Consider the following 112,315-nt stretch of genomic DNA (forward strand, 5'->3'; position numbering starts at 1 on the left):
CAGCGCATGCGCGCCGAACTCGATGCGCTGCAGCGCCGGCTGGCGATACCGATGCTGCTCATCACGCACGATCCCGAGGACGTGACCGCCTTCGGCGAGCACGTGCTGCGCATGGACGGTGGACGACTGCTGGAGCACGGGCATGACTGAAGACAGGGTAATGGCCTTGCAGGGCGAGGTCTGGATGACGATCGGCGGCCGCAAGCTCGGCGGCCAGGAGCGCGTGGCCTTGCTGGCCGCTATCGCCGAGCATGGCTCGATCACGGCGGCGGCCAGGGCGGTGGGCCTCAGTTACAAGGCGGCGTGGGATGCGATCGAGGCGATGAACAACCTGGCCGGCGAACCGCTGCTCGCGCGCGCGGCGGGCGGCAAAGGTGGTGGCGGTACCCGGCTCACCGGTCGCGGCGCCCAGCTGGTGGCCAATTTCCGCCAGATCGAGGCGGCGCACCGCCAGTTCGTGGACCACCTGAGCGCGCAGTCGCAGACGCTGGCCGATGATTTGCTGATGTTACGGAGGATGACCATGAGGACCAGCGCGCGCAACCAGTTCAGCGGCACGGTGGTCGCCATCCGGGAGGGCGCCGTCAACGACGAGGTCACGCTGGAGGCGGTGGGCGGCGTGCGCATCGTGGCCACCATCACCCGCGACAGCCGCGAGAGCCTGGGCCTGGCGCCGGGCGCGCAAGCGTTTGCGCTGATCAAGGCTTCGTCGGTGATCGTGGCCACCGACCTGGCCGGTGCGCGACTGTCGGCCCGCAACCAGCTGGCCGGCGCCATCACCCGCGTGGTGCCCGGCCCGGTCAATACCGAGGTCAGCATCACTTTGCCGGGCGGCGGCGTAATCGCCGCCATCGTCACGCGTGACAGCAGCGAGGCGCTGGGCCTGGTCGAGGGCAGGGCAGCGCTGGCGGTGTTCAAGGCGTCCAGCGTCATTATCGGTACGCCGTGATCAGGGATGGCTGCATCGAGAGCTTGGCCACGTCATCAATAAGCTCTTGACCGGGCAAGGCCACGCCATGCATCTCGCAGTGCCGACACACTGTGCCACGCGCGTCGCACCGAGCCACGCGGGCCAGGCAATTCATGCACGCGCCACGCAAGCCACGCAATAGCACAGCAAGATCCGCAAGCCACGCAAGCCACGCAATCCACGCAATCCACTCAATCCAAGCAATCCACGCAATCTACGCAAGCCACGCAAGCCCGCAAGCCACGCAATAGCACAGCAAGATCCGCGCAAAAGCCGTGCGATCGTCCCGCAGGCTTCGCGCCCGGCCTCGGCCGCCATCATTGGTGGCGCATATCCTGGCGGCGCCCGGCATGCAACGGCTGGCCGTCGGCGCCCGCGCCGGACCGGGCGCGCCTATCCCTTGCTGCTCTGGCGGTTGCCGGCGCCGGACGCCTGTTCCGAACCTCGGCTGCTTCGTTCGGCCGCTGCCGCGCGGGCGGCCGATTGCCGGCTTTCGCCGCCCTTGCGGCCGATGGCGGCCATGTGCTCGCGGTTGCGGCTGACCGCCTCGCCGCCTTTCTGGCCGGCGCGCCGCGCTTCTTCCGAATCGAATTCGTGCGCCGTGCCTTTCTGGTGGGCGGCCTGCCCGCCCTTGCTGGCGATGCTGCGCTGGGTTGCCTGGTCCATGGCGGCGAAACCGCGCTTGGCCGGGGTTTTGGGTTTGGCCTGGTCCTCGCCGTCCTTGGTCGATGCATTACGTTGATTGCTGCTTGCCATTGCTGCCTCCTGGGTTGTGGTCGGGTTGCGAACAGCAAAGCCGCTGCTCTGCATGTTAGAGGTGCAAGGTTGATGAAAGTTCCACGTCATTTTCGCTCACGGCAGGCGGTGTAGGGCCGCAGTTTTACGGCTGCAGGCGCGCCGTGCGACAATACCGCCTCGCGTTTGTCTTGCAGTTAATGAAATAAGTGAATCCCGCCATGAGCCATCCTGCCAACCCTGAATACATCCTGACCCTGTCCTGTCTCGACCAGCGCGGCATCGTGCACCGGGTATCGGGTTTCCTGGCCGAGCACGGCTGCAACATCATCGATTCCGCCCAGTTCGGCGACAGCGCCTCGCAGCTGTTTTTCATGCGCGTGCATTTCGCGCGCGAAGAAGGGGGCGTCAGCGATGCGGCGCTGCGCGCCGACTTCGCGCTGCTGGCGGCCACCATGCAACTGGAGTGGGAGCTGCGCGACGCGCGCTACAAGCCGCGCGTGATGCTGATGGTGTCGAAAATCGGCCATTGTCTGAACGACCTGCTGTTCCGCTACAAGAGCGGCCTGCTGCCGGTGGAGATTCCGGCCATCGTCTCGAACCACATGGATTTCTATCAGCTGGCGGCCAGCTATAACATCCCGTTCCATCACCTGCCGCTGGCCACCGGCGCGCCGGAAGCGGCCAAGCTGGCGCAGGAGGCGCGGGTGCTGGAGCTGATGCAGCACCACCAGATCGACCTGGTGGTGCTGGCGCGCTACATGCAGATCCTGTCGCCGGGCCTGTGCGCCGCGCTCAAGGGCAAGGCGATCAATATCCACCACTCCTTCCTGCCCAGCTTCAAGGGCGCCAAGCCGTATGCCCAGGCCCACCAGCGCGGCGTCAAGCTGATCGGCGCCACCGCGCACTTCGTCACCGGCGATCTCGACGAAGGCCCGATCATCGAACAGGACGTGGAACGCGTCGACCATGCGATGGACGCCGAGACGCTGTCGGCAATTGGCCGCGATGTCGAATGCGTGGTGCTGGCGCGCGCCGTGAAATGGTTTGTCGAACACCGCATTTTGCAAAACGGCGACAAGACTGTCGTCTTCAAATAACTGACCGAGAAAATACCGAGAAACACGCATGGCACTCAAGGCAACCATCTACAAAGCAGAATTATCGATTGCGGACATGGACCGCAATTACTACGGCACCCACTCGCTGACCCTGGCCAAGCACCCGTCCGAAACCGACGAGCGCGTGATGGTGCGCCTGCTGGCCTTCGCCATCCACGCCAGCGACGCGCTCACCTTTACCAAGGGCCTGTTCGATGTCGATGAACCGGACCTGTGGCAGAAAGACCTGACCGGCGCCATCGAGCTGTGGATCAACGTCGGCCAGCCCGACGAGAAGATCATGCTCAAGGCCAGCGGACGGTCGGAGCAGGTGGTGGTGTACAGCTATGCGGCCACCAGCCATATCTGGTGGAAGGGCATGGCCAACAAGGTCGAGCGTTGCAAGAACCTGACCGTGATCGACCTGCCGTCCGAGGCGACCGAGCAACTGGCGTTGATGGCCCAGCGCACGATGCAGCTGCAATGCACGATCCAGGACGGCCAGATCTGGCTGACCGATGGCAGCAGCACCATCGAAATCGGCCGCGAAACGCTCAAGGACGCGCGCTAGCGGTCAGCCTTCACGCGGTTTGCGCCAACGCAAACCGCGTGCTTTTCGCCAGCGATCTGGGCTGGATATGCCGGTGCTACAGTCGCCACATGAATATCCAGGCCGACACCGTCTACAAACAGCTGTTCTCGCATCGGGAAATCCTGCGCGAGCTGCTTACCGGCTTTCTGGCTGCCGACTGGGCGCAATCGCTGGCGGTGGGCGCCTTCGAGCGCGTCAACACCAGCTATGCCAGCGAGCGCGGCAAGGCGCGCCACGACGACATGGTCTGGCGCGTCGATGTCGGCGGCGAGTGGGTGTAAATTTATATCCTGCTCGAATTCCAGTCACGCTCGGACCGCTGGATGGCGCTGCGCATGCAGGTCTACATCGGCTTGCTGTACCAGGACCTGGTGCGGCAGCGCCGGCTGAGCCGGGGGCGCAGATTGCCGCCGGTGCTGCCGGTCGTGCTCTACAGCGGACGCCATCCCTGGCGCGCGGCCAGGGAGCTGGCCGATCTGTCGCTGCCGCCGCCGCAAGGTCTGGAGGCCTTTCAGCCGCGCCAGCAATACCTGCTGGTCGAGCAGCAGTGGAACCAATCTGTCGACCGTCACTCTAACGTGCTGGCGATCGTGTTCCAGTTGTTGCGTTCGCAAAGCGACGCCGAGCTGCGCAAGGCGCTTGCGCTGTTTGCCGAACGGGTAAGAATGCCGGATTTGCAGCCCGCCCGGGAGAGCCTGTTGCGCTGGCTGCAATCGACCCTGCGCCTGGAATTCAGCGAACTCGATTTTGTTTCGGAGGAAAAGATGGACATCCTGTTCAATCAGCGTTTCAAGCGTTACGAAGACTTGCTCGAGTACGAAGCGATCGAGAAAGGGCGAAAAAAGGGTATTCAGGAAGGCATGCAACAGGGTGTGCAACAAGGTATGCAACAAGGCTTGCGCCAGGTCTTGCAGGATCTGCTCGGGCTTAGCGAACCCGGTAAGTCAAACCAGTTGCCGCGCGGTGTCGCCGAAAAAATTGATGCCGCCAATACCGATCAGTTGAGCGGGTGGATCAAATCCCTGGCGCGCGGCGTCGAGCCGCGCCAGTTGTTCGGGGAAGGATGATCCAGCCCGGCGCGGCCTGGACAAGCCGAACCTGGCCGTGCCGAGCCTGGCTGTGCCTATCCTGGCCGGGCCTAACCTGGCCGGTCCTAACCTGACCGGTCCTAACCTGACCGCGACTAACCTGACGGGGCCTAACCTGACTGGGCCTAACCTGACTGGGCCTAACCTGACCGGGCCGAACCTGACCGGGCCTAACCGGGCCTATCCCGGCCGGACCTATCGTGGCGTCGCGCCCAGCCGCTTGACGCTGCCCGAGCCGACCACGCTCTTGCTGATGGCAGGGTCGCCGTAATAGCCGATATCGCCCGAGCCCGCCAGGCTCACGGACAGTGCGTCCGTCGCCCATACGGTGGCTTCGCCGGAACCGCCGATGCTGACGCTGGCTTTGCGCGCGGCGAGCTTGCCTGCTTGTACGTCGCCCGATCCGCCGATCGATACCTGCACGCGTTCGGCTTTGCCGCTGGTTTCCATGTTGCCGCTGCCGCCCAGCGCCATCGTGACCGCATCGGCGGACAACTCGCGGGCAATCAGGGAGCCGGACCCACCGAGGTCGAACTGCAGGTTGGCGGCGCGCAGATGATCGGCCCGCACGGCGCCGGAACCGGCCACCGACACGCGCTCGAGCGTGCGAGCCTGGACGATGATTTTCATGGTGCGCGTGGACAGCGACAGGCCCTTGCGTACCGGACGGATGCGCAGCGTGCCTTGTTCCACCACGGTTTCCAGCAGCGGCTGGATATTGTCGTCAGTTTCCACGGTAACGCCCTCGGTAGTGCCGATGCGAACCTCGACATCACCGCTGACGCTGCTCGCGAGCGCGCTGAAATGACCGACTGCGCGGTTCTGGCTGACGATCTTGCCGCTGCCCTGGATGCGCTCGCTGCTCCAGCCGTCCAGCAGGCCCGCATGGGCGACGCCGGCGGGAGCGCTCAGTGCCAGCAGGCCGGCGGTCAGGAAGATCGTGCGCAGGGCGCCGTGAAAGACTGTATAAGACATGGTGTGCTCCGTGAGGGATGGTATGAGAGCCATAGTAGCGCTGCGGCGCTGTGCGCCACAGCGGCTTGCGACAAGCTGCACTGGCGGGGGGCTGAAATGCAGTCTGGCGCGACCGGAAGCAGCCGCCTCGGCAGCGTCACCAGGTCCGCATGCGGTATCATGCCGGTTTGCAGACCGGCCACGCCGCACCAACATCATGCTCATCATCACTATCAAACAAGGCAAGGAGAAATCCTTGCTTGCCGGCGACCCCTGGATTTATCCCACCGCGATCGACAAGGTCGACGGCAAACCGCAGGAGAAGGCGAAACCAGGCGCCACGGCCATTGTCCAGAGTTCGTCGCGCCAGTTCATCGGCCGTGCTGCGTACAACGCGAAGTCGCAGATCCGCGCCCGCATGTGGAGTTACAGGGAGGACGAGCCGGTCGATCACGCCATGATGAAACGCCGCATCAAGGCTGCCATCGCCAAGCGCGCCGACAGCGTGCGCGCGGCCGATCCGCAGGCGCTGGTGCCGGTGGTGCTGGGCGAAGAAGACGGCTTGTCCGGCCTCATCGTGCATAGCTGGGGCGGAGTGGAAGGCTACCTGATTTGCCAGTTCCAGTCGGGCGGTGTCGATGCCTGGAAAATCCCGATCGTTCAGGCATTATTGGCCGAGACCGGCTGCCCCAATGTGTACGAGCGTTGCGACGAGCTGATCCGCAAAGGCGAGGGTTTGCCGCTGATCCAGCGCGAGCTCGCTGGCGAAGCGCCGCCGGACCACGTGCTGGTGGTCGATGGCAAGGAACGCTACAGCATGGACTTGCGCACCGGTTTCCGTTATCCCAAGCTGCGCAGTTAAGGTCCCCTTGAGGCAACTGCACCAGGCAACCCGGCCGGCGCCTGCTCCGGTCGAGCGGCGCCGCCCGGTTGCCACTGCCTCCGCACCCGCCGGCGCCCGAATGTACCGCCATCTAACGCCAGCCGGACCGCTCACTGGTCGAGCGGCACCGCCCGATATCGGTTGACCTCGGTTGCCGTGACCGGCGCGCCATGGTTGCCCCAGGCGCTGCGCAGGTAAGACAGCAGTTGCGCCACTTCCGTGTCGCTCAGCACGGGACCGAACGGCGGCATGCCGTAAGGGCGCGGATTGCCTGCCGTTGAGGGCGCGAAGCCGCCGTTGAGCACAATCCGGATGCTGTTGACCGTTGCTGCATGATCGAGCGAGCCGCTCAGTGCGCGGTTGCCTGCCAGCGGCGGATAAGCAGGTGCCTGTCCCGCGCCATTATCGCCATGGCAGGTCGCGCAGTGCCGGTCGTAGAGCCGGCTTCCGGCAGCCAGGAATGCCTGCGCCTGGGTACCCGTGTCGCGCTGGTGGGGCGGCGGTGCGGCGGCGGCGGGCAGGCTGCGCAGGTACAGCGCCATCGCACCGATATCGGCATCGTCCAGGTGTTGCAGGCTGGCGCGCACCACCTCCGCCATGGGGCCGGAGGCGACGGTCGGCGTCGCGACCCCGGTTTTCAGCAGGGCTGCCAGATCGTGCTGCGACCAGGCCGGCGCGCCGGCGCCAGGCCCGAAGGTCAGCGCCGGCGCGTACCAGCCCAGGCCCTCGAGCATGCCGCCAGATAAACGATCGCTTTCCGCACCCAGCCAGTTGCGCGGACTATGGCAGGCGCTGCAATGTCCGAGGCCTTGCACCAGGTAGGCGCCGCGGTTCCAGGCCAGCGTCTGCGCCGTATCGACCCGGTACTCGGCAGGGCGGAAATACAGCAGGCGCCAGGCCGCCAGCGCCCATTGCTGGTTGTACGGGAAGCGCAGGCGGTGCGGCAGATTGGGCTGGCGCACGGCCGGCACCGAACGCAGCCAGGCATACAGGGCATCGGCGTCGTCGCGCGTGATACGGGTGTAACTGGTGTAGGGAAAGGCAGGGTAGAGCAGGCGGCCATCTTTTCCCTTGCCGTGATGCAGTGCGCGCCAGAACTCGTCGGCACTCCAGCTGCCGATGCCGGTGGCCAGGTCGGGCGTGATGTTCGGTGTCACCAGCTCCCCGAACGCGGTCCGGATGATGCGTCCGCCGGCATTCGGGGCGCCGCCGCGCACCGTGTGGCACGCCATGCAGTCGCCGGCCCGCGCCAGGTAGGCGCCCCGTTCGCGCAGGGCGTCGCGCTGCCCCGGTCCCGGAAACGCGAGAACACGCGACGCGCTGGCATCGTCACCGGCTGCGGGCAGTCCACCGGCAAAGATCAGCGCCCCCAGCATGATCGTCAAGGCGATCAGCATGGCAACCGCGGCGTAGAAAACACGGGCGCGCCTGCTCATGGCACGCGCAACAGGAAGAACCCGACCGACGCCGGCAGGCAGCCGGGCAGCGCAGCGACCGCAGACACCGGCCGTTCCTGCGTCATCGAACCATACTTCCTCATGGCACGGCCTTGCCCGCCAGCGCGCTGCAGGGCAGCGGCAAAGGCGACGCTGTGGCAGCAGCAGGACGTGCGCCGGGAGCGGGCGGCTGGCGGCTGAGCCAGGCCGACACGGCCGCGATATCGTCGCTTGCCAGGCGTGCGGCGATGGTGGCCATGCAGTCGGGCGCGGCGGCATGGCGCGTGCCGCTGCGCCAGGCGCCGAACTGGGCGTTGATATAGTCGGCAGGCAGACCCAGCAGCCCCGGAATGTCGGGTGCCACGCCGCTCAGCGCCTGGCCATGGCAGCGGACGCACGCGGGAATCTGGCGGCGCGCATCGCCTGCGCGCACCAGCTGTTCGCCGCGGGCGAGGGCCGCTGCAGTGATACCGGAGCCGCTGCCGCTGCCGTTGCCGCCCGAGGCCGGCGGATAGGCCGGGTGTTGCGCGGCGAAGTAGGCGGCGATTTCGCGCAGATAGTCGTCCGACAGCTGTCCGACCATGTACCGCATCATCGGGTAATGACGGCGGCCGTCACGGAAATTGATGAGCTGGTTGTACAGGTAGCCGGCCGGCTTGCCGGCAATGCGCGGAAAGTAGGCGTCGCGGCGCTCTTGCACCGCGTGGCAGGCGATGCAGGCGGCCACGCGCTGCTGCAAGGTGTCGGGCGGCGCGCACCACGCGGGCGTGCAGGCGCCCAGCAACAGGCTGGCGCTGGCCAGGGCGCAGCGTATCAGCGCAACGGTATCGGTCACCGGATCTCCTCCAGATAGTAGCCTTCGAGCGAGGCTGCCGGGTCAGGATATACCGATGTTGCTAAAAAATATAGGGAAGAATGCGGCGCCGGCGGTCGTCGGTCAGCTGCCCGCTGCCGGCTTCGCCGGGCGTGGCAGCTTGACGGCTTTCATCGGCTTGAGCTGGCCGCCCGTCAGCAGCCACTGGCGGTACACGCGCAGCGCCACCTGGGCGTCGTCGGCCGCGTACAGCAACTGGCTGCTGTTCAGGCGCGGCAGCGACCAGTTGGTCGTGGAGATCTTTTTGGATTTCTGCAGCTTCTGGCCGAAGAACTTGGCCACCGCGGTCTTGGCGCCGAGGTCGTTGCGCTGGCCCGGTGTGCGCAGCGCTACCGACAGATCGACGATGCCGCCGGCGCGGATGGCCAGCTTGGCGTACAGCCGCTTGACGTCGTCGGACAGGCCGAAGCCGACCTTGAGCGGCGCGGCCGGCTCCAGGATGGCCTGCAGGGTGGCGAGGGTGGCCTCGTCGGTACGGCTGCCGATCTGGAACAGGTAGGCCTTGCTATCGGTAGCGAACTGGATCAGGTGCGGACCGGTGGAGGCTTCGCCCTTGGTGAACGTCGGTTTCGATTCGGTGTCGAAACCGATCGCGTCGCAGGCCAGCAGTGCATCGCGCGCTGCCAGCGCCTGCTCTGGCGTCTTCACCAGCAGCACGTCCTCGAGCAGCAGGCCGCTGTAAGGCGGCAGTTGTGCCTCGTTAGCAGCAACCGCAGCATTAACAGCAGCAGCATCAATCAAGCGTGGTGCGCGCAGCGACACGTTCAAGGGAGGGAACCTTATTTGCGCGAGAATTTCGCGGTCAGCTGGTTGAGCTTGTCGGCGCGGACGCGGGCGGCCTCTTCGGCAGCGGCAGCTTCGCGCTCGGCTTTCTTGCGGTCGGCTTCCTTCTTGAAGCGCTCCTGCAATACCTGGGTGGCATGGGCGCGGTGGGTGTCGGTGACTTCGGCGCCGGGCGTGCCGTCGAGATCGTGACGGACCTTGGCTTTTTCCATGACCTTCAGGTAGCGCAGCGAACCGGTGTGGATGCCCAGCGCGGTACGCATGATTTTGCGGTTCAGGTCGGGCATGACCGCCAGGATCTGCTTGTCGATGCCGATGGACAGCGGCAAAAAGTCGCGGAAGGCCGGGAACTGGGTTTGCAATTGCTTGAGCAGGCTGCGCGGCGTCATGTCGGCTGCGGCTGCGGCAGGCGCAGCAGCGACAGGATCGGCAACCTGGGCGCTGGTGTTGGCAACGTTGGTAGCGTCCGCTTCGATGGCCGCAGGAGGAGTGGTAAGGCTAGTGTTCATCGACTTCAAAGGTTAAGCAACAGGCGTCATCGTATCATGCGGCCCTGCGGAATGGCGTGCCTTTTCGACCAGCGTGACTTTTTGTTCAGCTGGTGCGCAAGCCAATATTGCCGCTGTCAGGTGCGTCCGGCGGCAAAAATGTGTATAATGTCCGACTCACCAGCGCAACAGGCTGCGATTGGTAAGGCTGCCAGCAGTTGTCGGCAGCCGGGAAGTAGCAGCGAGCAGTATCAGAAACACACGCTAAACATGAGCTAAAAACAAGCCCGTAGTTCCCAGCGGGCTTTTTTTATTCCGCAGGATCATCGTCAGCTAAATTACAACATTCCAACCATGCGTCCCGCTCAGTGCGGCTGGCGCGGGCCATGGCTTGTGTAATCCGCCGGCGGCTTCGCATTGAGAGATTTTTAATGACAAAAACGCCGAAAACTTTAACGCTGTCCGTCAAGGCTGCCCGTACCAGCTCTGCACCGCTGGTCGTGCCGAAGACGACTCTATCTTATGTCATCGACAATGCGCAAGAGGCAGCGAGCAAAGTAACGGTAGTCAAGAAGAAAACCCGTCTGAGTGCCGCAGCGGTCGAGCCGGTCGCCACCATGTCCGCAGCTGCCGACACCGATGCGCCGGCGCGCACGGCCAAGCTGGCGCGCAAGCCCGGCGACGTGGCCGAGGCGGCCGACAAGGCCGATAAAGCGGCCGCTACCGCAGCGCCGGTGGTGCGCACCGCGCCGAAATCGAAGCTGGTCAAGGCCGTCAAGGAACCGGCGCCGGTCGTCATCGCCACCGGCGGCACGACCGTCAGCCAGGTGACCGACGCCGCCACGCTGGCCTCAATCGATACCTCCGGCTATTTGCTGCCGAGCGTCAAGGTGCCAGGCCGCCGTGGCCGCAAGCCGTCCGAATTTACGCCGGAAAACGACGAAGTCGCAGCGCTGAACGCGGTCGAACGCGCCGAACTGAAAGCGGTCTCGAAGGCGCGCGAGCGCAAGGCCAAGGGCGGGGCCGAGCTGCTCGGTCTCGATTCCAAGAGCACGGCCGAAGAGCTCGAGCGCCGTCGCGCCCAGATCAAGAACCTGATCAACATGGGCAAGGAGCGCGGCTTCCTCACCTATGCCGAGATCAACGACCAGCTGCCGGAAAACATCATCGATCCCGAAGCGATCGAAGGCATCATCGCCACCTTCAACGACATGGGCATCGCGATCTACGAGCGCGCCCCGGACGCCGAATCGTTGTTGCTGAGCGACAGTGTCGCCACCGTCACCTCCGACGACGAGGTGGAAGCAGCTGCGGCGACCGCCCTGTCCACCGTCGATTCCGACTTCGGCCGCACCACCGACCCGGTCCGCATGTACATGCGCGAAATGGGCGCGGTGGCGCTGCTCACCCGCGAAGGCGAGATCGAGATCGCCAAGCGCATCGAAGGCGGCCTGAAAGACATGATCCAGGCCATCTCCGCCTGCCCGACCACGATCGCCGAAATCCTGGTCCTGGCCAGCAAGATCGACGCCGACGAAATGAAGGTCGATGACGTGGTGGACGGCTTTGTCGACCCCAACGAGTCGGCCCCGGCGCCGGTCGTGGCCGCGCCTGCCGCATCGGACGACGACGAGGAAGACGAGCTGGAAGTGGAAGAAGAGGAAGAGTCCGATGGCGCGGCCGCTGGCGGCGCTGCCGGTTTCTCCACCGAGCAACTGGCCCAGCTGAAAAAATCGGCGCTGGAAAAATTCGCCCACATCGAGAGCCAGTTCGAAAAAATGCGCAAGGCCAGCGGCGGCTACGGCTCCAAGGCTTACGTGGCGGCGCAGGAAGCGATCTCGGCCGAGCTGCTCGGCATCCGCTTCACCGCCAAGGTCGTCGAAAAGCTGTGCGACACCCTGCGCGGCCAGATGGAAGAAGTGCGCTCGATCGAACGCGCGGTGCTGGACCTGTGCGTGAACCGCTGCGGCATGCCGCGCGCCCACTTCATCAAGGTCTTCCCGGGCAACGAAACCGACCTCGACTGGGTCGATGGCGAAGTCGATGCCGGCTACCCGTACAGCACCGTGCTGGGCCGCAATGTGCCGGCCGTGAAAGAGCTGCAAAAGAAGATGATCGACCTGCAGGTGCGCGTGGCGCTGCCGCTGGCCGACCTGCGCAAGATTAACAAGCAGATGGCTGCCGGCGAAAAACGCGCGCGCCAGGCCAAGCGCGAAATGACGGTCGCCAACTTGCGCCTGGTGATTTCGATCGCCAAGAAATACATCAACCGCGGCCTGCAGTTCCTCGACCTGATCCAGGAAGGCAATATCGGCCTGCTGAAGGCGGTGGACAAGTTCGAGTACCGCCGCGGCTACAAGTTCTCGACCTATGCCACCTGGTGGATCCGTCAGGCCATCACGCGGTCGATCGCCGACATGGCGCGCACCATCCGCGTGCCGGTGCACATGATCGAGACCATCAACAAGATGAACCGCATCTCGCGCCAGATCATGCAGGAAACCGGCAGCGAGCCGGACCTGGCCACGCTGGCGCTGAAGATGGAAATGCCGGAAAACAAGGTGCGCGAAATCATGAAGATCGCCAAGGAGCCGATCTCGATGGAAACGCCGATGGGCGAGGACGGCGATTCGCAGCTGGGCGACTTCATCGAGGACAACACCACGCTGGCGCCGCTGGACGCCGCGCTGCACGCCTCGATGCGCAACGTCATCAAGGAAGTGCTCGATTCGCTGACGCCGCGCGAAGCCAAGGTGCTGCGCATGCGCTACGGCGTGGAAATGTCGAACGACCACACGCTGGAAGAAGTGGGCAAGCAGTTCGACGTCACGCGCGAACGGATCCGCCAGATCGAAGCGAAGGCCATGAGCAAGCTGCGCCAGCCGTCGCGTTCGGACAAGCTGAAAACCTTCCTGACGCAAAACTAGCCACGGCGGCGGCAGTCGCGCGCCGCCGACCGGAAGTGCCGCCCGACCTGTTTGTCGGGCGGCATTTTTTTTGGGCCCTGCCAGCCGGAGCGTGGCGCCGCGAATGTTTGACTTTAAGCTACAATTGCTTGAATGAAAACATCCAATGCTCTCTCTCTCATGCGCCGCGCGGCGCTGGCAACGTTGTTGCTGGCAGGCGGCGCCCACGCCGCCGACACCTGCGGCGGCTTCAAGCGCCTCGATGTGACGACCCCGGACGGCCTGTGCGCAGCCGTGCTGGCTGACGGCTTCAAGTTTGCGCGCGGCATACAGCCGCTTGCCAATGGCGAACTGGTCGTGGCCGACATGCACAACTGGGAACCGAACCAGGGCAGCGTATGGCTGCTCAAGCCCGCCGCCGGCGGCCGGTACGATCGGGTCCTGCTGCTCAAGGGGCTGGACCGGCCGAACGGCATTGTGCTCGGTCCCGACGGTTTGCTGTACCTGGGCCTGGTCGGACGCATCGTGCGCTTCGATGTCCGAAACCCGCAAGCGACGCTGCGCGACATCATCGGCGGCAAGTCGGACGTGGCGCCGTTGCCCGGTAAAGGCCGTCACCTGCTGACCGCGATGCGCTTCGACGCGCGCGGCGACCTGTACGTGAATGTCGGATCGGCCACCGATCACTGCGAAGGCGAAAACGGTGCCGCGCCCGACCCCGGCCAGCCCTGCGCCGAAGCGGAAGGGCCGCAAGCGCTGGGCGTGATCCGCAAATACCGGCTGCTGTGGCCGATGGCGATGGTCAAAGGCTGGGAAGTCTGGGCCTCGGGCTTGCGCAACTCGATGGCGCTGGCGCTGCACCCGGCGACCGGCGAACTGTGGCAGGCCGACAATGGCCGCGACGCCATCCAGGCCGCCATGCCCGAGCTGGCCAACGATAACGACCTGCCGCACGACGAACTGAACCTGATCGAGCGCGGCGCCAACTACGGCTGGCCCTACTGTTACGACGCCAACGTGGCCAGCCCCGAGTATCCGCAGCGCGATTGCAGCGGCTACCGCGCGCCGGCCCGGCTGCTGCCGGCCCACGCGGCGCCGCTGGGCATGACCTTCTATACCGGCACACGCCTGCCCGCCATGTACCGCAACAGCCTGATCGTCGGCTACCACGGCTACCGCGCCCACGGTCACCGGCTGGTGGCTCTGCTGCCGGATAGCAAGGGCGCGCCGCTGGGCAAGTCGGTGGAACTGATCGGCAACTGGCAAAGCAAGCCGGGGCAGGGCATGGGCGCCCCGGTCGATGTCAAGCAGGGGCCGGACGGCAATATCTACCTGGTCGAGGACCGCACCGGGCGCGTGGTGCGGCTGCAGGTCGCGGCGCCATGAGCGCCGGGCCGGGCCTCGCGGTGCGCGCCGAGGATACGCAAACACCGGACGCGATGCTGCTGCTGGACGAGTTGTCGGAGCGGCTGAGCCAGATGACCGGCAGCAGCGGCAAGGCCTCTTTCGATGTCAACGATGTGCGCGGCGACCGTGCCTGCTTCGTGGTCGCGCGCGATACCGACGCCAAGCCGGTCGGCTGCGGCGCCTTGCGCCCGCTCACAGCCGACATCGCCGAACTCAAGCGCATGTATTCGCGCGGCACGCTGCCCGGCATCGGCGCCGCACTGCTGGCGCACCTGGAAGCGAAGGCGCAGCAGCTCGGTTACACGGCGCTGCGCCTGGAAACACGCGCCGTCAACGGCCGCGCCGTGGCGTTTTACGAACGACATGGTTATCGGCGCATCGCCAATTTCGGCCGGTACGCCGGGCGGCCGGAAGCGGTCTGTTTCGAAAAAAGCCTGACGACGAAGCACGACGAGTCCGATCAGCTCGTTTGACTGCGAATATATGGTTCGTATATTATCCGTATATTGACTATACGGAGAGTAACCATGGGCATTGTCAACATCGATGAAGAGCTGCACGACCAGTTGCGCAAGGCCAGTGCGGTCGGCTGCCGCTCCATCAATGCCCAGGCCACGTTCTGGATCAAGATGGGCATGCTGAGCGAAATGAATCCGACCCTGACCTTCAACGAGATCCTGACCCGCGAGCTGCGCACGGCCGGCGTCGAGGCCCAGGTATTCCGGGAGACGGCCACATGATCAAGCAGCCCGCGGAAGTCGCCCTGATGGCGGAGTCCGGCCGCCTGCTGGCCAGCGTGTTTGCCCATCTCGACCGGTTGAACCTGACCGGCATGTCCACCATGGCCGTCAACGACCTGGTCGAGACGTATATCGTCGAACAACTGCAGGCGCGCCCGGCCAGCAAGGGGCAGTACGATTACGCCTATGCGCTCAACGCCTCGCGCAACAGCGTGGTGTGCCACGGCGTGCCGTCCGCTACCGGGATCCTGCACGATGGCGACATCGTCAACTTCGACATCACGCTGGAAAAGAACGGTTTTATCGCCGATTCCAGCAAGACCTACCTGGTCGGCCAGGTGGCGGGCGCCGCCAGAAAGCTGGTGCAGGTCACGTACGAGGCGCTGTGGCACGGCATCCACGCGGTGCGCCCCGGCGCGCGCCTCGGCGACATCGGCCATGCCATCGAACGCCATGCGCGCCGTCACGGCTACACGGTGGTGCGCGAATACTGCGGCCACGGCATCGGCCGCGCAATGCACGAAGAGCCGCAGGTGCTGCATTACGGCAAACCGCATACGGGCCTGGTGCTGCGCGAGGGCATGGTGTTTACCATCGAGCCGATGATCAACCAGGGCCGCCGCGACGTGCACACCGAGGATGACGGCTGGACCGTCGTCACCAGCGACGGCAAGCTGTCGGCCCAGTTCGAACACACGGTGGCGGTGACCCGCCACGGCGTCCAGGTGCTGACGCTGCGGCCCGGCGAGCGCAGCTGACCGGCAGCGTGCGCTGCAATAGCGTCCCTTGCACTAGCGAACTCTGCAGTGCGCATGGCCTGGGCTAGAATGGCGGCATTCAACCAGGTTCAGAAGGACTATATGACGCGCGCCGTCGATCTCGATATCCAAGCCGTGCAGGCGCTGACGGCAGTTCCCACGATTATGCAGGTGATCGCCCACACGACCGGGCTGCGCTGGGTGTGTGTGTCGCGCGTGACGGAGCAGGCCTGGACCATGTGCGCGGTGCACGACCAGCTCGGTTTCGGACTGGCGCCCGGCGACGAGATCGAGATCGCCAACACGTTTTGCGACCAGGTCCGCCGCAGCAATGCCGGCGTGGTCATCGACCAGGCCGCAACCGACGTCACCTACTGCGACCATCCGATTCCCAAGATGTTCGGTTTCGAGAGCTATTTTTCGATCCCCGTGTACCGCAAGGACGGCGAATTCTTCGGCACCCTGTGCGGACTCGATCCGCGCCCGGCCAACCTCACGGCCGAGTCCACGCTGGCCATGCTCAAGCTGTTTGCCGAACTGCTGTCGAGCCAGATCGAGGCCGAGACCGTGCTGGCCGAGGCGGTGGCGGCGCTGGCCGAGGAGCGCGACATCGCCGAACTGCGCGAGCAGTTCATCGCCATCCTCGGCCACGACCTGCGCACGCCGCTGTCGTCGATCATGAGCGGCGCCGAGCTGATCGCGCACCTGACTGCCGACGAACGCATCCTGCGCGTGACGGCGCGCATGACGCGCAGCGGCCAGCGCATCGCCAGCCTGATTGACAGCATGATGGATTTCGCACGCAGCAAGATGGATGGCGCACTGGCCGCCCACCGCCAGTGGGAGCCGGCGCTCGGCGAGACGCTGGCGCACGTGGTGGCGGAGCTGCGCGTGGCCCATCCGGGGCGCGAGATCGTCACCGACATGGACATCGGCGCCGCCGTATTCTGCGATGCGCGGCGCGTGGCGCAGGTGGCCTCGAACCTGATCGTCAATGCGCTGCTGCACGGCAGCGACTCGGCGCCGGTGACCGTGCATGCAGCGATGACCGGCGGCGACTTCGTGCTGGCCGTCGGCAACGCCGGCACGCCGATCCCGCCGGCCGTGATCGAGCGGCTGTTCCAGCCGTTCTGGCGCGGCGAACGCTCCAAGCGCACCGACGGCCTGGGACTGGGCCTGTTCATCGCCTCCGAAATCGCCCGCGCCCACGACGGCAGCCTGACCGTGGAGTCGAACACGGCAGGCACCGTGTTCGCCCTGCACATCCCGGCCGGCTGCGCCGCCGTCACACACTGACCGCCCGCAGCGGTCAGCCTGCAGCGCTCACCCCGTATTGCGCAACCCCGCCGCCACGCCGTTGATCGACAGGTGGATGCCGCGGTGCACCCGTTCGTCGGTCTTCGCTTCGGTAGTCAGCGCGCGGTGGCGCTTGATCAGTTCAACCTGCAGGTGGTTGAGCGGATCGATGTAGGCGATGCGGTTCTGGATCGAGCGGGCCAGCAGCGGGTTGTTCACCAGCCGTTCCTCGGCGCCGGTGATGCGCTGCAGGATGGCCAGCGTGTTCGCATGCTCCTCGGTGATGCGCTTGAAGATGCGCTCGCGCAGCTCCCTGTCCGCGACCAGCTCGGCGTAGCGCGAGGCGATCGCCAGGTCGGTCTTGGCCAGCACCATGTCCATGTTCGACAGCAGGGTGGCGAAGAACGGCCATTCGCGCGCCATCACCTGCAGCTGCACCAGCCGCTGTTCCTGCTCCTGCTTGCCGCCGCCGTCGGCCACCCAGGCGCCGATGGCGCTGCCGAAGCCGTACCAGCCCGGCAGCAGCAGCCGGCACTGGCCCCACGAGAAGCCCCACGGAATGGCGCGCAGGTCTTCGATGCGCTTGGTCGACTTGCGCGACGCCGGGCGCGAACCGAGGTTCAGTTCCGCGATCTCGGCGATCGGCGTGGCGCTGAAGAAGTAGTCGGTGAAGCCCGGGGTCTCATAGACCAGGTTGCGGTAGGCCCTGTAGGCGCGGTCGGAAATTTCCGCCATCACCGCTTCGAATTGCTGCAGCTGTGCCACGTGCGCCGCGTCCGATGGCTGCGGCAGCAGGCTCGCTTCCAGCGTGGCGGCCACCAGCAGCTCGAGGTTGCGGCGGCCGATGTCCTTGTTCGAGAACTTCGAGGCGATGATTTCGCCCTGTTCAGTCAGGCGGATCTGGCCGTTGACGGTGCCGTGCGGCTGCGCCAGGATCGCTTCGTACGACGGACCGCCGCCGCGGCCGACCGTGCCACCGCGGCCGTGGAACAGGCGCAGCTTGACGCCGGCGTTGGCAAACACGGTCACCAGGCGGGTCTCGGCCTTGTACAGCTCCCAGGTCGAGGTGAGGAAGCCGCCGTCCTTGTTCGAGTCCGAGTAGCCGAGCATGACTTCCTGCAGCTGGCCCTGGCGGGCGATCAGCGCCTTCACCAGCGGGATCGCCATCACCGCTTCCATGATGCCGGCCGCGCGCTGCAGGTCCGGAATCGTTTCGAACAGCGGAATCACCATCAGGTCGAGCTCCTGCTCGTCCACGCGCAGCAAGCCCATTTCCTTTTGCAGCAGCATCACTTCCAGCAGGTCGGAGACGGTTTCGGTGTGCGAGATGATGTAGTTGCGGATCGCGCGCGCGCCGTAGCGGGCGCGGATCTCGCGCGCGGCGCGCAGCACGCCCAGCTCCGATTGCGTCTCGTCCGAGTAGGCGATGTACGGCGACGACAGCAGCCGTGCCTGCCCCAGTTCGGCCAGCAGCAGCGCCACCTTGGCGTCTTCGTCGAGCGCCGCGTAATCGGCTTCGGCGCCGGCCTTGGCGAACAGTTCGGTCAGCACGCGCTCGTGCACGTCCGACGACTGGCGCATGTCGAGCGACGCCAGGTGGAAGCCGAAGATGTCGGCCGCGCGCTTGAGCGTGGACAGGCGCGGGTGCACCAGCACCGCGCCGTGGTGGGCCTGCAGCGATTCGACCAGCACCTGCAGCTCGGCCGAAAATTCGGCGGCGTTGGCATAGGCCTCGGCGTGGCCCACTTCCTTGCGCAGGATATTGGTCGCGCCCAGTGCGCGCGCGGTGCTGGCCAGGCGCGCGTAGATGCCGATCAGGGCGCGGCGGTACGGTTCGTCGGCGCGGTGATCGGACGTGTCGGGCGACTGGTCGGCCAGCGCCTGCAGCGCCGGCGAGCAGCCGATCATCAGCGTGGAGATCGACAGCTCGGCGCCCAGCGTGTGCGCTTCCTCGAGATAGAAGTCGAGGATGGTGGTGGCCTGGCGCGTGAGCGCATGCTGCATGGTGCCGCCGTTGACGTTCGGATTGCCGTCGCGGTCGCCGCCGATCCAGCTGCCCATCTGCACATACGGTGCGTCGATTGTCTGGACCTCGGCCTGGCCGTAGTGGCTGGCGATGTCGCCTTCAATGTCGTCGTACAGGCCTGGCAGTTCGCGCAGGAAGGTAATCCGGTAGTACGAGAGCGCGTTTTCGATTTCGTCGGCCACTGTCAGCTTGGTGTAGCGCAGCATGCGGGTCTGCCACAGCGTGGCCACGCGCGCGCGCAGCAGGTGCAGGTTGGCGGCATCTTCTTTCGGCGTGAGCGGCTGGTCGCGCTGGGCCAGCAGGCGCGCGATATCGTGCTCGGCGTCGAGGATCGATTTGCGCTGGACCTCGGTCGGGTGGGCGGTCAGCACGGGGGCGATCAGGGCGTCCTGGAAGAAGCGCTGCACGGTGTCGCGGGCGACGCCGGCGTCCTTGAGCTTGGCCAGCGCGTAGCTGACGCTGCCTTTGTGGGCCGTCGAGCCGGCCAGCAGGTGGGCGCGGCGGCGGCGGATGTGGTGCTGGTCTTCGGCGATATTGGCCAGGTGCGAGAAGTACGAGAACGCGCGCACCACGGTGATGGTCTGTTCGCGCGTGAGGATCTTGAGCATGCCATCGAGTTCGTTGGCCGCTGCCGTGTCGTCCTCGCGGCGGAAGCGCACGGCGGTCTGGCGGATGGTTTCCACGACGGCGAAGACTTCTTCGCCCTCCTGGTCGCGCAGCACGTCGCCGAGCAGGCGGCCGAGCAGGCGGATGTCTTCTTTCAGTGGCGCGTCTTTGTCGGCGCCGGTTTGTTCGGGAATATTTTCAGCTTGGAAGTCGTCAGTTGCACTAAATTGGTTTGCCATGAGTTATGCCGCAAAGAAATAAAATGTCGGTGCAAAGGCGGGTGGCCCGGGTCTGCAAGAAGGTGAGCATGTTAAAATTTATGATCTTATTCATGCCCGCTTGACTGGTCTGCGCCGGTGGGCGGCAGTGCCAGTGAAAGAACAGGTTTTGAAAACATCCGAAGTGGTCCAGGTTGCGCCATCCAGATTGGTGATCGCCTCGCGCGAAAGCCGGCTCGCCATGTGGCAGGCCGAATATGTGCGCGAACGCTTGGCATTATTATATCCGCAGTGCGACGTGCAAATTATCGGAATGACGACGCGCGGCGATCAAATCCTCGACCGCACGCTGTCCAAGGTCGGCGGCAAAGGCCTGTTCGTCAAGGAGCTCGAAGTGGCGATGGCCGAAGGCCGTGCCGACCTGGCCGTGCACTGCCTCAAGGACATGCCGATGGAGCTGCCCGAAGGCTTCGTGATGGGCGCGGTGCTCGAGCGCGAAGACGCGCGCGACGCCTTTGTCTCGAACGACTACGCCACGCTGGCCGAGCTGCCGGACGGCGCCATCGTCGGCACCAGCAGCCTGCGCCGCCAGTCGCTGATCGCCGCCAGCTTCCCCGGCCTGATCGTCAAGCCGCTGCGCGGCAACCTCGATACGCGGCTGGCCAAGCTCGATCGCGGCGAGTATGCCGCCATCATCCTGGCCGCCGCCGGCCTCAAGCGGCTCGGACTGGCCCACCGCATCCGCTCGGTGCTCGACCCCGACACCAGCCTGCCGGCGCCGGGGCAGGGCACGCTGGCCATCGAAATTCCGCAGCGCGCCGCCGACGCCAGCGGCGTCGATCTGCTGGCGCTGCTGGCGCCGCTGCACCACGAAGACAGCGCGCTGGTGTCGATGGCCGAGCGCACCGTCTCGCGCGTGTTCGGCGGCAGCTGCCAGGTGCCGCTGGCATCGTACGCCACCATCGACGGCGACCAGATGCACCTGCGCGCCATGGTGGCCACGCCCGACGGCGCGCGCATGATCAGCGCCGAAGCGCGCGGCCCGGCAGTCGATGCCGCCGTGCTGGGCGCGCAGGTGGCGCAGCTGCTGGGCGAGCAGGGCGCGGTCGAGATCCTGGCGGCCTGCCTGAGCGAGGCGGCGCAGGCCGACGACGCCGCCCGCTCGGCCGAGCTGGCGGCCGATGCCAGAGCGGAAGCGAACACTGAAGCCAAGGCAGAAGCTAGCGCAGAAGCCAAGGCAGAAGCTGAGGCAGAAGCTAGCGCAGAAGCCAAGGCAGAAGCGAGGGCGCAAACGAGGGCGGGGGCAGCGTCGGAGCCAGCGGCGGCCAAAGCCCCGGACGAGGCGCCGGGTCCGGCCCGCAGCGGGCCGCACGGCCAGTGCGAAAGTCAGCCCCGCAGCCCGGCTCCAGGTCAGACGCCGGAGCAGGTTCCACCGCGGCCGGGAAGCGGCGCCTGAATGGCGTGCCCCGGGTCGATGCGGATGGAAAGCCATTGATGGCAGGCGCCGTCGTCATCACCCGTCCGCTGGCGCAGGCGCGCCCGCTGGCCGCGCGCGTGGCGGCGCTGGGCCTCGCGGTGGAAGTGCTGCCGCTGCTCGACATCACCCCGCTGCCAGAACCCACCGACCTGCTGGCCGCCATTGCCCGGCTTACTGCGCCGCAACCGCGATCGCAGTCGCCGTCACAGCCCGGGTCGAACCCACAGGCTGAGCCGCAAGCGCCAGTTCAGTCGCATCCGCAACCACCACCGCCGCCTTATTATCAGCTGGTGGCCTTCGTCTCGCCGAACGCCATCGATGCCGCGTTTCTGCACCTCAAAACCGTGCCGCCCGGCGTGACCTGGGCCGTGGTGGGGGAAGGCAGCCGGCTGGCGCTGGCGGCCCATGGCGTGGCAGCGCCTGGCGCGCACGTGGTCAGTCCGCGCGATACCGCCCGCAGCGATTCCGAACACCTGTTGCTGGCGCTCGATCTCGCCGCGCTGGCCGGCAAGCGCGCGCTGATCATCCGTGGCGATGGCGGGCGCGAACTGCTGGCCGACGGCCTGCGCGCAGCCGGCGTCCAGGTGGACGTGGTGTGCGCGTACCGGCGTGCGCCGCCCGTGCTGACGCCGGCGCTGGCGGCCACGCTGCGCCGCCTGCTCGGCAGCGACAATCACTGGATCATCACCAGCTCCGAAGCGCTGCGCGGCCTGTGCGCACTGCTGGCCGAACTCGATGCGCGCGCACCGGCGGACGGACGCTCGTGGGTTGTATCAATGCAACAACAGCATTTAATCGTGCCGCACGCCCGGATCGCGGAGACCGCGCATAATCTCGGCTTTTGCCGGACCACCCTCACCGGATCAGGCGACGAACGCCTGCTGGCCGCGCTACAATCACTGCTATGAACGAACTGCCTACCTTACCCGATCCCGCCATCGCTGGAGCCTCCGATGCCGCCGGCCCCGCAGGATCCGAGCATTCGGCAATTCCGCCGCAGCCAACCCCGCCGCCGCATGCGCCGTCCTCCGGGGCGACCGTGCTCGCCACGCTGCAGCAGCCCAGGGTGCTGCTGGCGGGCGTGGCGGTGCTGGCGCTGCTGCTGGTCGGCGAAACCTGGTCGTCGCACAGCCAGTTGCGCAAGCTGCGCCAGGAAATGGCGCTGCGCCTGCAAAAGGGCGACGCCATCAACGGCGAAACCAGCAACCTGGCGCGCCAGGTGCAGGAGGCCAGCCGCGAGCTGCAGACCAAGGTCAATGTGCTGGAAAGCCGGCAGCAGGAATCGCAGAGCCAGCAACTGGCGCTCGAACAGATGTACCAGGATTTGTCGAAGAACCGCGACGAATGGGCGCTGACCGAGATCGAACAGGTGCTGTCCACCGCCAGCCAGCAGCTGCAGCTGGCCGGCAACGTGCCCGGCGCGCTGATCGCGCTGCAAAACGCCGACCGCAGCCTGTCGCGGTCCGACAAGCCGCAGTTCATCACCATACGCCGCGCGATCGCCAGGGACACCGAAAAACTCAAGGCGCTGCCCAATGTCGATTCGGTCGGCCTGGCTCTGCGGCTCGACAACGTGATCGCCCAGGTCGATACGCTGCCGATGCTGTCCGACGAAAAGCCCACGCTGCCGGCCCAGCCCCAGCCCCAGTACAAGACCAGGGCAGGCAAGCCCGTATTCGACAAGAACGGCAAGCCGCTGCCTGGCGCTGCTGCCGTTGCCGAACCCGAATCGACGTCCTGGCTGCAGTCGCTGCGCGGCGCGTGGACCGGCTGGAGCGGCGAGATGTGGGCCGACGTGCGCCAGCTGATCCGCGTGCGCAGCGTCGAGCGTCCCGATGCGCTGATGGTGGCGCCGTCGCAGGCCTATTTCCTGCGCGAGAACCTCAAGCTGCGCCTGCTCAACGCGCGCATGGCGCTGTTGTCGCGCAACGAGGCAGCGTTCCGCGCCGACCTGGCGGCCGCCCAGGAGGCGCTGGTCAAATACTACGACACCCGCGCCCGCGCCACCCAGGTCGTGCAGGCCCTGCTGCGCCAGGTCCAGGGCAGCAACCTGTCGATCGACATGCCCACCTTGTCCGACAGCCTGAACGCGGTGCGCAATTACAAGGCGAAGTCCTAGCATGCGCATCTTTATCTGGATCGTGACCCTGATGGCTGCCGCCATCGGTATCGCCGTGACGGCCCGCTTCAACCCGGGCAACGTGGTGCTGTTCTACCCGCCGCACCGCATCGACCTGTCGCTCAACCTGTTCTGCGTGCTGCTGGCGGTGCTGTTCGTGCTGCTGTACCTGGTGATCCGCGCGGTGCGCGCCACCGTCAAGATGCCGCGCAAGGTCGCTGCCTACCGCCAGCAAAAGCGCGAGCGCGATGGCAACAAGGGCTTGCGCGAAGCGTTGAAGGCGCTGTTCGAGGGCCGTTTCGGCCATGCCGAAAAAGCCGCGCTGCGGGCATCGGAACTGCCGGAAAACGCCGGCGTGGCGGCCCTGATCGGCGCGCGCGCCGCGCACCGCATGCGCCAGTCCGCGCGCCGCGACCAGTGGCTGGCGCGCCTGCACGACGATCCCACCATGAAGACGGCCCGACTGATGACCCTGACCGAGCTGCTGGTGGACGATCATCAGCCCGAGGCCGCGCTGGCCGCCGTGCGCGAACTCAACGCCAGCGGCACGCGCCACATCCACGCGCTGCAGTGGTCGCTCAAGGCCCAGCAGCAGGCCAAGAACTGGCCCGAGGTGCTGCGCCTGGTGCGTTCGCTCGACAAGCACCGGGCGCTGCATCCGGCGCTGTCGTCGCGGCTGCGCGAACTGGCCTACGACGACCTGCTCAGCGACAAGAGCCACGACGCCGAGTCCTTGCTGCGGGTATGGTCCACCGTGCCCAACGCCGACCGCATCAAGCCCTACATTGCCTGCCGCGCCGCCACCGCCCTCAATGCGCGCGGCCTGCACGACGAGGCGCGCCTGGTGGCCGAAGAATCGCTGAACGCCGACTGGGACGACCGCGTGGTGCGCACCTACCGCGAAGCGGCCGCTCCGGCCGGCTCGAACGCGCTGCTCACCCAGATCAACCACTGCGAACGCTGGCTGCAGAGCCGTCCGACCGACGCCGAACTGGCGCTCACGCTCGGTTCGCTGTGCCTGAAGCAGAAATTATGGGGCAAGGCGCAGCGCCACCTGGAACAGGCGCTGTCCGATGCGGCCGACCCGCGCATGGTGCGCGAATCGCACCTGAAGCTGGCGCAGTTGCACGAAGCGCTGCAACAGCCGGAGGAGGCGGCCAGCCACTACCGCCAGTGCGCGCTGGCGACGGTGCTGTAGGGCGCCGCGGTGGACTGCGCTGCACCGTACAAGCCGCCTGTACTTCGGCCTGTACTTCGCTATAATGACGCGGTTAATCAATTGTCAGCATCTACCTGCATCACTAACAAGGAAAACCCATGAGCTTGAACAAAGTGCCTTCGGGCCGCGACGTCCCCAACGACTTCAACGTGATCATCGAAATCCCGATGAACGCCGATCCGATCAAGTACGAAGTCGACAAGGATTCCGGCGCGATTTTCGTGGACCGCTTCATGGGCACCGCCATGCACTACCCGTGCAACTACGGCTACGTACCGAACACCCTGTCCGACGACGGCGATCCGGTGGACGTGCTGGTGATTACCCCGTTCCCGCTGATCCCTGGCGTGGTCGTGCGCTGCCGTCCTATCGGCGTGCTGAAAATGACCGACGAGTCGGGTGAAGACGCCAAGGTGCTGGCCGTGCCGGTCGATAAGGTACTGTCGATCTACAGCCACTGGCAAAAGCCGGAAGACCTGAACGAACTGCGCCTGCGCCAGATCCAGCACTTCTTCGAGCATTACAAGGACCTGGAAAAAGGCAAATGGGTCAAGATCGACGGCTGGTATGGCGTGGAAGACGCCAAGAAAGAAATCCTGAACGGCGTGGCGTCGTACAACAAGGCTGCCGGCTGATCGGTCAGCGACATGTCAAAAAGCCCGGCTGCGCAGCCGGGCTTTTTTATTGCGGGACGCGTATCAGTGGGGAACCCGGGTCCGCGCCGGCGGCTCGCTGATCACGCCGCTGCCTGCGTTGCCGCGCCAGCCAGTTCGGCCTCCGCTTCACGGCGCAGGCGCGACATGTACTGCGGCGTGATGCCGAGGTAGGAGGCGATGGCGCGCTGCGAGATCCGTGCTTCGAGCCCCGGGTATTCTTCGCGGAACGCTGCCAGCCGCTCCTGGGCCGAGCTTTCGCCGGACGAGTAGGCGCGCTGGGCCAGGTTGTGCATGCCGTGCATGGCCACGTGCAGATGGTAGTGCTGCATGACCTCGCTCTGCGCGCGCATGGCGCTGGCCTGCAGCCAGTCCAGCGTGAAGCCGTGGATCGTGGTTTCCGCCACCAGGAACTGCACCGCCGGCTGGCCCGTCTCGCCGGCGATCAGGTCGGTCAGGGTGGTGGCCGATTCGCCCTCGCGATAAAAGCGCAGGGTCATTTCCTCGCCGTCGCGGTTGAAGAAGCCGCTGCGCGCCACGCCGCTGGCCAGCCAGTGCACCTGGGTGGCCACCACGCCGGCGCGCTGCAGAAAATCGCCCTTGCGCACGTGGAACGGCTGGGCGATCGCCGCCAGCTGCTCGGTCACGGTGGTATATGCCGCATCGGTGACGCCCAGACGTTTCATCGTGGCGGCCTTGAAGCGGTTCCGTTGTTTTATAAAATCTGCATTCATTGTTTTACGTCACAAGTTGTGACGAAACCGTCAACGGGCATAGAGTATAGGCGCGATTGAAAATGCTGTGAAGCAAACTGGTTTCATCCATGTTCGATAGTTGCTACCCCCTGTATTCTACCCGCTTAACGAAATTCTCACACAATTACGTAAGGGTAGCCCTTATTTATACGCGGCGTGCTCGGCCAGTTCGTCGATATATTCTTCGATGGCGGCCGTTTCCTGGGCCAGGAAGTCGCCGATGGCGGCGGCAAAGCGCGGGTCCGCCACCCAGTGCGCCGACCAGGTCGGGGTGGGCGACAGGCCGCGCGACATCTTGTGCACGCCCTGGGCGCCGCCTTCGAAGCGCGCGATGCCATGCGCGATGCAGTACTCGATCGCCTGCACGTAGCAGGTTTCGAAATGCAGACCCGAGACGAATTCGGTGGTGCCCCAGTAGCGTCCGTACATCACGCCGCCGCCGGTCAGGTTCAGCGCCACGGCCACCGGCTGCGCGCCGCGCTGCGCCAGCACGATCATCATGTTGTCGGCCATGTGCGCCCGCAGCTGCTCGAAAAACGCCAGGCTCAGGTAGGGCTTGTTGCCGTGCGCGCGGTAGGTGGACACATAGCACTGGTAAAAGAAGGCCATGACGTCCGGTGTGATGTCTGCTCCGGCCAGATGCCGGAATGTGATGCCGGCCTCCTGCACGCGGCGCCGGTCCTGGCGGATCTTCTTGCGCTTGTCCATCTTGAAGCTGGCGAGAAAGGCGTCGAAATCGGCGTAGCCGGGATTTTCCCAGTGAAATTGCACGCCCTCGCGCAGCATGAAGCCGGCTGTCTGCAGCGCCTGCCGGTCCTGCTCGTCGGGGAACAGGATGTGCAGCGACGACGTGTCCAGTTGCTGCGCCACCTGCAGCGCGGCGCGCGCCAGCAGGGCGCGGTCCTCGGGCGTGCGCGCCAGCAGGCGGCTGCCCGTGACCGGCGAGAACGGCACCGCCGACAGCAGTTTCGGATAATAATCGATGCCGTTGCGGTGGAAGGCGTCGGCCCAGGCATGGTCGAACACGTATTCGCCACGGCTGTGGTGCTTGAGGTAGAGCGGCATGGCGCCGTGCAGCACGCCGTCGCGGTGCAGCACCAGGTAGCGCGGGGTCCAGCCCGTTTGCGGGCTGGCGCAGCCGGTGGTGTGCAGCGCATGGAGGAAGCGCCAGGCCAGAGTGGGATTGTCGCCGGCCAGCGCTTGCCATTGCTGCTCGTCCACGTCGGCCAGCGACGCGATGATCGAAAACTCTGCTTCTGACACACTTCCTCCTGCCGCATGATGGTAGGGCCAGTCTAGCGTATCCCCAGCCTTTGCGTTGGCGTTGTGCATGCGATAATTGCTGTCCCAAGCTGCGCACCATCGTCGGAAAGATTCCCTATGAGCTCGAATTTCCTCAATCTCTACACCCATGACTTCGCCCGCGTGGCCATTGCCGCGCCGGTATGCCGCATCGCCGACCCGGCCTACAACGCGGCACAGACCATCATGCTGGCCGGGCAGGCGGCAGAGCAGGGCGCGGCGCTGGTGGCGTTCCCCGAGCTGGGCCTGGCGGCCTACACCTGCGACGACCTGTTCCACCAGCGCGCGCTGCTCGATGCCTGCCTCGACGCGCTGGCCGAGATCGTCCACGCTTCGCTGCAATGGAAGATGGCGGTGGTGGTCGGCGTGCCGCTGCGCGTCGAGCACCAGCTGTACAACTGCGCGGTGGTGGTGGCCAACGGCCAGATCCAGGGCGTGGTGCCGAAGACCTATCTGCCCAACTACGGCGAGTTCTACGAAGCGCGCCAGTTCAGCAGCGGCGACTACGCGGTGGCGGTGGAGATGGACCTGCTCGGCGAGCGCGTGCAGTTCGGCACCGGCCTGCTGTTCGAGGTGGCCGATGTGCCGCTGCTCAAATTCCACGTCGAGATCTGCGAAGACGTGTGGGTGCCGGTGCCGCCGTCGTCGTTTGCGGCGCTGGCCGGCGCCACCGTGCTGGTCAACCTGTCGGCCTCGAACGCGGTGATCGGCAAGGCCGGCTACCGCAACCAGCTGGTGGGCAACCAGTCGGCGCGCTGCATCGCGGCCTACCTGTACACCTCGGCCGGCGGCGGCGAATCGACCACCGACATGGCCTGGGATGGCCAGGGCGTGATCTTCGAAAACGGCGAGCTGCTGGCCGAATCGCAGCGCTTTACCGATGCGCCCGTGCTGACCTTTGCCGACATCGACCTCGAACGGCTGTCGCGCGAACGGATGCGCATGAATACGTTTGCGCAGGCGGTGCAGCGCCACGCGGCCGAGGTGGGCAAGTTCCGCACCGTGTTCTTCGAACTGGAGCTGTCGCGCGCGGAACCGCTGGCGCTGCGGCGCTGCATCGAGCGTTTCCCGTACGTGCCGGCCGATGCGCGCCGCCGCGACGAACGCTGCAACGAGGTCTACCAGATCCAGGTGCAGGCGCTGGCGCAGCGCCTGAGCTCGAGCGGCATCAGGAAGGTGGTGATCGGCGTGTCCGGCGGCCTCGATTCCACCCACGCGCTGCTGGTGTGCGCGCGCGTGATGGACAAGCTGGGCCTGCCGCGCACGAATATCCTGGCCTATACCATGCCCGGCTTTGCCACCAGCGAACGCACGCTCAGGCAGGCGCACGCGCTGATGCAGCTGGTCGGCTGCTCGGCCCAGGAAATCGATATCCGCCCCAGCTGCCTCCAGATGCTGCAGGACCTGGGCCACCCGTACGCGGAAGGCCAGGCGCAATACGACATCACGTTTGAGAACGTGCAGGCCGGCGAGCGCACCAATCACCTGTTCCGCCTGGCCAATCATCATGGCGGCATCGTGGTCGGTACCGGCGACCTCAGCGAACTGGCGCTGGGCTGGTGCACTTATGGGGTGGGCGACCACATGTCGCACTACAACGTCAACGCCAGCGTGCCGAAAACGCTGATTTCGCACCTGGTGCGCTGGGTCGCCGAGTCGGGCGTGATCGGCCGTAACGACGCGCAGGTACTGCTCGACATCCTCGGCACCGACATCAGCCCCGAACTGGTGCCCGGCACCGCCGGCGGCCAGCCCGAGCAGCGTACCGAACGCACCATCGGTCCCTACGAACTGCAGGATTTTAATCTGTACTACGTGCTGCGGTTCGGCTTTGCGCCGTCCAAGGTGGCTTACCTGGCCCTCAATGCCTGGCGCGACAAGACCCTGGGCCGCTGGCCCGATGGCGACCACGTGGCGCGCAACGAGTACGACCTGGCCGCGATCAAGCACAACCTGGGCATCTTCCTCGACCGCTTCTTCCGCACCAGCCAGTTCAAGCGCAGCTGCGTCCCCAACGGTCCCAAGGTGGGCAGCGGCGGCTCGCTGTCGCCGCGCGGCGACTGGCGCGCGCCGAGCGACGGCCGCAGCGTGGTCTGGATGGCGGAACTGGACGCCATCCCGGTGCCCGAACGCTAGCACGCCGCGCCGCGCAGGCGGGGCCGGAAAGCGGCGGCTTGTCGATTACAATGCTGACAATGCTGGACATCGGCGACAGATTTTCGATTCAAATATTATTTACCAGGAGAAGTCATGAAACAGATTACTGCAGTGATCAAGCCGTTCAAGCTGGACGAAGTGCGCGAAGCGCTGGCCGAAGTGAACGTCACCGGCCTGACGGTGACCGAGGTCAAGGGCTTCGGCCGCCAGAAAGGCCATACCGAGCTGTATCGCGGCGCCGAATACGTGGTCGACTTCCTGCCGAAAGTCAAAGTCGAGGTGGTCGTCGACGACGGCGTGGCCGAACAGGTGGTGGACGCCATCATCAAGGCGGCCCGTACCGGCAAGATCGGCGACGGCAAAATCTTCGTCCAGAACGTCGAGCAGGTGATCCGTATCCGCACCGGCGAGACCGGCCCGGACGCGGTCTGAGTCGTTTTTCAGACACACTCGACGCACGAGAGATGCCGGCGCTGCCGGCATTTTTTAATTTAACTTTCTGCATGAAAGTAGCATGCCATTCTGCAAAAACTGGCGTCGGACCGAAAAAACGCGAGGTGCATCTGTCTTTTCGGACACTTTTATTCTGTTAGCGACTGGCCATGACGTCGCCCTGACCCCGCGCATGAAACTAGAATCATTTGTTCGCCGCGCACATTAATGTTAGCTTGCTATTGTCACACCACAGTTGGATATAAGAAAAGCACCGGAGACAGCATTGATCACGACCCCGAACACGGCTGGGAAGCCGATCCACATCGCCACCGATCAGCAGGCCGCAGCCCCCGCACGTCTTTTTTCGCCTCGGTATGAAAACGTTGTCATAACTGCCCGTTGCTGAGGAAGCGCATGAGCAGTCCTGACAAGCAAGCGCCAGCGGGCGCCGGTCCGGTGCGCCGTATCGTCATCGTCGGCGGCGGCACGGCGGGCTGGATGACCGCCGCGCCGCTGGCCCAGCGCCTGGCGCGCCACCCCGACCAGCCATGCGAAGTGATCCTGGTGGAGTCCGCCGAGATCGGCACCATCGGCGTCGGCGAAGCGACCCTGCCGACCATCCGCGTCTACAACGCGTCGCTGGGACTCGATGCCAACGATTTCATCGCCAAGACCAGCGCCAGTTACAAGCTCGGCATCGAGTTCAAGGACTGGGGCCACCTCGGTAACCGCTTTTTCCACGGTTTCGGCGACTACGGTCCGGCGCTGGCCGGCGTCGGCGCCCACCATCACTGGCTGCGGCTGGCGCAGGCGTTCGAGCAGATGCCGGACATCGCGCACTGGTCGGTCCCGTCGGTGATGGCGCGCGAAGGCAAGTTCGTGCCGCCCGACGAGGAAACGCCGGGCGTGGCCGACGCCTATTCGTACGGCTTCCATTTCGACGCCAGCCTGTACGCCGCCTATCTGCGCGACTATGCCGTAGCGCGCGGCGCCCAGCGCGTCGAAGGCATGATCGTCGGCGTCGAGCAGCATCCGCACAACGGTTTCGTCACCGCCGTCAGGCTGGCCGACGGCCGCCGCGTCGAAGGCGACCTGTTCATCGATTGCTCGGGCTTCCGCGGCCTGCTGATCGAAGGCGCGCTGCAGGCCGGCTACGAGGACTGGAGCAACTACCTGCCGTGCAACAGCGCGCAGGCCGTGCCCTGCGCCTCGGCGCCGCACCTGACGCCGTTCACCCGCTCGACCGCCACCGGGGCGGGCTGGCTGTGGCGCATTCCGCTCCAGCACCGCACCGGCAACGGCCACGTGTACAGCAGCGACTTCATCACCGACGAGCAGGCCGGCCGCGTGCTGCTCGACGGTCTCGATGGCGCCGCGCTGGACGCGCCGCGCCAGATCCGTTTCGTCACCGGCCGCCGCCGCAAGAGCTGGGTCAACAACGTGGTGGCGATCGGCCTGTCGGCCGGTTTCGTCGAGCCGCTCGAATCGACCAGCATCAACCTGATCGAAACGGCGGTGGGCAAGCTGCTGGAACTGTTCCCGGACCGCGACTGCAGCCCGGCGCTGGCCGACGAATTCAACCGCGTGATGGGCAGCCGTTACGAAGCGGTGCGTGACTTCATCGTGCTGCACTACAAGCTGACCGCGCGCGACGACACGCCGTTCTGGCGCCACTGCGCGCAAATGGCCATTCCCGATACGCTGGCGCACCAGATCGCGCTGTTCCGCGAAACCGGGCGCGTGGCCATCCTCGACCGCGACGGTTTCGCCGAGCCGTCGTTCGTGGCGATGATGGTGGGCCTCGGTGTCATGCCCAAGCGCCACGATCCGCTGGCCGACCGCGTGGACCTGCGCGTGGTCCACGGCCACTTTGCCCAACTGCGCGACATGATCGCCCAGGCCGTGGCGCGCATGCCGTCACACGGCGCCTATGTCACCCAACAGGCCGCGGCCGGCGGGCTCGCCCGCGCGGCCGCCTGACCAATCACCAAACCGATGGAGGCCTGAACTTTTTACCTGGTACCAGCAACTGCAGCATCATGATTTACGGGGACTGGAAAAACCTGTTGCGCGACGCAAGACGATATCGCGCCGCTCGCTACGGTTGGTCGAGATCCCCTAACGAGAACAAAACATTTATTAGTAGGAGAGAGACGTGAATAAGTTACAGAAAACCGCGATCGCCGCTGCCGTGGCGCAAATTGCAGCCCTGCACGCGGCGCCCGTATGGGCCCAGACCACCGATACCGCAGCCCCGGCTGCGGCCGCCCCGGCCGCGGGCGCGGTGGTGGTGGTGAGCGGCCAGCGCGCAGCGCTGCAATCGGCCCAGAAACTCAAGCAGGATTCGGACGAGGTGGTCGATTCGATCGTGGCCGAAGACATCGGCAAACTGCCGGACCGCTCGGTGACCGAGGTGCTGCAGCGTATCGCCGGCGTCACCATCGACCGCAACATGGCAGGCGACCCGAACCGCCAGTCGGTCGAAGGCTCGGGCGTGTCGGTGCGCGGCCTGACCTATGTCCGTTCCGAGATCAACGGCCGTGACGCCTTCTCGGCCGGCGGCGGCCGCTCGCTCGGCTTTGCCGACGTGGCGCCCGAGCTGATGGCCGGCGTGGACGTGTACAAGAACCCGTCGGCCGAACAGGTCGAAGGCGCCGTTGCCGGCCTGGTCAACCTGCGCACCGCAATGCCGTTCGACTACAAGGGCTTCAAGGGCGTGATCGGTGCATCGGAATCGTATTCCACGCTGCGCGAAGGCAAACCGTCGCCGACCGCCACCGTGCTGCTGTCGAACCGCTGGAAGACCGACTTCGGCGAATTCGGCGCCCTGATCGACATCGCCCACGCCAAGAGCCCGAGCCGTTCGGACGGCGTCGGCGTCGATCCGTACTTCCCGCACGTGAACTCGACCGACCCGACCCAGTACGATCCGTCCAAGACCCAGTGGATCCCGATGGGCGTCGGCTACCGTTCGCAGGACTTCGACCGCACCCGCCGCGGCGACTACGCGGCCTTCCAGTGGCGGCCGAACAAGGACCTGACCGCCGGCCTGACCTTCTTCAAGACCCGCTACAAGGAAGACCTCGACGAGCACGTCGTGACCTCGTCCGAAGACAAGTGGTACCAGCAGGTGGCCAGCGCCGACTCGGTGTTCAACAGCAATGGCGTGTTCCAGAGCGGCACCATCTCGAACCCGACCTACGGCGGCTCGCCGTTCAACAGCTCGCAGCGCATCAATACGCGTGAATCGGGCACCCGCGACATTTCGCTCAACGTGCAATGGCGCGTGACGCCGTCGGTCACCTGGACCAACGACTTCCAGCACGTGCGCTCGACCACCGAAGGCTTCGACGCCGACGTCTCGACCGGCTTCATCCTGCCGAACCAGACCATGGACATGACCGGCAAGGTGCCGCAGATCGGCCTCGGTTCGGATGCCTACATGGCCGACCCGAAGAACTACTACTGGGCCTACACCCAGGAAGCGCTGGACCGCGCCAAGGCCACCCAGAAGGCGTGGAAATCCGACGTCAAGTATGCGTTCGACGATCCGGTGCTGCGCGACATCCGCTTCGGCGTGCGCATGGCCGACCGCGAAGGCGAGAACCACAAGGCGCAGAAGTTCTACAACTGGCAGGCGATCACCTTCCCGTGGATGACGCCATGGCAGATCAAGGACGTGGCGCGCCTGAGCGATCCGCGCTTTGCCGGCGGCGCTTCGCTGCAGAAGATCGACAACTTCTTCGACGGCAAGTACAACCTGCCACCGATGCTGTTCGCCGATTCGTCCACCGTGCGCGGCTTCCCCAACGAGTGGGCCAAGATCCACGCCTACCACGACGTGCTGTGCGCGGAAACCGGCGCCACCTGCGATCCGTGGAAGCCGTCCTCGTTCGACGATCCGGCCGCCAACAACACGCAAACCGAGAAGACCCGCGCCGCCTACACGCAGCTGCGCTTCGGCTGGGATGACCTCAAGTACCCGGTGGACGGCAACATCGGCGTGCGCTACGTGCGCACGCGCGGCACCGGTTCCGGTTACGTCTCGTTCGTGCCGCCGACTGCCCCGACGGTCGGTGCCGGTGTCGTGGCGACCGGCCTCAACAACCTGATCAACATCGCCCAGTTTGCCGAACAGCAGTCGTACAGCAACTCCTACAACAACTGGCTGCCGAGCCTGAACCTGCGCCTGAAGGCCAGCGACCAGCTGCAGTTCCGCTTTGCCGTGGCCAAGGCCATGGCGCGTCCGGACTTCAACCAGCTGCAGGTGCAAACCACGCTGGACGCACAGAACCTGCAGACCACGACCCGCGACGCGGCAGGCAACACCACGGCCGTGCGCTTCGACGGCACCAGCCTGACCGGCAAGAGCGACGGCAATCCGCTGCTCAAGCCGACCACGTCGACCAACGTCGACCTGACCGCAGAATGGTACTTCGCCAAGGCCGGCTCGCTGACCATGTCGCTGTTCAACAAGGACCTGAAGAACATCATCGTCACCCAGGACTACGGTTACACCGCCAACGATGTCAACGGCACGCCGCGCACCTTCGTGGTGAGCGGTCCGGTCAACGGCGCCAAGGGTTATGCGCGCGGCTTCGAAATCGCCCACCAGCAGTACTACGACTTCGTGCCGGACTGGCTGCGCGGTATCGGTACGCAGGCCAGCTGGACCTTCGTGAAGAGCGAGCGCACGCTCAACAAGCCGATCTATCAGGCTTACTGCTCGGGCAACGACGCGTCGTCCAACTACAACCTGAACATCAACGGTTGCGATACCGACGCGCGCGCGTTCGGCAAGACGCCGCTGCAGGGCCTGTCGCGCCATACGATCAACCTGGCGTTGATGTACGAGCAGAACGGCCTGTCGATGCGTCTGGCGTACAACTGGCGTTCGCGCTACCTGCTCGGCGTGAACCAGTGGGGCAGCCGCGGCAACAACGGTCTGAACACCAATCCGGCTGCCGGTGCAAGCTTCCTGGTGCCGACCGCCAACAACGACCAGGCCTACGGCCTGCCGCTGTACCAGTCGGCCTACGGCCAGCTCGACGGTTCGATCTTCTATGACTTCACGGACAAGTTCCGCGTCGGCCTGGAAGCGACCAACCTGACCAACTCGTACACGCGCCAGATCATGGAACAGCACGTGGGCAACTTCACGCGTCAGGTATTCATGAGCGGTCCGCGTTACACACTGCTGGCGCAGTACTCGTTCTAACGGCAGTTACTGGTGGCCGCGGAGGTGCAGGTCGAACTTCCAGGTCACCAGCCGCATCACCGTGATCGACGCGGCGCTCACCCACAGGGCGACGTCGTCGGTCACGTCCGTATATTGCAGGCCGATGTAGAGCCAGGCGCCGATGAAGGCGCAGATGGCGTAGGGTTTGCCATCACGGAAAACCATCGGCACTTCGTTGCACACGATATCGCGCAGCACGCCCCCGAAAATCCCGGTAATCACGCCCATCATCGAGGCGATGAACAGCGGCATGCCGGCCGCCTGCGCCTGCGACACGCCCGCCACTGCAAACAGCCCGAGCCCGATGGCGTCGGCAATGACGATCAGGCGTTCGGACAGGATTTGCTTGAGGGTGCGCATCAGCGGCGCCGCGATCAGCGCCAGCACGAAGATCAGGATCGCGTATTCCTGGTGCATGACCCAGAACAGCGGACGGCGGTCGAGCAGGATGTCGCGCAGCGTGCCGCCGCCGAAAGCCGTGATGAAGGCGACCGTAAACACGCCCACCACGTCCATGCGCTTGCTGCGCGCCTCCACGAAGCCGGAAAACGCCCCCACCAGGATCGCCACGATCTCGATGACCGTGACCAGGGAGACGTGAACCGGAACGTGAGGCATGTAGGGCATCGGGGCACTGGAAATGTGAAGGTGCCCTAGGTTAACATGGCGGCCCCGTGGCGTGTAACTTAGTTGCTTTGCCGACACGCGGCGCAGGAACGCGCCGGGGGCCGGGCGTCATGCCGCCGGCAGCGGCACCGGGCGCGCGAGGCGCCGGCATCGCGCATCAGCGCATTGCTAGCGCACCGGGCGCAGCGCTGCGCGCAGCAGCACCATCAGCGCGCCTTCGCCGCCTTCGGCCGCGCGCGCCTGGCAGAACGCCACCACTTCCTCTTTCTGCACCAGCCAGCTGTGCACCATCGACTTGAGCACCGGTTCCTGGCCGCGCGAGCCGAAGCCGCGGCCGTGGATCACGCACACGCAGCGATGGTTGCGCATGGCCGAGCGGCGCAAAAAATCGCCGATGGCGTCGCGGGCCTGGTCGCGCCGCATGCCGTGCAGGTCGAGCTCGTCCTGCACGGGCCAGTGGCCCTTGCGCAGTTTTTTCACCACGTCGGGACCGACCCCGGGCGCGGCGTAATTGAGCGCCGGGTCTTCTTCGAGGTAATGATCGACTTCAAACAGGTCCGACAGCGATTCGCGCAGCACGGCCGCGTCGTCCTCGGCTTGCGTGCGCTGGGGCCTGACCGGGGCGGCGGCGCCGGCGGTTTTCGGCAGCTGCGGCACGTAGCGGTCGGATTCGGGCAGGCGCTTGACGCCGCCGACGGCCGACTGGAAGATGTTGGCCTCCGCCGCCTGCGTCTTATCCCGCTTGACGCGCGCCGCCTCGGCGGCAGCGCGCGCCTCGGTCTGCTCCCTGAGCTGCTCGCCCAGCGATTTCAGTTCCGAGAAGTCTTTCATGTGCTGCTTACTCCTGCGCTTCGAGGTAGCGCTGGGCGTCCAGGGCCGCCATGCAGCCGGTACCGGCGCTGGTGATCGCCTGGCGGTAGATATGGTCCTGCACGTCGCCGGCCGCAAACACCCCGGGCGCACTGGTGGCCGTGGCCATGCCTTCGGTGCCCGAGCGGGTTTTGATGTAGCCGTTGTGCATGTCCAGCTGGCCTTCGAAGATGCCGGTGTTGGGCTTGTGGCCGATCGCCACGAACAGGCCGTGCACGGTGATCTCGGAGATGGCGCCGTCTTCCGTGGACTGCAGCTTGAGCCCCGTCACGCCGCCGTCATTGCCCAGCACTTCGTGCAGCGTGTGGTTGTACCTGATCTCGATCTTGCCTTCGGCTACCTTGGCGTTGAGGCGGTCGATCAGGATCGCTTCGGCGCGGAACTTGTCGCGGCGGTGGATCAGCGTGACCTTGTTGGCGATGTTGGATAGGTACAGCGCTTCCTCGACCGCGGTGTTGCCGCCGCCGATCACGGCCACTTCCTGGTTACGGTAGAAGAAGCCGTCGCAGGTGGCGCAGGCGGACACGCCGCGGCCCATGAATTCCTGCTCGGTCGGCAGGCCCAGGTACTGGGCCGAGGCGCCGGTGGCGATGATCAGGGTGTCGCAGGTGTACTCGTGGCTGTCGCCGAGCAGGCGGATCGGTTTTTCCGACAGGAAGGTGGTGTGGATGTGGTCGAACACGATCTCGGTCTTGAAGCGCTCCGCGTGCTGGAGCAGGCGCTGCATCAGTTCCGGGCCTTGCACGCCCATCGGGTCGCCGGGCCAGTTTTCGACATCGGTGGTGGTCATCAGCTGACCGCCTTGTTCCACACCGGTGACCAGCATCGGGTTCAGGTTGGCGCGGGCGGCGTAGACGGCAGCGCTGTAGCCGGCAGGGCCGGAGCCGAGGATCAGAACGCGGGCGTGTTTGGCAGTTGTCATGGCGGGCTTCTTTGCAGGTGTTGAATGGTGGACCATTCCGAGTTGGGGGCATCTGCGGAGGAGGCAAGGGCGGCGCCGCTTGCGTTCACGCAGGCAATACAAGATTATAGTGCAAGCAGCAGATCAGGATGAATCGTGGGGCGGTTGTCAGCCGTATGCCTTAAAATAGCGATCTCTGAATCTTTTCTGTGCATTAACGTTGCAACCCCTTAATACCTATGAGCAGTAAAAAAGTTCAGGAACGTTCGTCCAGGGCCGGCGCAGGCGCTGGCGCCAGCGCGTCCGCCGCGAGCGCCAACGGTTACAAGCGCACCCCCACCGAACGCCAGCCGCTGCCCAACCGCCTGGTGCGCCTGCTTTCGGAGGCGCGCTGGCTGGCGCTGGCCGTGCTCGGCCTCTACTTTGTGCTGATCCTGGCCAGTTACAACAAGCTCGATCCCGGCTGGTCGCACGAGACGCTGGTGCCCAAGGTGACCAACCTTGGCGGCCGCGCCGGCGCCTGGCTGTCCGACCTGCTGCTGTACATCTTCGGCATCTCGGCCTGGTGGTGGGCGTTCTGCATGCTGCGCTACGTGTGGAAGGGCTACCGCAGCCTGACCCAAAAATTCGTGATGACCAGCCCTGCCGAACCGGAACACGCGCAGGAGCCGCTGATCCGCGGCATCGGTTTCGTGCTGCTGTTTGCCGGCAGCGTCGGCCTCGAATACCTGCGCCTCGGCTCGCTCACGCGCCACGCGGAACTGCCGCGCGTGTCCGGCGGCGTGCTGGGCGAACTGATCGGCCACTCCGCCTATGTCGCGTTCGGCTTCACCGGCGCTACCTTGCTGCTGTTGCTGCTGTTCGGCCTCGGTTTTTCGCTGTTCTTCCAGGTCTCGTGGCTGGCGCTGGCCGAACGCATCGGCTATGCCATCGAAGCGGGCGTGAACTGGTTCATCCAGCGCTACCAGTACCGCGAAGACCGCCGCCAGGGCGAAGTCGCTGCCGTCAAGCGCGAGGAAACGGTGGTCATCGAGCGCGCCAAGCATGTCGAAAAACACCCGGTGTCGGCGCCCATCGTCAAGATCGAGCCGCAGGTGCCGGTCGTGGTCAAGTCCGAACGGGTGGAAAAGGAACGGCAGGCCAGCCTGTTCCAGGATCTCAACGGCAATCTGCAACTGCCGGCGCTGACGCTGCTCGACGATGCACCCGAGGTGCAGGAAACGGTGGCGGTCGAGACGCTGGAATTTACCAGCCGCCTGATCGAGAAAAAGCTGTCGGACTTCGGCGTCGAAGCCAAGGTCGTGGCGGCTTACCCGGGGCCGGTCGTCACGCGCTACGAAATCGAGCCGGCCACCGGCGTCAAGGGCAGCCAGATCGTCGGCCTGGCGCGCGACCTGGCGCGCTCGCTGTCGCTGACCTCGATCCGCGTGGTGGAAACCATCCCCGGCAAGAACTACATGGCGCTGGAACTGCCCAACGCCAAGCGCCAGATCGTGCGCCTGTCCGAGATCGTCGGCTCCAAGGTGTACAACGACAATGCCTCGCCGCTGACGGTGGCGCTGGGCAAGGACATCGCCGGCAAGGCCGTGGTGGCCGACCTGGCCAAGATGCCGCACCTGCTGGTGGCCGGCACCACCGGTTCCGGTAAATCGGTCGGCATCAACGCCACCATCCTGTCGCTGCTGTACAAGGCCGACCCGGCCGACGTGCGCATGATCCTGATCGATCCGAAGATGCTGGAAATGTCGGTGTACGAAGGCATCCCGCACCTGCTGGCGCCGGTCGTCACCGACATGCGCCAGGCTGGCCACGCGCTGAACTGGGCGGTCAACGAGATGGAGCGCCGCTACAAGCTCATGTCCAAGCTCGGCGTGCGCAACCTGGCCGGCTACAACGCCAAGATCGCCGAGGCGACCAAGCGCGAGGAACTGATACCGAACCCGTTCAGCCTGACGCCGGACTCGCCGGAGCCGCTGGAAAAACTGCCGACCATCGTCATCATCATCGACGAGCTGGCCGATCTGATGATGGTGGTGGGCAAGAAGGTGGAAGAACTGATCGCCCGCATCGCGCAAAAGGCGCGGGCGGCCGGCCTGCACTTGATACTGGCGACCCAGCGCCCATCTGTGGACGTGATCACGGGCCTGATCAAGGCCAACATCCCGACCCGGATCGCGTTCCAAGTCTCGTCCAAGATCGACTCGCGCACCATTCTCGACCAGATGGGTGCGGAAACGCTGCTGGGCATGGGCGACATGCTGTACATGCCGCCCGGCACCGGCCTGCCGGTGCGCGTGCACGGCGCCTTCGTCTCCGACGACGAGGTGCACCGCGTGGTCGCGCACCTGAAGACCACGGGCGAGCCGAACTACATCGACGGCATCCTCGAAGGCGGCACGCTGGAAGGCGAGGGCGGCGCCGAGGGCGGCGTGGCAGGCGAGGCCGGCGGCGAAGCCGATCCGATGTACGATCAGGCCGTGCAGGTGGTGCTGAAAAACCGCCGCGCCTCGATTTCGCTGGTGCAGCGCCACCTGCGCATCGGTTACAACCGCGCAGCGCGCCTGCTCGAGCAAATGGAAAACAGTGGCGTGGTATCGGCCATGCAATCGAACGGTAACCGCGACATCCTGGTGCCAGCCGCCAGCGCAGAATAAGGAAATCACATGATGCAACTGAAAAAGTCTGCAGCCCTGCTGGCCGTGGCCGGCGCCCTGTTTGCCGGCGCCGTGCACGCCAGCGCGCTGGAGCAGTTCAAGTCCTTCGTCGCGTCCACCAAGGCCGCCAAGGGCGAGTTCACCCAGCGCCAGATCAAGGGCGAGGGCAATGCCAAGGCCAAGCCGACACCACCGTCGAGCGGCACCTTCCTGTTCGCCCGTCCCGGCAAGTTCATCTGGACCTATACCAGGCCGTACGAACAGGTGCTGCAGGCCGACGGCGAGCAGCTCTACATCTACGACAAGGACCTGAACCAGGTGACGACCAGGAAGCTCGGCGATGCGCTCGGCTCGTCGCCGGCTGCCATCCTGTTCGGCAGCAACGACCTGGAAAAGAGCTTTGCCCTGTCCGAAGCGGGCACGCGCGACGGCCTGGAATGGCTGAAGGCGGTGCCGAAGGCCAAGGACTCGAGCTTCGAGCAGATCGCCATCGGCCTGCGCAACGGCTTGCCCGAGGCGATGGAACTGAAGGACTCGTTCGGCCAGACCTCGGTGCTGGCGCTGTCGAAGATCGAAAAGAACCCGGCGCTGACCGCGGCCAGCTTCAAGTTCGTGATGCCCAAGGGCGCGGACGTGGTCAACAACTGAGTCCAGGTTGTTGCGCAGCGTTTTCAGGCTGTCACCGGCCCTGGCTCCGTCATTGCCGCGCAGGCGGAAATCCGGTGTGTCCGTACCCGTATGCCACGACGCTGGCAAGATTGGCGTCCGGTCCGGGCGGCGAGCCGCCGCTGCAGCAAAACGGTTTATAAGTTAGCTTCCACTATGGCAGACCTCTTCACCAACGAACCCCGCCAGCCGCTGGCCGAAGCCCTGCGCCCCCGCACGCTCGATGAAGTCATCGGCCAGCGCCACTTGCTGGGACCGGGCAAGCCGCTGCGGCTGGCGTTCGAATCGGGCCAGCCCCATTCGATGATCCTGTGGGGGCCGCCCGGGGTCGGCAAAACCACGCTGGCGCGCCTGACCGCCAACGCCTTCGACTGCGAATTCATTGCCTTGTCGGCCGTGTTCTCTGGCGTCAAGGATATCCGCGCTGCCATGGAGCAGGCCCAGCAAAACCTGGCGCTGGGCAAGCACACGATCCTGTTCGTCGACGAGATCCACCGCTTCAACAAGTCGCAGCAGGATGCGCTGCTGCCGTACGCGGAATCGGGCCTGGTCACGCTGATCGGCGCCACCACCGAGAACCCGTCGTTCGAGGTGAACTCGGCGCTGCTGTCGCGCTCGCAAGTGTATGTGCTCAAGTCCTTCGACGAGGCGGAACTGCGCGCACTGGTGGACAAGGCGCGCACGCGCGTGCTGTCGCACCTGGAATTCGACGAGGCCGCGCTCGACACACTGATCGGTTACGCCGACGGCGACGGGCGCCGCCTGCTCAACCTGCTCGAGCAGACCAGCACCGCCGCCAACGCCGCCAAAACCAACCGGATCACGCCGGCGTTCATCGAAAACGCGCTCACGCTCAACGCGCGCCGTTTCGACAAGGGCGGCGACAATTTCTACGACCAGATCTCGGCGCTGCACAAGTCGGTGCGCGGCTCCAATCCCGACGCCGCGCTGTACTGGCTCACGCGCATGCTCGACGGCGGCGCCGATGCGCGCTACCTGTCGCGCCGCATCGTGCGCATGGCCTGGGAAGACATCGGCCTGGCCGACCCGCGCGCCATGCAGATCGCCAACGACGCTGCCACCACGTTCGAGCGCCTCGGCTCGCCGGAAGGCGAACTGGCGCTGGGCCAGGCCGTGATCTACCTGGCCATTGCCGCCAAGAGCAATGCCGGCTACAACGCCTACAACCAGGCGCGGGCCTTCGTCAAGCAGGACAAGAGCCGCGAGGTGCCGGTCCACCTGCGCAACGCGCCCACCAAGCTGATGAAGGAACTCGGCTACGGTCACGACTACCGCTACGCCCACGACGAACCGAACGCCTATGCGGCCGGCGAGACCTACTTTCCCGACGATATGCGCGAGCCGGGCTGGTACCAGCCGGTGCCGCGCGGCCTGGAAAGCAAGATCGCCGAGAAGCTGGCCTTCCTGCGTCAGCTGGACGCCGACGCCGGCAAGACCTGACCCCTGTTTAACGACGAAGGAATTTCATGCAGCAGCTGCTGGTCGATGGTATCGACCTCTACATCGAGGGTCCCGAGGACGATGAGCACGCCGAGACCATCGTGATGATCCACGGCTGGCCCGATACCCATCGCCTGTGGGAGCCGCAGGTGGCCGCGCTCAAGCATCGCTACCGCTGCGTGCGCTTCACCTTGCCCGGCTTCGATAGCGCCAAACAGCGCCGCGCCTACACGCTGGACGCCACGCTGCGCATCCTGCTGCACATCGTCAACAGCGTCAACCGCCAGCAGCCGGTGATTTTGATGGCGCATGACTGGGGCTGCGTGTTCGGCTACGAGTTTTACATGCGTCACCGGTCGCTGGTGTCGCGTATCGTCGGGGTCGATATCGGCGATGCCAATTCCGAGACCACGCTGCGCTCGCGCACGCTCGGTCAGCGCCTGATGCTCAACGGCTACCAGAACGTGCTGGCGCTGGCCTGGGCCATCGGCGGGGCGGTGGGCACTGTCATCACGCGCACCATGGCCGGCCTGCTGCAGGCGCCGTCGCCGCGCGAGCGGATTCACGTGGGCATGAATTATCCGTACTACATCCTCACCGCAGGCAGTATCGGTTCCTACCGGGCGCTGGTGCCGTTCAAGCCGCGCGTGCCGATGCTGTTCATCTACGGTATCCGCAAGCCGTTCATGTTCCATTCCGGGCCATGGGCCGAGATGCTGGCGGCAAGACCGGGGTGCAAGGTGATGGCGTTCGATACCGGGCACTGGCCCATGGTCAGCGCGCCGCAGCGGTTCAACCAGGCAGTGCTGGACTGGCTCGATGGCGTGGCCGAAGCAGGGGCCAGCGAAGAAGGGGAGTTGGAGGAAGCGCAGGCCGCCACCGGAAACGATGCGGCGGCCTGATGTGACGGTCGAACCCGACGATCAGCGCAGGCGGATCGGCTTGATGTACGGTGCGAACGGTGGCGGCGGCAGCTGCACGTCGGCGTAAGCCTTGCGGAAGCAGTCGGCCTTCTTGTTGTCGACGTCGGTCGTGCTCTTGATCACCTTGCCGGCACTGTCCAGCGTCAGGATGATGGTGACCGGGTACTTGGACAGGTCGTGGCAGTTGCCTCGGTCGTCGAGCTTGTTGGCGTTGTTATAGTTCAGCGACACGTCTTCGTACTTGGTCGCCTTGTCGTTGGGGAACTGGGCATTGAACTTCGCCATTTCGCCGGCGAAGGCAGGGTTGGCCGGTGGTGGCGTCTCGTTTTCCGGCGGGCCGCTCATGGTCGAGCAGCCGGCAGCCAGTGCCATCAATGCGCCCATGGCGCCCATTTTCAGGAATTGTGTTTTCAAGTTATGCTCCTATAGGCTTGTTGTTGACTCATCGTACACATTTCAATTCCGCCATGGCGCACGATTAGTTGCGTACTTGAAATCCTGCAAGCCGTCCCGGCCAACGTTGTCCAGACCGGCTGTTTCGGCGCCGGTTTTCTGCATTCCAGCCGCCGTTTCCCGCGCTTCATCGCATCCGCCTCGCTCCCCGTACGCCCTTGGCCTACAGTACCTCCATCGCAGCACCACTTGTAGACCACCCCCGGAAGGAGCGCATCATGAACATCGCCAAACACATGGAAAGTATCTTCCTCGCCAGCGCCGTGATCGCCGGCGCCACCAGCTACGCCAGCGCCGCCGATGCCGACGCCACCCGCCTGGCGCTGAGCGCCCCGGTGACCCAGACCGTGGTCAGCCACGCCAGGATGCAGGTGGTCGTCGTCAGCGCCAAGCGCCTCACCGCTGCCGAGAAAGCCGCACTGTAGGCACGGCGTCTGGCAGGCAGCCGGCGGGCCGCGTAAAACTCGCTGGGAACGGACTTCCTCTTGGTACAATTGACGTTTTCGATACAACGGCAATACGCTCCCATGATTGATATCCAACTGCTTCGTAAAGACATCGCCACCGTTGCGGCGCGACTGGCCACCCGCAAGTACCAGCTCGATGTGGACGCCTTCAACGCGCTCGAGTCGGAACGCAAGGCGATCCAGACCCGCACCGAAGAGCTGCAAGGCAAGCGCAATTCGCAGTCCAAGCTGATCGGCATGATGAAGGGCAAGGGCGAAGACACCACCGCGCTGATGGCCGAAGTCGCCGGCCTCGGTGACGAGCTCAAGGCCAACGAAGCGGCGCTGTCGTCGGTGCAGGCCCGGATCGGCGACTTCATGCAGGCGATCCCGAATCTGCCGCACGACTCCGTGCCGCAAGGCACGGACGAAGCCGGCAACGTGGAAGTGCGCAGGATCGGTACGCCGCGCAGCTTCGACTTTGCGGTCAGGGACCATGTCGATATCGGCGCGCCGCTGGGCCTCGATTTCGACGTTGCCACCAAGCTCACCGGTTCGCGTTTTTCGGTCATGAAGGGCGGCATTGCGCGCCTGCACCGCGCACTGGCGCAATTCATGCTCAATACCCACACTGACGAGCACGGCTACACCGAGTGCTACACGCCGTACATGGTCAACGCCGATTCGCTGCGCGGCACCGGCCAGTTGCCCAAGTTCGAAGCGGACCTGTTCTCGGTGAAAAAAGGCGGCGTGGAAGGCGAGGGCGAGAGCTTCTACCTGATTCCGACGTCGGAAGTCACGCTGACCAACCTGGCCCGCGACGAGATCCTCGCTGCCGACGCCCTGCCGATGAAGATGACGGCCCATACGCCGTGCTTCCGTTCGGAAGCGGGCAGCTACGGCCGCGACACGCGCGGCATGATCCGCCAGCACCAGTTCGACAAGGTGGAAATGGTGCAGGTGGTGCATCCCGAGACGTCCTACGCCGCGCTCGACGAGATGGTCGGTCACGCTGAAACCATCTTGCAGCGCCTGGGCCTGCCGTACCGCGTGATGTCGCTGTGCACCGGCGACATGGGCTTCGGCGCTGCCAAGACCTATGACCTGGAAGTGTGGCTGCCGGCGCAAAATACCTACCGCGAAATTTCTTCGCTGTCGAACTGCGAGGCATTCCAGGCGCGTCGCATGCAGGCGCGTTTCCGCAATCCGCAAGGCAAGCCGGAACTGGTGCACACGCTGAACGGCTCCGGCCTGGCCGTCGGCCGCACCCTGGTCGCCGTGCTCGAGAACTATCAGCAGGCCGACGGCAGCGTCGAGATCCCGGAAGTGCTGCGTCCGTACATGGGCGGCCTGACCCATTTGAAGGCGGCCTAAAAAAGGCCTTTCCTTTTTCGGAAGGCCTGCTATAATCTTGCCTTCTCGCAGCAACGTGCAAGCGATGTTGAGAGAAAAGGAGAGGTGGCAGAGTGGTCGAATGTACTTGACTCGAAATCAAGCGATGGGGCAACCCATCCGTGGGTTCGAATCCCACCCTCTCCGCCAAAGATGNAAAGGAGAGGTGGCAGAGTGGTCGAATGTACTTGACTCGAAATCAAGCGATGGGGCAACCCATCCGTGGGTTCGAATCCCACCCTCTCCGCCAAAGATGTGAGAAAACCCGCTTCGGCGGGTTTTTCCTTTTTTGCGGTCACATCGTGATAAACAGTTTGCATCGTTGCAGGCTTGCCCCTTCCGTTTTCGGCGGTGGCCTGTTATGATCCTGCCTCCGCTGGCAACAGCGGAAAGGAGAGGTGGCAGAGTGGTCGAATGTACTTGACTCGAAATCAAGCGATGGGGCAACCCATCCGTGGGTTCGAATCCCACCCTCTCCGCCAAAGATNAAAGGAGAGGTGGCAGAGTGGTCGAATGTACTTGACTCGAAATCAAGCGATGGGGCAACCCATCCGTGGGTTCGAATCCCACCCTCTCCGCCAAAGATGTGAAAAAACCCGCCTCGGCGGGTTTTTTTTTGTTCTGCAGGATTACATCGCAGCGCGGCGACCTTCCATGGCCACCGGCGGGATCATCGCCGGCGGGATTTCGTCGATCTCGTCCTTGCGGGACTGGATCTGCTCGCCCAGCGCGACCAGGTCGATGCCGGCTTTTTTCGCCATCGGGAACATTTCCTGTTCTTCTTCCTTGACGTGGTGCTCGATGTATTCGCCCAGCACTTTTACCTTGGCGTCGTACAGGTCGTCGTGCGGATCCATGGCGTGGATCTGCGCGATCAGGTCCTTGGCGGACGCGTGTTCGACGGTCGCTTCATCGACCAGGTCGTCGGAGTCGTCGACATCGGCGCGCACGGCAGGGTAGAAGATTTCTTCTTCCGCGATCGCATGCTTGGTCAGTTCCAGGCAGATCTTTTCGGCCAGTTTCTGTTTGCTGGCAAAGGCGCGGTCGCCCAGTTCCTCGTACTGCTTGAACATGGCTTTGACTTCATCGTGATCCTGCTTGAGCAGGGCAACGGCGTCGCGTGGTTTGGCTGTGGTGCTCATGGCTAACTCCTCGTAATAATGGACCGGTAAGGGGAAGTACAGAACCCTCAGGATCGCAGATCGGTCGGCGCTGCTCCGTGCGCTGCCCCACGTGGCGCGGTAGGCTCACTCCTACTGCGCGCCGGGCATTCTGCCGTGCCAGCCACCCAGCCGGGGCGGCTGTTAGGCCTTGCCGGTGGCCACCGGTGTCGCGGCACCGGCCTTGCTGAGGCCGGCCTGCGTTGCCAGCGCCGGCGCCACGATGGCGGCCAGCAGCGCCAGCGCCGCCGCCGCATAGCCTACCGTGCCCACGCCCCAGTTGGCGACGCACAGCCCGCCGATCGCTGCGCCTGCCGCAATGCCGCCATTGGCTGCCGATACATTGATGGTGCCGGCCAGCGCCTGCGCGCCCTCGGCCGCCTTCATCACGCGGATCTGGCAGATCGGATACAAGGCCGTGTTGGCCACGCCCCACAGGGCCAGCGCGACCGCGAACCACAGGTTCAGGCCGGCCAGCGCAGTGGTGGCCGCCATGCCCAGCGCCAGCAGCGCGCAGAAGGCGGCAGTGGTGGCCAGCGGCTTGCGGTCCACCCACAGGCCGCCCAGCCAGTTGCCAGCCAGGCCCACCGCGCCAAAGCCCATCAGCCACCAGCCCACCAGCGCGGGGGCGATGCCGGCCGATTTTTCCAGCAGCTCGGCCAGGTACGTATAGCCGGTGAACATGGCGGTAAACACCAGCACCGACAGCGCCACGTTGGCCAGGAAGTAGGGACGCCTGAGCACGGAAGCCTGGGTGCGCAGCGGCACCGCCTCGGCCGACTTGACGGCCGGCATGCTCACGCCCATCAACACGGCGATCACGGCCGACAGCGCTGCCAGCAGGCCGAAGGCGCCGCGCCAGCCGATCGCATCGGCTGCCAGCGTGCCGAGCGGAATACCGAACAGCATCGCTGCCGAAATGCCCAGATAGACGGTGGACACGGCGCGCCCGCCGTTGCCGGGGCCGGCAATCTCGGCTGCGGTATCGCTGGCCGTGCCCCAGAACACGGGCAGCGCCAGCGCCGGCAGCAGGCGCGCCACGCCCAGTACCCAGATATTCGGCGCCACGGCTGCCAGTGCATTGGCGCCGGCAAACAGCGCCAGGATGGCAATGAACAGCCGCTTGCGGTCGATATGGGCCAGCGCGGCCGTGAGGAAGGGGCCAGCCACCATCACCACCACGGCAAACAGCGTGACCAGCTGGCCGGCAGTGGCGACCGGAATGCCCAGGTCGCGCGCCAGCGCCGGCAACAGGCCGACGATCAGGAACTCGGTGGTGACGATGATAAAAGCGGCCACGGCCAGGATGGCGATCGACGCGCGGGAAGAGGAACGTTGCATGATTGTTCTTATGCTAAATAAAACGCCATAATATAAAAGAAAAATATTCTACTGTTGGATAAGATTTCCACATTATTTAAGAAGGAAATTCCAGTGCACCCGACCGAGCGCCTGAAAGGTATCGCCACATTTGCTGCCGTCGCCGAGGCTGGCAGTTTTACCGCTGCAGCGCAGCGCCTGAATTTGACCAACTCGGCAGTGGGCAAAGCCATTGCCCGCCTCGAGCAGCGGCTGGGCAGCCGGCTGTTCGAGCGCAGCACGCGCCGCCTGCGCCTGACCGATGCCGGCCACGCCTACTACCAGGTGTGCGTGCGGGTGCTGGAAGACCTGGAGGCCGCCGAGCGCGTACTGGCGTCCGACGACGCGGTGCCGTCCGGACGCCTGCGGGTGGATTTGCCGGCCACGTTCGGCCGCTTGCGGGCCTGGCCGGCGCTGCTGCAATTTACCGCCATGCACCCGCAGGTGCTGCCGCAGGTGTCATTCACCGACCGCTTCGTGGACCTGGTGGAAGAAGGCGTGGACCTCGCAGTGCGCATCGGCGGCGCCGACAGCGACCTGTGGCCGGCGGCGCTCGACCACCGCTCGCTGGGCGACGAAGAACTGATCTTCTGCGCGGCGCCAGCCTACCTGGCCGCCCATGGCACGCCGACCGCGAGCGCCGAGCTGTCCAGTCACGCAGCCTTGCTGTACGGCCGCGCCGATGGCAGCGCATCCGCGTGGTTGCTCCGCGAAGGGCAGGGGCCGGCGGTACGGCAGCCGGTCACTGCGCGCGCGGTACTGGGCAACGCCGAAGCGCTGGTCGGCGCGGTGGAGGCGGGCCTGGGGCTGGCGCAACTGGCGACGTGGCTGGTGGCGGACCAGATTGCCGATGGCCGGCTGGTGGCCATCCTGCCGCAACTGGCCACCCGGGGCTTGCCGCTGCACCTGGTCTGGCAGCGCAGCCGCGCGCAGGCGCCCAAGGTGCAGGCGCTGCTGGCCCACTTCAGCGCAACCCTGCACATTGGCGCCTAGTACGCACGGTGGCGTGAATGCAGTTTCATGCCTAGCATAAAACCGCGCGGGCGTGCGTTGGCGCACGAAAAAAGGCGTCCTCTGCAACACTGATGTGTTTCCTTGTGGAAAAATAGTTTCAATGGAGATAGCATGTCGGCCAACCACATTATCGCGGAGTAGATCGTGCAATTTTTTAAGAATCTGAACATCGGCAAGCGGCTGAGCCTGTCCCTGGCGCTGATCGGCGTGCTGTTGCTGCTGATCTCGGCCACCAGTGTCCACATGCTGGGCAAGATCAACCAGGACACCACCGACCTGGTCGATGTCAACATCGCCCAGCTGGAATTGGCCAATGACCTGATCGATAACGTCAACAATATCGCCATTGCGTTGCGCAACATGATGTTGACCGATACGGATGCCGACCGCGCCGCCCAGCGCCAGGTGGTCGAAACCAACCGCGACCATGCGCGCAAGATGATTGCCGAGCTGACCCGCGTGGCGCTGCCGCAGGACCGCAGCGGGCTTGCCGACCTGGCCGCTGCCAATGACCGCTACATCGCCGGCCAGATCGCCCTGATCAGGCTGATCGAAGAGGGCACGCCCGAGCAGAGCCGCGCTTACCTGTCCGGCCAGCTGCGTCCCGTACTAAGTGAACTCAAGCGGCAGGTAAATGCCAAGCTCAAGTCGCAGAACCAGGCTGCCGCCCAGGCCGGCGCAGACGCCCACGACACCTATCGTGAGACCCGCAGCCTGATGATCGGCCTGTCGGCAGCGGCCGTGGCGCTGGGCACGCTGCTGGCCTTTGCCCTGACCGTGTCGATCACGCAGCCGGTCGCGCGCGCCCTGGCGCTGGCCAACACCGTGGCGGCGGGCGACCTGACCAGCACCATCGTGGTGGAAACGCGCGACGAGATGGGGCAGCTGCTGCAGGCGCTCGCGACCATGAACGAGCGCCTGGCCGAAACCGTGAGCACGGTACGCGGCGGTACCGACACCATCGCCACCGCTGCCGCCGAAGTGGCGGCCGGCAGCCTCGACCTGTCTGCCCGTACCGAGCAGCAGGCTGGTTCGCTGGAGGAAACCGCGTCGTCGATGGAAGAGCTGACCTCGACGGTCAGGCACAACGCCGACAATGCGCGCCAGGCCTGCCAGCTGGCCGAGTCGGCGTCGGCCATCGCCGTGCGCGGCGGCGAAGTGATCGGACGCGTGGTCAGCACCATGGAGCAGATCGACGCCTCGTCCGGCAAGATCGGCGACATCATCGGCGTGATCGACGGAATTGCCTTCCAGACCAATATCCTGGCCCTGAACGCGGCCGTGGAAGCGGCGCGGGCCGGCGAGCAGGGGCGCGGCTTTGCCGTGGTGGCCAGCGAGGTGCGCAACCTGGCCCAGCGCTCGGCCGCCGCCGCCAAGGAGATCAAGTCGCTGATCGACGAATCGACGCGCACCGTGGCCAGCGGCAGCATGCTGGTGCAGGACGCCGGCGCCACCATCGGCGAGCTGGTCGCCAGCGTGCAGCGCGTGACCGATATCGTTGCCGAAATCTCGTCGGCCAGCGCCGAGCAGCACACGGGTATCGACCAGATCAACCAGGCCGTCATCGAAATGGACAATGTCACCCAGCAGAATGCGGCGCTGGTCGAACAATCGGCTGCCGCGGCCGCTTCGATGCAAGACCAGTCGGCCCGGCTGGCCGCCGTGGTCAGCCTGTTCAAGCTCGCCCCGGCGTCGCGGCCGGGTTCGGTAGCAATCCCGCCCCGGGCGCTGCAGGCAGTCGCGCGGTGTTGAGCGTTGGCGTCAACCTTGTTACCAAAAGATACATTGCACCTTTGAAGTGCGAAAATGTCACAAAAATGTAATTTCTTTTTGGGAAAAGTATTTCAAACGCGGTAGCATGGCCTTTATATTTTCTTTCCAAGCAGGAACTTTATGCAATTCTTCAATAACCTCAATATCGGCGCCCGCCTCACCGCGGCGCTGGCGGCGATCGGCGTGCTGCTGCTGGCGATTGCCATTGTCAGCATCGTCATGCTGGGCCGGCTGCATCTGGGCACCAGCAATATCGTCACCAACAACGTGCCCCAGCTCGAGTATTCGAACGATCTGGTCAACCGGGTCAACAACATCGCCATCTCGCTGCGCAACATGATGTTGACCGACAAAGAGGCCGACCGCGCCAGCCAGCTCAAGATCATCGAGACCAACCGCGACGAAGTGCTGAAAGATATCGCCGCGCTCAAGCAATTGTCGCTGTTGCCGCAGGATGCGGAACAGCTGAGCCGTGTGGCCGAGGCGAATGCCCGCTACACGCAGGGGCAGCTCGACCTGATCAAGCTGATCTTGCAGGGAAGGCCGGAGGAAAGCCGCGCCTACCTGACCGACAGGCTGCGCCCCGTGCTCGGGCAACTGAAAGACCTGGCCAACGAAAAAATCAAGGCGCAAAACGCCAACGCCGCCCAGGCCGGCGAAGACGCGAGCCGTACCTACACCAGTGCCCGCAATCTGATGCTGGTGCTGGCCGCGGCCGCGATCGGCCTGGCCGCGTTGCTCGGCTACCTGATCACCACATCGATCACGCGGCCCGTGGCGCGCGCGCTGCAGGTGGCCAACACCGTGGCGGCAGGCGACCTGACCAGCGACATCGTGGTCGAGACCCGCGACGAAATGGGGCAGCTGCTGACTGCGCTCAAGCGCATGAACGATGGCCTGGCCGAGACCGTCAGCACGGTGCGCAGCGGTACCGACAATATCGCCACGTCGGCGCGCGAGGTGGCGTCCGGCAGCATGGACCTGTCGTCGCGCACCGAGCAGCAGGCCAGCTCGCTGGAGGAAACCGCGTCGTCGATGGAAGAACTGACCTCGACCGTGAAGCAGAACGCCGACAATGCGCGCCAGGCCCACCAGCTGGCGGAATCGGCCTCCGAGATCGCCCAGCGCGGCGGCGACGTCATCGCCCGTGTGGTGACCACTATGGAGCAGATCAACGAATCGTCGGGCAAGATCGGCGACATCATCGGCGTGATCGACGGGATTGCCTTCCAGACCAATATCCTGGCCCTGAACGCGGCGGTCGAAGCGGCGCGCGCGGGCGAGCAGGGCCGCGGCTTTGCCGTGGTGGCCACCGAGGTGCGCAACCTGGCGCAGCGCTCGGCCACGGCCGCCAAGGAAATCAAGGACCTGATCGACGCCTCATCGACCACGGTTGCCAGCGGCAACGCGCTGGTCAACCAGGCCGGCGACACCATTACCGAACTGGTCGGCAGCGTGCGCCGCGTGACCGACATCGTTGCCGAGATCACGTCTGCCAGCACCGAGCAGTACGCGGGGATCGAGCAGATCAACCAGGCCGTGACGGAGATGGACGACGTCACCCAGCAGAATGCCGCGCTGGTCGAACAGTCGGCTGCGGCCGCAGCCGCCATGGAGAACCAGTCGCAGCTGCTGGCGCAGCTGGTCAGCACGTTCAAGCTGCGCACCGGCGCGTCGCCGCACGGCAGCGCTCAGAACGGCATGGGCGCGCCTGTCCGCCCGCGCCAAGCCTTGCCGCGCTAGGACGCTAGACCGGAAAAGCGGCGGCTACTTGCCGTCGCCGCAGCACTTCTTGTATTTCTTCGCGCTGCCGCAAGGGCAGGGATCGTTGCGGCCTACCTTGGCGGCCTTGGCCGCAGTGGCCGCAGTGGCTGGGATGGCCGGGTGGAAGTGGGCGTGGATGGCGATCACCGCCGGGGTCACCGCATCCTCCCAGTCCGCGCCCGCGCGCGCAAACGGCGCCAGCAGCGCCGGCGCTGCAGCGCGCAGCGCGTCCCAGCCGGCAGCGTCGAGTTGCATGCCGGCTTCGAAGCCGGCAGTCCAGGCATGTGCTGTCCAGGCGCCGCCGCATTCGTAGATCGGCTCGAAGCTGGCCGGCTCTTTCTGCATCCAGGTCTGCATGTAGTGCGCATGGCGCAGCACCAGCGCGGTCGCCGTCTGCACCGCCCTGGCGTCGGCCGGCGCCGGCTCGCCCCAGACCAGCGGCAACCACGAGGCCGGATCGACCGGGCGCGGGCCGATCGCCAGCGCCGTCAGCAGCCCTTCGAGCCCGGCCACGTCGAGCGCGCGCGGCGAGATGGCGCCGAGCAGGTCGTCGAGTTGGTCGTATTCGTCGTCGGTGAGCGGGGCGTTGAGCATGGCGGCAATCGGGTGATCGGATCAAGCCGCCATTGTACCTGCTGGCTGCGCCCGCCGTCCCGCTCAGCTGGCCGGGCCGTCCGGCGTGGGCGCCACAGCCGGCACGGGCGCGGGGGATGGCGGTGGCGCCGGCCGGTCGATCACCAGCACGTGCTTGTTGACGGCGCCCGCGCGTTCCTGCCTGATGATCTGGACGGCGACGGGACGGTGATCGCCGACCGGCTTCGGGTGTCTGGGAAACAGCATGCTCGCTCCTGGTGATGGTCGATAACGCAAAGAGATCAGCAGGTGGGCACGCGCGCCGAAATTGCAAGGACGCAATGAATAATGATTAGGCTGAACGGGGGTGCGGTGGCGCACGCACCCGAAACGCCGCATGGCAGAGAATGATGGCATCGAGCACAGATCAGGAGATCATCATGCCAGCCACCAGCAATACCCCAGCGGCCTTGCGCCTGCACGCCCACATCACGCCCGACCCCGACGTGCCGCCGCCGGCGCCGGAAAAAGAGCCGCCACCGGACGACACCCCGCTACCCGAGGAGGTGCCGATCGAGGAACCGACGCCGAAGCAGCCGCCGATGAAGGTCTGAGGTCAGCCAGCGTCGGGACGCTGGCCGCCGTCCTTGGGCAGCGGCGGGATGCTCTTGATGGCTTCGTCGGTTTCCTGCTTGCCCGGCGACGGTTCGCCGCTGCCGATGTCGGCTTCCTCGGTCAGGTGGCCGCCGTCCGGTGCGGCATCGTGGTCGGGATTGGAGGGTTTGCCAGCATGGTTCATCAGATAACTCCCTGGAAGTGGTGTGTCGGTACAGCCTAGCACTTCCGCCAGGGACCGGGCGCACGTCCGCACCGGCTCCGCAATGTGATAGAAACTGTGACAGTTGTTGCTCTCGGGTTATATATTTTCATATTCCTGGCGTGCGTCACGCTGCTGTCATCGAAGTGTTTCTATAATTTAGTCATGTCATCGTTTTTCATAACGGAGCGCATCATGGGCAATTCACTGCACAATAAAATCTACCTCGGCCGCCGCAGCGCTGCCCTTGGCAGCAAGGGCGTTCAGGCACTGCTGTGCCTTGCCGCGTTCGCCAGCATCGGCGCAGTCTGGCTGCTGATCCGCGCACTCTAATACCGGGTGCCACCGACGGCCGGACGGCGGGGCTGCCTGCCTTGCCGTGGTGGCGTGGTGCGCGTACCATGGGGGCTGAAGCAGTCTCTCATGGAAAAACTGGTAATGAAGAACGAGAAATTAACGCAAGACGAATACAATGCCCTCGATGAAATCAGGGCAGGTGCCAAGGCCGAACGCTACAGCGCCTGTGTCGGACGCAACACCAAGCGCCTGGCCGGGCTGAAACTGTTCAGCGTTGCCCGCAATGGCCGTATCACCCTCACCGAGAAGGGCGAGCAGACCCTGTTCCTGCGCCGCTGCGTGCTGGCGCTGCGCGACATCGCCGCCGACGGCGCCAGTCCGATCGGCGCCGATGTGGCGCTGTTCCTCGGTAAAAAATCCCATATCGTGCCGCGCGCCGACGGCGGCTTCGATATTTCCGATAAAGGCCGCGAATCGCTGGCCGACATCACGCAGCAAGGCCTGTAACACCCGACCGTCCCACCACTGCTTCGCGGGGGCGACCCCATACCATTGCGCGTCCCGTGAAAACAATCGATACCCTGCAAAAATTCAGGAAACTGTTCCGCGTGCTGGTGATCGCCGTGGTCGTGGTGGTCCTGGTCATCGTGATCGGCCTGGCCCATGTGCTCAACCAGAGCCGGCTGCGTTACTACGCTGCGGCTGCCGACACCTCGCGCAACCTGGCCATCACGCTCGAAGGGTTTTTGCAGGCGCATGTGCAGGAGGTGGACCTGGCGCTGCAGCGCGCCAACGCCGAGTTCGGCGCCATGCACAAGGCCGGCACGTACAGCGAGCAGGCATTCAGCGCCTACCTGCGCAGCCTGAAAGAGCGCGTGCCGCAGGCGCAGGCGATACGCGGCGCCAACGCCGGCGGCCGGGTGGTCTTCGGTGACGACGTCGACCTGGTCCATCCGCATGACTTGCGCATCCGCGAATTTTTCCACCGCGTCCGCAACGAGCGCAAGCTGATCTTCGGTTTGCCGCTGCGCTCGCGCGTCAGCGGCCACTGGGTGCTGCCGATCGCCTACCCGCTCACGCTGCCGGACGGCAGCTTCGGCGGCACGGCCTATGTCACCATCGACAGCGCCGCGCTGGACAAATCGTTTGCCGCGCTGAAGATCGGCGCCCATGGCTCGATCGTCGTGCTCGACGCGCAGCGACGCGTGCTGCACCGCTATCCGCAGGTGTCCGGCATGGAAATCGGCAGCACCGTCAAGATCAACCCGCCCACCAAGGCCATCCTCGACGGCCAGGCCCGGCGCGGCACGTACACGGTCGTCAGCCAGCGCGACCAGCGCGAGCGCACGCTCAGCACCGAGCAGGTGGGCGACTACCCGGTGTACGTGATCGTCGGGCTGGCCAGCGAAGATTTCCTGGCCCCGTGGTATCGCAAGGAGATCCGCAACGTCGCCATCTTCGTGCTGCTGATGCTGGCGCTGGCGGTGGCGCTGCTGCTGTTCCTGCGGGCGGGACTGCGTAAGCAGTCGCAGGCGGTGCAGCAGCTGGTGGAGGCCGAAGATGCATTGCAGCAGTCGCTGGTGCGGCTGACGGCGTCCGAGTCGCGCTGGCGCTCGCTGACCGAGGGCTTGCCGCAGATGGTGTGGACCGCCCGCGCCGACCTGCGGCTCGATTTCATGAGCCACCACTGGCAGGAATTCAGCGGCGTCCCCAGCCAGCAGCTGATCGACGACGGCAACTGGTCGCGCGTGATCCACCCCGACGACATGGCGGCCGTGTCCGCCGAATGGGCGCGCGCCAGGCTGGGCGGGCACGAGTTCCGCTGCGATGCGCGCCTGCGCCGCCACGATGGCGTGTGGCGCGTGTTCGATCACCACGCGCTGGCCCAGCATGACGGTCACGGCAATGTGCTGGGCTGGGTCGGCAGCAGCACCGACCGCACCGAATCGCGCGCCGCCAGGGAGGCGCTGCTGCTGGCCAAGGAAGAGGCGCTGGCGGCCGGGCGCGCCAAGTCCGAGTTCGTGGCCAATATGAGCCACGAGATCCGCTCGCCGATGAACGCCGTGCTGGGCATGCTGCAACTGCTGCAGCAAACCGGCATGAACGAGCGCCAGCAGGATTACGTGGCCAAGGCCGGCGCTGCCGCCCGCGCGCTGCTCGGCCTGCTTAACGACATCCTCGATTTCTCCAAGGTGGAGGCCGGCAAGCTGGCGCTCGATCCCCACCCGTTCCGGCTCGATAAACTCTGGCGCGACCTGGCCGTGATCCTGTCGGCCAATGTCGGCGCCGGGCAGGTCGAAGTGCTGTTCCGCATCGACCCGGCGCTGCCGGCCGTGGTCATCGGCGACGACCTGCGCCTGCACCAGATCCTGCTCAACCTGGCAGGCAATGCCATCAAGTTCACCGAGCGCGGCGAAGTGGTGGTGGTGGCGCGGCTGGCCGCGCGCAGCGGCAGCCGCTTGTCCGTGTGCTTCGCCGTCAGCGACACCGGCATCGGCATCTCGGACGAGCAGCGGCAGCGCATCTTCGACGGCTTTTCGCAGGCCGAGGCCTCGACCGCGCGCCGCTACGGCGGCACCGGCCTCGGCCTGGCGATCTGCCAGCGCCTGGTGGGCCTCATGGGCGGCAAGCTGGACCTGCAGAGTACGCCGGGCAAGGGCAGCACGTTCACGTTCACGCTCGATCTCGAGATCGGCGACGACGCTGCGCCGGCCGCGGCGGCGCCGGTCGGCGGGCTGTCCAACCTGTCGTGCCTGGTGGTGGACGACAATCCCGTGGCCCGCGCGGTGGTGGCCGAAATGGCGACGTCGTTCGGCTGGCGGGTGGACGTGGCAGGCGGCGGCGCGCAGGCGCTGACGATGATCGCCGACCGCATCGCGGCCAGGGGCAACGCTGCCGGCCACGCCTACGACGTGGTGTTCATCGACTGGCGCATGCCGGAACTGGACGGCTGGGAAACCAGTTGCCGCATCCGCCAGCTGTGCGCCAGCGGCAAGCTGCCGCTGATCGTGATGGTCACCGCCTACGACCGCGAAATGCTGGCCCAGCGCCAGCAGCATCTGTCGCCGGTGCTCGACGGTTTCGTGGTCAAGCCGGTCACGGCCTCGATGCTGTTCGACGCCGTGGCCGACGCCCGCGTCGAGCACCGGGCGCTGCGGCTGGCGTCCTCCGTGCCGGCGCCGTCCGGCACCCGGCTGGCGGGGCTGCGGCTGCTGCTGGTGGACGACAATCCCGCCAACCAGCAGGTGGCCGGCGAGCTGCTGGCCAACGACGGTGCCAGCGTGCAGGTGGCCGCCTCCGGCCTGCAGGCGCTGCAGGCGCTGGCTGGCCTGCAGCCGTTGCCGGACCTGATCCTGATGGACATCCAGATGCCGGAGATGGACGGCTACGAAACCACGCAGGCGATCCTGCAGCAGCTGGGCCCGGCAGCGCCGCCCATCGTCGCCATGACCGCCAACGCCATGGCTGCCGACCGCAGCGCCGCGCTCAAGGCCGGCATGGTCGATCACGTCGGCAAGCCGTTCGACCTGGCGCAGCTGATCGACGTGATCCTGCACCACGTGGGACGTGCGCCGGCTGCCGGGCCCACCGCTGTATCGGCGCTGCACGCCGCGCCTGCGGCCGCAGCGGCGCCGCCGGAAGCAGTGCCTGCGCCCGGCATCCACAGCGACGCCGCGCTGCAGCGCATGGGCGGCCTGACCGCCGTGTACCTGATGGCCTTGCGCGGTGTCGATGCGGAAGCGGCCCGGCTGACGGCGCAGATCGAGGCGGCCCGCACCGCGCATGACGTGCAGGCCGTGCGCGCGCCGCTGCATACCTTGAAGGGACTGGCCGGCACCATCGGCGCCGAGCGCCTGCAGGCGCTGGCCCGGCTGGCCGAGCTGGCATTCAGGCAGGGCGGTGAGGAAGGATGGGACCGGCTCGAACCGGTCCTGGCGGAAGCGGCAGCGTTGCCCGCCGAGGTGGCGGCGCTGCTGGCCCGGCTCGCGCCGGGCTGATTGCTTACGTTGTTATTGTGCGCCGGGCTGGAAACCGTCGGCGGCGATTTCCAGTTCCGTCACTGCGCCATACTTGCCGGCCACGGTGCGGATATCGGCAGCCTTGCCGATCAACACCGTTTGCAGGTTGTTGCGCGGGAAGTGTTTGGTCACCAGCGCCTTGGCGCGCTCCGGCGTCAGGCTGTCGACGTCGCGGCTGAAGTTGTCGATCTGTTCGCGGCCAACGTCGTATGCATACATATCGCCGAGCAGGCCGGCCAGCTGCTCACCGGTTTCATAACGCGGCGGGAACTGGCCCTTGACGTAAGCCTTGGCCGAATCGAGGGTGGCCTGGTCGATGCCCTGGTCCCACAGCCGCTGGTAGGTCTTGTGGGCCAGCGCCAGCGCGTCGCCGGTCTTGGCTGACGCCGTGAAACTCGAGATGGCGAATGTGCCCGTCTGCGACAGCGTGCCGAACTGGCTGCTGGCGCCGTAGGTCAGGCCCGAGTTGACGCGCAGCTCGTCGTTGAGCCACGACGTGAAGCGGCCACCGAGGATGGTGTTGATCACCTGCAGCGGCACGTAGTCGGGATCGTTGCGGGCGATGCCGGCGCCACCGATCATGAACGTGGTCTCGATGGCGTCGGGCTTGTTGACCAGCCATACGCGCGCCTGGTCGGCCTTGACCTTGCCGTTGTCCTGCTGTTTCGGCGCCGGCCCGCTGGCTTGCCAGGCGCCGAACAGCGATTCGATCTGGCGCCGCATCTCGTCCTTCTGGAAGTCGCCGACCACCACGATGGCGGCATTGTCGGGACGGTAGAACTGGCCGTAGTAGCGCTGCACGTCGGCCTGCTTGAGCGCGCCGACGCTGCCCACCGTGCCGCTGGCGGGGTTGCCGTACGGCGCGCTGCCGAACAGCATGGCGCGGTAGTAGCTGCCCACCACATTGCGCGGCGCTTCCTTGGCCTGCTTCAGGCCGGTGACCTTGCGGTCGCGCAGCTTGGTCAGCTCGGCCTCGTCGAACGACGGCTGCTGGACGATTTCGGCAAACAGCGGCAGCAGGGCGGCCGCATCCTTGCGGGCGAAGTTGGCCTGCACGGTGCTGGCCTCGGTGCCGGCGCCGCCGGCCAGGCTGGCGCCGCGGAAGTCGAATGCCTGGTCGATGGCCTTCTTGTCGTGCGCCTTGGTGCCGAGCAGCAGGGCGTCGCCGGTGAGGTTGGACAGGCCTGCCTGGGCAGCGTCGTTGACGGCACCGGCCTTGACCACGGCGCGCACCGAGATCAACGGCACTTCGTGGCGTTCCATCAGGTACACGGCCAGGCCGTTGGGCAGCTTGACGGTGTCGAAGGCGGGCAGGCTGAATGGCGCAGCCATGGCCGGCGCAGCGGCTGCAGCGCCCAGTACGGTACCGGCCGCCAGAGCGGCGATCATCGTTGTTTTCATCGGTTCAATCCTCCTTCGCAGCGAGCACGCCGACGGTGCGCTGCGATTTTTTCAGGTATTTGGCGGCCACGGCCTGGATATCGGCCGGGGTCAGCCGCGCATAGGCAGCCGGGGCGTCGTACATTTTCCTGTAGTCGCCGAAGAACACCTCGTAATTGCCCAGGTTCTGGGCCTTGCCGTTGATGGTTTCCTGCTCGCGGTACAGATTGACCAGCTTCTGGTTGCGCACCTTGTCCAGTTCTTCCGCGGTGACGCCATCCTTGACCACCTTGTCGAGCTCGGCCAGCACGGCTTTTTCCAGCGTGGCCGGCTCCACCTTGGCAGCGGCCACGGCCAGCACATACATCAGGCCCGGGTCGAAACCGTCGGCGCCATAGGCTGCCACCTGGGTCGCCAATTGCTGCTCGACCAGCGCCTTGTACAGGCGCGAGGTCTTGCCGTCGGCCAGCAGGCTCTGCAGCACTTCCAGCGCGTAGTGGTCGGGGCTGTTGGCGGCCGGGACCTTGAAGGCGATCGCCAGGTTGGGCGAGGTGGCCGACTCCTTGGTCACGAACACGCGGCGCTCGCCCGTCTGCGGCGGCTCCACCGTGCGCACGGGCGGCGGCGGCGCGCCTTTCGGAATCTTGCCGAAGTAGCGCGTGGCCAGTTTTTTTACCTGATCGACCTTGACGTCGCCGACGATGACGGCCACCGCGTTATTGGGCGCGTAATAGGTCTTGAAATAATGTTCGAGATCCTGCTGGGTCCAGGCCTTGATGTCGGACTCGTGGCCGATCACGGGCCAGGAGTACGGATGGGCCTGGAAGGCAACGCCGCTGACCGCTTCCTGCAGCGCGCGGAGGTTGGAATTCTCCAGGCCGGTGCTGCGCTCGGACAGCACCACGCCGCGCTCGCTGGCAACCATTTTCGGATCGATGTTCAGGTGGGCGATGCGGTCGCTCTCGAGCGTGAAGATGGTTTCCAGCGAGGATGCCGGGAACCAGTCCTGGTACACGGTGACGTCGTTGCTGGTGTAGGCGTTGTTGGAGCCGCCCTTGGCTTCCATGGTGCGGTCGAACATTTTCGGGCCGAAGTGTTTCGAGCCGTTGAACATCATGTGCTCGAAGAAGTGCGACAGGCCGGTGATGCCGGGCGCCTCGTTGCGCGAGCCGACCTTCCAGAACGTGTACATATTGGCGTTGGGGATGCTGTGCGATTCCAGCACGATGAACTTCATGCCGTTGGCCAGGGTAAAGGTGTTGACCTCGTCCGCCGGCGCCGTTTCTGCAGCCGAGGTGGCTGACGTGGTCGCGGCCAGCGCGAGCAGCACGCTGGCGGCCAGCGCTTTCCTCCAGACTTTCACTTTCATAAGTGCTCCTTGTGTCGAAGCGTAAAGCATACGATATCTGACAATATTGTCGGTAATTATTTGCGGGTGACAAGATTAGCGGCTAGCATGACAAAAACTATCTAGGGAGCAGTACATGGAACAACCGATGGCCTGGGTCGCTCACGAGTTGAGCATGACCGTGCTGATGACGCCGGACATGGCCAATTTTTCCGGCAACGTCCACGGCGGCACCATTCTCAAATACCTCGACAGCGTGGCTTACGCCTGCGCCAGCCGCTACTCGGGCAGCTACACGGTCACCCTGTCGGTGGACCAGGTGATGTTCCTGCAGCCCATCCACGTGGGCGAGCTGGTCACCTTCCTGGCCTCGATCAACTACACGGGCAATACCTCGATGGAAGTGGGCATCCGCGTGGTCACCGAAAATATCCAGAAGCGCCTGGTGCGCCACGCCAACAGCTGCTATTTCACCATGGTGGCCGTGGACGAACACCGCAAGCCGCTGCCGGTGCCCAAGCTGATCCCCGAAACCGACGAACAGAAGCAGCGCTGGGAACAGGCGCTGCGCCGCAAGCAGGCACGCCAGTCGGTACACGGCCAGCGCAAGCAGTAGCGTCGAAGACAGCTCCTGATGCCGTTCAGTGAAGGTCTTCATCTCCGTCGTACCCGCGAAGGCGGGTACCCAAGTTCTGCCAGCTGCGTCCAGCGGTCTAAGCGCTGCCGCCGCCGCTGTCGAATTGCCGGTGTTGCAGTCTCCACACGATCCAGTGCGCCCACAAGCGGTTCAGCCCGGGCAGTGCGATGCGTCCGGCCAGGCGCCGTTGCATGGCCAGCGCCGGCGACGGCGGTGGACCGTGGACGGCAAACCAGATCCGGTTATTGCCCGCTACCCCGCGCAGCGTGCAGAGCTTGCCGCCGAAGGCGTGCCGCAGGCGCCGCAACGTCAGGCCGTACGACGGATCGTAGCTGAAGATATTGGCGACCATCACGCCCCCCGGCCGCAGCGCGCGGCGGCAGTCGGCGTAGAACGCGGCGCTCGACAGCGCGGCCGGCAGGCCCTGCTCGTCGAAGCCGTCCACCAGCAGCACGTCGGCGCTGGCGCGCAGGCGCGGCAGGTAGGCGGCGGCGTCGGCGTGGACGATGGTCAGCCGGGCATCGTCGGGCGGAATCGCGAATTGCCGGCGCAGGGCGATCACGTCGGCGCGTACCTCCAGCACCGTGATGCGCGCCTGCGGCAGGTAGCGGTAGCAGAACTTGACCAGGGAGCCGCCGCCCAGCCCCACCATCACGATATGCGCCGGCCGCGGCTGGAACAGCGTGAAACACATCATGGCGCGGCAATAGGCCAGCACCAGGTCGTCCGGATGGGATAGCTTCATCTCGCTTTGCACCATGCCTGGACGGAATTCCAGCAGGCGGCGATTGCCACGGGTGTGGACCTGGGGGAGGGGATCGGATGGCGTCAAGTGGCTGTCACAGTGCGGATGTCGATTGATAGTAGCACGCTGCCACGGCTTTCATTTACAGAAGGAAAATTTCTAGGTAAATTGGCGGGGCACCGCCCTGGGCGGACCCTTACGGAAAACCGGAGAACCACGATGTTTTTAGACCATCCCACGCTGACCGCCACCAACAGCTTGACCGAACCCGACCGCCTCGAGCGCCTGACCCGCGTGTACGGCTACGTGGTGGCGCTGGCCGACCTGTCGGGCCGCCAGAGCTTCATCGAAAAAGTCAGCCAGCTGCACGACCACAAGGGGACGCTGATCGTGTTCTGGCACGACACCCCGAGCGAAGAAGAAAAAGAACTGTTCACGCAAGGCTGGGCCAGCAAGATGGGCGACGGCACCGCCAACGTCGAACACGAGGTCTGAGCCGTTCCGCTCATGGATATCAAGACGCTGGTCCTGGCGCTGGCACTGGGCAACCTGAGCCTGTGCGTGGCGCTGTTTTTTTTCGGGCTGCCCGACAGCGCCGGCAGCGGCCATGGCAACACCAGCGGCAATAAGTCTCACGGCCTCAGCACCACCCTGCGCGGCAACGCGACCTGGGCCCGCGCCCGGCAATTGCAGGCGCTGGCCTGGGGCCTGGTGTACCTGCGCGGCACGCTGCCCGATTTCCTGACCATCCCCCTTGCCAACGCGCTGCTGCTGGCCGGCTTCGCGCTCGACGCGGCGGCGCTGTGGGAGCAGGCCGGGCGCCGCATCTGGCGGCGCCACCTGCTGCCGGTGCTGCTGGCGGCGGTGGCCGCGTTCGTCGCAGCGTGGCTGCTGCAGCGGGCGCCGTCCGAGCGGCAGGCGATCTCGTCGCTGGCGATCGGCTTTTTCCTCGCTGCCGGCGCAGGCGCGCTGGGGCGGCGCTGGTCGGCCGGCACGCTGCTGCGCCGTTACCTGGTGGTCAGCACGGTGGTGCTGGCGCTGCTGGTGGTCGCACGCGGCGTGCTGGTGCTGCTGCTGCCCAATGGCTGGTCGTGGGTCAGTCCCGAGCTGGTACAGGGCCTGGGCCTGGTCGCGCTGTACCTGGCCATGCTCGGCAACGGCGGCGGCTACCTGCTGCTGGTGCGCCAGGGTTTGCACGATGCGCTGGAACGGCTGGAAGTGATCGATCCGCTGACGTCCGCCCTGAACCGGCGCGGCTTTCATCAGGCGCTGGCGCCGTGGCTGGCGCTGGCGCGCCGCCCCGGTCAGCCGACCGCGCTGGTGATGGTCGATCTCGACGAATTCAAGCGCGTCAATGACCATTACGGCCACCTGGCCGGCGACCAGGTGCTGGTCGCCATGGCCGACGCCTGCAAGCGGCAGCTGCGCGACAGCGATACCCTGGGCCACCTGGGCGGCGGCGAATTCGCCATCCTGCTGCCGCGCACCGCGCTGCCCGAGGCCATGGTGGTGGCCGAACGCGTGCGCGGCGCGCTGGCTGCGCAACCGGTCAAGGCCGAGAAAGCCCTGATCAACCTCACCGCCAGCCTGGGCGCCACCACCATGCGCGCCGACGACACCACCGTGGGCCTGTTCCAGCGCGCCGACCACGCCCGCCAACAGGCGCGCGCCGCCGGCGGCAACCGGGTTGCCACGTCCGACAGTGCCGCTGCCGCCACCCCGCCGGGCGGCTGACGAATTATCTTCCAGCGCGGCGCCTTGTCATCATGCCGTCACAAGTGCGGCATATCGTGATAGCATTTTTCAAAATCATCTAAATCGTTTATTTAAATTTTTCCGCCGGTGCGCGTCTGGCGGGCATGGGTTCCTATTATGTATGCAGCAGTAGATCTCGGCTCCAACAGCTTCCGCCTCCACATCGGCAAGCACGATGGCGACGCCATTCGCGTGCTCAAAAGCGTGCGCGAACCGATCCGCCTGGCGGCCGGTCTGGACGACAAGGGCAACCTGACGCCGGCCGCGATGCAGACCGCGCTGGCCTGCCTGCGCAACTTCTGCGACGTACTGGCCGGCTACAAGCTCGATGCGGTGCGGGTGGTGGCCACGTCGGCGATGCGGGTGGCGCGCAATGCCGCCGCCTTTTTGCCCGAGGCCGAGCAGGCCATCGGCTACCCGATCGAGATCATCTCCGGCGAGGAGGAAGGACGGCTGATCTACATGGGCGTGGCCAGCGCGGTGGCGGTGCCGGGCGAGCGGCGGCTGGTGATCGACATCGGCGGCGGCTCCACCGAGCTGATACTGGGGCGCGGCCAGGAAATCGAAAAAGTCGAATCGTTCAGCGTGGGCACGGTCAAGCAAAGCCTGTCGTTCTTCGTCGGCGGCCGGGTGGACGGGCCATCGTTCGAGGCGGCCATCCTGTCGGCCCGCAGCCATTTCGAGGACGCCGCACCGCCGTACCGGCCGCAGTACTGGAAGCAGTGCTACGGCTCGTCCGGCACCGCGCGCACGATTGCCGACATCATCGTCAAGAACGGCATCGGCAAGGAGGTCAATGCCGACACGCTGTCCGCGCTCAAGCAGCGGTTCATCGAATTCGGCCACGTCGGCAAGATCGACATGCCGGGCCTGCGTCCCGACCGCGCCAGCACCATCATCGGCGGCCTGGCGATCCTGATCGGCCTGGTGCGCGAGCTGGGCATCCCGGTGGTGCAGCCGATCGAGGCGGGCCTGCGCATGGGAGTGATGTGGGACCTGCACCTGCGCTCGACCAAGCGCGACCGGCGCGAACAGTCGGTGCAGGTGTGCGTGGAAAAATTCCATGTCGACCAGCGCCGTGCCAACCGCGTGGCCGACGATGCGCTGGCGCTGTATGCCCAGACCAGGCCGTCGAGCGAGATCTACACGCGCCACCTGTACTGGAGCGCGCTGCTGCACGAGGTGGGGCTGGTCGTCTCCCACACCGGCTATCACAAGCACGCCTGCTACATGATCGAAAACGCCGACCTCCCGGGCTTCACCACGCGCGAACAGAAGCTGATGAGCCGCCTGGTGGTGGCGCACAAGGGCAATCTGCGCAAGGTGTCGGAGTTCATCGCCGAACCCGATATCGCCAAGGCCGTGGCGGCGTTCCGCCTGGCCGTGCTGTTCATGCACTCGCGCATCGACATCGACTTCAGCCTGGTCAGGCTGCGCATGAAAAACCGCATCGAACTCGATTTTCCGCGCGCCTGGGTGGCCGACCATCCGACCCTGGCGTACTGGCTCGAAAAGGAACAGGAACACTGGGACGAGGTGGGCGTGGACTTCACCATCAGGACTCCTGGTTAGTTGTTCCGCACGCTTGCAAATTTGCGGCGGCGCAAGCAGAATCCCGGCTAACAATATATATTGTTTATATCGTTGGATAATTTTGGAGCCAGTATGAATAAAACGATGGATGAACCAGTAAGCGATAAAACGCCTTCAGGCAAGGCGCCGTTGAACGGCAATGTCGCCGTCGCCGCACATCAGGCCAGCCCGGCCAAACCAGCGGTCGCCGGCACCGACACCGCGCCCGCGATCAAGCCTGCCGCCCGGTCTGCCCCGGCCCGGGCCGCCAAGCCGGCGGCAGCGAAAACCGCCGCCAGCGCTGTTGCTGTGCCGGCAGCGACCAAGCCTGCCGCCGCCAAGCCTGCGGCCGTCAAGCCCGCTGCCAAGGCGGAAAAGACCGTGAAGACTGTCAAGGCTGCCAAGGCCGAGACCACGGCGAAGATTGCCGCCAAGACCGCCGCCAAGCCTGCCGCAGCAGCCAAGGACAGCAAGGCCGCCGCCAAGCCGGCCAAGGGTGCTGCCAAGGCTGCCGTCAAGCCGGCGGCAAGTACAGCCAAGGCTGCAGCCAAGCCTGCAGCAGGTGCCGCCAAGGCCGCACCGAAGGCTGCCGTCAAGGCCGACGTGAAAGCCGCCAAGCCCGCTGCCAAGGTTGCCAAGGCAGCCGCCAAGCCCGCCGGCAAGCCGGTTGTCAAAGCCACCGCCAGGCCTACCACCAAGGCGCCGGCAGCCGAAGCGGTCGCCGACAAGGGCCGCAAGGACAAGCTGGTGCGCGACAGCTTCACCATGCCCGAGCAGGAATACGCGGTGCTCGGCCAGGTCAAGAAGGCCTGCCTGAAGGCCGGCGTCGAGATCAAGAAGAGCGAGCTGCTGCGCATCGGCGTGGCCCTGATCAGCCAGATCGACATGGCCACCCTGAAAAAAGTGCTGGCCAGCCTGCCGCAGCTGAAAACCGGTCGTCCGAAGAAATCCTGATGTCAAGGCACCGATCTGAATACAACAGATCGGTGCATGTCACGGAAATGACATTTTGTTGTCATTTCCTTGAAGTATTCGATGGTTACGCTTGCTTCGTCACCCACACAAAGGATGAAGCATGCAAACCTCGATCTTACAAGCTGCGACTCTCGCGGCGGACGTCCGTCCCGCCTCCGGCAAGCTGGTGCTGAGCATGGCAAGCACGCCGGAAGAACTGCACGAAGTGCAGCGCCTGCGCTATAAAGTCTTCATCGAAACCATGGGCTTGTCCTCGCTCGAAAGCGCCGATGGCCTCGACAGCGACGAATTCGACGCCTATTGCGACCACCTGATCGTGCGCGATGCCGACACCCTCAAAGTGGTCGGCACCTACCGCCTGCTGAGCGCCACCCGCGCCCGCAAGCTCGGCCGCCTGTATTCCGAGGGCGAATTCGATCTCGGTCGCCTGAACCACCTGCGTGGCCGCATGGTGGAAGCGGGCCGCGCCTGCATCCATCCCGACTACCGTGGCGGCAGCGTGATCATGTTGCTGTGGTCCGGCCTGGCCGACTACATGCGCCGCGAACGTTGCGATTACCTGATCGGCTGCGCCAGCATCAGCCTGGCCGATGGCGGCCACAATGCCGTCGCCGTGTACCGGCAACTGATCGGCAAGCACCTGGCGCCGCTCGAATACCGCGTCACGCCGCACCTGCCTTTCCCGTTCGGCAAGCTGGAGGCTGCGCAAAAGCCGCAGGTGCCGGCGCTGCTGAAGGGCTATATGCGCTCGGGCGCGTGGATCTGCGGTGAACCGGCCTGGGATCCGGACTTCGAAAGCGCCGACCTGTTCCTGATGATGCCGCTGGCGAACCTCGATGCCCGCTATGCGCGCCACTACGGCGTGGGCGGCGAGCCGCTGGCAGCGTAAGCACGCAGCCGTTGCGCCGCGTCCGGTCGTGCGGGGTACAATCGTGCCTTGAACGATACTGTGGGGCGGCAATGAGACTCGACCAGGAAACCCGGCAAGCGGAATCCAGCGGCATCCAGCAACGCCCGGTGCTGCGCCATCGCGGCGCCGCGCCCGAAGGCGCCACGGCCACCACAGACCAGGTGGTGGAAGAACTGCCGGTGGCGCTGGTGTTCAACGGTATTTCTCACGCGGTGATGATGGTGACCCCGCGCGACCTGCAGGCATTTGCCATGGGCTTCGCGCTGACCGAAGGCGTGGTGGGCAAACCGTCCGACGTCTACGACATCGAGGTGCAGCACCACGAACGCAGCGTGGAGGTCACGCTCACCATCGCGCAGGAAGACTTCATGCTGCTCAAGCAGCAGCGGCGGTCGATGGCGGGGCGCAGCGGCTGCGGCGTGTGCGGCGTCGAAAGCCTGGAACTGATCGACACCGCGCCGCCGCGCATCGCGGCAGCGCCGCTGCACGACGCCGTCTCGCTGGCGCCGGCCATCGCCCGCGCCGCGGCCGAACTGGGACAGCACCAGCACCTGATGCGCGCCACCGGCGGTGTCCACGCCGCCGCCTGGTGCGACGCCAGCGGGGCGGTGCTGCGCGTGTGCGAGGACGTCGGCCGCCACAATGCGATGGACAAATTGATCGGCTATCTGGCGCTCGAACGCGTGGACATGACCCGCGGTTTTGTCTTCATGTCGAGCCGCGCCAGCTATGAACTGGTGCGCAAGGCGGCACGCCTGAACATTCCGCTGCTGGCCACCATCTCCGCCCCGAGCACGCTGGCCATCGATGTGGCGACGGCAGCCGGCATCAAGCTGGTGAGCTTCTGCCGCAAGGACGACTGCGTCGAATTTACGTGACCGCTGCCCCGGCCGCGCTAGACGAGCCCGATATCGCGCCCGCCGGTGCCGAAGATGGTGGCCACCTGGCCCGCATTGAGGCCGTACAGGCGCGCCAGCAGGCCGCCGAACAGGGCGCGGTATTCGTTGAGCACCGGGTAGTCGCGGTTCTGGAACAGGGTTTTCTGTTCCAGCGCAATCTGTTCGCCGCGCACCGCGTTGCCGCGCACGTTGCCGCCCAGCACCCAGTACACCGAGCCGTGACCGTGATCGGTGCCGCGGTTGCCGTTCTCGCGGAAGGTGCGGCCGAATTCGCTGACCACCACCACCACCGTGTCCTTCCAGGCCGGCCCCATCTCCTGGGCAAAGCCGGCCAGGCCGCGTCCCAGCTCCTCGAGGCGGCCGGCCAGGTAGCCGGTGCCGTTGCCCTGGCCGACGTGGGTGTCCCAGCCGCCCACGTCGACAAAGCCGACGTTGTATTTCTCCTTCATCAGCCGGGCGATGCGCCGCGCTTCGAGTTCGAAGCCCTTGGCGGTAATGGCGTTGCGGTTGGCGGCGTCCATCTCGCCGACCATCTGCTTCATCACGTCCTCGCGCACCACGAAGCCTTCGCGTACCTGCGACGCCAGCGCGGTACCGTCGTACATGGCGGCGATCATGCGGGCCTGGCGCTCGTCGACCTGCGGCTTGCCGATCGAACGCAGTGCCATGTTCGGTAACTGGGTTGCGCCCTGCATGATCAGCGGCAGCTGGTCGGTAAACGATATCGCGCTGGCGCCCGGCCTGTTGCGGTCGGCGTTGAGCACGGTGACCAGCCGGTTCAGGAAGCCGGAGCGGAAATTGCGCGTGCCCTGCAGCGGCTGACCGAGTTCGATGCTGTCCTGGGTTTCGAAATGGCTGCGCGACAGGTCTTCGGTGCCGGCGAACGGCACGAAGGCCGCTTCGCCGCTGGTGTACAGCGGGTAGACGGTCTCACGCAGGGCCGGGTGCAAACCCCAGTCGGCGTTGATCGGCAGCGCCGATTTCAGATCCTCGGACGGCTTCGGGATGGCGATATTGGGCCGCACCTGGTAGTAGTACTGGCTGGCGATCGGCACCAGCAGGCTGGTGGCGTCGTAGCCGCCGCGCATGAACACGAACAGCAGGCGGGTCTTGCTGGCGGGGGCGGCCCACAGCGTGCCGGTGCTGGCCGCGAGCGGCAGCGCGGCCAGCGATTTGAGCAGGGTGCGGCGTTCCATGGTGTTCTCCTTCCTGGGCTGGACCTAGCGGTGCATCAGTTCCGGCGACGACAGCAGCAGGGTATTCCATTCCTGCGGCGACGTCGCCTGGTCGAGTGCCTGGCGCGTCTTCGGCGCCAGCGTGGACTGCAAGGTCTGATAATAAAAAGCGCTGGCCAGTTGCGGGAAGGCTGCGCGTTCCACCGGTTGCGGCCCGTCGGTCTTGAACAGGCCGGCGTTGCCGGAGCCGATCGCCTTGGCGATCTCGAAGCGGGTGGTCATCTGGCCCGGGCTGGCCCAGCCCGATTGCGTGAGCGCGTAACCGTCGGGCGTCTGGCGCCCGTACAGCGGCTGCGCCATGCGATTGAGCCAGCCCAGCATCGGCGCCGTGTTCAGCACCACCTTGTCGTCGTAGGTCAGGCGCACGGCCGAGACCACGTAGTGCACCGGGTCCTTGAATTTTTTGCCGAGCGACTGCGCGAACTCGCCCGACCTGAACAGGGTGTCCAGCACGGCCGCGATATCGCCGTCGCTGGACCGGAATACCTGCGCCATGCGGTCCACCAGCGACGGCGGCGGCTCGTCGGCGACGAAATACATGGCCAGCTTGCGGCTGATGAAGCGCGCGGTGGCGGGGTTGCGGCACAGGCGGTCGAGCGCCTCGTCCACTTCGGCCAGGCCGCGGCCCCTGACCGGCTGACCGAGGAATTGCTTGGTGCCGTAATCGTGGCGATTGGGGTTGAATTCGAACAGGCCGCGGCGCACGTACTGCGCCTGCAGTTCCTTCCTGACCTTCGGTTCGGTGTCGCCGAAGTTGACGCCGACGCCGGTCAGGATGCGGGCCAGCTCCTGCACATCGCGCTGGCTGTAACCGCCATCGACCCCGAGCGTGTGCAGTTCCATCAGCTCGCGCGCATAATTTTCGTTGATGCGGTTGGCGGCGTTCTGCTCGTTGTCGAGATAGCGGATCATGGCCGGGTGGTGCAGCGTGGCGCCCAGCAGGTCGCGGAATTTGCCCAGCGCGTGCGGGCGGATCGCGGTTTCCTCGTAGTCGCCGACCAAGACGCGCAGGTTGCTCTTGCCCGCGTGGACATTGAAATGGTTCATCCAGAACCACGTCATCTGCTCCTGCAGCTGGTTCGGCGAATATAGGTCGCGCAGCAGCGAGCGGGTGGCCGCCTCGCGCGCCAGGTTGTTCAGCGCCTGCTGGTAGGCTTTTTGCGCGGCCTTTTTCTGCTCGTCGTCGGCGCTCTTGTCCGCCTCCTTGCGCTGCTGATCGATTTCGGCCACCAGTTGCGGCAGCGGTTTCGCGGCGATGCTCAAGGCGTCGATCTGGGCCTGGGCTGCTGCAGGCAGCACGGCACGTGCGGGATGGAGCTGCTGCGTGAGCCAGGCATCGTAGCCCATCGTTTGCACCTGCTGCCACGTGCCCTGGTTGACGCCCCAGCTGACGCGGTTGACGGCGGCCGGCAATTGCGCCGGCGTCAGTTGCGGCGCGCGGGCGCCGTCGCTGCGCTGCTCCACCGTGGTGCAGCCTGCCAGCAGGGCGGCAGCGGTGCCGGCGAGGACAAAGCGCAGCGTGCGGAGTCGATGTGGCCTGGTCTGCATGGGGTGTCCCGGTAACGTCGATGACCGTAGAGTATGCCAAATCGGCGGGACCGCTATATGTGTTATGTGTCGAGTGCTACAAATTGTTACCACGCGCGGGCGCGCCGTGAGGGGGAGGGCGCAGGGACGGCGATGGTGATGCAGGAAAGCGTGTAGAAAAGCGTGCAAAGAAAGGGGGACGGCGGGAGGGGAAAGCGGAAGGGAGGATGGAACTGTCAGCGGGGTTTAGGCTGAAGCAGATTCGCATGAAGGGCGCCGGTTGCCGCATGCCGGCGCCTGGCATAGCATGAGCAGCGACGCTGTTCAATGCATAGAGGCGGTCGACAGTTCTTTCAGTTCACGGATGCTGATCTCCGATTTCTCGTGCATCCGTAGCAAAATCGTGGCGCCCACGGCCAGCTTGCGGTGGCGGATTTTGCTGATGATCGGCGGTTGAACTTCCAAAACGCGGCACAACTCCGCATCGTTTTTAAGGTTCATCTTTTCGATCAGGGTATCGAGCAATTTATTCGGCACGAAACTGGAAGGTTCCAGCGCCCGCGCGCGATTCATCGCCTCGATCAATTCCATCTTTTTTTGCCTTACGTTCATTTTCGCTCCTCCTTAGCTTAAATGTGAAGAAATGACGTCTTCCCAGCAAGGCCAGCGCTCACACCCGATTTGAATGTGGAGCGCTACTCAACATTCTTGATAACCGTGCAAGTTAGAACAAATCATACTCCTTTGCGGGCAGGACTGCAGCGTTTGACAATTGAAATATCTTGTTTATTGCTTAAACCGGTTGACGTTTGTTGTTTCTTGTATGCCGCATTTCGAAAGTTGTAGGACTTTGTCTGTCATATCGGCGGCGATGTGGGAATGTGTGACCATGATGGCGCAGGCGCCCGTGGATTTGATCTCGCGGTGCAGCAGTTCGAGGATGCTGTGGGCGGTATCGGGGTCGAGGTTGCCGGTGGGTTCGTCGGCCAGCACCAGGGCCGGGCGGTGCACGAGCGCGCGGGCGATCGCCACGCGCTGCATTTCGCCGCCGGACAATTGATGGGGGAAGTCGTTGCCGCGCCCGGCCAGGCCGACCGCGTCCAGCATCTCGGCCGCGCGCGCCGTGGGCAGGCCGTTGAGCAGCAGCGGCAGCGCCACGTTCTGCAGCAGCGTCAGGTGCGGCAGCACGTGAAAAGCCTGGAAGATGAAGCCCATGCGCGCGCGGCGCAGGCGGGTGGCGGCGTCGTCGTCGAGGCCTGCCATCGGCACGCCGTCGATGAGGATAGACGATGGCTGGCCATCGGCGCTGGGATCGGGCGCATCGAGGCCGGCGATCAGGTTGAGCAGGGTGGACTTGCCCACCCCGGAGTCGCCCATGATGGCGACGAACTCGCCGGCGCGGAAGGTCCACGACAGGTCGGCCAGCACCGGGCGGCCGTGGTAGGACTTGGACAGGTGGCGCAGTTCTAACAGGGGCGAGGACATGGGCGAACCTAGCGGGTAAGGGCGCGCCGCAGCGCGTAACTGGCGGCGTCCACCACCGCCACCAGCACCAGCATGGCGAGGATGACCGTGGCCGCCTGCTGCATCTGGAACAGCGACAGGTGGTATTTAAGCATTTGTCCGAGGCCGCCGGCGCCCACCACGCCGAGGATGGCGGCCGCGCGGATATTGTTCTCCCAGCGGTACAGCGTGTACGACAGCATTTGCGGCAGCGTTTGCGGCAGCGTGGCGTAGAAGAACGCGGCGGCAGCGCTGGCGCCATTGGTGCGCAGGGCCTGCTCCGGTCCCGGCGCGGCATTTTCCAGCGCATCGGCAAACAGCCGGCCCAGCACCCCGGCCGTGTGCGCGGCCAGCGCCAGCGTGCCGCCGAACGGCCCCAGGCCGGCAGCGATCAGCAGGATGGCCGCCCACACCAGCTCCGGGATCGAGCGCAGCACATTGAGCACGGCGCGCACCAGCGCGCGCGGCGCCCGCCCCAGGCGGCCCGACGCCGGCAGCGACAGCGCCAGCCCGCCGATCACCGCCAGCAGCGTGCCGAGCGCCGACATCGACATGGTTTCCAGCGTGGCCCACGCGGTCTTGACCAGGAACGGCGTGGCCGTTTCCGGCGGGGCGAAGCCGGCCAGCAGTTCGCCGGCGCTGGTGATCGCATCGAGCGTAAAGAAGTCGCGCCACTTGAGCGGCAGCGTGGCGAAGCTGGCCACGACCAGCGCCGCCAGCATCAGCATCAGCGCGATGATGGTCCAGTCGCGCGCCGGCGGCTGCGGCATGCGGGCGGTGTCGGGCAGGTTGGGCATGTGCTTCATCCGAGCCGCCGCCGCAAAATTTTCGAGAACAGGTCCGCCAGCGCCACCAGCGCCACGAACACCAGCAGCATCGACGACACCTCGGCGCCGGCCAGCATCTTCATCGATTCGTCCATGCGCTGCCCGAGGCCGCCCGCGCCGACAAAGCCCATCACCACCGAGCCGCGGATCGCGCACTCCCAGCGGTACACCGTGTACGACATCAGTTCCGATGCCGACTCCGGCAGGGCGCCGTACAGCAGCGCGGCCAGCCGGCTGCTGCCGTTGGTCAGCAGGACATCGGTACCATGGCGGTCGGACGATTCGAGGATTTCGGCATACACCTTGCCCAGCATGCCGCAGTAGGTGAGCGCGATGGCCAGCACGCCGGCCGTCGGGCCGAAGCCGATGATGCGCACGAACAGCAGCGCCCACACCAGCTCCGGCACGCTGCGCAGCAGGATCAGGATCGAGCGCACGCCCTGGCGCAGCAGCCGCGCCGGAAGCCGGGTGCGGCCGGTGCCGAGCGCCGAGATCGACAGGCGGTCGGTGATCACCACGGTGGCAGGAACAGCCACCACCAGCGCCAGCGCCAGGCCGGCGGTGGCGATGGCCACGGTCTGCCAGGTTTCGCGCAGCAGCAGCAGCAGGAATTCGGCGTCGTGGGCGGGCACCAGGAAGTCGGACAGGAAGCGGCCGGTGGCCGTCAGGCTTTGCCAGTCCCACAGTATCCATGGCTTGAATTCGCTCAGCACCAGCATCGGCCACACGATGGCCAACGCCAGCACGCACGCGGCCAGGCGGCCGCGCCAGGCCGGGTCGCGGCGCAGGTGGTCAGGCAGTGCGGACGGCGGCAAGGGCACGGGCACGGGCACGCTCACAGGCAGGCGCCCACGTCGGGTTTGAGCGGCAGCGGCGCCGGTTCGTCGAAGGCCGGTGCTGCAGCGGGCGCAGCGTCGGTTGCCGGCACGCCCTGGTAGAGCGCGGCGATCAGCTGCGGCGTGACCTGTTCGCGCGGCAGGTCGAACACGATGCGGCCAGCGCGCAGCGCGACGATGCGCGGAAAGTGGGCCAGCGCCAGTTCCACCTGGTGCAGGCTGCACACCAGCGTGGCGTTGCGGGCTGCCGCTTCGTCGCGCAGCGTGGTCAGCGTGATTTCGGAGAGCACCGGGTCGAGCGCGGACAGCGGCTCGTCCACCAGCAGCGCCTGCGCCGGCGACAGCAGCAGCCGCGCCAGGCCGCAGCGCTGGCGTTCGCCGCCGGACAGGCGATCCACGCGCGCATACAGTTTATCGCCGAGGTTGAAGCGCGACAGCGCCTGCCAGGCTGCCTGCGGATCGGCCGGTTTGAACAGCGAAGCGAGCGCGCGCCAGATGCTCCATTGCGGCAGCCGCGCGGCCAGCACTGCCGTCACCACGCGCTGGCGCGGCGGCAGCGGCGGCGTCTGCGGCGCCAGGAACAGGCGCGCGCGCAGCTGGTGGCGTGCAGCCTCGCCGAGCGCCCACGGATCCTGGCCGAAGATGGAGAAGGTGCCGGCGGCCGGCTGCTGGGCGCATGCCAGGGTCGCCAGCAAGGTGGTCTTGCCTGCGCCCGAAGGGCCGATCAGGGCCAGTTGCTCCCCCTGCTCGATGGTGAGCGAGAGTTCGCGCAGTGCGGGCAGGGGCGCAGCGTGCGATGCGCCGCGATGGCGCACCGTCAGGTCGTGCAAATGGTAGGTCGGCATGCAGAAAAAACGTCGATGCTGATGGTGACTCGGTGGTTACTTCTTCAGCAGGCCGGCGTTTTGCGCGGCAGCTTCGATGGCGGTGTAGTTCTCGGCCTTGGTGGGGACGAACTTCGAGGCGCGCTGCAGGTCCATGATCACCTTGTCCTGCGGGTTTTTCGGATCGAGCGCCAGGAAGGCGTCGGTCAGCTTTTTCTTGAGGTCCGCGTTCATGTCGCTGCGTACGCTCCAGTTGTAGTCGTAATAGCCGGGCGTGGTGTAGAACACGCGCACCACGGTCGGATCGACCTTCTTCTCGGCCACCAGTTTTTCCCAGACCGAGATATTGAGTGCGCCGGCATCGACCTTGCCGCCGGCAACGGCTGCCACGGTCGCATCGTGGGCGCCGGAAAACGCGATGCGTTTCAGGTCGGTGTCGGGATTGATCTTGGCGGCCAGCAGGTACGAGCGTGGCATCAGGTGGCCCGAGGTGGACGATTCCGAGCCGAAGGTCAGGGTATGGCCTTTCAGGTCTTCCAGACGGTTGATGTCCTTCAGGGTGGTGATGAACACCGAGCGGAATTTCTCATCTTCGGCGCGCTGCACCAGCGGGGTAACCTGGTTCTTGCTGCGCTCCTTGGCTTGCACGAAGGTGAAACCGCCGAACCACACCATGTCCACTTTCCGGTTGATCAGCGCTTCCACCGAGGCGGCGTAATCGGTCACCGGGGTGAACTCCACCTTCATGCCGATTTTCTTTTCCAGGTAATCGCCGAGCGGCTTGAACTTGCGCTGCAGTTCGGTCGGGGCTTCGTCCGGAATCGCGGTCACGCGGAATACGCCGTTGGCCGACTGTGCCTGGGCAAAGGCGGCAGTTGCCAGCAGGCCGGCGGCCAGCACCGATTTGAGGGTGCGCAGGGAAGAAAATGTCATGAGGGTGGCCCTATTGGTGGAGGAAATGAAAAGAACAACATCGGCGCGCGCGTCTATCGTGCGCGCCTTGAAACGATATAACTTCGGCTATGATAACAAAAAGTCGGCTCCCGCCCCACGAGCCTCGTGCATTCTGGCATTCCCTCTAAAGGCTCAGCAATATCCATGCAAACAAACCGACCGGTGCAGCCAGCGCGCGCCCACGGCACCGCCGCCGTCACCGCGGAAATCAGCGCCGGCCTGCTCGCCGCCGAGGCCCATACCTCTCCCAAGTTTCTGTACGATAGTCTCGGCTCGCGCCTGTTCGAAGCGATCTGCGAACTGCCCGAGTACTATCCCACCCGTACCGAGGCGGCCATCTTCGACGCCCATGGCGCAGCCATGGCCGACGATATCGGCACCGGCGCCGCGCTGATCGACCTCGGCGCCGGCAACTGCGCCAAGGCGGCGCGCCTGTTTCCGCTGCTGCAGCCGGCGCAGTACGTGCCGGTCGATATCTCGTGCGATTTCCTGACCGAGTCGGTCACCCGTCTGCAGCAGCGTTTCAAGCACATCGAGATGACGCCGCTGGGCCTCGATTTTTCCGGCGGCTTCGCGCTGCCCGACAGCGTACGCACCAGCCGCCGCCTGTTCTTCTACCCCGGCTCCTCAATCGGCAATTTCTCGCCCGAGCAGGCCATCGCCTTTCTGCGCGGCCTGCGCGCCAATGCCGGCGCCGACGGCGGCCTGCTGATCGGCGTCGATCTGGTCAAGGACAGCGCGGTGCTCGACGCTGCCTACGACGACGCCATCGGCGTCACGGCCGCCTTCAACCTGAACATGCTGCGCCACCTGAACCACCTGGTCGGCGCCGACTTCGATGTGCGCGACTGGCAGCACCGCGCGTTCTTCAACGCCGAGGCCAAAAGAATCGAGATGCACCTCGAGGCGCGCAGCGCGGTCACGGTGCGCTGGAGCGACGGCAGCGCGCCGCGTGCGCGTCACTTCGAGCGCGGCGAATGTATCCACACCGAAGACAGCTACAAGTACACGCGGCAGTCGTTCGTCGGCCTGCTCGAGCAGGCCGGCTTTGCCACCAACCGCGTCTGGACCGACGACAACGGCTGGTTCGCCGTGATCCATGCCCGTGTCATTCCCGATTGAGCCACACCTGAGGAACCCCTGATGGACATGCGCCCGCCGCTTACGATCGATATGCCGCTTGGCACCCGCTACGCCGTGGTGCGCGCCCACACGCTGGCGCTGGCCGCGCCGCTCAGCGACGAAGACTGCGGCGCGCAGTCGATGCCCGATGCCAGTCCGGTCAAGTGGCATATGGCGCATACCACCTGGTTCTTCGAAACCTTCATCCTGGAGCGGATGGAACCCGGTTTCGCGCCATTCCACCCGGCGTTCCGCGTGCTGTTCAATTCCTATTACAACGGCGTGGGCGACAAGCACCCGCGCGCCCAGCGCGGCCTGCTCACGCGGCCGGCCATGGCGCAGGTGCGCGCCTACCGCGACGATGTCGATGCGCGCATGGCGCGCCTGCTGGCGTCGGACCTCGATGCCGGCGCGCGCGCGCAGCTCGAGCAACTGGTCACGCTGGGCCTGCAGCACGAGCAGCAGCACCAGGAACTGATCCTCACCGATGTCAAGCACCTGCTGGCGCAGAGCGCCTTGCTGCCTGCCTATCTCGACGCGCCGCGTGCGGGCGATGCGCCTGCCGCGCCGCTGGACTGGATCGCCTTCGACGGCGGCCTGGCCGATATCGGCCACGCGGGCGAGGGCTTCTGTTTCGATAACGAGCTGCCGCGCCACAAGCAGTACGTGGCGCCGTTCGAGCTGGCCTCGCGCCTGGTCACCAACGGCGAGTACCTGGCCTTCATCGCTGCCGGCGGCTATTTCAATGCCGCGCTGTGGCTGGCCGAGGGCTGGGACTGGGTCCGTACGCAAGGCTTGAAGGCGCCGCTGTACTGGCGCCAGGACGACAGCGCGCAGGGCGCCTGGACCGAATTCACGCTGCACGGCGCGCAGCCGCTGGACCCCGACCGGCCGGTCACCCACCTGTCGCTGTTCGAAGCGGATGCTTACGCGAATTGGGCCGGTGCGCGGCTGCCGACCGAAGCCGAGTGGGAAGTCGCTGCCGCGTCGCCCGCGCTGCAACAGATGTTCGGTCACTGCTGGCAATGGACCAGCAGCAGCTATGCGCCGTATCCGGGCTTCCAGGTCGCACCCGGTGCGCTCGGCGAGTACAACGGCAAATTCATGTTGAACCAGTACGTGCTGCGCGGCTCGTCGTGTGCCACGCCGGAAGGCCACACGCGCGCCACCTATCGCAACTTCTTCCCGGCCGGCGCACGCTGGCAATTCACCGGCTTGCGCCTGGCGCGCCAGCCCAGCTGATCAGCAAGTCAACCGGAATCGGCGTCAAGAGCGGGGCAACGCTCCATCTTTCGCGCCCGTTCGCTTGCTATTGGCAATCAGGTAAATGATAATTTAATCATCTTTTCAATCGCTTTCGATCATTTACTTTTTTTTCTGACCATGCCTATCCATATTCGACGATTGACCCCGGCGGACTCTGCTGCCTTTCAACAGTTGCGCCTGTCCGGCCTGCGCGAAACGCCCACCGCCTTTACCTCCAGCTACGAAGAGGAATGCAATACGCCGCTATCCGTGACGGAAGCATATTTCGCCTCCGAGGCTGGCCGCAACCGCTTCGGCGCGTTCGATGGCGACCGCCTGGTCGGCATGGTGGGCGTGGGCCGCGAATCGCAGATCAAGCTGCGCCACAAGGCTTTTATTCGCGGCATGCAGGTCGATGTGGCGTACCGCGGCACCGGCGTGGGGCGCCAGCTGATGAACCAGGCGATGGAATGCATCGCCACCATGGAGGGGGTGACCAAGGTCACGCTGGCGGTCACGGTCGGTAATGCGGCCGCCATCCACCTGTACGAGTCGATGGGCTTCAAGGTGTACGGCCGCGAGCACTGCGCGCTGATCGTCGATGGCGTGCCGTACGACGATATTCTGATGGATAAAAATCTGGGCACGGAAAAAGACGAGAGCGATGCGCTCTCGTCCGGGACTGCTGCCGGCACGTCGTCCGGCTTCGATCAGACCATCTGATCGCGTCAGGCGGCGAGGGCCTTGGCGGCGTCGGACGCCTTGGGTGCCTGCGCCGCCTCGAGCGCGTTCAGCTGGCGGTTCACTGCGCTGAGCACGGCCTTGAACGAGGCGGTCAGGATGTTGCTGTCGATGGCCGCGCCGAACAGGGTCGGGCCGTTGGCCAGGCGCAGTTCAACGTAGCAGGCCGCCTTGGCGTTGGCGCCCGAGCCGATCGCGTGCTCGTGGTAGTCCATCAGCTTGATGTCGAGGCCCAGCGCATCGACGAACGCATCGATCGGGCCATTGCCGCCGCCCTTGAGCGACACCGCTGCATCGCGGTGGGTCAGGGCGATATCGATCTGCACCGGCTCGTCGCTGGTGGTGTCTTCGACCATCTTGTGGGCGTTGTAGGCGTAGGGCTGGTTCTGCTCGAAGTATTCGCGGCTGAAGATCTCGTAGATGCCCTCGGCAGTGATCTCGAGACCGGTCTGGTCGGCCACGGCCTGCACCGCGCGCGAGAATTCGATCTGCAGGCGGCGCGGCAGCACCAGGCCGTAGTCCTGTTCGAGCAGGTAGGCCATGCCGCCCTTGCCGGACTGGCTGTTGACGCGGATGACGGCGTCGTAGCTGCGGCCGAGGTCGGCCGGGTCGATCGGCAGGTACGGAATTTCCCACAGCGCGCCTTCCTTCTGCTGCGCGAACCCCTTCTTGATCGCATCCTGGTGCGAACCGGAGAAGGCCGTAAACACCAGGTCGCCCACGTACGGGTGGCGCGGGTGCACCGGCAGCTGGTTGCACTCTTCCACGCACTTGCGCACGTCGTCGATGTCCGAGAAGTCGAGGCCCGGATGCACGCCCTGCGTGTACAGGTTCAGCGCCAGCGTGACCAGGTCGACGTTGCCGGTGCGCTCGCCGTTACCGAACAGGCAGCCCTCGACCCGGTCGGCGCCGGCCATCACGGCCAGTTCGGCCGAGGCCACGGCCGTGCCGCGGTCGTTATGCGGGTGTACGCTGATGATCAGCGCGTCGCGCCGCGCCAGCTTGCGCGACATCCATTCGATCTGGTCGGCATAGACATTGGGCGTGCTGCACTCGACCGTCGAGGGCAGGTTGATGATCATCTTCTTGTGCGGGGTCGGTTCCCAGATGGCAGTGACGGCGTCGCAGATATGCTTGGAGAAATCGAGCTCGGTGGTCGAGAACGATTCCGGCGTGTATTCGAAACCCCAGTCGGTCTGCGGGTGCTGCTTGACCAGTTCCTTGACCAGCTGCGTGCCGGTGGTGGCGATATTGGTGATCTCTTCGCGCGACATGCCGAACACCACCTTGCGGAACACCGGCGCCACCGAGTTGTACAGGTGAACGATGGCGCGCTTGGCGCCAGCCGCCGATTCCACGGTGCGGCGTATCAGTTCGTCGCGCGACTGCGTCAGCACGATGATGGTGACATCGTCCGGGATCCGGTTTTCATCGACCAGGCGGCGCACGAAGTCGAAATCGGTCTGCGAAGCGGACGGGAAGCCGACCTCGATTTCCTTGAGCCCCACCTTGATCAGCAGGTCGAAGAAACGCAGCTTTTTCTCGATGCTCATCGGCTCGATCAGCGCCTGGTTGCCGTCGCGCAGGTCGGTGCTCATCCAGATCGGCGGTTTGCTGATGACATTGTTGGGCCATTGACGATCCGACAACTCGATGGCGGGAAAGGCGCGGTACTTGGCGGCTGGGTTCTGCAACATCATGGGGTGCTCCTGGGTCTCAAATTTTGGAAACTGCTGGGTCGGTTGACGCGGTGTGGCGGATGGCTGCCGGGCGGCCACGGAACGCTAGGCCAGGCAACCGGTCGGTAGCTGTAGCAGTAGCTTAGCGAAAAAATCGCCGCTGCGGGATGGAGCATGGATAGCCGGAGTCAACATCGGTGCAAACTTTCCTGGGTGGGGGAGGCGGTGTGGCTTGTGGCCGACACGGGTGCAGCTGGAACGCGAAAAAGACGTTTAAGCGCGTGCAGGTAGGCGCGCTGCTAGCGATAGGGCGCTAGCAAGCGGCAGCAGGAAAGCGGATAGATGCAGATGCGAAGTCATGACCTAAATGTACGAGATTGCCAGCCCCGCTGTCAAGGTTTTGTTAGGCAGGCCCATGTCGCGTCCATGGCGGTCGCTAGGCGACGTGAACGCGCGCTGCGCCGTCCACCATGCGGCCGATGACGGCGGCGTGGGCGAAGCCTTCGCGGGCGAACAGCGCCAGCACCTCGTCGGCGCTGGCGGGGTCGCAGGAGACCAGCAGGCCGCCCGAGGTTTGCGGATCGGTCAACAGGGCGTGGCGGGCGGCCGTGACCGCAGGCGCGAGCTCGACATCCTTGCCGTAGGCTTCCCAGTTGCGCCCCGAGGCGCCGGTGAAGCAGCCGTCGGCCGCCAGCTGCTCGACGCCGGGCAGCAGCGGAATGGCGTCCATGTCCAGCTGCGCGGCGAGACCGGCGCCGCGCGCCAGTTCCAGCAGGTGGCCAAGCAGACCGAAGCCGGTGACGTCGGTCATCGCGTGCACACCGGCCATCCCGGACAGGGCCTGGCCCGGCTTATTGAGCTTGGTGGTGTTGGCGATCATGGCGGCGTAGCCATCCGCATCGAGCCTGTCCTTTTTCAGCGCGGCCGACAGCACGCCCACGCCCAGCGGCTTGCCCAGGATGAGCACATCGCCGGCGCGCGCATCGGCATTGCGCTTGATTTTCGACGGGTGGATCAGGCCCATGACCACCAGGCCGTAGATCGGCTCCACCGAATCGATGGTGTGACCGCCGGCGATCGGAATGCCGGCCTCGGCGCAGATCGATTCGCCGCCCTTGATGATCTGGCCGATCGTCTCGACCGGCAGCTTGTTGATCGGCATGCCGACCAGCGCCAGCGCCATGATCGGCGTGCCGCCCATCGCGTACACGTCGGAGATGGCGTTGGTGGCGGCGATGCGGCCGAAGTCGAACGGATCATCGACGATGGGCATGAAAAAATCGGTGGTGGCGATCAGCGCCTGCTCGTCGTTGAGCTGATAGACGGCAGCGTCATCGGACGTCTCGATACCGACCAGCAGTTGCTTCGGTACCGGGAAGCCATGCGAATTGCGCAGGATCTCGGACAGCACGCCGGGCGCGATCTTGCAGCCGCAGCCGCCGCCGTGCGAAAAGGAAGTCAGTTTGATGGCGTCGTTGCTCATGGATGGTTTCCTCGTAGTCTGGCGTCGGGATGAATGATTGCGCAGATTATCCTCCAAGTTTTGCCGGGCCGCTTGCCGGCGTTACAATCCTGGCATGCCGCATCTGCATCCGCATCCGCATCCGACCAACCATCACCGTCCGCCCGCATGAACAACTCCGCACCAACACCGCGCTGGGGCATGGCCCTGGACCTCGAACGCTGCATCGGCTGCCACGCCTGCTCGGTGGCGTGCAAGGTCGAAAACTCGGTCTCGCTCGGCCACTTCCGCACCAAGGTCTATTACTACGATTACGCGGCCACCAACCCGTTCAACCAGAAGCCGACCACGCGCCGCGCGTTCCTGCCCACGCTGTGCATGCAGTGCGCCGACGCGCCGTGCCTCGAGGCCTGTCCCACCGACGCCATTTCCCGCGGCGCCGACGGCATCGTGCGCATCGCCGAGTCGAATTGCGACCGCAGCCGCGACTGCATCAAGGCCTGTCCGTACGGCGCCATCCACATCGACCCGGTAGCGCAGGTGGCCGACAAGTGCGACTTCTGCAGCCACCGGCTCGACGCTGGCATGGAACCGGCGTGCGTGGAGTCGTGCCCGGCCGGCGTGTTTGCGTTCGGTGACCTGAACCTGCCCGACAGCGCGATCAGCACCTTCCTGGCGCGCCGCCGCACCGAGCTGTCGGTGCTCAAGCCCGAGGAAAAGGCGCTGCCGCAGGTGCAGTACCGCGGCCTGGGCAGCGTGGCGCCACGCGCCATCGAGCGCAAGATCCCGAAAGGCCGCAACCACGACCCCGAGTCCTACGAAGCGGACACCTGGGCCCAGCTTCCCGCCGCCGCGAAAGGACGCTGACATGGACCGCAGAAACTTTGTCAAGAACGGCATGGGCGCCATGGCAGGCCTGGCGCTGGGCGAACTGATTACGCTGGCGCCGGCGGCAGCGCTCAACTATCGCCCGGTCCAGGAGGGCAAGCAGCGCAAGGTGCGCAACGATTATCGCACCGCGCGCCGCACCACCACCGTGTGCCTGAATTGCTCGACCGTGTGCGGCATCGAAGCCTTTGTTGCCGATAACAAGGTGATCAAGATCCGCGGCAATCCGCTCGATCCGAACATGGGCAGCCACATGACGTGCGCCAAGGGCCAGTCGGCGCCCACCATCAACGACTACCCGGAGCGCCTGCTGTACCCGCTCAAGCGCGTTGGCGCGCGCGGTGAAGGATTATGGCAGCGCGTCAGCTGGGACGAGGCCTACGACGACATCGCGGCCCGCATCCGCCGCAGCATCGCCTCGGGCCACCCGGAGCGCGTGGCGCTGCACCAGGGCCGCTCGCGCATCGACGCCGAGATCAACCGCTTCCTGTCGGCGATCGGCTCGCCGGTGCAGCTCAATCACCGCGCCCTGTGCTCGTCGAACAAGCGCGCCGCCAATTACGTGTCGCTGGGCGAGACCGACTGGGAATCGATCGACGCCGAGCGTTGCCGCTACTTCCTCAACTTCGGCGCCAATTTCTACGAGGCGCACCAGGGCGGCCTGCACCTGGTCAGCCGCGTGGTAAAGGCGCGCTTCGACCACGGCGCCAAGCTGGTGACGTTCGACGTGCGGCTGTCCAACACGGCCGGCCGCAGCGACGAGTGGCACCAGCCGTTTCCCGGCACCGAAGGCGCCGTGGCGCTGGCCATGGCCCACGTGATCGTGCGCGACAACCGCATCGACCGCGCCTTCGTCGAGCAGTTCGTGCAACCGGGGCTGGCCACCATCGGCAGCTGGCTGGCGCCGTACACGCCGGCCTGGGCCGCGCGCCAGTCCGGCATTGCCGCCGCCGACATCGAACGGCTGGCGCTGGAGTTTGCCGCCGCGCGGCCGGCTGCCGTCGCCTTCAGCAACCGCGGCACCGGTGCCCACTACAACGGCTTCAATGCCGAGCGCGCGGTGGTGATGCTCAACGCGCTGGTCGGCTCGGTGGGGCGCGAAGGCGGCTACTGCTACGGCCTCGATGACAAGCTGTCGGCCAGCCGCTACCCGCAGCCGCAGCCGGTGCCGCCGGCGCCCACCATCCGCACCGACCTCGAGGACCCGCCCGAGTGGCCGCTGGCCAACCGCTGGCAGAAGATGAAGGTGGGGCAGATTGTCTATGACTACCTGCGCCAGGGCCGCGCCAAGCTCGACGTCTACATCAGTTACACGCTGGCGTCGCCGATGACCTGGCCCGAGGGCCGCTCCACCACGGTGGAGGTGCTCAAGGACGAAAGCCTGATCCCGTTCCACGTCTGCTCGGACATCCTCTACTCGGAAACCGCGCACTACGCGGACCTGATCCTGCCCGACGCCGCCTTCCTCGAACGCTGGGGCCTGGACATCCGCAACAACCTCGAACTCCAGCACTACGTGATGCTGCGCCAGCCCGTGGTGCAGCCGCCGGGCGAGGCGGTCAGCTTTGCCGACAGCCTGTTCGAGATCGGCCGCCGGCTGGGACCGGAGCAGGCCAGATACTTCCAGTTCGGCCGCCACCAAGACTTCGTGCGCATGCAGTGCTCTAAACTGCCCAGCACCGGCCCCGATGGCCGCCAGTTCAAGGACGGTTTCGCGTACATGCAGCACTACGGCGTGCACGTGGACCGCTCCGCACCAAAGACCTTCAACGTCTTTGCGCGGCCGCTCACGGCCAAGGCGCTCGATGGTTCCCGCACCGATGCCGACACCGGCATCGTGTATCGCACCAACGACAAGGGCAAGGAAGTGGCGGTGGGCCTGCTGGCCGGCGGCGTGGCCGTACGCGGTTTTGCCACGCCGTCGCGGCGCTTCGAGATCCACGCGCCCGAGATCACCCAGGTGGCCAGCGCGATGGCCATGCAGGACGACGGCATGCCCGGCTACCGGCAGGTTCCGTCGCACCGCAACCTGCCGGCCGACCGGTTCATCCTGACCTCGTTCAAGTGGAATGTGCATACCCAGGGCCGCACGGCCTCGCAAAAATACCTGTCCGAGATCGTCCACGACAACCCGATGTGGATCAACACCGCCACCGCGCGCAAGCTGCGCCTGAAAAACGGTGACTGGGTCGAGGTGACCACGTACCGGCCTTCGTCGGGCACGGACGCGGACCAGCAGGCCTACCGCGGCACCGGCGCCGTGGTGGGCAGCGCGCGCCTGCGCGTGTTCGTCACGGACGGCATCCATCCGCGCGTGCTGGCGGTGTCGAATTCGCTGGGGTGGATCACGGGCGGGCGCGCGGCCGAAGGGCGCTCGGGGCTGCGCGACCAGGTGGCGCAGCAGGGGCTGGAAGCATCGGCAGCCCAGGCCTATGGCGCGGCGCCGATGCCGGACGACCTCAATGCAGGCGTGTGGTGGGACCGCGCCCGGGGCGGGCGCGGCAATGGCTACAACATCAATGCGATCCTGCCGATCAACCCGCAGCCGCTGGTGGGCATGCAGGCCTGGTTCGACACCGTGTGCTCGCTGCGCAAGGTGGCGGGACCGGCATGAACCGTCGACAGCGGCATCAGAGCAGCGATTCGCCCAGTTCCACCAGGTCGTCGGCGTATTCCGATTCGATCAGCTCCTTGCGGGCCACGCCGCTGCGATACGCTGCAGTGGCGATCTTCGGCGTAACCCCTCGCAGCAGGCGCGGGTCGAGCAGGCCCGGCACCACGTAATCCTTGCCGAAGCGCGCATCGCTGCGCGCCATGTCGGCCAGGGCCACCACGCAGGCGCGCTTCATTTCCTGGTTGATGGTGGACGCGCCGCAGTCGAGCGCCGCGCGGAACAGGTAGGGGAAGCACAGTGCGTTGTTGATCTGGTTCGGGTAGTCCGAGCGGCCGGTGGCGATGATGGCGTCGGGCGCCACTTCGCGCACCAGTTCCGGGCGCAGTTCCGGTTCCGGGTTGGCCAGCGTGAAGACGATCGGGTGCGCGTTCATGGCGACGATATCGGCCTGCGTCAGCACGCCGGGGCCGGACACGCCGAGGAACACGTCGGCGCCTTCCATCACCTGCGACAGCGTGGTCAGTGGCGTGTCGCGCGCCCATGCAGCTTTTTCGCCGTCGAGCGGACGCACGGTGGACAGCACGCCCTTGCTGTCGCAGACGAAGATGTTGTGCTTCTGCGCGCCCAGGTCCACCAGCAGTTCCAGGCAGGCCACGGCGGCGGCGCCGGCGCCCGAGCACACGATCTTGACGGTGGCGATATCGCGGCCGGTCATCTCGATCGCGTTCAGCATGCCGGCGCCGACCACGATGGCGGTGCCGTGCTGGTCGTCGTGAAACACGGGAATCGGCAGGCGTTCGCGCAACTTGCGTTCGATGTAGAAGCACTCGGGGGCCTTGATGTCTTCGAGGTTGATGCCGCCGAAGGTCGGGTGCAGCGCGGCGATGATCTCCACCAGCTTGTCGGGATCGGTCTCGTCGATTTCGATGTCGAAGGCGTCGATGCCGGCGAACTTCTTGAACAGCACCACTTTGCCTTCCATGACCGGCTTGCCGGCCAGCGCGCCGATGTTGCCGAGACCCAGCACGGCCGAGCCGTTGGTGATCACGCCGACCAGGTTGCGCTTGGCCGTGTACTCGTAGGCCTTGGCCGGCTCGCGCGCGATTTCCATGCATGGGGCGGCCACGCCCGGCGAATAGGCCAGCGCCAGGTCTTCCTGGGTGGCGACGCTCTTGGTCACTTCGATGGCAAGTTTGCCGGCGCGGCCGGCACGGTGATAGGCCAGTGCCTTCTGTTCGATGGTGCTCATGATTTCCTTATCGTGTATGGACTACTTATAGTTTTTAGACTGCGATTTTTAAAGCAAAAAACGCCTGCACGGGCGTGAACCGGTGCAGGCGCGGGGCAGGGCTGTTCGTACTTGTTCGTTACTTGAGCGTTACTTGACCGTTACTTGTCCGTACATCAGGGATAGAGACCGCGTACTTCGCGGGCCTGCAGCACCCGCGTGCAGGCAAGGATGAAGGTCGCGGTGCGCAGCGTTACCTTCTTCTCCTGCGCCACGGACCACACGGACTTGAAGGCGTCCTGCATGATGTGCGTCAGGCGGGCGTTGATCTCGTCCTCGCTCCAGAAGAAGCTCGAGAAGTCCTGTACCCATTCGAAGTATGACACAGTTACGCCGCCGGCGTTCGCCAGCACGTCGGGCACGATCAGTACATCCTTGTCGGTCAGGATGTCGTCCGCTTCCGGCGTGGTAGGGCCGTTGGCGCCTTCGAGGATGATCTTGGTGCGGATGCGCGGCGCATTGTCGGCCGTGATCTGCTGCTCGAGCGCGGCCGGAATCAGGATGTCCGATTCGATGCCCCAGAACGCGTCGCGGTCGAGCAACGCTTCGGCGCCGGGGAAGCCGCTGACACTGCCCGCTTCGGCCACGTGCTTGTGCAGCTGGGCGATATCGAGACCGCCCTCGTTGACCACGGTGCCGGTGTGGTCCTGCACCGCGACCACCCTGGCGCCGGCGTCGGCAAACATGGTGGCAGCCACGCCGCCCACGTTGCCGAAGCCCTGGATGGCGACCCGCGCACCGTCGATCGCCACGCCGCGCTGGGCGGCTGCCTCGCGGCCCACCACGAACACGCCGCGACCGGTCGCTTCGCGCCGGCCCAGCGAACCGCCGAGCGAGATAGGCTTGCCGGTCACCACGCCGGTCGAGAGGTTCCCTTCGATCATGGCGTACGAGTCCATCATCCACGCCATGACCTGTTCATTGGTGTTGACGTCGGGCGCCGGGATATCCTTGTTCGGTCCGATGATCAGGCTGATTTCGCTGGTGTAGCGGCGCGTCAGGCGCTGCAGCTCGCCGCGCGACAGGGTCTTGGGATCGACGCGGATGCCGCCCTTGGCGCCGCCGTAGGGCACGTTGACGGCTGCATTTTTTACCGTCATCCAGGCCGACAGCGCCATCACTTCCGACAGCGTCACATCCTGGTGGAAGCGCACGCCGCCCTTGCCCGGGCCGCGCGACATATTGTGCTGCACGCGGTAGCCCTCGTAGTGGGCGATGCTGCCGTCGTCACGCTCGATCGGCACGTCCACGGTCAGGATGCGCTTGGGGCGCTTCAGGGTTTCCACCCAGCGCGACAGCGCGCCGAGGTGCGGCGTGACGCGGTCGATCTGCTGCAGATAGACACCCCAGGGACCGAGATCGTCGGGATTGAGGTAGGAAGGCAAGGCGTGCTGCGGGTGCGCGGTGGTCATGCGGGTGCTCCTGTCAATTGGTCTTGTGGGAACGGTGCGGGTGGCGTTGTTCCAGTGCAGCCAATCATAGGACTGCCGCCCAGGCGCGGCCAATGCCGAGTGCGCATCCGGTTATGCAAAAGATGCATAGTTGCGCTATTTTTACTACCTTTCTGAAACCGGTGCGCGGCGCGGCGACCGCCGGTCCTGCTGGTCCTGCTGGCGCTGCGCGAGGAACGCCCACAGCCGCCCGACGATGGACTTGCCGCGCCGCTGGGCCGTCGGCTTTTCTCGGTACAGGCGGATTTCCATGTCGATCTCCCAGTCGGCGCTGTGGTTGTCGGCGCGCGCCAGCAGCTTCTGCTTGAGTTCGCGCACGACGGCCGACTCGGGCAGGAAGGCGATGCCGCGGCCTTCCAGCGCCATCATCTTGAGGCCTTCGGCCATGTCGGTTTCGTAGTGCGGCTCCAGGTGCAGCGGCGGCCTGGCGTCGCCGAGGATCAGTTCCACCATGCGGCCCAGGTAGGCGTTGTTGGTGTAGGACAGAAATGGCAGCGGCGCCTTGCGGGTGCCGGGCAGCACGAACTCGGGCACGCGGTTCTTGTCGCAGCGCGCGTAGGCGCGCAGCGATTCGCGGCCCAGCACCAGCATGTCGTAGCGCGACGGGTCGAGCTGCACCGGCTGGCGCGGATGGTGGTAGCACAGCAGCAGGTCGCAGCCGCCTTCCACCAGCTGCAGCACGGCGTCGTGGACGTTGACCGCCATCAGGCGGCTGTTGATCGGCGCAAACTCGGTTTCCAGCGCGGTCAGCCACTTGGGCACGAAGGTCAGCGACAGCGTGTGCGGCACGGCCAGGTCGATGCTGTTCTGCGCCGCCGCGCGCTTGGAGCGCAGCATGTCGCGCGCGCCGTTGATCTGCGCCAGCATCTCGAGCGCCTGCTCGTAGAACACGATGCCGGCCGGGGTCAGGCGTGTCGGGTACGACGTGCGGTCCACCAGGTCGGTGCCGAGCCAGTTTTCCAGCGACTGGATGCGGCGCGAGAACGCCGGCTGCGTCACGTGGCGCAGCGCCGCCGAGCGGCTGAAGTTACTGGTCTCGGCCAGCGAGATGAAGTCTTCCAGCCATTTGGTTTCCATGACGATGTTCCCCCGGCTCAGGAATTGGACGCATTCATGCCGGCGATCAGTCCCAGCGCGGTGCTCATCTCGGCCAGCTGTGCCGGCGGGCAGCTGCGCAGCAGGTCGCGGCTGATCTGGTCGGCCACGACCACGGCGTTGTCGAGCAGCTCGCGCCCGGTGGCGGTGATGGCGGCATAGGCCACGCGGGCGTCGCGCGGATCCTGCTGGCGCTCGATCAGGCCGATTTTTTCCAGCGGCAGCAGGGTGCGCGTGACGCCGGAGGCGGTCAGGCCCTGGCGCTCGGCCAGGTCGACCCGGCGCAGGCGGCCGCCCGGTGCGCGGCTCAGGTAATGCAGCAGCATGAAGTCGCCAAAGCTGATGCCGTGGTAGCCGCCCAACACCTGGTCGAGCCGGCGCACCAGCGTGGCCTGGGCGCGGGCCAGCCGCAAGGTGAATTCAAGGCTGGGGGATACGGGCGGTTGTTGCTGGTCCATGATGGCTCCTCAAGTAATTTGATTGCATGATACTTGATAAATGCTTGAGTATGCAACTATTTATTTGTGGAGAAGGAATGAGAGCGCCGCTATGATAACGTTTTCATAAATCGACAAGAATAGCGGGACAGCACCATGCACATGGGTACCACTGAAATTTTCCTGATCGCCATGCTCCTGATCTTCGCCGTGCCCTACCTGGTATGGCGCCTGGGCGGCACCGATTATTATGCGCCGCTGGTGATCGTGCAGATCATCACCGGCGTCATCCTCGGACCGGGCATCCTGGGCCGCGCCTATCCCGAGTATTACGCCTTCGTGTTCAATGCCCAGGTGGTGCAGTCGCTCAACGGCATTGCCTGGTGGGCGGTGATGATTTTCGTGATGCTGGCCGGCATAGAACTGGACCTGAAAAAAGCGTGGGCGCACCGGCGCGAAAGCACGATCACGGCCAGCCTGGCGTTGGGCACGCCGCTGGTGTTCGGCTGCATTGCCGCCTTCGGCATGCTCGGCTTTGCGGGCTGGATCGGCCCGAATGCGCAGTCGTGGCAGTTCGTGCTGGGCGTGGGCATGGCGTGCGCGGTGACGGCGCTGCCGATCCTGATCTTGCTGATGGAAAAGCTCGAGATCCTGCGCGAGAACATCGGCCAGCGCATCCTGCGTTACGCCAGCCTGGACGATATCGCCATCTGGGCGGTGCTGGCCGTGATCATGCTGGACTGGGACCGCGTCACGCGCCAGCTGGCCTTCCTGCTGCTGTTTGTCGTGGCCACCTGGCTGTTCCGCGCGCTGATGGCAAAACTGGAAGAGCGCGACCGCTGGTTCGTTTCGCTGATCTGGCTGGTGGCCGTGGCATTCGCGGCCGACTGGGCCGGCCTGCACTACATGGTGGGCGCTTTCCTGGCCGGCGCCGTGATGGACGCCCACTGGTTCAGCCAGCAGCGGCTCGACTTCATGCGCCAGACCGTGCTGATCACCATCATGCCCGTGTATTTCCTCAGCGCCGGCCTGCGCACCAACTGGGGCGTCGGCGGCGCGGCCGTGTTCGTGGCGGCAGCGGTGCTGCTGGCCGCGTCGCTGTCGGGCAAGCTGATCGGCACGCAGATCGCCGGCAAGATTCTCAAGTGGGGGCAGGGCGAGGCGTCGATCATCGGCTGGCTGCTGCAGACCAAGGCGCTGATCATGATCATCTTTTCCAACATCCTGCTCGACAAGGGCCTGATCACCAACGAGACCTTTACCGCATTGCTGCTGATGGCCATCGCCAGCACCATGCTGACGGTGCCGATGGTGTATCCGAAATTGCGGCGCGCGGCGCAGCTGATCGTCAAAACCAGCTGATATAATGACGCCATGAACGCACCTACCTCTACCCCATCGCCTCAGCCTGCGCTGCCCGACCGCCTGTCGATCGATCCGCGCAGCCCGCACCACGTCGCCGCCGTGTTCGAACACGACGTCGGCATCACTTTCAATGGCAAGGAACGCTTCGACGTGGACGAGTACTGCATCAGCGAAGGCTGGATCAAGGTTCCGGCCGGCAAGGCAGTCGACCGTCGTGGCAACCCGATGCTGATCAAGCTCAAAGGCGCAGTGACCGCGTTTTACAAGTAAGCACGGCCCGGCACCACGGGCATGCGCCCATGAAAAAAACCACCTGCGGGCGACTGCAGGTGGTTTTTTTCTTTTTGCTAATTCGGCAGGGGCTGCTTGGGCGGTGTTTCGCGCAGCTTGTCGAGCATTTGCAAGGTGTTCGGCTGCAGATTCATGATGCCGTGGTACGCGCAATACTCGCAAAACGCCTCTTCAGGGCTCATGGCGACAATGGTCGCGTCCGAGTGGCCACGGCGCCGCAAGGCGCGCAAGCAGGCGGCATCCATATTCCTGGGGTTCATGCACTGACTCCGTTTCGAGATCTGGGTTGATGAGTGGATGTCCTGCATTATAGAACGGAATAGTGCATAATGGAAACTTTATTGGGTTTTTTTATAGCTGACTCAATGTAGTGAAACTATCGTTATCCTTGCTTATGCGTCATGAGTGTTAGCTGGCGCACCTTGCTGCGCAGATAGCCGTCGCCTTTGCCTGCCGCTTTGTGCTAACAAAGCTTGGCCTAACAACAGGTCGAACAGCGTGCGCGCAGCCGGCGGCATGGCGCGCTGCCGCTTGCTGATCAGGCCCAGCGTGCGCTCGATGGCAGGCGCCACCAGCGGTATTCCGATCACCGTGCCTTGCCGGTCGGGCACGATCGACAGCCCCGGTAAGGCAGCCACGCCCAGTCCCGACTCCACCAGCGCCAGCACGCCCGAGACGTGGTTGACCTCGCACGAAATCCACGGATGCTTCTCCACCCCGGCCAGCGCGGCGTCGAGCACGCTGCGGTTGCCGCTCGACTTGGCCACCGAGATATAGCGCTCATCGACCGTGTCCTTCCAGCTCAGCTTTTTGCGCGTGGCCAGCCGGTGGTCGCGCCGCATGGCCAGCACATAGCTCTCGACATAGATGGGCTGGAACAGGATCTCGGGATTTTCGGCGCCGGTAAAGCAGATGCCGAAATCGGCTTCGCCGGCCAGCACCAGGTTCAGCACGTCCTGGGCGCTTTCGTCGTGCACGCGCACGCGGATTTTCGGAAACTGCGTCGTGAAGCGCTTGAGCACGTCGGGCAAAAAATGCCAGATCGCCGATGGCACGCAGGCCAGCGTGACGGTGCCGGTACGGTGCGCGGCCAGGTCGGCCACGCCCAGTACGGCGTCCTCGAGACCGTTGAGGGCATCGCGCACATTGGCCAGGAATACCTGCCCGACATTGGTCAGCTGCACGCGCCGGGTCGTGCGTTCGAACAGCCGGACACCGAGCGCCTCTTCCAGCTTGTCGATGCGCCGGCTCAGCGCCGGTTGCGAGATGAACAGGTCGGCAGCGGCCTGGCGAAAGCTGTTGCGCTCGGCGACGGCCACGAAGGCGCGCAAATCGTGAAGGTCATAATTGATGCGTGACATGCATTAAACACGGGAAAAATTGCAATTATCAAATTATGCCATTTCAACGATCATGGGCGATTACTGATCAGCCTCGAACAAAAAAAGAAGGCACAGACCATTTATGGAGACACGATGCGCCATCGTCATATGTTTGCGCTGCTGTGCGCGGCCAGCAGCAGCTGCCTGGCCCAGGACGGCAACGGAATTTACGGAATCGCCGACCTCGGCCTTCGCTACGTCAACGGCCTGAGCGCCGCCAATGCGCCCACGCCGGGCGGCGCGGTACCCACCGTCACCAGCGGCGTGAACAAGACCAGCCGCTGGGGCTTGCGCGGCCAGGAGGATCTCGGCGGTGGCTGGCAGGCCCTGTACCGCCTCGAAGGCGGGCTCAATCTCGATAGCGGCAGCACCGCCAAGTCCGACAAGCTGTTCGACCGCCAGGCCTGGGTCGGCCTCAAGATGCCGCTGGCGACGGTGACCGTAGGCCGCCAGGCCAACCTGATTGCCGATGCGCTGTCCACCGTGGATCCGCTTGGCATACGCTATGCATCGTTCAACCCCAACGTCAATATTACCGGCCTGAGCAACACCGCGTTCGGCCGCCATTCGTTCGGCCAGCAATACGGCACCAGCGGCTATCCCGATAATTTCTACCGGCTCGACAACACGGTCAAGGTCACCACCAGCCTGGGTCCGGTACTGGCGCGCGCCGCCTATTCGTTCGGCGAGACCACCGATGGCGCCTCGCCCCTGTCCACCTGGGGCGGCGGCCTGACCTACCAGCAAGGCGGTGTGGCGGTCTCGGGCGCTGCGATGCGCTTGCGCAACCGTGACGACCAGGCGCTCGATGCGGCCTCGCTGGGTGCGGCGTACAAGTTCGGCAACTGGCAGTTCAAGGCCAACGCCGGCTTCAACCGCGCCGACATCGGCAGCGGCCAGACCGTGCGCCAGCGCGTGGCGTCCGCCGGTGTCAGCCGCCAGCTAATGCCGGACCTGCTGCTCACCACCGCGTATTACAAGGTGCAGCGCACCGCGACAGGCAAGGTGGACGACGGCTTCGCACGGGCGTTTGCCTACCTGGAAAAAGCGCTGTCCGCGCGCACCACGCTGTACCTCGAATCGGATTACACGGCGTGGCAGGGCGATGCCGCCGGCGTCACCGGCGCGCGCGCCAACGACCGCCATGGCCTGGGCCTGACCCTGGGCCTGATGGAAAAATTTTAATGACAGGAGAACCTACCATGCTACAACCTCCCTCGGTGCATCGATGCCGCACTGCCCAGTCTGCCGTGAAGTCGGCCGCAGCGTCGGCCTTGAAAGCGGTGGCGGCGCTGTCGCTGCTGGCCGCAGCAGCCAGCCACGCCGCAGAACTGCGCGTGGTCAGCTCGGGCGGCTTTGCCCAGGCTTATAAAAACCTGGCGGCCGGCTACGAGCGCGCCAGCGGCGACCAGCTGGTGTCCGAGTGGGGGCCGTCGATGGGCACCACGGCCAAGGCGATTCCGGCGCGGCTGGCGCGCGGCGAACCGATCGATGTCGTCATCATGGTCGGCGATGCGCTCGACAAGCTGATGCAGGAAGGCAAACTGGTACCTGGCAGCAAGGTCGTGCTGGCCAACTCGCCGATCGCGTGCGCCGTGCGCCACGGCGCGGCCAAGCCCGACATCAGCACCACCGACGGCCTGCGCAACGCCTTCCTGAAGGCCGGCCACGTCGCCTACTCGGACAGCGCCAGCGGCGAATACATCGAAAAGCAGCTGATGAACAAGCTCGGCATCGCCGACCGGATGCGCGGCAAGGCCGCCAAGATTCCGGCCACGCCGGTCGGTGAAATCATCGCCCACGGCCAGGCCGATTTCGGCTGCCAGCAGCGCAGCGAACTGATGCCGGTCGAAGGCATCGATATCGTCGGCCTGTTGCCGTCCGAGGTACAGCAGCTGACCGAGTTTTCGGCCGCGCTGGTGCGCGACGCCAGGCAGCCCGAAGCAGGGCGCGCGCTGCTCAGGTATCTGTCGTCGCCGGACCATGCGGCCGCCATCGAAGCGACCGGCCTGCTGCCGGCCGCCAAGCCGACCGCGCACTGACGCACTTCACTTTTCAACGGACCAGATTTTCAATAGGTAACACATGGCTACTCCATCGACCGCCAGCCCGGCGCGCGCACCGTCGCGCGTGGCAACCGTCATCCGGGTGACGAGCGGGAACTTCATCGAAATGTACGACTTCTTCCTGTTCGGCTTTTATGCGACGTACATTTCCAAGGCGTTCTTCCCGGCCAGCAGCGAGTTCGCCGGGCTGATGATGACGTTCGCGACCTTCGGCGCCGGCTTTTTCATGCGTCCGCTGGGCGCCATCATCCTCGGCAGCTATATCGACCGCATCGGCCGCAGCAAGGGCCTGGTGCTGACGCTGGCCATCATGGCGTCCGGTACGGCGCTGATCGCCTTCGTGCCCGGCTACGCCACCATCGGCCTGCTGGCGCCGTTCCTGGTGCTGATCGGCCGCCTGCTGCAAGGTTTTTCGGCCGGCGTGGAACTGGGCGGCGTGTCGGTGTACCTGTCCGAAATGGCCACGCCCGGCAACAAGGGTTATTACGTGAGCTGGCAGTCGGCCAGCCAGCAGGTGGCCATCATCTTCTCGGCGGCGCTCGGCTACTTCCTGAACGAGAGCCTGAGCCCGGCGTTCATCGCCGACTGGGGCTGGCGCATTCCTTTCTTCATCGGCTGCTCGATCATCCCGGTGGTGTTCTACATCCGCCGCTCGCTGCAGGAAACCGAGGCCTACCTGTCGCGCAAATCGCACCCGACCTTCCGCCAGATGCTGCAGACCATCAGCGTCAACTGGCCGCTGGTGCTGGCAGGAACCATGCTGATCGTGCTGACCACGGTGGCGTTTTACCTGATCACCGTGTACACGCCAACGTTTGGCAAGAGCGTGCTCAAGTTGAGCACCGAGGAAAGCCTGCTGGTCACGCTGTGCGTGGGCCTGTCCAATTTCATCTGGCTGCCCGTGATGGGCGCGCTGTCGGACCGCATCGGCCGCTGGCCGATCATGGCGGCATGCTCGGCGCTGACGGTGCTGACCGCCTATCCGGTGCTGTCGTGGCTGGTCGGACACCCGAGCTTTGAGCACATGGTGATGGTGGAACTGTGGCTGTCCTTCCTGTACGCCAGCTATAACGGCGCCACCATTGTCGCGCTGACCGAGATCATCCCGGCCAGCGTGCGCACCACCGGGTTCTCGCTGGCTTACAGCCTGGCCACCGCGCTGTTCGGCGGCATGACGCCGCTGGTGTCGACGCTGCTGATCGAGAGCACCGGCGACAAGGCTGCGCCCGGCTACTGGATGGCCGGCGCCGGCGCCATCAGCCTGCTCGCCACCTGGCTGGTCTATCGCGGCATCGTCAGGGAGCGGCAGCCGGTCGCCCACTGATCGATGGCGCCGATCAGGCCGCGAACGTCGGGGCCGGCTGACCGGCCTGCGCTGACAGACGACGGCAGCCCGTCGCTGGCTGACCGCTGGCGCTAGTGGGTTGGGGACACGCTGGCGTTGCCTGATCGATGGCGCTGACAGGACGCGCTCCACCATCGGCGCCACCCCGGTGGCGCCAGTCGGTCAGCGACAGTCCACGCTCGGGTGATCGATGACGCTAGTGTGCCGCCGCTGCGTGGCGGTCGAGCCGGCGCACCAGCAGCAGCGCGCCGATCGCGGTGGCAACCATCAGGTAGCCGATCACATCGAAATGGACGAGCCGGCCGTCGGCGCCCTGGCTGACGATGTGTCCGGCCACCACCGAGGCGACGCCGCCCGCCAGCTGCTGCAGCGAGGCGCTGATCGCGTTGAAGGCGCCGCGCTGGCCGGGCGGCGGGATCGACGCGGCCATGGCCTGGAACGGGATCATGCGCGAAAAGATCCCGACGAACATGACCGTGTTCAGCACGATCAGGGCCGGCAGCGAAATCCGGTCCAGCTGCGTGTACACCACCACGGTCACCATCGAGACGATGGTGCCGAACACGAATACGGGAAACCTGCCGCGACGGTCGGCAACGCGACCGATCAGCGGTCCCGTGAAAATGGTGCAGATGCCGGTGACCAGGTACACGGTCGGCAAGTGCTGCATGTCGATGCCGAGATTGTTGACGATGTAGGCGCTGCTGAACGGCATCAGCATGAAGCCGCCCATGGTCAGCAGCGCCGTGGTGGCGAACGCCAGCAGGTGGTGCGGCACTTTCACCGTGTGATACAGGTGCATCCACGGACTGTGGTCCTGGGGCTTGCCCAGGTGGGCATCGACCGGTTCCATCTGCCACGCCACGACCAGGCCGCCGACCAGGCCGAAGGCGGCCAGCGCCAGGAACGGCACATGCCAGTCCCAGCGGTTGGACAGGTAGATACTGATCGGTATGCCGAGCACCTGGCTGGCCGCGAACGCGGTCTGGATCAGCCCCATCACGCGCCCGCGCATGGCCGGGGCAAACAGGTCGGTGGCAATCGCCAGCACCACCGAGCCGATCACCCCGCCGAACAGCCCGGTGACGATACGCGCCATCACCAGCGCCTCGAAACTCTGCGCCAGCCCGCACCAGACGGTGCCGAGTATGAACCCCGTGTAAAAGAACAGCAGCAGCTTCTTGCGGTCATAACGATCGGCAAAGCCGGCCGTGAGCAAGCCGGAAATGCCGGCGCTGAAGGCATACGCGGACACCACCACGCCGAACTGGGCCGGACCGATGGCCAGCGCCGGCATGATCACCGCCCCCAGCGGCGACATGATCATGAAGTCGAGGATCACGGCAAACTGCAGGAAGGCGAGCAGGGCGACGACGATTTTCTGGTAGCGGGAGAAGGTGGTGGCAGGTGAGGCTGTGGTTGTTTTTTGCATGGATGGTGTTGAGTGAGCAGCACTGTGGGGTTAGTCGGCAGCCTTGACGGGCGCGAGATAGAGCTTGCCGCCGGCGTAGTCGAACACGATGTCGAGCTGGCGCAGGATGCCGTTGCTGATGTTGCCTGCAATGGCCGTGCCTGTCGTTGCATTGAGCAGGCCGCCGCTGTGGGTGGCCAGTTCCAGCGTGGGGTCGGCGATGCGGATGTCGCCGATTTCGAACAGTTTGCCGCGCGTGGCCAGCACCCGGCTGGTGCCGCCGATGCCTTGTGCGGTCTGGACCACGTCGCCGGCGCCGTATTTTGCCACCAGGCCGTGGCGCTCGACGAACGACTGGTTGATGGTCAGCGAATAGTCGCTGCCGGTGTCGATGGTGAACATGCCGGGCAGGCCGTCCAGCGTGGCGGCCACCTGCGGCGTGCGGTCGTGGAAGGTAAGGGGAATGGCCGTGGCCGCGCCGCGGTAGACGAAATCCTGCGGATCGTGGAATGTGATCTGGCGCGCCGCGTAGTCGATCCGGGTGGGCGTGAGCGACAGCCATTCGTAGCCGATGGTGCCGTCGATCGGCAGCTGGTCGAGCGTGGGGCTGGTGAAAAACGCCTGCTGTGCCAGCGTCAGCCCGGCCAGGCCCAGTTGCTTCACCGTGGTCAGCATGCCGCGCTCGCTCTGCGGTCCCATGCCCGACAGGACGGCCACGCCCTGCACGGGCAGGCGCAGGCGGCGGTGCAGCTTGTTGCTGATGACGTTGCGCGAGCCGGTGTCGAGGATGAAGCGGAACGGGCCCTGGCCGTTGAGCGTCACGGCCACGCAGATGTGCGCCTGGCACGGCTCGAACGGGATCGTCACCGCACGGCGGCCGGCGCCGAATCCGGCGATGGTGGCCGGCGCCGGCAGCGTGAAGTCGAGCTGCGCGGCGGGGCGGTCCAGCACCATGCTGGTGACGCGCAGCACATCCGCATCGCGTTGGTCGCGGACATCGCGCGTGCGCTCCTCGAACGGCAGCGTGATCGGGCCGACGCGGCGAAAATCGCGGTAGTCCACCGTGAGCAGCTTGCCGTCGACCAGTTCCTGGCGCCGCTCGACGCGGCCGCTGGCCGGATTGATCCAGAAGTCGAACGGTGCGCCGCGCTGCGGCGTGACCCGCACCACGGCGTACTCGACGCTGCCGAGCTGGCGCGGCGCGCGCAGTTCCAGCTTGCGCGCCTTGCCGTGGCCGCGCGCGAACCACCAGCCATACGATTGCCGGCGCAGATATTGTTCGGGATTCGGGGCATCGGCATCGAGCTTTTCGAAGCGGCCCATGCGCTGCTGCCAGAAATCGCGCCCGTCCGACCGTGACATCTGCCGCGCCACTGCCGACGCGGGGATACGCTGCGCATACCGGCCGCTGACGAAATCGATATCGCTGCTGCCGGCCTCCTCGGGCAGCGACTGGTCGCCGTCGTCGGCCACGCTGCGCACGAACTGCGTTTGCAGCGTGGCGACCGTGCGCCAGGCCTCGCCGCCGATGGCCGCGCGCGCTTTCGCCATGAGGGCTCGCGCGGCAGACGCCGACGGCGTTTCCACCGTACCGGCGCTGCTGGCAGCCTCCGTCTCGGCGGCATCGGTTGCAACAGCCACTTCAGAAGCACCAGCAGCACCAGCAGCGCCGGCGGCATCAGCAGCAACAGCAGCAACAGCGGCAGTACCAGCAACACCAGCAGCACCAGCAGCACCAGCAGCACCAGCAGGAGCACCAGCGGCATTCGCATCAGCGCCAGCAGCACCAGCAGGAGCGCCAGCGGCATTCGCATCAGCGCCAGCGGCATTCGCATCAGCGCCAGCGGCATCGACAGAAGCACCAGCGGCATTCGCATCAGCGCCAGCGGCATCGACAGAAGCGCCAGCGGCATTCGCATCAGCGCCAGCGGCATCCGCATCAGCGCCAGCCGTATCAACGGAATCGCCAGCAGCGCCAGCCACAGCAAAAACATCGGCCACGGCAAGCCCGCCCGGCGCAAGCACGGCAGCGGTCAGCGCCGGCGCTGCCGTCGCGCCGGGCAGGGCGGTCAGGGCCAGCCAGAGCATGCCGGCCCGCTGCAACAGGGAACGGACGGACGATGATGAGGGGGATGGACGGGACGGAGGCGTTTTGAGCATCGTTGCATGGTAGCCCAAAATCGCGTGCCCGCGTAGTTGCCGGCGTCCCAAATAAACATGGCCCCCGGATCGCTCCGGGGGCCATGCTGCTCACTTGGCGGGAAGTGAGCGAATCATCACTGCGCTGGCAGAGCGCCGATCAGCGGTCGCCGTAGCTGCGGCGGGCGCCGTCGCTGCTGCGCGGGTTGCTGCCCTTGTAGCCGCCTTCCTTGCGCGGTGCGTTCGGGTTGCTGAAGCTACGCTGGCCCGGCTTGGCGCCGCCACGGTTGTCGCCCGGCTTCCAGCCGCCCGGACGCGAGGTCGAACGCGGCGCCATGCCCGATTTCTTCGGCTCGTAGCCTTCGACCACGTTCACCGGAATCAGCTGCTTGGTGAAGCGTTCGATGCGCTTGACGTTCATGCCTTCGGCGTGGTTCACCAGCGAGATGGCGCGGCCGTTACGACCGGCGCGGCCGGTACGGCCGATGCGGTGGACGTAGTCTTCCGGGAACTTCGGCAGGTCGTAGTTGAACACGTGGGTAATCGTCGGCACGTCGATGCCGCGGGCGGCAACGTCGGTGGCGATCAGGATCTTGACCTGGCCGCGGCGCAGGCTGTCGAGCGTGCGGTTACGGGCGCCCTGGTGCATGTCGCCATGCAGTGCGGCAGCCGAGAAACCGGCGATGTTCAGGCGGTCGGCGATGGTGTCGGCGTCGCGCTTGGTGGCGGTAAACACCACGGCCTGGTCGAGCGACTCGTCGCGCAGCAGGTGGTCCAGCAGGCGGTTCTTGTGCGACAGGTCGTCCACGAAGTGCACGGTCTGGGTGATGTTTTCGTGCTTGTTGGCCGCGCTGATGATCTGGATGGTCTGCGGATCCTTGGTGATGCGGCGGGCCATATTGCCCACCACGCCGTCCAGAGTGGCCGAGAACAGCATGGTCTGGCGCGTGGCCGGCGTGGCTTCGACGATTTTTTCGATGTCGTCGATGAAGCCCATGTCCAGCATGCGGTCCGCTTCGTCCAGCACCAGGATTTCCAGTTGCGAGAAGTCGATCTTGCCCGATTCCATGTGGTCGATCAGGCGGCCCGGGGTGGCCACCAGGATTTCAGGATTCTTGGCCAGCAGTTGCATCTGCTTCGGGTAAGGCATGCCGCCCAGGATCGACACGGCCTTGATGCGGCGCAGGTTGACGCTGTACTTGTCGGTGTTGGTGGTCACTTGCAGGGCCAGTTCGCGGGTCGGCGTGAGCACCAGCATTTTTGGCTGGGCAGGCTTGAAACGTGGACGCTCGCCACGGGCGCGCGCTGCCTGCATTTCCTGGTTGGCGGTCTTGCCGGCAGCGGCCGGCTCGGTGGCGAACAGGCGGTGCAGCGACGGCAGCATGAACGCTGCAGTCTTGCCCGAACCGGTTTGCGAGGATACCAACAAGTCCTTGCCGGCGATGGCGGCAGGAATGGCCTGCTGCTGGACCGGGGTCGGCGCGGTGTAGCCGGCGTCGGTCAGGGCCTTGATGATGGACGTGTTGAGACCTAATGCTTCAAATGTCATGCTGTTCTTTCGTAAAAATCTGCGTACACGCGAACGTGGAACGCGAAATAGCAACGCCTACCAAAACGAAATGACTAATCAAAATCGAAAGAAATTTCGGCACAAAAGCTTTGCGCCGGGACGGTGTCAGGTGCGACACCAGAGGCGGGAGGGCTTTAGCGACATCAGGATGATGCGCAAGGGCTGCGTAGCTGCTAATAAAATCCTGGCTGAACAATCGGCGCCGCTGCTTGATTTGCGACGCGCACATTGCAGCGCACAAACGACACTATACAGCAGTTGTGGCGGTCTGTACAGGCGCACAGTGCGCAGCGGGCCGGGGGCGCTGTGAAAGCACCCCCGGCCCGTCGATACACTGAACGTTACGGCAAGCTTACAGGTAGTCTTCCGCGTTCAGGCCCATCACGTGCGAGAAGCCGCCGTCGACGTAGGTGATTTCGCCCGTGATGCCCGAGGCCAGGTCCGACAGCATGAAGGCGGCGGTATTGCCCACTTCTTCGATGGTGACGTTGCGGCGCAGCGGCGCGTGCGACGAGGCAAAGCCGAGCAGCTTGCCGAAGTCCTTGATGCCCGAGGCGGCCAAAGTCTTGATCGGGCCGGCCGAAATGCCGTTGGCGCGGATGCCTTTCTTGCCCAGGTTTTCCGCCAGGTAGCGCACCGACGCTTCCAGCGAGGCCTTGGCCAGGCCCATGGTGTTGTAGTACGGGATGGCGCGCACGGCGCCCAGGTACGACAGCGTCAGCAGCGAGGAGCCGTCCTTCAGCAGCGGCAGCGCCGCCTTGGCCATGGCCGGGAAGCTGTAGGCCGAAATGTCGTGGGCCACGCGGAAGTTTTCGCGGGTCAGGCCGTCGAGGAATTCGCCGGCGATCGCTTCGCGCGGGGCGAAGCCGATGGCGTGCACCAGGCCGTCCAGGTGGGGCCAGCTTTTGCCGAGGTCGGCGAACAATGCTGCGATCTGCTCGTCGCTGCCGACGTCGCAGTCGAAGACCAGCTTGCTGTCGAATTCGGCGGCGAACTCGGTGATGCGGTCCTTGAAGCGTTCACCCACGTAGGTGAAGGCCAGTTCGGCGCCTTCGCGGTGACAGGCCTTGGCGATACCGTAAGCGATGGAACGGTTCGACAGCAAACCGGTGATGAGGATTTTTTTTCCTTGCAGGAACGCCATAATGACTCCAATTGCGACTGCGCCCCCGCGCCGGCCCTGTGGGCTGGCATGGCGACGCAGTGGTGGGTTGTTTTGTACTGTGTGAGTGGCGATTGCCGGACACGCAAGTCCGAGATTGTAGGGCGTGTCCGCCGCGACTGCAAGAAGTCTTCACGGCCGCCGGCGGCGGCGTCAGTTACGTTTCTTGCGGCTCTTGCCCTTGATCGCGTCGCGCGCCACGCGCGCCTTGACCAGCGACACCGGCCCGGACTTGCTGCCGGCATGGGCGCTGGCGCGCTTGTAGCCGGCGCGGCTGACGGTGCGTTCGGGTTCGAATGCCACGGTGGCGTTATCGGCCACTTCGGGGGCGATATCGGTGTAGGTGCCGGTCGAGATCTTCGGCACCAGGATGGTGGAGCCGGCCTTGAGCAGCGATCGCTGCGGCAGGTTGTTGGCCTGGCGGATCACGTCGGGCGTGGTGTGGAAGCGCGAGGCCAGCGAGCTGATGCTTTCCTTGGCGCTGGTGATCTTGTGCACGGTCCAGGTGGACAATTCCTTGCCCCACTGCGCCAGGTTCAGGTGGAACTTGTCGGCGTTTTCCTTCGGCAGCAGGATCTTGGTCTGTTCGTCGCCGGTGATGACCGGGCGCTTGAACTGCGGGTTCAGGGCCTTGAATTCGTCGATCGACAGTTCGGCCAGCTGGGCCGCGATGGTCATGTCGATGTCGCTGGTCTTGTCCACGGCCGTGAAGTACGGCGTGTTGTCGATCAGCGGCAGGCTGACCTTGTACTGGGACGGGTTGCCGATGATGTTCTTCATCGCCTGCAGCTTGGGCGCATAGTTGCGCGTCTCGGCCGGCATCAGGTCGGCCAGGCTGTCGAAATCGGTCGGCTTGCCGGCCGCGCGGTTGCGGGCGATGGCGCGCTGCACCGAGCCTTCGCCCCAGTTGTAGGCGGCCAGCGCCAGTTGCCAGTCGCCGAACATGTCATACAGGCGCTGCAGGTAGGTCAGGGCGGCGTCGGTCGATTCCATGATGCCGCGCCGCTCGTCCTTGAACGCATCCTGCTTGAGGTTGAAGTCGCGTCCCGTGCCCGGCACGAACTGCCACATGCCGGCAGCGTTGGCGCTCGACAGCGCCTGCGGGTTGAAGCCCGATTCGATGAACGGCAGCAGCGCCAGCTCGGTCGGCATGCCGCGCTTTTCCAGTTCGCTCACCACGTAGAACAGGTACAGCGAAGCGCGGGCGCTGGTGCGGGTGATATGTTCGGGATGGCTGCTGAACCAGGTCGTGTGGCGGGTCACCAGTTCGTTGTTCAGGTCGGGGATGGCGTAGCCGCTGCGGATCCGGCCCCACAGATCTTTTTCGTGGTACTCGTCGTCGGCCCGGGCCGGCTTGCTGGCCTTGAGGGAGGCGGCGACATCGAGGGAGGATTTCGGCAGCGAGGGGAGGGTAGCGAGACTGACAGAGGCGGCGGCTGCGGTGACCGGGGTCAGGACGTGGGCATCGTCGAGATCGTGTTCGCGTGCCTGGCTGGCGCCTGGGGTGATGCCGGCCAGCAGGGCCAGCAGCACGGCCAGCGCCGCCGAACTGTGACGGCCGGGAAGACGGTGATTACGGTGTCGTGCTTGCATAGTTTTCCATTGCTGTTGTTTCACCAACATCGTGTGGACCATGAAATAAACGTGGAGTGTACGAAGCTCATCGAGGCGCGTCAAGGATTATGTCACTTCCATGACTTCGTGATAAGCAATAGTTGCCGGTAGATAAGGATGTGTTGAGAGCAAGATGCACGCAGTACCGGCGGCGTCCAAGAGTGCGTACAATCGCGTCTTTGCATGGCCATCAACAAGGATACGTATCATGAGCAGTTCCACCGCCGCCCTCGACCACGACCGCGTCGTCGCCGAGACCGTCCACTGGCTGGAGAAAGCCGTCATCGGCCTCAACCTGTGCCCGTTTGCCAAGGCCGTGCACGTCAAGAAACAGGTGCGCTACGTGGTGTCCGACGCCACCACGCCGGAGGCGCTGCTGGAAAAGCTGATGGAGGAGCTCGAGCACCTGGCCGAAGCGGACCCGGACAAGATCGACACCACGCTGATCATCCACCCGCACGTGCTGAAAGACTTCGAGGATTACAACGAATTCCTCGACGTGGCCGACGCCGCGCTGGAAGACATGGACCTCGACGGCATCCTGCAGGTGGCCAGCTTCCACCCCGACTACCAGTTTGCCGACACCGACCGCAACGATATCGAAAACTACACGAACCGCACGCCGTATCCGACCTTGCACCTGCTGCGCGAAGAGAGCATCGACCGCGCGGTGGAAGCGTTCCCCGAGGCGGCCGAGATTTTCGAGAAGAACGTGGACACGCTGCGCGCCCTGGGCCACGACGGCTGGGACAAGCTGATGCAGGAAAAAGCATGAGCGCGGACAGCAACGCGTTGCCGCCGCGGCCGGACACGCCGTGCGTGGCGGTCTGCTCGACCACCTTCGACGAGGTGTGCCGTGGCTGCGGGCGTACCGTGGTCGAGGTGGCGCACTGGGTGTCGATGACAGCCGCGCAGAAGGAAGTCGTGTGGCAGCGCATCCTGGCGCAGGGCTACCCGCGCCGCAACAAGTAAGCGAAAGTAAGCGCGGATCAGTACGTGCCGATGTAATCCTTCTTGCCCACCTCGACGCCGTTGTGGCGCAGGATGTCGTAGGCGGTGGTGGCGTGGAAGTAGAAGTGCGGCAGCGCGTAGTGGAACAGATAGGTCTGGCCCGTGAAGTGCTTGGTCTTCTCGCCGCTGCCGGTGGTGATGGCGCGCGTTTCGCTGCCTTCGATGGCGCTGTGCGGCACGCTGTCGATGTAGGCCAGGGTCTTTTCGATGCGCTGCTTCAGTTCGGCGAAAGTCGCTTCCCTGTCTTCATACGACGGCACGTCGAGGCCGGCCAGACGGGCGGCCGCGCCCTTGGCGAAGTCGCAGGCGATCTGCACCTGGCGCGTGAACGGCAGCATGTCGGGGAACAGGCGGTACTGCAGCAGCGCGGCCGGTTCGATCTTTTTGTCGGCGATGTGCGCTTCGGCCTTGCCGAGGATGGTGTGCAGGCTGTTGAGGATTTGCTTGAACGCCGGAATGGAGGCGGAATACATCGAAAAAGTGGTCATGGCGTTTCCGTATGTTGACAGGGAGCCGCGATATTAGCCTGTCGTCGTGATTTTTGCTTGCTGACTTACTTTTTGGCAGTGGTTACGTGCATAATTCCGAAAGGTAATATTTTGTAGCGTGTACTGTGACATTTCGACGATGCCCACTCCCTTCCTTCCTGCGTCACCGCGTCAATGACTAAAGCCTTCGAACGTTTGCGGACCCGGTTCCAGGCATTGCGCAGACTGCCGCGCTCGTCGATTTACGGCGCCTTGCTGCTGGTGGTGTTCGGCGGCCTGGTGGTGCCGGCGGCGATCGGCAGCTACGTGCTGATCGGGGTGCACGAGAAGGCGTCGGCGCGGATCGCCCTCAACGAAGCGCTGCAACGCAATGCCGACATCCTGGCGCTGGGCATGCAGGAATCGTTGTGGAACATGAATACCGAGTCGGCCCGCTCGCTGGTCGACTCGGTCATGCGCGACAAATCGGTGGTGCGGGTCGAGGTGATGGGCCAGGCCGACGCCCAGTTCATGCACGTCGAGTCGCCGCGCCAGTCGATCGGCACCATCTACCGCGCCGAGCGCGAGATCGCCGTGCGCGGCGAGCGCATCGGCCGTATCACGGTCGAGATGGACGACGCCCGCAGCCAGCAGGACCTGCGCGAAAAGCAGGAAGCCTATGTGCTGGTGCTTGCCGGCCAGCTGATGGTGTCGCTGGTGCTGATCGTCCTGTTCCTGAAGGCCCGCCTGATCCGGCCGCTGCGCAAGCTCAACGATTTTTCCGACCGCCTGGCGCGCGGCGATTTCGACACCCAGCTGACCGTGCGCGGGCGCGACGAACTGGGGCGCCTGTCGCTGCAGCTCGACCAGATGCGCATGGCGATCAAGCGCCTGTTCGAAGATATCGGCCAGCGCGAGGAACGCTTCCGCACCATCGTCACCCAGGTGCCGGGCGCCGTGTTCCGCTGCCGGCCCGACGGCCCGATCGAATTCGTCTCGGACGCGATCGAGGACATCACCGGCTACCCGGCCAGCCTGTTCATGCGCGGCACCACCGACAACTGGACCGACCTGATCGCGCCCGACGACCGCAGGCGCCACCGCCGCACCGTGGCCGAAGCGATTGCCAGCGGCAAGCCGTACCAGATCGAATACCGCATCGTCGACGCTGCCGGCACCGAGCGCTGGCTGTCGGAAAACGGCCAGCCGCAGGGCGGCAGGGACCGTGGCCAGATCTGGGTGGACGGCATCATGGCCGACATCAGCGAGCGCAAACACAACGAGATGCGCATCGAGGCGCTGCTGGCCGAGCAGAGCGCAATCCTCGACAACGTGATGTTCGGCGTAATGTTCGTGCGTAACCGCCACATCGTCTCGGTCAACCGCCGCTGCGAGGAACTGTTCGGCTACGCGCCGGGTGCCATGGTCGGCTCGTCCACCGCGATCCTGTTCCCGACCCCGCTCGAATTCGAGGCAGCCGGGGCGCGCCAGTATCCGTCGCTCTCGGAAGGCAGTTACTTCAACGAAGAGCGCCACTACCTGCGCCAGGACGGCAGCTCGTTCTGGTGCATGGTGAGCGGCTATGCACTCGATCACCTGCGCGCCAACGAAGGCAGCATCTGGGTGTATGCCGACATCACCGAGCGCAAGGAGGCCGAGGAAAAGCTGCGCCTGTCGGCCACCGTGATCGAACACATCGCCGACGGCGTGGTGGTGCTCGACGCCCAGGGCACCATCGTCACCGTCAACCCGGCGTTCACCCAGATCACCGGCTACACGGCGCAGGAGGCGATCGGCCTCGATTACACGCTGACGCGCTCGGGCCGCCACGAGCAGGCGTTCTACGAACAGATGTGGCAAGAGCAGCTCGCGTCCGGTTTCTGGCAGGGCGAGCTGTGGAACCGGCGCAAGAACGGCGATATCTACCTCGAGTGGCTGACCGTCAGCGCGGTACGCGACAGCCGCGGCCATGCGACGCACTACGTGGGCGTGTTCAGCGATATCACCAGCGCCAAGGAGTCGCAGGACAAGCTCGATCACCTGGCCCACCACGACCCGCTGACCGCGCTGCCCAACCGCCTGCTGTTCAACGACCGCCTGCAGCACGCGCTGCAGCGCGCCACGCGCGACCACGAGCAGCTGGCGCTGCTGTTCATCGATCTCGACCGCTTCAAGAACGTCAACGACACGCTGGGCCACCACATCGGCGACGAGCTGCTCAAGCAGGTCGCGCGCGCGCTGCTCGACCGCCTGCGCGAGGGTGACACGCTGGCGCGCCTGGGCGGCGACGAATTCATCGTCCTGCTGGAAAACGTGGGCAGCCACTATGGGCCGGCGCAGGTGGCCGAAAAGCTGGTGCAGATGTTCGACCAGCCGTTCCAGGTGGCCGGCCACGAGCTGTTCGTCACCTGCAGCGTGGGCATCAGCCTGTTCCCCGACGATGCGGGCGACCTCAATATGCTGATCCGCAATGCCGACGTGGCCATGTACCAGGCCAAGGCGCGCGGCCGCAACGGCTACAGCTTCTACATGCCGTCGATGACCGGCGAAGGCGTCGAGCGGCTGCGGCTGGAAACCTATCTGCGCCGCTCGATCGAAAAGAACGAAATCTTCCTGATGTACCAGCCGCAGGTGGAAATCGATACCGGTCGCCTGATCGGCGTCGAGGCGCTGGTGCGCTGGAACCATCCGGAGCTGGGGCTGGTGCCGCCGGTGCGCTTCATTCCGCTGGCCGAGGACACCGGTTTCATCAACCAGCTCGGCGAATGGGTGCTGCACGAGGCCTGCCGCCAGATGGACCGCTGGCAGGCGGCAGGCCTGCACGTGCCGAAGATCGCGGTCAACCTGTCGGCGCGCCAGTTCGAGCGCGGTGGCATCGTCAAGCTGGTGGCCGACATCCTGGCCGATACCGGCCTGGCACCGCAGCGCCTGCAGCTCGAAGTGACGGAGTCGGTGATCATGAACACCGGCGACGCCATGGTCTTCATCAACGACCTGCACGCAATCGGCGTGGCGCTGGCGATCGACGATTTCGGCACCGGCTACTCGTCGCTGGCCTACCTCAAGCAGCTGCCGGTGCAGACGCTGAAGATCGACCGCTCGTTCATCAAGGATATCTCGACCGACGCCAACGACGAGGCGATCGCGATTGCCATCATCCAGCTGGGCAAGAGCATGAATCTGTCGGTCATCGCCGAAGGCGTGGAAACCGAAGAGCAATCGTCGTTCCTGCTGCGCCATGGCTGCCACCTCGCGCAAGGCTATTTATATGGTAAGCCGCTGAGCCCGGACGACCTGCTGGCGCGCTGGCACGGCCAGCCATGACCATGCCCCGACCGACCATGCCGCCAGCAACCGGGCAACCGTCTTCGTCGCCGCGCCGGCGCTTCCTGTTCGGCGGCGTGGCCGTCATGGGCGCGCTGGTGGTGGGCTGGGGCATGCTGCCCGCGCGCCAGCGCCGCACTGCGTCGCACCCGCTGCCGGTCAGCGGCGGCGCGCTGGCGCTCAACGGCTGGGTGGCGCTGGCGCCCGATGGCACGGTCACCGTTGCCATGCCGCGCAGCGAGATGGGGCAGGGCGTGCACACGGCGCTGCCGATGCTAGTGGCCGAGGAAATGGACGTGCCGCTGGCATCGGTGCGGCTGGTGCAGGCGCCGCTCGACGCCATCTACGGCAACGTCGCCATGCTGCAGGACGGCTTGCCGTTCCACCCCGACGACGACGGCGCGGTGAAGAACGGCGCCCGCTGGATCGTCGGCAAGGTGGCGCGCGAGCTGGGCATCGTGATCACCGGCGGTTCGTCCAGCATCAAGGACGCCTGGCTGCCGATGCGCGAAGCCGGCGCTGCCGCGCGCGCGATGCTGGTCGCTGCCGCCTGCCAGCAGTGGCATGCCCAGCCTGACGATTGCGGCACCGGCGCCGGCCACGTACTGCACCGTGACGGCCGCACGCTGGCCTATGGCGCGCTCGCTGCTGCCGCCGCCACCGCCCAGCCGGGGGAAGTGCGCCTGAAGTCGCCTGCGCAATTCACGCTGATCGGCCGGCCGCAGCAGCGCCGCGACACGCCGGCCAAGGTCGATGGCAGCGCGGTGTTCGGCATCGACGTGCGCCCGCCCGGCATGGTGTACGCGGCGGTGCGCATGGCGCCCGTGATCGGCGGCGTGTTCGCCAGCGTGGATCGGTCGGCGACGATGAGGATGCCGGGCGTGCTGCAGGTGGTCGATTTTTCCGCTGCGTACGGCGCGGGCGCCGGGGTGGCCGTGGTGGCGCGCACCTGGTGGCAGGCGAAGCAGGCCGCGCTGGCGCTGGCGATCACCTGGCGCGACGGCGCCAACGCCGGCCTGGCCAGCGCCCAGGTGTTCGACGCGCTTGCCGCCAGCCTCGGCACGGATGCCGGCCATGTCTACCACCAGGCCGGCGACATGGATCTGGTGCAGGGCGGGGGCGACGTGGCCCGCACCCTGGGCGCCGAGTACCGCGCGCCCTATCTGGCCCACGCGGCCATGGAGCCGGTCAACTGCACGGCGCAGCTCAAGGATGGCAAGGTCCACGTCTGGGCGCCGACGCAGTCGCCGGGCTTTGCGGTCAAGGCGGCGGCGCAGGCGGCCGGCGTGGCCACCGAGGCTGTCACGCTGGAGGTGACCCTGCTCGGCGGCGGCTTCGGGCGCCGGCTCGATGTCGACATGGTGGCGCAGGCCGTGGCGATCGCCCGCGCGGCAGCGCCGGCCACCGGCGGCGCGCCGGTGCAAACCATCTGGACCCGCGAGGACGATATCGGCCACGACGTGTACCGCCCGGCGGCGCTGGCGCGCTTTGCCGCCACGCTCGACGCGGCCGGCCACGTGCTCGGCTACGATTGCACGTCGGCTGGCGGCTCGGTGTCGCACCAGTTCTTGGCGCGTAACCTGGGACTGCCGGCGGCCGGGCCGGACAAGACCATGGCCGAAGGCCTGTTCGACCTGCCGTACGAGCTGCCCAACCAGCGCATCCGCCACACGATCGTGGACAGCGCCGTGCCGCTTGGTTACTGGCGCTCGGTCGGCCACTCGCACAACGCGTTTTTCAAGGAAAGCTTCATCGACGAGCTGGCCCATGCTGCCGGCCGCGACGAGGTGGCGTTCCGGCGCGCGCTGCTGGCACGCCATCCGCGCCACCTGGCGGTGCTCGACGCGGCCGTGGCGCGCGCCGGCGCTGCGCCCGACGGACACGCCCATGGCGTGGCGCTGCACCAGTCGTTCGGCACCATCGTGGCGCAGGTGGCGCAGGTATCGGTGGCCGGTACCGAGATCCGCGTCCACCGCGTGGTCTGCGCGATCGACTGCGGGCTGGCCGTCAACCCCAACCTGATCGCCCAGCAGGCGGAATCGGGCGTGGTGTTCGGGTTGTCGGCAGCGCTGTTCGGTGCGGTGACGATCAAGGACGGCAAGGTCGAACAGTCGAACTTCCACGACTACCCGGTGCTGCGCCTGAACCAGGCGCCGCTGGTGGAAACCATCATCCTGCCGAGCGCCGCGCACCCGGAGGGCATGGGCGAGCCGGCCGTGCCGCCGGTGGCGCCGGCCGTGGCCAACGCCGTGTTCAAGCTGACCGGCAGGCGCTTGCGCAGCCTGCCGCTGACATTGTAGATACTTGCAGGGATCAGGCCAGGGCGTTGCGCAGCAGGGTGCGCAGGTTGCAGTCGTGCTGCCAGCGCGCGCGCTCCTCGCTGTTGACGATCATGTCCGTCATCTCCGCGTCCGACATCTCGGTCTGCGCCTGCACCAGCCGGTGCGCGAGCGCCGGATCGGGCAGCATGGTGCCGAAAAACGCCACCAGCTCGTGGTGCTGGATCAGCAGGGTCGGAAAATTTTCCACGTCGAGATCGCCGACCACGTCGGCATGGTCTTCGATATCGATCCACAGGAACAGCTTGTCGGGATGGCGCGCAGCCACGCTCTCGAAACTGGCCTGGTAGCTGTCGCAGGTGCCGCACCAGGCGGCGCACAGGCAGGCGACGATCCAGCGGTCGCCGGCCAGTTCGGCGGCCACCTGTTCGCGGTTGGCGGAATTGAGGGTGAGGCTGTGCATGGTGTTGGCGGCGTTCCCGACAGTCCAAAGCGTCTATTTTACATCCGGTCCGAGGGTCGCGCCGGCTGGCGCATCGGGTTAAAATGCGGGAT

General features: G+C 65.5%; 102 protein-coding genes, 4 tRNA genes and 1 pseudogene (2 of these 107 running past the window's edge). 63 read left to right on the forward strand and 44 right to left on the reverse strand.

Going from position 1 to position 112,315, the window contains the following annotated elements:
• Both ASF61_RS04530 and ASF61_RS04535 read left to right on the forward strand, forming a co-directional pair.
• A protein-coding gene (locus ASF61_RS04530; RefSeq protein WP_056152185.1) for an ABC transporter ATP-binding protein crosses the window boundary here: on the forward strand, window positions 1–150 show its 3' portion. The gene continues 528 nt to the left of window position 1, outside the view; only the last 150 of its 678 coding nucleotides appear in the window; its start codon lies beyond the left edge, outside the window; the stop codon is at window positions 148–150.
• Entirely contained in the window at window positions 143–949 is an 807-nt protein-coding gene (locus ASF61_RS04535) for a TOBE domain-containing protein (RefSeq protein ID WP_056151672.1), read from the forward strand. Before ASF61_RS04530 ends, ASF61_RS04535 begins: the two co-directional genes overlap by 8 nt.
• 414 nt (window positions 950–1,363) lie before the next feature.
• Here the strand turns inward: ASF61_RS04535 and ASF61_RS04540 are convergent, their stop codons facing one another.
• Window positions 1,364–1,726: a KGG domain-containing protein gene (locus tag ASF61_RS04540; protein ID WP_200919800.1), complete on the reverse strand. Its 363-nt coding sequence runs from the start codon at window positions 1,724–1,726 to the stop codon at window positions 1,364–1,366.
• 200 nt (window positions 1,727–1,926) lie between these two features.
• On the opposite strand from ASF61_RS04540, the gene purU reads away from it, so the two are divergent.
• From purU to ASF61_RS24520, 5 genes are all read left to right on the forward strand, one after another.
• A complete protein-coding gene (purU, locus tag ASF61_RS04545) occupies window positions 1,927–2,805 on the forward strand; it encodes a formyltetrahydrofolate deformylase (protein ID WP_056151675.1) in 879 nt (292 codons plus the stop codon).
• Between the two features lie 28 nt (window positions 2,806–2,833).
• The gene (locus ASF61_RS04550; protein ID WP_056151677.1) at window positions 2,834–3,376 is read left to right on the forward strand and encodes a YaeQ family protein; all 543 of its coding nucleotides are present in this window, start codon (window positions 2,834–2,836) and stop codon (window positions 3,374–3,376) included.
• An 89-nt stretch (window positions 3,377–3,465) separates the two neighbouring features.
• Window positions 3,466–3,678 carry a hypothetical protein gene (locus ASF61_RS23885; RefSeq protein ID WP_229205708.1) on the forward strand — a complete coding sequence of 71 codons (213 nt, stop codon included), beginning with the start codon at window positions 3,466–3,468 and terminating at the stop codon, window positions 3,676–3,678.
• Window positions 3,679–3,687: 9 nt separating this feature from the next.
• Complete coding sequence (locus ASF61_RS04555; protein ID WP_255354544.1) at window positions 3,688–4,464, forward strand: Rpn family recombination-promoting nuclease/putative transposase; 777 nt, start codon at window positions 3,688–3,690, stop codon at window positions 4,462–4,464.
• Window positions 4,465–4,516: 52 nt separating this feature from the next.
• Window positions 4,517–4,756: a pentapeptide repeat-containing protein gene (locus tag ASF61_RS24520; protein ID WP_373994527.1), complete on the forward strand. Its 240-nt coding sequence runs from the start codon at window positions 4,517–4,519 to the stop codon at window positions 4,754–4,756.
• Here the strand turns inward: ASF61_RS24520 and ASF61_RS04560 are convergent.
• Window positions 4,681–5,460, reverse strand: coding sequence for a head GIN domain-containing protein (locus ASF61_RS04560; RefSeq protein WP_056151681.1), 780 nt, complete (start codon window positions 5,458–5,460; stop codon window positions 4,681–4,683). The genes ASF61_RS24520 and ASF61_RS04560 overlap by 76 nt on opposite strands.
• 196 nt (window positions 5,461–5,656) lie before the next feature.
• Between ASF61_RS04560 and ASF61_RS04565 the strand changes: the two genes are divergently transcribed.
• Window positions 5,657–6,301, forward strand: coding sequence for a hypothetical protein (locus tag ASF61_RS04565; RefSeq protein WP_056151685.1), 645 nt, complete (start codon window positions 5,657–5,659; stop codon window positions 6,299–6,301).
• Window positions 6,302–6,432: 131 nt separating this feature from the next.
• On the opposite strand, the gene ASF61_RS04570 is transcribed toward ASF61_RS04565, so the two are convergent.
• The 4 genes from ASF61_RS04570 to ASF61_RS04585 all read right to left on the reverse strand — a co-directional run bounded on the left by ASF61_RS04570 (window position 6,433) and on the right by ASF61_RS04585 (window position 9,924).
• The gene (locus tag ASF61_RS04570) at window positions 6,433–7,758 is read right to left on the reverse strand and encodes a cytochrome c (protein ID WP_056151688.1); all 1,326 of its coding nucleotides are present in this window, start codon (window positions 7,756–7,758) and stop codon (window positions 6,433–6,435) included.
• Window positions 7,759–7,858: 100 nt separating this feature from the next.
• Entirely contained in the window at window positions 7,859–8,593 is a 735-nt protein-coding gene (locus ASF61_RS04575; RefSeq protein ID WP_082491205.1) for a cytochrome C, read from the reverse strand.
• Window positions 8,594–8,695: 102 nt separating this feature from the next.
• Window positions 8,696–9,304 (reverse strand): 3'-5' exonuclease, encoded by a 609-nt coding sequence (locus tag ASF61_RS04580; protein ID WP_082491226.1) that lies wholly within the window; start codon window positions 9,302–9,304, stop codon window positions 8,696–8,698.
• 107 nt (window positions 9,305–9,411) lie between these two features.
• On the reverse strand, window positions 9,412–9,924 hold the full coding sequence (locus ASF61_RS04585) for a ProQ/FINO family protein (RefSeq protein ID WP_056151691.1): 513 nt from the start codon (window positions 9,922–9,924) through the stop codon (window positions 9,412–9,414).
• Window positions 9,925–10,334: 410 nt separating this feature from the next.
• Here ASF61_RS04585 and rpoD point away from each other — a divergent pair, with 410 nt between their 5' ends.
• The 6 genes from rpoD to ASF61_RS04615 all read left to right on the forward strand — a co-directional run bounded on the left by rpoD (window position 10,335) and on the right by ASF61_RS04615 (window position 17,010).
• On the forward strand, window positions 10,335–12,830 hold the full coding sequence (gene rpoD / locus ASF61_RS04590; protein ID WP_056151693.1) for an RNA polymerase sigma factor RpoD: 2,496 nt from the start codon (window positions 10,335–10,337) through the stop codon (window positions 12,828–12,830).
• Between the two features lie 132 nt (window positions 12,831–12,962).
• Window positions 12,963–14,195, forward strand: coding sequence for a sorbosone dehydrogenase family protein (locus ASF61_RS04595; protein ID WP_229205710.1), 1,233 nt, complete (start codon window positions 12,963–12,965; stop codon window positions 14,193–14,195).
• Window positions 14,192–14,689, forward strand: coding sequence for a GNAT family N-acetyltransferase (locus ASF61_RS04600; RefSeq protein WP_156369452.1), 498 nt, complete (start codon window positions 14,192–14,194; stop codon window positions 14,687–14,689). The genes ASF61_RS04595 and ASF61_RS04600 overlap by 4 nt, the downstream gene beginning before the upstream one ends.
• A 54-nt stretch (window positions 14,690–14,743) precedes the next feature.
• Window positions 14,744–14,956, forward strand: coding sequence for a ParD-like family protein (locus tag ASF61_RS04605; protein WP_056151699.1), 213 nt, complete (start codon window positions 14,744–14,746; stop codon window positions 14,954–14,956).
• Window positions 14,953–15,714 carry a type I methionyl aminopeptidase gene (map, locus tag ASF61_RS04610; protein ID WP_056151701.1) on the forward strand — a complete coding sequence of 254 codons (762 nt, stop codon included), beginning with the start codon at window positions 14,953–14,955 and terminating at the stop codon, window positions 15,712–15,714. The genes ASF61_RS04605 and map overlap by 4 nt, the downstream gene beginning before the upstream one ends.
• A 54-nt stretch (window positions 15,715–15,768) precedes the next feature.
• Window positions 15,769–17,010, forward strand: a complete 1,242-nt coding sequence (locus ASF61_RS04615; RefSeq protein ID WP_082491206.1) for a GAF domain-containing sensor histidine kinase — start codon at window positions 15,769–15,771, stop codon at window positions 17,008–17,010.
• A gap of 27 nt (window positions 17,011–17,037) precedes the next feature.
• On the opposite strand, the gene ppc is transcribed toward ASF61_RS04615, so the two are convergent.
• Window positions 17,038–19,881, reverse strand: a complete 2,844-nt coding sequence (gene ppc, locus ASF61_RS04620; protein ID WP_056151706.1) for a phosphoenolpyruvate carboxylase — start codon at window positions 19,879–19,881, stop codon at window positions 17,038–17,040.
• A gap of 163 nt (window positions 19,882–20,044) precedes the next feature.
• Here ppc and hemC point away from each other — a divergent pair.
• The 5 genes and pseudogenes from hemC to ppa all read left to right on the forward strand — a co-directional run.
• Window positions 20,045–21,007: pseudogene (gene hemC, locus ASF61_RS04625) on the forward strand (hydroxymethylbilane synthase); the annotation flags it as partial.
• Between the two features lie 347 nt (window positions 21,008–21,354).
• Window positions 21,355–22,245, forward strand: a complete 891-nt coding sequence (locus ASF61_RS04630; protein ID WP_056151708.1) for a uroporphyrinogen-III synthase — start codon at window positions 21,355–21,357, stop codon at window positions 22,243–22,245.
• Window positions 22,242–23,456: a uroporphyrinogen-III C-methyltransferase gene (locus ASF61_RS04635; protein ID WP_056151712.1), complete on the forward strand. Its 1,215-nt coding sequence runs from the start codon at window positions 22,242–22,244 to the stop codon at window positions 23,454–23,456. Before ASF61_RS04630 ends, ASF61_RS04635 begins: the two co-directional genes overlap by 4 nt.
• A gap of 1 nt (window position 23,457) precedes the next feature.
• Entirely contained in the window at window positions 23,458–24,654 is a 1,197-nt protein-coding gene (locus ASF61_RS04640; RefSeq protein ID WP_082491207.1) for a heme biosynthesis protein HemY, read from the forward strand.
• A gap of 119 nt (window positions 24,655–24,773) precedes the next feature.
• Window positions 24,774–25,310 (forward strand): inorganic diphosphatase, encoded by a 537-nt coding sequence (ppa, locus tag ASF61_RS04645; protein ID WP_056151715.1) that lies wholly within the window; start codon window positions 24,774–24,776, stop codon window positions 25,308–25,310.
• Window positions 25,311–25,411: 101 nt separating this feature from the next.
• On the opposite strand, the gene ASF61_RS04650 is transcribed toward ppa, so the two are convergent.
• Both ASF61_RS04650 and ASF61_RS04655 read right to left on the reverse strand, forming a co-directional pair.
• Window positions 25,412–26,014, reverse strand: a complete 603-nt coding sequence (locus tag ASF61_RS04650; protein ID WP_056152205.1) for a Crp/Fnr family transcriptional regulator — start codon at window positions 26,012–26,014, stop codon at window positions 25,412–25,414.
• Between the two features lie 210 nt (window positions 26,015–26,224).
• Complete coding sequence (locus ASF61_RS04655; RefSeq protein ID WP_056151718.1) at window positions 26,225–27,346, reverse strand: GNAT family N-acetyltransferase; 1,122 nt, start codon at window positions 27,344–27,346, stop codon at window positions 26,225–26,227.
• Between the two features lie 117 nt (window positions 27,347–27,463).
• Here ASF61_RS04655 and ASF61_RS04660 point away from each other — a divergent pair, with 117 nt between their 5' ends.
• The 4 genes from ASF61_RS04660 (at window position 27,464) to ASF61_RS04675 (ending at window position 35,195) form a co-directional block, all read left to right on the forward strand.
• Window positions 27,464–29,521, forward strand: coding sequence for an NAD(+) synthase (locus ASF61_RS04660; RefSeq protein WP_056151721.1), 2,058 nt, complete (start codon window positions 27,464–27,466; stop codon window positions 29,519–29,521).
• Window positions 29,522–29,635: 114 nt separating this feature from the next.
• Window positions 29,636–29,974, forward strand: a complete 339-nt coding sequence (locus ASF61_RS04665) for a P-II family nitrogen regulator (RefSeq protein ID WP_019922031.1) — start codon at window positions 29,636–29,638, stop codon at window positions 29,972–29,974.
• A 417-nt stretch (window positions 29,975–30,391) separates the two neighbouring features.
• Window positions 30,392–31,957, forward strand: coding sequence for a tryptophan halogenase family protein (locus ASF61_RS04670; protein WP_056151724.1), 1,566 nt, complete (start codon window positions 30,392–30,394; stop codon window positions 31,955–31,957).
• Between the two features lie 175 nt (window positions 31,958–32,132).
• On the forward strand, window positions 32,133–35,195 hold the full coding sequence (locus ASF61_RS04675; RefSeq protein ID WP_056151727.1) for a TonB-dependent receptor: 3,063 nt from the start codon (window positions 32,133–32,135) through the stop codon (window positions 35,193–35,195).
• 6 nt (window positions 35,196–35,201) lie between these two features.
• Here the strand turns inward: ASF61_RS04675 and ASF61_RS04680 are convergent, their stop codons facing one another.
• From ASF61_RS04680 to trxB, 3 genes are all read right to left on the reverse strand, one after another.
• Complete coding sequence (locus ASF61_RS04680; RefSeq protein ID WP_056152208.1) at window positions 35,202–35,834, reverse strand: trimeric intracellular cation channel family protein; 633 nt, start codon at window positions 35,832–35,834, stop codon at window positions 35,202–35,204.
• 177 nt (window positions 35,835–36,011) lie between these two features.
• On the reverse strand, window positions 36,012–36,674 hold the full coding sequence (locus tag ASF61_RS04685; protein ID WP_056151728.1) for a Smr/MutS family protein: 663 nt from the start codon (window positions 36,672–36,674) through the stop codon (window positions 36,012–36,014).
• A 7-nt stretch (window positions 36,675–36,681) separates the two neighbouring features.
• Window positions 36,682–37,635 carry a thioredoxin-disulfide reductase gene (gene trxB, locus ASF61_RS04690; RefSeq protein ID WP_056151731.1) on the reverse strand — a complete coding sequence of 318 codons (954 nt, stop codon included), beginning with the start codon at window positions 37,633–37,635 and terminating at the stop codon, window positions 36,682–36,684.
• Window positions 37,636–37,853: 218 nt separating this feature from the next.
• Here trxB and ASF61_RS04695 point away from each other — a divergent pair, with 218 nt between their 5' ends.
• The 4 genes from ASF61_RS04695 (at window position 37,854) to ASF61_RS04710 (ending at window position 43,297) form a co-directional block, all read left to right on the forward strand.
• Window positions 37,854–40,268, forward strand: a complete 2,415-nt coding sequence (locus tag ASF61_RS04695; protein ID WP_056151735.1) for a DNA translocase FtsK — start codon at window positions 37,854–37,856, stop codon at window positions 40,266–40,268.
• Between the two features lie 9 nt (window positions 40,269–40,277).
• Window positions 40,278–40,916 carry an outer membrane lipoprotein chaperone LolA gene (gene lolA / locus ASF61_RS04700; protein ID WP_056151738.1) on the forward strand — a complete coding sequence of 213 codons (639 nt, stop codon included), beginning with the start codon at window positions 40,278–40,280 and terminating at the stop codon, window positions 40,914–40,916.
• A 174-nt stretch (window positions 40,917–41,090) separates the two neighbouring features.
• Window positions 41,091–42,395, forward strand: a complete 1,305-nt coding sequence (locus ASF61_RS04705) for a replication-associated recombination protein A (RefSeq protein WP_056151740.1) — start codon at window positions 41,091–41,093, stop codon at window positions 42,393–42,395.
• Between the two features lie 26 nt (window positions 42,396–42,421).
• On the forward strand, window positions 42,422–43,297 hold the full coding sequence (locus tag ASF61_RS04710; protein WP_056151743.1) for an alpha/beta fold hydrolase: 876 nt from the start codon (window positions 42,422–42,424) through the stop codon (window positions 43,295–43,297).
• A 21-nt stretch (window positions 43,298–43,318) separates the two neighbouring features.
• Here the strand turns inward: ASF61_RS04710 and ASF61_RS04715 are convergent, their stop codons facing one another.
• Window positions 43,319–43,732, reverse strand: a complete 414-nt coding sequence (locus tag ASF61_RS04715) for a hypothetical protein (RefSeq protein WP_229205711.1) — start codon at window positions 43,730–43,732, stop codon at window positions 43,319–43,321.
• A gap of 257 nt (window positions 43,733–43,989) precedes the next feature.
• On the opposite strand from ASF61_RS04715, the gene ASF61_RS04720 reads away from it, so the two are divergent.
• The 6 genes from ASF61_RS04720 (at window position 43,990) to ASF61_RS04745 (ending at window position 46,190) form a co-directional block, all read left to right on the forward strand.
• Entirely contained in the window at window positions 43,990–44,196 is a 207-nt protein-coding gene (locus ASF61_RS04720) for a hypothetical protein (protein ID WP_056151749.1), read from the forward strand.
• Between the two features lie 102 nt (window positions 44,197–44,298).
• Window positions 44,299–45,591 carry a serine--tRNA ligase gene (gene serS / locus ASF61_RS04725; RefSeq protein WP_056151752.1) on the forward strand — a complete coding sequence of 431 codons (1,293 nt, stop codon included), beginning with the start codon at window positions 44,299–44,301 and terminating at the stop codon, window positions 45,589–45,591.
• A 78-nt stretch (window positions 45,592–45,669) separates the two neighbouring features.
• Window positions 45,670–45,759 (forward strand) — tRNA-Ser (locus tag ASF61_RS04730).
• A 10-nt stretch (window positions 45,760–45,769) separates the two neighbouring features.
• Window positions 45,770–45,859: transfer RNA gene (locus ASF61_RS04735), tRNA-Ser, on the forward strand.
• Between the two features lie 142 nt (window positions 45,860–46,001).
• A tRNA-Ser gene (locus ASF61_RS04740) sits at window positions 46,002–46,091 on the forward strand.
• Window positions 46,092–46,100: 9 nt separating this feature from the next.
• Window positions 46,101–46,190, forward strand: a tRNA-Ser gene (locus ASF61_RS04745).
• A gap of 48 nt (window positions 46,191–46,238) precedes the next feature.
• Here the strand turns inward: ASF61_RS04745 and ASF61_RS04750 are convergent.
• Both ASF61_RS04750 and ASF61_RS04755 read right to left on the reverse strand, forming a co-directional pair.
• A complete protein-coding gene (locus ASF61_RS04750) occupies window positions 46,239–46,751 on the reverse strand; it encodes a hemerythrin domain-containing protein (RefSeq protein WP_056151755.1) in 513 nt (170 codons plus the stop codon).
• Between the two features lie 162 nt (window positions 46,752–46,913).
• Window positions 46,914–48,110, reverse strand: a complete 1,197-nt coding sequence (locus tag ASF61_RS04755; RefSeq protein ID WP_056151759.1) for an MFS transporter — start codon at window positions 48,108–48,110, stop codon at window positions 46,914–46,916.
• Window positions 48,111–48,203: 93 nt separating this feature from the next.
• Here ASF61_RS04755 and ASF61_RS04760 point away from each other — a divergent pair, with 93 nt between their 5' ends.
• The 3 genes from ASF61_RS04760 to ASF61_RS23905 all read left to right on the forward strand — a co-directional run bounded on the left by ASF61_RS04760 (window position 48,204) and on the right by ASF61_RS23905 (window position 52,658).
• On the forward strand, window positions 48,204–49,121 hold the full coding sequence (locus ASF61_RS04760; protein ID WP_056151762.1) for a LysR family transcriptional regulator: 918 nt from the start codon (window positions 48,204–48,206) through the stop codon (window positions 49,119–49,121).
• A gap of 165 nt (window positions 49,122–49,286) precedes the next feature.
• Complete coding sequence (locus ASF61_RS24360) at window positions 49,287–50,894, forward strand: methyl-accepting chemotaxis protein (RefSeq protein WP_082491208.1); 1,608 nt, start codon at window positions 49,287–49,289, stop codon at window positions 50,892–50,894.
• 141 nt (window positions 50,895–51,035) lie between these two features.
• A complete protein-coding gene (locus tag ASF61_RS23905) occupies window positions 51,036–52,658 on the forward strand; it encodes a methyl-accepting chemotaxis protein (RefSeq protein ID WP_056151764.1) in 1,623 nt (540 codons plus the stop codon).
• Window positions 52,659–52,682: 24 nt separating this feature from the next.
• Here the strand turns inward: ASF61_RS23905 and ASF61_RS04775 are convergent, their stop codons facing one another.
• Entirely contained in the window at window positions 52,683–53,273 is a 591-nt protein-coding gene (locus ASF61_RS04775; protein WP_056151767.1) for a UPF0149 family protein, read from the reverse strand.
• A 63-nt stretch (window positions 53,274–53,336) separates the two neighbouring features.
• Window positions 53,337–53,519 (reverse strand): hypothetical protein, encoded by a 183-nt coding sequence (locus tag ASF61_RS04780; protein WP_056151770.1) that lies wholly within the window; start codon window positions 53,517–53,519, stop codon window positions 53,337–53,339.
• A gap of 173 nt (window positions 53,520–53,692) precedes the next feature.
• On the opposite strand from ASF61_RS04780, the gene ASF61_RS04785 reads away from it, so the two are divergent.
• Window positions 53,693–53,866 (forward strand): hypothetical protein, encoded by a 174-nt coding sequence (locus ASF61_RS04785; RefSeq protein WP_156369453.1) that lies wholly within the window; start codon window positions 53,693–53,695, stop codon window positions 53,864–53,866.
• Window positions 53,867–53,868: 2 nt separating this feature from the next.
• On the opposite strand, the gene ASF61_RS04790 is transcribed toward ASF61_RS04785, so the two are convergent.
• Window positions 53,869–54,051 (reverse strand): hypothetical protein, encoded by a 183-nt coding sequence (locus ASF61_RS04790; RefSeq protein ID WP_056151775.1) that lies wholly within the window; start codon window positions 54,049–54,051, stop codon window positions 53,869–53,871.
• A gap of 213 nt (window positions 54,052–54,264) precedes the next feature.
• Here ASF61_RS04790 and ASF61_RS23690 point away from each other — a divergent pair, with 213 nt between their 5' ends.
• From ASF61_RS23690 to ASF61_RS04800, 3 genes are all read left to right on the forward strand, one after another.
• Window positions 54,265–54,402, forward strand: coding sequence for a hypothetical protein (locus tag ASF61_RS23690; RefSeq protein WP_200919801.1), 138 nt, complete (start codon window positions 54,265–54,267; stop codon window positions 54,400–54,402).
• Between the two features lie 105 nt (window positions 54,403–54,507).
• Entirely contained in the window at window positions 54,508–54,873 is a 366-nt protein-coding gene (locus ASF61_RS04795) for a hypothetical protein (protein ID WP_056151777.1), read from the forward strand.
• 56 nt (window positions 54,874–54,929) lie between these two features.
• Window positions 54,930–58,364, forward strand: coding sequence for a response regulator (locus tag ASF61_RS04800; protein ID WP_056151779.1), 3,435 nt, complete (start codon window positions 54,930–54,932; stop codon window positions 58,362–58,364).
• A gap of 12 nt (window positions 58,365–58,376) precedes the next feature.
• On the opposite strand, the gene ASF61_RS04805 is transcribed toward ASF61_RS04800, so the two are convergent.
• Both ASF61_RS04805 and ASF61_RS04810 read right to left on the reverse strand, forming a co-directional pair.
• Complete coding sequence (locus tag ASF61_RS04805) at window positions 58,377–59,786, reverse strand: pitrilysin family protein (protein ID WP_056151781.1); 1,410 nt, start codon at window positions 59,784–59,786, stop codon at window positions 58,377–58,379.
• 4 nt (window positions 59,787–59,790) lie between these two features.
• A complete protein-coding gene (locus ASF61_RS04810; protein ID WP_056151783.1) occupies window positions 59,791–61,134 on the reverse strand; it encodes a pitrilysin family protein in 1,344 nt (447 codons plus the stop codon).
• Between the two features lie 115 nt (window positions 61,135–61,249).
• Here ASF61_RS04810 and ASF61_RS04815 point away from each other — a divergent pair, with 115 nt between their 5' ends.
• Window positions 61,250–61,729, forward strand: a complete 480-nt coding sequence (locus ASF61_RS04815; protein WP_056151787.1) for an acyl-CoA thioesterase — start codon at window positions 61,250–61,252, stop codon at window positions 61,727–61,729.
• A 97-nt stretch (window positions 61,730–61,826) separates the two neighbouring features.
• Here ASF61_RS04815 and ASF61_RS04820 read toward each other — a convergent pair whose 3' ends face one another.
• Window positions 61,827–62,495 (reverse strand): methyltransferase domain-containing protein, encoded by a 669-nt coding sequence (locus ASF61_RS04820; RefSeq protein ID WP_373994528.1) that lies wholly within the window; start codon window positions 62,493–62,495, stop codon window positions 61,827–61,829.
• Window positions 62,496–62,714: 219 nt separating this feature from the next.
• Between ASF61_RS04820 and ASF61_RS04825 the strand changes: the two genes are divergently transcribed.
• The 6 genes from ASF61_RS04825 (at window position 62,715) to fdhD (ending at window position 68,585) form a co-directional block, all read left to right on the forward strand.
• The gene (locus ASF61_RS04825; protein WP_056151793.1) at window positions 62,715–62,990 is read left to right on the forward strand and encodes a hypothetical protein; all 276 of its coding nucleotides are present in this window, start codon (window positions 62,715–62,717) and stop codon (window positions 62,988–62,990) included.
• Window positions 62,991–63,002: 12 nt separating this feature from the next.
• On the forward strand, window positions 63,003–64,229 hold the full coding sequence (locus ASF61_RS04830; protein ID WP_056151796.1) for a GGDEF domain-containing protein: 1,227 nt from the start codon (window positions 63,003–63,005) through the stop codon (window positions 64,227–64,229).
• Window positions 64,230–64,367: 138 nt separating this feature from the next.
• Window positions 64,368–65,822 (forward strand): Ppx/GppA phosphatase family protein, encoded by a 1,455-nt coding sequence (locus ASF61_RS04835; protein ID WP_056151799.1) that lies wholly within the window; start codon window positions 64,368–64,370, stop codon window positions 65,820–65,822.
• A gap of 105 nt (window positions 65,823–65,927) precedes the next feature.
• Window positions 65,928–66,776 (forward strand): hypothetical protein, encoded by an 849-nt coding sequence (locus ASF61_RS04840; RefSeq protein ID WP_229205712.1) that lies wholly within the window; start codon window positions 65,928–65,930, stop codon window positions 66,774–66,776.
• Between the two features lie 121 nt (window positions 66,777–66,897).
• The gene (locus ASF61_RS04845; RefSeq protein ID WP_056151801.1) at window positions 66,898–67,686 is read left to right on the forward strand and encodes a GNAT family N-acetyltransferase; all 789 of its coding nucleotides are present in this window, start codon (window positions 66,898–66,900) and stop codon (window positions 67,684–67,686) included.
• Between the two features lie 71 nt (window positions 67,687–67,757).
• On the forward strand, window positions 67,758–68,585 hold the full coding sequence (gene fdhD, locus ASF61_RS04850) for a formate dehydrogenase accessory sulfurtransferase FdhD (protein ID WP_056151805.1): 828 nt from the start codon (window positions 67,758–67,760) through the stop codon (window positions 68,583–68,585).
• A 17-nt stretch (window positions 68,586–68,602) separates the two neighbouring features.
• Here fdhD and ASF61_RS04855 read toward each other — a convergent pair whose 3' ends face one another.
• The 8 genes from ASF61_RS04855 to ASF61_RS04890 form a co-directional block, all read right to left on the reverse strand.
• The gene (locus tag ASF61_RS04855) at window positions 68,603–69,802 is read right to left on the reverse strand and encodes a DUF1501 domain-containing protein (RefSeq protein WP_056151808.1); all 1,200 of its coding nucleotides are present in this window, start codon (window positions 69,800–69,802) and stop codon (window positions 68,603–68,605) included.
• A gap of 24 nt (window positions 69,803–69,826) precedes the next feature.
• A complete protein-coding gene (locus ASF61_RS04860) occupies window positions 69,827–71,389 on the reverse strand; it encodes a DUF1800 domain-containing protein (protein WP_056151811.1) in 1,563 nt (520 codons plus the stop codon).
• A 303-nt stretch (window positions 71,390–71,692) separates the two neighbouring features.
• A complete protein-coding gene (locus tag ASF61_RS04865) occupies window positions 71,693–71,980 on the reverse strand; it encodes a hypothetical protein (protein WP_056151812.1) in 288 nt (95 codons plus the stop codon).
• Between the two features lie 174 nt (window positions 71,981–72,154).
• On the reverse strand, window positions 72,155–72,853 hold the full coding sequence (locus ASF61_RS04870) for an ABC transporter ATP-binding protein (RefSeq protein ID WP_229205714.1): 699 nt from the start codon (window positions 72,851–72,853) through the stop codon (window positions 72,155–72,157).
• A gap of 8 nt (window positions 72,854–72,861) precedes the next feature.
• Entirely contained in the window at window positions 72,862–73,668 is an 807-nt protein-coding gene (phnE, locus tag ASF61_RS04875) for a phosphonate ABC transporter, permease protein PhnE (RefSeq protein WP_373994529.1), read from the reverse strand.
• A 5-nt stretch (window positions 73,669–73,673) separates the two neighbouring features.
• Complete coding sequence (locus tag ASF61_RS04880; protein WP_373994530.1) at window positions 73,674–74,537, reverse strand: PhnE/PtxC family ABC transporter permease; 864 nt, start codon at window positions 74,535–74,537, stop codon at window positions 73,674–73,676.
• On the reverse strand, window positions 74,534–75,379 hold the full coding sequence (locus tag ASF61_RS04885; protein WP_056151819.1) for a phosphonate ABC transporter ATP-binding protein: 846 nt from the start codon (window positions 75,377–75,379) through the stop codon (window positions 74,534–74,536). The genes ASF61_RS04880 and ASF61_RS04885 overlap by 4 nt, the downstream gene beginning before the upstream one ends.
• A 36-nt stretch (window positions 75,380–75,415) precedes the next feature.
• Window positions 75,416–76,291 carry a putative selenate ABC transporter substrate-binding protein gene (locus ASF61_RS04890; RefSeq protein ID WP_056151824.1) on the reverse strand — a complete coding sequence of 292 codons (876 nt, stop codon included), beginning with the start codon at window positions 76,289–76,291 and terminating at the stop codon, window positions 75,416–75,418.
• Between the two features lie 165 nt (window positions 76,292–76,456).
• Here ASF61_RS04890 and egtD point away from each other — a divergent pair, with 165 nt between their 5' ends.
• The 3 genes from egtD (at window position 76,457) to ASF61_RS04905 (ending at window position 79,402) form a co-directional block, all read left to right on the forward strand.
• Window positions 76,457–77,434 carry an L-histidine N(alpha)-methyltransferase gene (gene egtD / locus ASF61_RS04895; protein ID WP_056151827.1) on the forward strand — a complete coding sequence of 326 codons (978 nt, stop codon included), beginning with the start codon at window positions 76,457–76,459 and terminating at the stop codon, window positions 77,432–77,434.
• 21 nt (window positions 77,435–77,455) lie between these two features.
• On the forward strand, window positions 77,456–78,676 hold the full coding sequence (gene egtB / locus ASF61_RS04900) for an ergothioneine biosynthesis protein EgtB (RefSeq protein WP_056151830.1): 1,221 nt from the start codon (window positions 77,456–77,458) through the stop codon (window positions 78,674–78,676).
• Window positions 78,677–78,817: 141 nt separating this feature from the next.
• Window positions 78,818–79,402: a GNAT family N-acetyltransferase gene (locus ASF61_RS04905; protein WP_082491209.1), complete on the forward strand. Its 585-nt coding sequence runs from the start codon at window positions 78,818–78,820 to the stop codon at window positions 79,400–79,402.
• Between the two features lie 5 nt (window positions 79,403–79,407).
• Here ASF61_RS04905 and leuA read toward each other — a convergent pair whose 3' ends face one another.
• Window positions 79,408–81,120, reverse strand: a complete 1,713-nt coding sequence (gene leuA / locus ASF61_RS04910) for a 2-isopropylmalate synthase (RefSeq protein WP_056151833.1) — start codon at window positions 81,118–81,120, stop codon at window positions 79,408–79,410.
• A 415-nt stretch (window positions 81,121–81,535) separates the two neighbouring features.
• Window positions 81,536–82,582, reverse strand: coding sequence for a selenide, water dikinase SelD (selD, locus tag ASF61_RS04915; protein ID WP_056151836.1), 1,047 nt, complete (start codon window positions 82,580–82,582; stop codon window positions 81,536–81,538).
• A 147-nt stretch (window positions 82,583–82,729) separates the two neighbouring features.
• Here selD and ASF61_RS04920 point away from each other — a divergent pair, with 147 nt between their 5' ends.
• Window positions 82,730–83,428, forward strand: coding sequence for a 4Fe-4S dicluster domain-containing protein (locus ASF61_RS04920; RefSeq protein WP_162241968.1), 699 nt, complete (start codon window positions 82,730–82,732; stop codon window positions 83,426–83,428).
• Between the two features lies 1 nt (window position 83,429).
• Window positions 83,430–86,063 carry a molybdopterin-dependent oxidoreductase gene (locus tag ASF61_RS04925; RefSeq protein WP_056151841.1) on the forward strand — a complete coding sequence of 878 codons (2,634 nt, stop codon included), beginning with the start codon at window positions 83,430–83,432 and terminating at the stop codon, window positions 86,061–86,063.
• Window positions 86,064–86,079: 16 nt separating this feature from the next.
• Here ASF61_RS04925 and ASF61_RS04930 read toward each other — a convergent pair whose 3' ends face one another.
• From ASF61_RS04930 to ASF61_RS04945, 4 genes are all read right to left on the reverse strand, one after another.
• Entirely contained in the window at window positions 86,080–87,312 is a 1,233-nt protein-coding gene (locus tag ASF61_RS04930; RefSeq protein WP_056151844.1) for a malic enzyme-like NAD(P)-binding protein, read from the reverse strand.
• Between the two features lie 155 nt (window positions 87,313–87,467).
• The gene (locus ASF61_RS04935) at window positions 87,468–88,763 is read right to left on the reverse strand and encodes a Glu/Leu/Phe/Val dehydrogenase (protein ID WP_056151849.1); all 1,296 of its coding nucleotides are present in this window, start codon (window positions 88,761–88,763) and stop codon (window positions 87,468–87,470) included.
• A gap of 144 nt (window positions 88,764–88,907) precedes the next feature.
• Window positions 88,908–89,879, reverse strand: coding sequence for a LysR family transcriptional regulator (locus tag ASF61_RS04940; protein ID WP_056151852.1), 972 nt, complete (start codon window positions 89,877–89,879; stop codon window positions 88,908–88,910).
• Window positions 89,880–89,896: 17 nt separating this feature from the next.
• The gene (locus ASF61_RS04945; protein WP_056151855.1) at window positions 89,897–90,355 is read right to left on the reverse strand and encodes a MarR family winged helix-turn-helix transcriptional regulator; all 459 of its coding nucleotides are present in this window, start codon (window positions 90,353–90,355) and stop codon (window positions 89,897–89,899) included.
• Between the two features lie 135 nt (window positions 90,356–90,490).
• On the opposite strand from ASF61_RS04945, the gene ASF61_RS04950 reads away from it, so the two are divergent.
• Both ASF61_RS04950 and ASF61_RS04955 read left to right on the forward strand, forming a co-directional pair.
• Window positions 90,491–91,696 carry a cation:proton antiporter gene (locus ASF61_RS04950; RefSeq protein ID WP_056151858.1) on the forward strand — a complete coding sequence of 402 codons (1,206 nt, stop codon included), beginning with the start codon at window positions 90,491–90,493 and terminating at the stop codon, window positions 91,694–91,696.
• 12 nt (window positions 91,697–91,708) lie between these two features.
• Complete coding sequence (locus ASF61_RS04955; RefSeq protein ID WP_056151861.1) at window positions 91,709–91,969, forward strand: DUF3297 family protein; 261 nt, start codon at window positions 91,709–91,711, stop codon at window positions 91,967–91,969.
• A gap of 77 nt (window positions 91,970–92,046) precedes the next feature.
• Here ASF61_RS04955 and ASF61_RS04960 read toward each other — a convergent pair whose 3' ends face one another.
• Both ASF61_RS04960 and ASF61_RS04965 read right to left on the reverse strand, forming a co-directional pair.
• The gene (locus ASF61_RS04960; RefSeq protein WP_229205715.1) at window positions 92,047–92,250 is read right to left on the reverse strand and encodes a hypothetical protein; all 204 of its coding nucleotides are present in this window, start codon (window positions 92,248–92,250) and stop codon (window positions 92,047–92,049) included.
• A gap of 132 nt (window positions 92,251–92,382) precedes the next feature.
• Complete coding sequence (locus tag ASF61_RS04965; RefSeq protein WP_056151864.1) at window positions 92,383–93,351, reverse strand: LysR family transcriptional regulator; 969 nt, start codon at window positions 93,349–93,351, stop codon at window positions 92,383–92,385.
• Window positions 93,352–93,465: 114 nt separating this feature from the next.
• On the opposite strand from ASF61_RS04965, the gene ASF61_RS04970 reads away from it, so the two are divergent.
• Genes ASF61_RS04970 through ASF61_RS04980 form a run of 3 tightly spaced genes read left to right on the forward strand, consistent with a single transcriptional unit; the run spans window position 93,466 to window position 96,762 of the window.
• Window positions 93,466–94,557 carry a porin gene (locus ASF61_RS04970; RefSeq protein ID WP_082491211.1) on the forward strand — a complete coding sequence of 364 codons (1,092 nt, stop codon included), beginning with the start codon at window positions 93,466–93,468 and terminating at the stop codon, window positions 94,555–94,557.
• A 17-nt stretch (window positions 94,558–94,574) separates the two neighbouring features.
• Window positions 94,575–95,414 carry a substrate-binding domain-containing protein gene (locus ASF61_RS04975; protein WP_082491212.1) on the forward strand — a complete coding sequence of 280 codons (840 nt, stop codon included), beginning with the start codon at window positions 94,575–94,577 and terminating at the stop codon, window positions 95,412–95,414.
• Window positions 95,415–95,457: 43 nt separating this feature from the next.
• Window positions 95,458–96,762 (forward strand): MFS transporter, encoded by a 1,305-nt coding sequence (locus ASF61_RS04980; RefSeq protein ID WP_056151871.1) that lies wholly within the window; start codon window positions 95,458–95,460, stop codon window positions 96,760–96,762.
• A gap of 217 nt (window positions 96,763–96,979) precedes the next feature.
• Here the strand turns inward: ASF61_RS04980 and ASF61_RS04985 are convergent, their stop codons facing one another.
• Entirely contained in the window at window positions 96,980–98,215 is a 1,236-nt protein-coding gene (locus ASF61_RS04985; protein WP_056151874.1) for an MFS transporter, read from the reverse strand.
• A 30-nt stretch (window positions 98,216–98,245) separates the two neighbouring features.
• Window positions 98,246–99,745 (reverse strand): pepsin/retropepsin-like aspartic protease family protein, encoded by a 1,500-nt coding sequence (locus tag ASF61_RS04990; RefSeq protein WP_056151878.1) that lies wholly within the window; start codon window positions 99,743–99,745, stop codon window positions 98,246–98,248.
• Here ASF61_RS04990 and ASF61_RS04995 point away from each other — a divergent pair.
• Window positions 99,686–100,318 carry a hypothetical protein gene (locus ASF61_RS04995; RefSeq protein ID WP_056151881.1) on the forward strand — a complete coding sequence of 211 codons (633 nt, stop codon included), beginning with the start codon at window positions 99,686–99,688 and terminating at the stop codon, window positions 100,316–100,318. The genes ASF61_RS04990 and ASF61_RS04995 overlap by 60 nt on opposite strands.
• Before the next feature lie 175 nt (window positions 100,319–100,493).
• On the opposite strand, the gene ASF61_RS05000 is transcribed toward ASF61_RS04995, so the two are convergent.
• The 3 genes from ASF61_RS05000 to ASF61_RS05010 all read right to left on the reverse strand — a co-directional run bounded on the left by ASF61_RS05000 (window position 100,494) and on the right by ASF61_RS05010 (window position 104,658).
• The gene (locus ASF61_RS05000; protein WP_056151885.1) at window positions 100,494–101,882 is read right to left on the reverse strand and encodes a DEAD/DEAH box helicase; all 1,389 of its coding nucleotides are present in this window, start codon (window positions 101,880–101,882) and stop codon (window positions 100,494–100,496) included.
• A 373-nt stretch (window positions 101,883–102,255) separates the two neighbouring features.
• A complete protein-coding gene (fabI, locus tag ASF61_RS05005; protein WP_056151888.1) occupies window positions 102,256–103,047 on the reverse strand; it encodes an enoyl-ACP reductase FabI in 792 nt (263 codons plus the stop codon).
• 171 nt (window positions 103,048–103,218) lie between these two features.
• A complete protein-coding gene (locus ASF61_RS05010; RefSeq protein ID WP_056151891.1) occupies window positions 103,219–104,658 on the reverse strand; it encodes a transglycosylase SLT domain-containing protein in 1,440 nt (479 codons plus the stop codon).
• A 229-nt stretch (window positions 104,659–104,887) separates the two neighbouring features.
• Here ASF61_RS05010 and ASF61_RS05015 point away from each other — a divergent pair, with 229 nt between their 5' ends.
• Both ASF61_RS05015 and ASF61_RS05020 read left to right on the forward strand, forming a co-directional pair.
• Window positions 104,888–105,454: a DUF1415 domain-containing protein gene (locus tag ASF61_RS05015; protein ID WP_056151894.1), complete on the forward strand. Its 567-nt coding sequence runs from the start codon at window positions 104,888–104,890 to the stop codon at window positions 105,452–105,454.
• On the forward strand, window positions 105,451–105,651 hold the full coding sequence (locus ASF61_RS05020; protein WP_056151897.1) for a DUF1289 domain-containing protein: 201 nt from the start codon (window positions 105,451–105,453) through the stop codon (window positions 105,649–105,651). The genes ASF61_RS05015 and ASF61_RS05020 overlap by 4 nt, the downstream gene beginning before the upstream one ends.
• Window positions 105,652–105,668: 17 nt before the next feature.
• Here the strand turns inward: ASF61_RS05020 and ASF61_RS05025 are convergent, their stop codons facing one another.
• The gene (locus ASF61_RS05025; protein WP_056151899.1) at window positions 105,669–106,178 is read right to left on the reverse strand and encodes a DUF1993 family protein; all 510 of its coding nucleotides are present in this window, start codon (window positions 106,176–106,178) and stop codon (window positions 105,669–105,671) included.
• 174 nt (window positions 106,179–106,352) lie between these two features.
• Between ASF61_RS05025 and ASF61_RS05030 the strand changes: the two genes are divergently transcribed.
• Window positions 106,353–109,481, forward strand: coding sequence for an EAL domain-containing protein (locus ASF61_RS05030; protein WP_056151902.1), 3,129 nt, complete (start codon window positions 106,353–106,355; stop codon window positions 109,479–109,481).
• Window positions 109,478–111,781, forward strand: coding sequence for a xanthine dehydrogenase family protein molybdopterin-binding subunit (locus ASF61_RS05035; RefSeq protein ID WP_229205716.1), 2,304 nt, complete (start codon window positions 109,478–109,480; stop codon window positions 111,779–111,781). Before ASF61_RS05030 ends, ASF61_RS05035 begins: the two co-directional genes overlap by 4 nt.
• A gap of 13 nt (window positions 111,782–111,794) precedes the next feature.
• Here the strand turns inward: ASF61_RS05035 and ASF61_RS05040 are convergent, their stop codons facing one another.
• Window positions 111,795–112,223 (reverse strand): thioredoxin family protein, encoded by a 429-nt coding sequence (locus ASF61_RS05040; RefSeq protein ID WP_056151905.1) that lies wholly within the window; start codon window positions 112,221–112,223, stop codon window positions 111,795–111,797.
• 90 nt (window positions 112,224–112,313) lie between these two features.
• Between ASF61_RS05040 and tsaB the strand changes: the two genes are divergently transcribed.
• Window positions 112,314–112,315: a 2-nt sliver of a tRNA (adenosine(37)-N6)-threonylcarbamoyltransferase complex dimerization subunit type 1 TsaB gene (tsaB, locus tag ASF61_RS05045; protein ID WP_056151907.1), read on the forward strand. The gene runs 739 nt beyond the window's last position; only 2 of the gene's 741 nt are visible here; only part of the start codon is in view: it crosses the right edge, with 2 bases visible at window positions 112,314–112,315; the stop codon falls past the right edge of the window.

It is taken from the genome of Duganella sp. Leaf126, assembly GCF_001423125.1.
Classification (GTDB): Bacteria; Pseudomonadota; Gammaproteobacteria; order Burkholderiales; family Burkholderiaceae_D; genus Rugamonas.

Excerpts from the sequence above, each read along its gene's own strand:
- ASF61_RS04960 (WP_229205715.1), bottom strand. The coding sequence starts at position 92,250 with ATGAACCCCAGGAATATGGATGCCGCCTGCTTGCGCGCCTTGCGGCGC.
- ASF61_RS05000 (WP_056151885.1), bottom strand. The coding sequence starts at position 101,882 with ATGACATTTGAAGCATTAGGTCTCAACACGTCCATCATCAAGGCCCTG.
- ASF61_RS04985 (WP_056151874.1), bottom strand. The coding sequence starts at position 98,215 with ATGCAAAAAACAACCACAGCCTCACCTGCCACCACCTTCTCCCGCTAC.
- ASF61_RS04805 (WP_056151781.1), bottom strand. The coding sequence starts at position 59,786 with ATGAAAACAACGATGATCGCCGCTCTGGCGGCCGGTACCGTACTGGGC.
- ASF61_RS04950 (WP_056151858.1), top strand. The coding sequence starts at position 90,491 with ATGCACATGGGTACCACTGAAATTTTCCTGATCGCCATGCTCCTGATC.
- phnE (WP_373994529.1), bottom strand. The coding sequence starts at position 73,668 with ATGCCCAACCTGCCCGACACCGCCCGCATGCCGCAGCCGCCGGCGCGC.
- ASF61_RS04855 (WP_056151808.1), bottom strand. The coding sequence starts at position 69,802 with ATGGAACGCCGCACCCTGCTCAAATCGCTGGCCGCGCTGCCGCTCGCG.
- ASF61_RS04870 (WP_229205714.1), bottom strand. The coding sequence starts at position 72,853 with ATGTCCTCGCCCCTGTTAGAACTGCGCCACCTGTCCAAGTCCTACCAC.
- ASF61_RS04665 (WP_019922031.1), top strand. The coding sequence starts at position 29,636 with ATGAAACAGATTACTGCAGTGATCAAGCCGTTCAAGCTGGACGAAGTG.
- ASF61_RS05015 (WP_056151894.1), top strand. The coding sequence starts at position 104,888 with ATGAGCAGTTCCACCGCCGCCCTCGACCACGACCGCGTCGTCGCCGAG.
- ASF61_RS04810 (WP_056151783.1), bottom strand. The coding sequence starts at position 61,134 with ATGAAAGTGAAAGTCTGGAGGAAAGCGCTGGCCGCCAGCGTGCTGCTC.
- trxB (WP_056151731.1), bottom strand. The coding sequence starts at position 37,635 with ATGACAACTGCCAAACACGCCCGCGTTCTGATCCTCGGCTCCGGCCCT.
- ASF61_RS04980 (WP_056151871.1), top strand. The coding sequence starts at position 95,458 with ATGGCTACTCCATCGACCGCCAGCCCGGCGCGCGCACCGTCGCGCGTG.
- selD (WP_056151836.1), bottom strand. The coding sequence starts at position 82,582 with ATGAGCAACGACGCCATCAAACTGACTTCCTTTTCGCACGGCGGCGGC.
- ASF61_RS04930 (WP_056151844.1), bottom strand. The coding sequence starts at position 87,312 with ATGAGCACCATCGAACAGAAGGCACTGGCCTATCACCGTGCCGGCCGC.
- ASF61_RS04825 (WP_056151793.1), top strand. The coding sequence starts at position 62,715 with ATGTTTTTAGACCATCCCACGCTGACCGCCACCAACAGCTTGACCGAA.
- map (WP_056151701.1), top strand. The coding sequence starts at position 14,953 with ATGATCAAGCAGCCCGCGGAAGTCGCCCTGATGGCGGAGTCCGGCCGC.
- ASF61_RS04550 (WP_056151677.1), top strand. The coding sequence starts at position 2,834 with ATGGCACTCAAGGCAACCATCTACAAAGCAGAATTATCGATTGCGGAC.
- ASF61_RS04865 (WP_056151812.1), bottom strand. The coding sequence starts at position 71,980 with ATGAACGTAAGGCAAAAAAAGATGGAATTGATCGAGGCGATGAATCGC.
- ASF61_RS04795 (WP_056151777.1), top strand. The coding sequence starts at position 54,508 with ATGAAGAACGAGAAATTAACGCAAGACGAATACAATGCCCTCGATGAA.
- ASF61_RS04905 (WP_082491209.1), top strand. The coding sequence starts at position 78,818 with ATGCCTATCCATATTCGACGATTGACCCCGGCGGACTCTGCTGCCTTT.
- ASF61_RS23885 (WP_229205708.1), top strand. The coding sequence starts at position 3,466 with ATGAATATCCAGGCCGACACCGTCTACAAACAGCTGTTCTCGCATCGG.
- ASF61_RS04780 (WP_056151770.1), bottom strand. The coding sequence starts at position 53,519 with ATGCTGTTTCCCAGACACCCGAAGCCGGTCGGCGATCACCGTCCCGTC.
- ASF61_RS04890 (WP_056151824.1), bottom strand. The coding sequence starts at position 76,291 with ATGACATTTTCTTCCCTGCGCACCCTCAAATCGGTGCTGGCCGCCGGC.
- ASF61_RS04860 (WP_056151811.1), bottom strand. The coding sequence starts at position 71,389 with ATGCAGACCAGGCCACATCGACTCCGCACGCTGCGCTTTGTCCTCGCC.
- ASF61_RS23690 (WP_200919801.1), top strand. The coding sequence starts at position 54,265 with ATGGGCAATTCACTGCACAATAAAATCTACCTCGGCCGCCGCAGCGCT.
- ASF61_RS04565 (WP_056151685.1), top strand. The coding sequence starts at position 5,657 with ATGCTCATCATCACTATCAAACAAGGCAAGGAGAAATCCTTGCTTGCC.
- ASF61_RS04535 (WP_056151672.1), top strand. The coding sequence starts at position 143 with ATGACTGAAGACAGGGTAATGGCCTTGCAGGGCGAGGTCTGGATGACG.
- ASF61_RS04885 (WP_056151819.1), bottom strand. The coding sequence starts at position 75,379 with ATGCCGACCTACCATTTGCACGACCTGACGGTGCGCCATCGCGGCGCA.
- egtB (WP_056151830.1), top strand. The coding sequence starts at position 77,456 with ATGGACATGCGCCCGCCGCTTACGATCGATATGCCGCTTGGCACCCGC.
- ASF61_RS23905 (WP_056151764.1), top strand. The coding sequence starts at position 51,036 with ATGCAATTCTTCAATAACCTCAATATCGGCGCCCGCCTCACCGCGGCG.
- ASF61_RS04935 (WP_056151849.1), bottom strand. The coding sequence starts at position 88,763 with ATGACCACCGCGCACCCGCAGCACGCCTTGCCTTCCTACCTCAATCCC.
- ASF61_RS04990 (WP_056151878.1), bottom strand. The coding sequence starts at position 99,745 with ATGGCGAAAGCGCGCGCGGCCATCGGCGGCGAGGCCTGGCGCACGGTC.
- ASF61_RS04940 (WP_056151852.1), bottom strand. The coding sequence starts at position 89,879 with ATGGAAACCAAATGGCTGGAAGACTTCATCTCGCTGGCCGAGACCAGT.
- leuA (WP_056151833.1), bottom strand. The coding sequence starts at position 81,120 with ATGATGTTGCAGAACCCAGCCGCCAAGTACCGCGCCTTTCCCGCCATC.
- ASF61_RS04955 (WP_056151861.1), top strand. The coding sequence starts at position 91,709 with ATGAACGCACCTACCTCTACCCCATCGCCTCAGCCTGCGCTGCCCGAC.
- ASF61_RS04685 (WP_056151728.1), bottom strand. The coding sequence starts at position 36,674 with ATGAAAGACTTCTCGGAACTGAAATCGCTGGGCGAGCAGCTCAGGGAG.
- ASF61_RS04845 (WP_056151801.1), top strand. The coding sequence starts at position 66,898 with ATGCAAACCTCGATCTTACAAGCTGCGACTCTCGCGGCGGACGTCCGT.
- ASF61_RS05010 (WP_056151891.1), bottom strand. The coding sequence starts at position 104,658 with ATGCAAGCACGACACCGTAATCACCGTCTTCCCGGCCGTCACAGTTCG.
- ASF61_RS04605 (WP_056151699.1), top strand. The coding sequence starts at position 14,744 with ATGGGCATTGTCAACATCGATGAAGAGCTGCACGACCAGTTGCGCAAG.
- ASF61_RS04840 (WP_229205712.1), top strand. The coding sequence starts at position 65,928 with ATGGATGAACCAGTAAGCGATAAAACGCCTTCAGGCAAGGCGCCGTTG.
- lolA (WP_056151738.1), top strand. The coding sequence starts at position 40,278 with ATGATGCAACTGAAAAAGTCTGCAGCCCTGCTGGCCGTGGCCGGCGCC.
- ASF61_RS05025 (WP_056151899.1), bottom strand. The coding sequence starts at position 106,178 with ATGACCACTTTTTCGATGTATTCCGCCTCCATTCCGGCGTTCAAGCAA.
- ASF61_RS05035 (WP_229205716.1), top strand. The coding sequence starts at position 109,478 with ATGACCATGCCCCGACCGACCATGCCGCCAGCAACCGGGCAACCGTCT.
- ASF61_RS04965 (WP_056151864.1), bottom strand. The coding sequence starts at position 93,351 with ATGTCACGCATCAATTATGACCTTCACGATTTGCGCGCCTTCGTGGCC.
- ASF61_RS04835 (WP_056151799.1), top strand. The coding sequence starts at position 64,368 with ATGTATGCAGCAGTAGATCTCGGCTCCAACAGCTTCCGCCTCCACATC.
- ASF61_RS04635 (WP_056151712.1), top strand. The coding sequence starts at position 22,242 with ATGAACGAACTGCCTACCTTACCCGATCCCGCCATCGCTGGAGCCTCC.
- ASF61_RS04705 (WP_056151740.1), top strand. The coding sequence starts at position 41,091 with ATGGCAGACCTCTTCACCAACGAACCCCGCCAGCCGCTGGCCGAAGCC.
- ASF61_RS04615 (WP_082491206.1), top strand. The coding sequence starts at position 15,769 with ATGGCCTGGGCTAGAATGGCGGCATTCAACCAGGTTCAGAAGGACTAT.
- ASF61_RS05020 (WP_056151897.1), top strand. The coding sequence starts at position 105,451 with ATGAGCGCGGACAGCAACGCGTTGCCGCCGCGGCCGGACACGCCGTGC.
- ASF61_RS04680 (WP_056152208.1), bottom strand. The coding sequence starts at position 35,834 with ATGCCTCACGTTCCGGTTCACGTCTCCCTGGTCACGGTCATCGAGATC.
- ASF61_RS04670 (WP_056151724.1), top strand. The coding sequence starts at position 30,392 with ATGAGCAGTCCTGACAAGCAAGCGCCAGCGGGCGCCGGTCCGGTGCGC.
- ASF61_RS04560 (WP_056151681.1), bottom strand. The coding sequence starts at position 5,460 with ATGTCTTATACAGTCTTTCACGGCGCCCTGCGCACGATCTTCCTGACC.
- ASF61_RS04970 (WP_082491211.1), top strand. The coding sequence starts at position 93,466 with ATGCGCCATCGTCATATGTTTGCGCTGCTGTGCGCGGCCAGCAGCAGC.
- ASF61_RS04820 (WP_373994528.1), bottom strand. The coding sequence starts at position 62,495 with ATGAAGCTATCCCATCCGGACGACCTGGTGCTGGCCTATTGCCGCGCC.
- ASF61_RS04660 (WP_056151721.1), top strand. The coding sequence starts at position 27,464 with ATGAGCTCGAATTTCCTCAATCTCTACACCCATGACTTCGCCCGCGTG.
- ASF61_RS04570 (WP_056151688.1), bottom strand. The coding sequence starts at position 7,758 with ATGAGCAGGCGCGCCCGTGTTTTCTACGCCGCGGTTGCCATGCTGATC.
- fabI (WP_056151888.1), bottom strand. The coding sequence starts at position 103,047 with ATGGCGTTCCTGCAAGGAAAAAAAATCCTCATCACCGGTTTGCTGTCG.
- ASF61_RS04695 (WP_056151735.1), top strand. The coding sequence starts at position 37,854 with ATGAGCAGTAAAAAAGTTCAGGAACGTTCGTCCAGGGCCGGCGCAGGC.
- ASF61_RS05040 (WP_056151905.1), bottom strand. The coding sequence starts at position 112,223 with ATGCACAGCCTCACCCTCAATTCCGCCAACCGCGAACAGGTGGCCGCC.
- ASF61_RS04945 (WP_056151855.1), bottom strand. The coding sequence starts at position 90,355 with ATGGACCAGCAACAACCGCCCGTATCCCCCAGCCTTGAATTCACCTTG.
- ppa (WP_056151715.1), top strand. The coding sequence starts at position 24,774 with ATGAGCTTGAACAAAGTGCCTTCGGGCCGCGACGTCCCCAACGACTTC.
- ASF61_RS04630 (WP_056151708.1), top strand. The coding sequence starts at position 21,355 with ATGGCAGGCGCCGTCGTCATCACCCGTCCGCTGGCGCAGGCGCGCCCG.
- ASF61_RS04600 (WP_156369452.1), top strand. The coding sequence starts at position 14,192 with ATGAGCGCCGGGCCGGGCCTCGCGGTGCGCGCCGAGGATACGCAAACA.
- ASF61_RS04710 (WP_056151743.1), top strand. The coding sequence starts at position 42,422 with ATGCAGCAGCTGCTGGTCGATGGTATCGACCTCTACATCGAGGGTCCC.
- ASF61_RS04720 (WP_056151749.1), top strand. The coding sequence starts at position 43,990 with ATGAACATCGCCAAACACATGGAAAGTATCTTCCTCGCCAGCGCCGTG.
- ppc (WP_056151706.1), bottom strand. The coding sequence starts at position 19,881 with ATGGCAAACCAATTTAGTGCAACTGACGACTTCCAAGCTGAAAATATT.
- ASF61_RS04755 (WP_056151759.1), bottom strand. The coding sequence starts at position 48,110 with ATGCAACGTTCCTCTTCCCGCGCGTCGATCGCCATCCTGGCCGTGGCC.
- ASF61_RS04975 (WP_082491212.1), top strand. The coding sequence starts at position 94,575 with ATGCTACAACCTCCCTCGGTGCATCGATGCCGCACTGCCCAGTCTGCC.
- ASF61_RS04830 (WP_056151796.1), top strand. The coding sequence starts at position 63,003 with ATGGATATCAAGACGCTGGTCCTGGCGCTGGCACTGGGCAACCTGAGC.
- ASF61_RS04815 (WP_056151787.1), top strand. The coding sequence starts at position 61,250 with ATGGAACAACCGATGGCCTGGGTCGCTCACGAGTTGAGCATGACCGTG.
- serS (WP_056151752.1), top strand. The coding sequence starts at position 44,299 with ATGATTGATATCCAACTGCTTCGTAAAGACATCGCCACCGTTGCGGCG.
- egtD (WP_056151827.1), top strand. The coding sequence starts at position 76,457 with ATGCAAACAAACCGACCGGTGCAGCCAGCGCGCGCCCACGGCACCGCC.
- ASF61_RS04920 (WP_162241968.1), top strand. The coding sequence starts at position 82,730 with ATGAACAACTCCGCACCAACACCGCGCTGGGGCATGGCCCTGGACCTC.
- ASF61_RS04925 (WP_056151841.1), top strand. The coding sequence starts at position 83,430 with ATGGACCGCAGAAACTTTGTCAAGAACGGCATGGGCGCCATGGCAGGC.
- ASF61_RS04650 (WP_056152205.1), bottom strand. The coding sequence starts at position 26,014 with ATGAAACGTCTGGGCGTCACCGATGCGGCATATACCACCGTGACCGAG.
- ASF61_RS04595 (WP_229205710.1), top strand. The coding sequence starts at position 12,963 with ATGAAAACATCCAATGCTCTCTCTCTCATGCGCCGCGCGGCGCTGGCA.
- ASF61_RS05030 (WP_056151902.1), top strand. The coding sequence starts at position 106,353 with ATGACTAAAGCCTTCGAACGTTTGCGGACCCGGTTCCAGGCATTGCGC.
- ASF61_RS04750 (WP_056151755.1), bottom strand. The coding sequence starts at position 46,751 with ATGAGCACCACAGCCAAACCACGCGACGCCGTTGCCCTGCTCAAGCAG.
- ASF61_RS04640 (WP_082491207.1), top strand. The coding sequence starts at position 23,458 with ATGCGCATCTTTATCTGGATCGTGACCCTGATGGCTGCCGCCATCGGT.
- fdhD (WP_056151805.1), top strand. The coding sequence starts at position 67,758 with ATGAGACTCGACCAGGAAACCCGGCAAGCGGAATCCAGCGGCATCCAG.
- ASF61_RS04585 (WP_056151691.1), bottom strand. The coding sequence starts at position 9,924 with ATGAACACTAGCCTTACCACTCCTCCTGCGGCCATCGAAGCGGACGCT.
- ASF61_RS04785 (WP_156369453.1), top strand. The coding sequence starts at position 53,693 with ATGCCAGCCACCAGCAATACCCCAGCGGCCTTGCGCCTGCACGCCCAC.
- ASF61_RS04775 (WP_056151767.1), bottom strand. The coding sequence starts at position 53,273 with ATGCTCAACGCCCCGCTCACCGACGACGAATACGACCAACTCGACGAC.
- ASF61_RS04540 (WP_200919800.1), bottom strand. The coding sequence starts at position 1,726 with ATGGCAAGCAGCAATCAACGTAATGCATCGACCAAGGACGGCGAGGAC.
- ASF61_RS04790 (WP_056151775.1), bottom strand. The coding sequence starts at position 54,051 with ATGAACCATGCTGGCAAACCCTCCAATCCCGACCACGATGCCGCACCG.
- rpoD (WP_056151693.1), top strand. The coding sequence starts at position 10,335 with ATGACAAAAACGCCGAAAACTTTAACGCTGTCCGTCAAGGCTGCCCGT.
- purU (WP_056151675.1), top strand. The coding sequence starts at position 1,927 with ATGAGCCATCCTGCCAACCCTGAATACATCCTGACCCTGTCCTGTCTC.